We start from the raw sequence: 115,343 nt of genomic DNA, 5'->3' as shown, positions 1-115,343 counted from the left end.
GAGTAATATGGGCGTTTTCTAAGCCTTTCATACTATGAATAAAGTCTAACTGCACATCAAATGGCAAACTGGTTGAGATACCATTTGGATACAACTCATGTGTGGTCAGACCTTCTGGCTCGATGAAAATCTGATGGCTGTCTTTATCCGCAAAGCGATGAATCTTGTCTTCGATAGATGGACAATAACGCGGGCCTACGCCTTCAATTTTCCCAGAGAACATTGGCGAACGGTCAAGGTTTTCACGAATGATGTCATGAGTACGCGCATTAGTATGCGTGATATAGCAATTGACCTGCTCAGGGTGCATAGAGACATCACCCATATAGCTCATCACTGGCAACGGCGTATCACCCGGCTGTACAGTCATTACACTGAAATCAACACTACGCGCATCAATACGAGCTGGAGTACCTGTCTTTAGACGACCAACTGGCAGCTTAAGTTCACGTAAACGATCTGCCAACTTGATAGAAGGCTGATCCCCTGCACGGCCACCATTTGAGTTCTCCATACCAATATGGATAACGCCGCCCAAGAAAGTTCCTGAGGTCAGTACCACTGTTTCGGTCTTAAAGATAATACCTGTAGAAGTCACGACTGCCGTCGCACGACCGTTTTCAACCAAGATATCATCAGCGGCTTGCTGGAATATATCTAGATTTGGCTGGTTTTCTAGCGTATGACGGATAGCCGCTTTATATAAGATACGATCTGCTTGCGCACGCGTGGCACGAACGGCAGCCCCTTTACGACTGTTTAGTACGCGAAACTGAATACCTGCTTTATCCGTTGCCAGCGCCATTGCACCGCCCAACGCATCAATCTCACGTACTAGATGCGATTTACCAATACCGCCAATCGCAGGGTTACAACTCATCTGCCCGAGCGTCTCAATATTATGCGTCAACAATAAGGTCTGTGCGCCCATGCGTGCAGCCGCTAAAGCAGCTTCTGTACCAGCATGACCACCGCCGATCACTATCACGTCGTAATGTTTTGGGTATTGCATGTGTGCCTCACTTGACTCATAACGCTGCTGATTGCCATATCTTATGTTCAAATAAGAAAACAGACAGCAAATAAACGTCAGTCGAATTTATAAGAAGATAACGACTCAGATAAGTCGTTCATAATTGGTTAGGGCGTGTTCTTATTTTGAAAATGGTGATAAAAATGAGGTAAATTGCAGTCAAACAAGGAAAGTAGCGCAGATAATATCAGGATATTAACCAGCTATTTGACATAGTTTGGCAATATTTAACCATTTTTAGCCCATTCAGATGCTTTTTGTTCAGATTAAGGACACGCCCTGAATAACCCACAATTATAACAATTTTTTGATACTTAAAAAACGTTAGAACAAAAACTATTAAAATTAAGCGAAAAGTTCTTCACTCTGGTGACTGTCTTGCTAGTTGTTGCCTTACTAATGACTATTTTAATCATCATTTTGATTATTATTGCCAGGGCTAAGCGGTACGATCTGATCTGATTGACCACTAGACAGCATATGATGGCTACCATACCCTTCTGGATTGATCTGTAGATAGGCGTTCATTTGACCAATCGCCTCACCATCATCACTCGCCAAAATCTGCGCTTTGATGAGCTCAACTGGCGGTAATGGTAAGTTTTTAAGCAAGGCCAAGCGTTGATGGTTATCACCTTTGTTGACTACCAACTCGATAAGCTGACGGGCATCGATTGGCAAATCTGGCGTGTTCTGTGCTAAAAGTGCCAAATGATAAGCACCTGCAGGATCTTGGTCTACAACGATGCGCTGCTCAATCGCAACATATGTCGCTTCAGTTGCACCGCCCGCCACACTCAGCTGATGAATACATTTAAGGGCTGAGTATGACTCATTGTTGGCAATCTCAATAATACGTGTCGATTCATTCTTTAAACGTTCACGGCGTTTTTCAATCGCTGCCTGCTCAGCCGCTTCTCTTTGCTCGTTTAACTGTTCGCTGGTTTGGTTATTCATAAAGCTCTCTTACTCATCTGATAATTATTATTTATATCGCTGGTATCTTGGACACTATATGGGGGTAAATCCCATAAAAACAACGAGGCCTAATGACATAGGCGCGTGGAAATACTAATGGGGACAAGAATAGATACGCTACTAACGACAATAATAGCGACAATAAAAAACCCAAATAGCCATCAAATGACTATCTGGGTTTGCTGTGCTTGTGTCTTGCAAAGGCTAATTCGACATCAAAGACATCCAATTCACACTTTCAAGTATTAAGCAGCAGGGCTGTTTGCTTCAACCAATGGCTTTAGCTCGCCAGATTGATACATTTGCAAGATGATGTCTGATCCACCCATTAGCTCGCCATCAATCCATAATTGCGGGAACGTTGGCCAGTTCGCAATTTTTGGCAACGTTGCACGGATTTCTGGGTTTTCTAAAATGTTTACAAACGCAAATGGACGACCAATCTGAGTCAACACTTCGATAGAGCGCGCAGAAAAACCACACTGCGGAAATTGCGGTGTGCCTTTCATGTAGATAATGACTTTATTGTCACGGATTTGATCACGGATCAATTGTTCAACGTCGTTTGCAGCAGTGTTTGGGGTTTGCTCACTCATAAAAGCTCCTATTGATAAAGCGGTTCATTAAAATGATTATTTATATAAAATAATTGTATAAAGACGTGGCTGATACATGGGGCGACTGCCGCTGTATTACAAGCACGAATTTTCGATCTATATAGGTTCGATAGCATTAGGGACTAATAATACCACGGCATTGGCCATGATGCCCTCTTGACGACCTGTAAATCCCAATTTTTCAGTCGTGGTCGCTTTCACACTGATATTGCTAATATCCGTTTGCAGGTCACTAGCGATATTAGCGCGCATGGCTGGATTATGCGGCGCCAACTTTGGACGTTCACACATTACGGTAATATCAGCATTGCCTAGGCTATAACCAGCCTTTTGCACTTTGCTATAAACATAACGCAGCAGTACTCGTGAATCCAATCCAGCATGTGCCGCATCGGTATCGGGAAAATGCTGCCCGATATCGCCAAGCGCCAATGCGCCAAGAAGCGCATCAGCCAATGCGTGCAAGACCACATCCCCATCAGAGTGTGCGAGCAAACTGTGAGTATGCTCAATAGGCACACCTGCTAGAATGACATATTGTTGCTGCTGACCATTATTATGAAAAGCATGAACATCGATACCTTGACCAATTTTTATCATTATTATTCCAAGATGAGTTAAAGGTGATTAAAATAATTCAAAACCACTATCTGAATTTTCAAAGTGGTTTTACTAGTAGCCAGACACCATCGGTCGCCACCAGTTTCAATTAACTGGTATAATATGACGTTTATTTTATCATAATACCAGATCCAAAAGATAAGCTGACGTTGTTGTGCTGAGACTACGTATTGTAGTGATGGCACAACACTTGGCGTCGGCATGTACTTTGGATAACGTATAAATAGTTGAGCCGTTTTATGTCAGCCATACAAAATACCTCAAGCACAACCGTTTCTGAGTCTTTTAATGCTCATCGCCCTTTAACACTTGCTGATGTCGAAAATCCTAGTACCAAGCATGTGATTGTCGGTATGTCAGGCGGGGTCGATTCTTCTGTATCAGCCGTATTACTTCAACAGGCAGGCTTCAAGGTCGAAGGCTTGTTTATGAAGAACTGGGAAGAAGATGACGGCACCGAATACTGTACAGCGATGGATGATCTAGCAGACGCGCAAGCCGTATGTGACAAAATCGGTATGAAGCTGCACACGGCTAACTTTGCTATGGAATATTGGGATCGCGTATTCGAGCATTTTTTGGCAGAATATAAAGCAGGACGCACCCCAAACCCTGATATTTTGTGCAATAAAGAAATCAAGTTTAAGGCGTTTTTGGACTATGCGTTGACCCTTGGTGCAGATTATATCGCGACCGGTCATTATACGCGCCGCAGTGTGAATTATACTAATGATGACGGTGATGAGGTTGCGCAGCTCTTACGCGGTCTTGATAATAATAAAGACCAAAGTTATTTCTTACATGCGGTTGGCGGTGACAAAATCGCTAAAACACTGTTCCCAGTTGGCGAGCTTGAAAAGCCAGTGGTACGTCAGATTGCTGAAAAGCATGACCTAGCGACGGCTAAAAAGAAAGACTCTACGGGTATTTGCTTTATTGGTGAGCGCCGTTTTAAAGACTTCTTACAGCAATATCTGCCTGCCCAAAAAGGCGAGATCCTTACTGATGATAATAAAGTCATCGGTACTCATGATGGCCTCATGTATTACACATTGGGTCAACGTGGCGGCATCGGTATTGGCGGTGTTAAAGACCGTCCTGAAGAACCGTGGTTTGTATTGGCAAAAGACTTAGAGAAAAACCGTTTAATCGTCGGTCAAGGGCATGAACATCCAATGCTAATGAGCAACGAGCTAAAAGCCTATAAGCTCGATTGGATTGATGGTCTACCACCTTCGGATGTGTTTAGCGACGAAGGCCTAGCCTGTATGGAAAAGTCTCGCTATCGCCAGCCAGATCAAGCGTGTCGCGTGTTTGCGACCAATGCTGATGGCAGCGAAGTGCGCGTCGTATTTGATGAGCCACAGCGCGCTGTCACCCCTGGTCAGTCAGCGGTATTTTATATCGATGAAGTATGTCTGGGCGGCGGCGTGATTGAATCTATCGATGCACCTTGCGGATTCTAATTGATTCTTAAGATCCAACTTAAAGCACAGATGTTGATGCAGTGAATAACATAATTTTAACGAGGGTCAACATCGCTTTATTTGCATAGACCGCTTTTTTAATATCATATTTCTGCTATATTACGCGCAACGATTTCGACGTCGTTTATTATATGGTAATTTTTTATCCAGACTCTTGCAGTTTTTTATTTCATAACTACTGAGGCATAACCATGACCCCACTTACCGCTCTCTCTCCAATTGATGGCCGTTACGCATCAAAGGCTGACAGCTTACGTCCTTATTTATCTGAATTTGGTCTAATCAAAGCCCGCGTTACGGTAGAGATTCGCTGGTTGCAGTCTTTAGCTGACAACAGCGCAATTGGTGAATTAGCAGCATTTGATGACCAGACCAACGCTTTTTTGAATGCAATCGTTGATGACTTTAGCGAAGCAGATGCTCAAGCTATTAAAGACATCGAAGCGACGACCAATCATGATGTAAAAGCGGTTGAGTACTTTATCAAAGACAAGTTCCGTGGTCAGGATGCCTTGATTGACTCACTTGAGTTCATTCACTTTGCTTGTACCAGTGAAGATATCAATAACCTATCGTATGCATTGATGCTTAAAGACAGCCGCGAGCTAGTCGTTGCAAAAATGCAGCAAGTGACTGACAGTATCGTTGATTTATCTATTGCTCATGCTGATCAGCCAATGCTATCACGTACCCACGGTCAGACAGCCAGTCCAACGACATTGGGTAAAGAGATGGCAAACGTGGCCTACCGCCTAGCCCGTCAAATCAAGCAAATCAATCAAGTAGAGCTTTTAGGTAAAATCAATGGCGCCGTTGGTAACTATAATGCGCATTTTTCAGCGTACCCTGATGTCGACTGGCAGAGCCATGCTGAAGCGTTCATCAATCAGCGTCTAGAGCTAACATTTAACCCTTATACGACTCAAATTGAGCCACACGACTATATCGCTGAGTTGTTTGATGCTGTTAAGCGTTTCAACACCATCTTGATCGATTTTAACCGTGATATCTGGCAATATATTAGCTTAGGCTATTTTAAACAGCGCCTAAAAGACGGTGAAGTTGGTTCTTCTACCATGCCGCATAAAGTTAATCCAATTGACTTTGAAAACTCTGAAGGTAACTTAGGCGTTGCCAATGCGATGCTGGCCCATTTGGGTGAGAAGCTACCAATTTCACGTATGCAGCGTGACCTATCTGACTCAACAGTGCTGCGTAATATCGGTGTTGGCCTAGCACAGAGCATGATTGCGTTTGATGCTTGTTTAAAAGGCGTGGGTAAACTTGAGCTAAATGCACAGCGTTTAAATGATGATTTAAATCAAGCTCAAGAAGTGTTGGCAGAGCCGATTCAAACGGTCATGCGTCGCTACCGTGTTGAAAACCCATACGAGAAACTAAAAGCTTTGACTCGTGGTAATGCCATGACTCGTGAAGCCATGCTAACGTTCGTCGAAAGCGATGAGCTATCGGCAGTTAGTGATGCGGATAAAGAACGCCTACGTGCATTGACGCCTGCTACTTATATCGGTAATGCCGCTGAGCAAGCACGCGCTATTAAAGAATGGATTGCCAAGCTTTAATAAATGATAAGAGCATACTGATGATAAGATCAGACTAAAAAGGTAGGAGCGCCTAGTATTATTTACTCGCTCCTATCTTGCTAGCACTTTTATCTTATTCAGTTGTTATCTTAATAGCTATTGTCTGAATAACTATTATCTGAATAACTAGCAACCTTACTTTGAACGCTATGATTGTTTTTGATTCGATTGCTTTTGATTCAAAACCCATAGTCGATAAGTAAGGTTTTATTTTTTATCATCATCGTCATCACTGTCACCCGGTATGATGGCTTTACCCACAGCAACGGTTCCTTTGACCACGCCTTTGGTAGTTTTATAAGCGATTTTTGCGGGTACTGTGACGATTTTATGGACACAGGCCTGTAGCAAAAACACGCTAGCGATGATGACAACAAAATGCAGCTTTTTCATAACGTTCCTACGATTGAGTGGATGCTCTGATGACAGCTATTATTTTGATAATCGTTATTGCTTACATGTACTATATAAACGTCACCAAAATAATAGACATCAAATAGATGACAATCTTAAACTATTAAAACCCTCCTATAAAGCATCCCTTATTATTAATCTTGTACACCGCCAAAATATGGATTTATCAATGACTTCTATTCCTCTTTGTTTACCCGACTCTATCACGCCTGAGCAATTCCTAACTGAATACTGGCAAAAGAAGCCACTGCTTATCAAGCAAGGGTTGCCACAGCTAGTTAATATGTTTGAGCCAGATGACATGATTGGTCTTGCGCTTGAAGAAGATGCTAGCGCAAGACTGCTGACTCAAGCAGCCAGTAAAAAAGAAGGTCAGGCACAGTGGCAACTTAAAAAAAGCCCATTGAATGAAACTGATTTTGAAAACCTACCAGAGCAATGGACCGTATTGGTGCAGAATCTTGAGCAGTGGTCACCAGAGCTTGGCCAATTGTGGCAAGCATTTGACTTTATTCCGCAATGGCAACGCGATGACATCATGGTCTCTTATGCGCCAGCAGGTGGGTCGGTTGGTAAACATTATGACGACTACGATGTGTTTTTGGCACAAGGCTATGGCTCTAGACGTTGGCAACTAGGCAAATTCTGTGATGACCAGACAGAGTTTGTTGCTGATGAGCCGCTGCGTTTATTTGACGACATGGGCGAGCTTATTTTTGATGAGATACTAGAAGCGGGTGATGTCCTTTATGTACCGCCTAAATTATCACATTTCGGTGTGGCACAAGATGACTGTCTGACTTTCTCGTTTGGTTGCCGCCGTCCAAACCTGATGCAAATCATCGATAGTGTGGCCGATATTGCGACTAATGACAGCAAGCTATTTATCCCGATGCTACTACCGCAAGCACTACAAGCGTCAGGTGAATTGCAATCAGATAGCATTGCGGCTATCAAGGCGCAATTGCTAGACATGCTACAATCTGATCGCGGTGATGACATGATTCGCCAAGCAGTCTCTGAAGTGGTTAGTAAACGCCAATATGATGCGCTGATGCCAGAAGAGACGTTAGATACTGATGAGCTTATGCAAGCGCTATCAGAAGGAGCCACATTGCAGGCAGACTATAGCAACCGCCTACTCTATAGCCAGACCGATGATGGCACTGTACTGTATGCTAATGGTCAACGTATCGATGGGCTTGATGAAGCGGCGATAGCAGTACTAGTACGCTTGGCCAATGGTGAAGCATTACAGCATAGCGACGTCACCAATGTTGATGCAGATGATTTGAGCGAATGGCTAGAGAACGGCTGGGTATGGGTGGATGTGGCTGAATAAAATCTCATAATCAAACTTCAGTTGAATAGCATAAACAAAAAAACCGCTATCTGATAATTACTCAGATAGCGGTTTTTTCTTATACATTTTTTGCAATTACTAGTTTGATAGTTAGAGCATTACCAAATACCGCCTAGCCTTTATAAAAGTTGATATAAAAGCGAAGCGGATTCGTAATTAATGCAATGTTTCTACTCTGTACCAAGCTCAAGCAAGCTCGCGTTACCACCGATTGCTGTGGTATTGATAGTCTTGACTCGCTCAGTGACAAAACGATGCAGATAATCAGGCGTTAGCATTTCTGACAAGCCTTCCATATCAGTGACACTGATAACCTGTGTCAAAATACCGTCAGTATTGGCAAGCTCTTGACTGATGGCTTGCACTTCGCTGCGACTACCAGAGACAGCCACTTGTGCTAGACGATCGATATATAAAAGCGTGACTGTTTGCGAATCGTTAGCCACACTTAATACATCTTCGCTGATACCTGTGTCGTGCAGTATCTTAGCAGCTTCATTACACATCTCATCTTGGCTTGGGCAATGCAATATAACTTCATTACCTGTCAACAATGCCGCGATAAGCTGACCTAATACTGCCATAGCTCTAGCAATTTCGCCGCCAATAACCATCGTCTTACCACGGCCAGTCACATACAAGTCATTGGACTCGCCTGTTGCCCCTGTCATACGATGCATCTCATCCAAGTTAGGCGCAGCGCTCAACAAATGGTTGAATAAGCGCTTTGCTTTATTGGCATCACCAGTGAGCAATGCCAGTTTTGGAATGGCTGCTTGTAGATACGTTGCGCGGTTGACTGCGCCGAGTAATCGCCAAGATTCACAAACCTGGGCATGATTTTTTTTGAATTCAGTCGCCATGTTGCTACTCCTTATGCGAGTTCTGTTTGAGTGGTAGTTTGGGTTTCGGTCGCGGTCATATGAGCAGCTGACTGGTCAGCGTTGACTGTTTCTGAACTAAGTTGCATCAGACGCGCGACATAGTGCGGGCCACCAGCTTTAGGGCCAGTACCAGATAGACCACAACCACCAAATGGCTGTACGTTTACGACCGCGCCGATTTGGTTACGGTTGATGTAAGTGTTACCAACAAATGCACGGCGCTCAATGTGCTCAACAGTATTTTCGATACGGCTATGGATACCTAACGTCAAACCAAAGCCTGTATTGTTGATGGCATCAATCAGCTTATTCAAATCACGCGCTTGATAACGAAGTACGTGTAGAATTGGGCCAAAGTGCTCACCACCGATCACATCGATACTTTTCACTTCGATTGCGGTTGGCAGTACAAAGGTAGACTTCTCTTGACTAACAACTGAGCTTGAGCTCATTGGCGTCTGTGCCAAGATAGTAGCAGTCGGCTCAGCACTCATACGTTCGATGTGCGCCTCTAAACCATGCTTAGCATCTGCATCAATTACTGGACCTACATCTGTCGCAGCATATAGAGGATTACCTACAGACAGCTCAGCCATATTACCTTGCAATAGCTCGATTAAATCATCCGCCATCTCTTCTTGTACACACAATATGCGACAAGCTGAACAACGCTGACCTGCTGAACCAAATGCTGATAGTACCGCATCTCTAACGACTTGCTCTGGCAGTGCTGTTGAGTCAACGATCATCGCATTTTGGCCGCCAGTCTCAGCGATAAAGACAGGCAATTCGCCACTGGTTTGTGCATGGTCGTTTAAGCTTTGGTTGATACGTTGGGCTGTTTGAGTCGAACCTGTAAATATCACACCTGCGATATTGTCAGCCGCCGTCAAAGCACCACCTACGTCGCCTGCACCAATGACTAATTGCAATGCTTCTGCAGGTATGCCCGCTTGATACATCAACTGGGCACCAAAGTGAGCTACCAAACTGGTTTGTTCAGCAGGTTTCGCTACTACGGTGTTACCTGCAGCAAGTGCAGCTACAATCTGTCCCGTATAGATAGCCAATGGGAAGTTCCATGGACTGATACAAACGAAAGTGCCACGTGCTTTATACACTTGACGAGACTGCTTACCAGCCAAGTCTGTGAACTCATGTACGACGTCATCTAGACGCTCTGCTTCGTCAGCATAGAAACGACAGAAATCAACGGCTTCTTTGATTTCATCGATGCCATCTTGCATGGTTTTACCCGCTTCAACTTGGCATAGTGCCATTAGCTCAGCGTAGTTCTCTTCGTATAGCTCAGCAATCTTGCGTAATATCTCAGCACGCTTAGCAGCTGGTACATTTTTCCATACATCTTGACCAGCAACAGCAACGTCAATCGCTTGGCGAGCCACTTCAGCGTTAGCATAAGTTACTTCACCAGCACTAACTTCGTGGTTCCAAGGCGCAAGTACAGTCTGCGTATCAAGCTGATTCGTTTGACCATCTACTTCGTAGGTATCAATAGCCTTACCATTAATGATAGAGGTTGCTGACCATGTCTTATGCAGATGGCTATCAATAGCTGATTTGAACGGCAACCATTGTGACTCTACAAAGATATTAGGGCCAAAACTTGCACGACGTTCACCGTAAATCTCTAACGGTAACGGGATGTCTGGATTGTGCAATGTTGCATTACCAAGCAGCTTGTCATATGGATGCACTGTTAGCTTTTCGATTGGGTAAGACTTGTCTAGCAACTGATGAACAAACGAGCTGTTGGCACCGTTCTCAAGCAAGCGGCGTACCAAGTACGGTAGCAAGTCTTTGTGTGCACCTACTGGCGCATAGATACGTACAGGAATCTCATAAGCTTGCAAAATATGATCATAAAGCGCATCGCCCATGCCGTGCAGACGTTGGAACTCAAAGTCTCTATGTGCACTCATGGTCATGATTGAAGACAGTGTATGCGCATTATGCGTCGCAAACTGTGGCCAGATTAGCCCGCGCAGATGGTCTGACAATAAGAAGCGCGCACAAGCAAGGTATGCAGTATCCGTACCTTCTTTACGTGTCCAAACTGGATAGCCTGATAGACCTTTTTGCTGAGCAAGTTTGATCTCAGTATCCCAGTAAGCGCCTTTTACTAGACGTACTGGAATACGATCACCGACTTCAGTAGACAGACGAGCAAGCCACGCTAATACAGTGATAGCGCGTTTAGAGTACCCTTGTACAACGATACCCAAACCATCCCAGTCCGCCGTTAAATTATCACGGTATAAAGACTCAAACAGTTTTAGAGAAATCTCAAGGCGATCTGCTTCTTCAGCATCAATACTGATATCGACATTGACTTCACGTGCCGCTTCAATCAATAGTAGGCAGCGCTGACGCAATAAGCCCATTACTTGCGCTTCTTGCGTGGCTTCATAGCGAGGATGCAGTGCTGATAATTTGATAGACACTGACGGCTTCGGCATGCCTTCTTTGACTTTTACGTTCGCCGTGGCTCTGATCGCATGTAGATAGTCGTTGAAGTATTTTTCCGCATCTTTATGCGTGATGGCCGCTTCACCTAACATATCAAATGAGTAGGTATAGCCTCTATTACGATATGGCTGGCTGTTTTTATTGGCGTCTTCGATAGTCTCGCCCAATACAAACTGATGACCCATGATACGCATGGCTTTTTGCATCGCACTACGAATGACAGGCTCGCCCATCTTTTTAGTCATGCGATCCAAGAAACCTGATGCAGTGGTGCTGCTGTCAATACTGACAACGCGACCAGTCATCATCATGCCCCAAGTAGAGGCATTGACCATAAAGCCGTTGTCATTTTTGATGTGCTTTTTCCAGTCAGCCACACTCATTTTGTCATGAATCAATGCATCAGCCGTATAGTTGTCTGGCACACGAATCAAGGCTTCTGCCAAGCTCATTAGCAAGATACCTTCTTGGGTATCAAGGCTATACTCAAGCAATAATGAGTCAACCATCTTGACGGCTTTACCATCATTACGCACGTGCTCGACCAGTTTGCGCGTTTGCTCAGCAGCAGCATCGCGTTCTTCTATACTGGGTTTAGCAAGTGGCAATAACTCAGACAACCAACGTTCTTCATCGGCGCTATATAGCGGCGAAATACGCTTATTTAGCTCTTCTGCTGACTGGGCGAGATACTCAGGCGACAGCATATCAACAGGATTAAACAAGATCGGCTCTTGCGGGGTAAACTGGTCTACTGGGTTCATAATAACTCCATAACTATCGTTTAAAAACCATAATAAATGGTGCTTTAGGAAGTCTGATCGTCCTGTATAACTGCTCATAACCGCTATCAAAAAATAGTGGTTATTGACGGATATTCACAGCAATAATCAAAAGACCAAACGGCGCCATCACAAAACTAAAAATCCAGCATAGGCTGGAGACGGTTAAGTAGGTCGTTCGACTGTTAAACGGGCTACGTTAACAATACAAAGGCAACAACGAAAAGCTAAGCGGCATTAGTGCCTTCTTCTTGTTAGTAGTGAAAGGAGTGTGATGACCAAATATCGCCTTATTGAACCGAAAAATCGCTCTAATAATCACAAATCTGTCATCTATGGTGATGCTAATTCACTGTAAGAAAAACCTCTACGGCGTTGATTGAGGTGATGCGCTTAACTCGGCTATAATATCACGAAAGTTTTTTTCAAACTAACGAAATTTATTATTTTCATAAATTAATATATATCTAAATAACAATAACTTACAAGCACTTTATTGGCCATGACGCTTTGGTTACGTTTTTTTGTTTACTATTGCCCATAGTTTGGCATCACCCTACTTAATACTGGTATCAGAAATACTAAACATTAACCTCAAAAATACTGAGCTTAAATTAAGACGATAGGCTTACAATGCTGACAAAAAAACCCTCCTTATCATCAGCTGATAAGGAGGGTTTCTTGTTTAAGACACTATCTAATGTCTTGCTACACTTTGCATTATAGGAAGATAATCTTGAACAACAATATAGCAGTCAAAATCCAGACAGCGATACTGATATCTGCAAACTTGCCTGCAATTGCTTTTACAGCTGTAAAGGTAATAAAACCAAGTGCGATACCGTCAGCGATAGAGTATGTAAGCGGTGTGAATAGCAATACCACGACCACTGGTGCTGCTTCTGTTAAGTCGCTCCAGTTGATGTCCTTTAGGGTACCCATCATGAGTACGGCTACATAAAAGATAGCGCCAGCCGTTGCATAAGCTGGAATCATACCCGCTAGTGGCGAGAAGAAAATGCTAAACAGGAATAGCACACCTACCGTAACAGCCATTAAGCCTGTACGGCCACCTGAGGCGATACCAGAGATACTCTCAATATAACTGGTCGTCGATGAAGTACCCAATAAAGAACCCGCTACTGTCGCTGTTGAATCAGCGAGTAGTGCCTTGCCCATGTTCGGGATATTGCCATCTTTGTCCGTTAGTTTTGCTTGGCTAGTGGTGGCAATCAAAGTACCAGCAGTATCAAACAAATCGACAAATAAGAAAGCAAAGATCACACTGATCATGCCCACATCAAATGCACCAGCAATGTCTAATTGCATCAGCGTCGGTGCAATAGAAGGCGGTGAAGAGATGATACCTGTGAACTGCGTATAGCCCATTAATAAGCTAATCAGTGCAACCAATAAAATACCAATGGTTACTGCACCTGGGACTCTCTTGTAAGACAGGCCAATGATAACAACAAAACCTAGTGAAGCCATGACAGGGCCAAATGATGTCATGTCGCCAAGGCCAACTAAGGTTGCATCATGATTGACGATGATGCCTGCGCTTTGCAATGCAATAAACGCCAAGAACGCACCAATACCAGCGACTACGCCATTTTTGAGGGATGTTGGAATAGCATTAATGATTGCTTCACGAATCTTAAATAGACTCAATAGTACGAAGATACAACCAGACAAGAACACCGCACCTAACGCTGTCTGCCATGCGTAGCCCATACCAAGCACCACACCATAGGTAAAGAAAGCATTAAGCCCCATACCTGGTGCGAGCGCAACTGGTAGTCGGGCGTAGATACCCATGATGAAACAACCTACTGCTGCTGCTATACAGGTCGCTACAAATACGGCCCCTTTATCCATACCCGCATCGGCTAAGACGTTAGGGTTGACAAAGATAATATAAGCCATCGTCAAGAACGTGGTTATACCAGCGATGATTTCTGTTTTGATCGTGGTATTTTCACCATTAATCCCAAAATAGCGTTCAATTGCATTCATAAGTGTCGCCCCCGACTGGCTAATAAAAAGTCATCATTACCTAAAATTGAACATGACCTCAGCGAAAAAATAACGATGCCACAATAAGAATAATGTAGTAACAAAGCGTAACATATTAGACCAGTTATCTTACAAACTCAATCGTTGATAATGTCTATCTCGTACAAAATAGGATTTTGAGAGACTTCAAGACTATTGGTCAGAAAAGCCATATGAAAAGCCACATACAGCCATGTTGCCCTACGCTATTCGAAAAACTACTTTCTATTCGTCATTAAGGTGATATTCGGTTTGAGTCATCAGTTTTAGCTAATAAGTATTTGCTCGGTCATTATTCATGTTATCCAACTAACTATTGAATGAATCAATAGCAGCTCAACTAAATAGTCGTTTAACACATTAATAATGACCTTTCTCTCATTTAGAAGTAAACTAGGGGGTTATTATACCGATACCTAAATCGCGATACTTACTGTTGCAGCATTTTTCTAAGCACAGTTACAAATTTTTAGTAAAGAAACGTGCTGCGTATTAAATAATAAAAAGTAAATAGTGTTCGTTTAGAGGTTGTCTGGTTCGGATATCACTATTCCAGCCAGCTGTTATCAATTATTCGTGAGTCCATTACATGCCTGAATCATTAAATATTGTCGATCTTATTACCCAAGCCAGTCTATTGGTGCAGATTGTGATGGCACTATTGTTATTAGCCTCTTTACTCAGCTGGGTTATTATCTTTCGCATGAGTGCGCGACTTGGTACAGCCAAAAACTTTGATCAACAATTTGAGACTTGGTTTTGGTCAGGCGAAGACTTGGCCAAGCTATACCAAGGCATTCAGGGATCTCCTGATCGTCAAGGACTTGAGCAAATTTTTTATGTAGGCTTTTCAGAATACCTAAGAATGCATAAAAAGCGTCAACCTAAAGACGATATTATCGATGGTGTTGAACGCAAGCTACGCGTCGGCCTAGGTCGTCAGCAGCAATTGCTAGAGTCAGGACTGACGACGCTAGCCAGCATTGGCTCTGTTGCTCCGTACATCGGACTGTTCGGTACCGTGTGGGGTATCATGAATGCCTTTTTGGGACTCTCTCAAACTGAGCAAGCTACCCTCGCCTCGGTAGCGCCCGGCATCGCCGAAGCACTAATTGCCACAGCCATGGGTTTGTTTGCCGCTATCCCTGCGGTATTGGCATACAACCACTTCACAGCAAAATCGAGCCGACTATATGACTCGCGCGCCTTATTTTGTGATGAGATGACGGGCATGCTACAGCGTGAGACCAGCGTACAAGCACCTATTAGCAAAGAAACCCAAGTTAATGCAGGTCAGGTGACAGGGCTATGAAACCAAACCCCTACGGCCGTGAAAAAAAAGCCCTTAATGCAGAAATGAACGTCGTACCTTATATTGACGTCATGCTGGTGCTACTGGTGATATTTATGGTGACAGCGCCAATGCTGATTACAGGTGTCGATGTTGATTTACCAAAAGAGCAAACCAATACCATGAGTCAAAGCCAGTTACCTGTGATTGTCTCGTTGACTGATAAAGGTGATATTTTTATCAGCTATGAAAGCAATGTCGACGTGCCTGTAAGTGAGCCTGAGCTGATTAATACATTATCTAACCTACAGTCTCAGAGCGATAATAGTAACACTGAGCCAGTACAGGTAATGATCAATGCCGACCAAAACAATCAGTACGGTGCCATCATGACACTTATGGCAACTTTGCAACAAGCAGGTATCGAAAAAGTTGGGTTACTGACCGGTGCACCTCTACCCACGCCTTCTTTATAGTGATAAGCGTCCTTTAGTAAATGTCTTATATCATAATAGCCAATTCTAGTAATCATTCTGAAAAGTCACGTTCATGAGTATCCTTACCATGCATAATGCTCCTGCCGTCTATGTACCTACCGAACCAGAAAGCAACGGCCTAACCCTGCCCACATTGCTAAGCTTACTGGCACATGGTCTTATCATCGGCATACTGGTTTACAACTATCAAACCACTGAAGTTAAGACTGCTGGTAGCATCGAAACGGTCATGGTATCTCCTGAGCAACTTGCTGAAATGCAAGGACAAATATTGGCCAACCGTGCAGCAGCCAGTGCAATGCAGATGGATAGTAGCACTAGCGACTCGTCCAGTAGTGCTCAGCCAGAAGTGTCTGGTGGTAGCGTCAGTGCGCAAAATCCAAGTCAGTCAAGCTCTCAGCGCGTGCCTGTATTTACACGATCTGAGGAGCCAGCTGGTCAACCCATACTTATGAGCGAAGACCATCAACAACGTTTGCTTGAGCAAAATCAAGAGTATGAGCGCAAAATGGCTGAGTGGGCAGCACAATTAGATGAATCCGCCATGGAAGAGCTTGACCAAGTCGATCAAAGTAAACGTGATCAGCTCATAGAAGAACAAAAAAGGCTGGGAGAGTTTCGTCAAAAGCAAAATAATCCACCAAAGATAAAACGTCCTACTGCTACTGATCGCAATATTGAGATTGATACTGCCAGCTCTGGCAATGCAGGGAAAACCTTTAGCCTGTCAGATGGGCAGTCTACTACGTCTGGTGATACGTCAACCTCTAGTACGTCCAAGGGCAGTAGTCGTTCTGCATCTAGTGGTAGTCGTGGTGCCAGCAACAATGAAATTATCAATTTAATTAAGCGCAACTATACGCCGCCTACCGCCGCGCGAGGCTCTACCCAACGTGCCACCCTGACCATCACTGTCAATGCAAATGGCGATGTGCTCAACGTGACCGCCTCTGGACCTGATAGCACGGTCAACGAAGCGGCCAGACAAGCGGTACTCAATACCGGCAGTCTCCCAATTGATGCTGATGATCCTAAATACCCGACTTTTACCATACAGTTTAAAGGAAGCAATTAATCAGTTGCTAGGTTCTTATAATATTGGTAACGTGACGTTAAGCGGCTTGTCTCGCATAGGTTGCTGCCTCATCTAGATGCTTGTCTCATTAAATAAAAAATGAATATCATACTAATTTTAGGAGCTCCATTTACTCATGCGTACCCAAAAAAAATTACTAGTATCGTTACTCGCCAGTACCTCAGCATTGCTGGTATCGCAAAGTGTGCTCGCTGCACCTGTTGTACTAGAATTGGACTATGAGATTCCTGTTCAGCAAAACCAAGTCGCGTTTGTGCCGTTTGCGGGTGACTCTGTCTTATCACCGATTATATTAAATGACTTGAGTAAAACCGAGCTAAAAGTAACCAATCAAGATCTGCCGCAGCAGCCGCACAGTAGCAAAGAGCTGACAGGTACATTACCCGTTTGGCAAAGCATGGGCATACCGTATCTGGTTGTCGGCAGCACGCGTACCAATCGTGGCAAAATAATCACCGATTATGAAGTCATCGATGTTAAATCTGGTCGCGTGATAGAAGGCAAGCAAAGCCTAACCGCTGACAACAATAGAGAAAGTATGCGTTATGCCGGTCATGTCATCGCAGACAAAGTATACGAGCTGATTACTGGTATTCCAGGAGACTTCTCAGGGCGCATTGCTTATATTGAAGAAACAGGAACTGGCAAGCAAAAGATCTCGCGTCTCAAAGTGATGGATGCTGATGGCGAAAATGCTAGAACCATTACTGAAGTGACAGGCTCTATCTTCTCACCAGCATGGTCACCTGATGGCAACCGTATCGCCTACTCAGTACAACGTGAAAAATCATATCCCATCATCTACGTGCAAAACGTCAGTGGCGGCGGCGCAACTGCCCTGACACCTTTTTCAGGTAGCAATCTAAGCCCTTCGTTCTCTCCTGATGGCAGCAAGATATTATTCTCTAGTAGCTTTGAGGGTAGTGCTGATATCTATGAGATGAGCGCCAGCGGTGGTACACCTAGAAGGCTCACTAATTTACCAAGTAGTGAAGTGCAGCCAAGCTATGCACCAGACGGCAAATCTTTTGTGTTTGTCAGTGATAAAACTGGCTTTAATAAGCCGCAAGTCTATCGCTACGAGTTTGCCACAGGACAAACCACTAAAGTGTCAAACGGTGGTTATGCAACCAGCCCGCAGTTTAGCAGTGACGGTATACAAATTGCCTTTTTGAGTGGACGCTCAGCGGCTATTATGAATAGCAATGGTGCTATTACTACCAATCTTGGCAATACAGGTATCGACGAAGCACCAAGCTTCTCACCAAACGGTAAACGCGTGGTCTACGCATCGACCCAAGGCGGCAAAGGCGTACTGACCATCAAATCACTCAACGGTGGCGAAGCGTTTGGTAAGTCAGGACAAGGCGTTATCCGCTCACCCGTATGGTCATCAAGCCCAAAATAACTGGTCGTCCACCAAAGTAGCAATTTTGGTTATAGTGGAATAAAGATCAACTATTAAGCAAACTTGTAAAAGCCCCAACCATAACGAATATGGTTGGGGCTTTTTTTGATTAAAAAACAGTAATAGAGCTGGCGATAGATCTTAGTACTTATTTACTCTCAATGGTCAACACCCCTCATCTTTAATCTGCTTTTCAATGTTACCTAACCCTCCCTGCTTCGTAACAAAACTGTAAACGCACTAGTACCAAAAAAAACATTGCAATGACTTGTATTTTACCTATACCCTAAATAGACCTGACTAATTGGTCAGGTTGTTCAAATATTAGCCAACATATATTAGTTATTTTCATTGTTTATCTTACAGACGGATGCGTACCCCTATTGTTTACATCGATAAAAAAACAAGTCAAAGATTGGGTTAAAACTTTGATCTCGTGATCTACCACATTGTCTGATATCTACAGTTAAGCGGGTGCTAAGCAGTTATTTTAGGAGGAAACCACCATGAGTGAAAACGTTCCAGCGAATACCGATTTACTGTATAGACTGCATGACCGTCCTACCCCCATTAAAGCATTTTTAGGTGCTATACAGCACGTACTTGCAGCGTTTGTAGGTATCATCACACCCTCTCTTATCATAGGTGGCACATTAGGTTTAGGAGAGCATATCCCCTACCTTCTCAGTATGTCATTGATAGTATCTGGCGTCGCAACCTTTATTCAGACTCGTAAAGTAGGTCCTGTTGGCTCTGGCCTCATGGCGTTACAAGGTACCAGTTTTGGATTTTTGGCAGCAGTACTGACGGCAGGATTTGTGGTAAAAAACCGCGGTGGTGGTCCAGAAGAGATACTATCCGTTATTTTTGGCGTCTCATTTCTCGGTGCATTTGTTGAGATATTTTTGAGTCAATTTATCACCAAACTCAAATCTTTTATGAGCCCTATTGTTACAGGCTGCGTGATTGTCACGATTGGTTTGTCATTAACCAAGGTAGGTCTGACTGACTTAGCGGGCGGGTTTGGTGCTGAAGATTTTGGTAGTATTCCGAACTTACTTTTGGGCGGTGGTGTGCTGGCAAGTGTCGTACTGATTAGCATCATCAACAATAAAGTCATTCGCTCAAGCGCCATCTTTATCGGTTTGATGCTCGGCCTTATCGCGGCCGTATTTATGGGACGTATCGATTTCTCACTGGTTTCTGAAGCGGCTTTTTTTACGGTGCCGATCCCTTTTAAATATGGCTTTGGTTTTGATTGGCAAGCTTTTATTCCTATTGCCTTTATGTACATCATTACCAGTATCGAGACCTCAGGCGATCTGACGGCTACCTCGATGATATCAGGTGAACCGATCAAAGGCCCTCTCTATGAGAAACGCATCAAAGGCGGTGTACTAGGAGATGGTGTTAACTCTCTGATTGCGGCGGTATTCAATACCTTCCCTGTGACGACCTTTAGCCAAAACAACGGTGTAATCCAGATGACAGGTATTGCCAGTCGCTACGTGGGTTTCTATGTGGGCGGCATTCTATGCCTGATGGGGCTATTCCCTGTCCTTGGTGCTATTTTTACGCAATTACCGAAGCCTGTCGTTGGCGGTGTCACGCTACTGATGTTTGCGACGGTGGCGACTGCTGGCATTCGCATCTTATCTACCGTGCAATTTACGCATCGTAATGTCTTAATCATTGCCACTTCACTGGGTCTGGCGACGGGTATCGCCTTTGTCCCTGACGTACTGTCACAAACGCCGCAGTTCTTTCAGAATATCTTTGGCTCAGCAGTAACGATGGCAGGTATTGTGGCAATCACCCTTGATATGATTTTACCCAAAAACTATGGCATCGAGTTTGATACCAAAGCACAGCATGCTGACGACGGTTTAGAACCAACGCAAGAAGTAGCGTAAAGGTAAGAAAAAGCTAGGGCTGAACATATCGAAGTGTTTCGCCGTAAACGAGGTGCACAGAAAAATAGAAACAATCTGTGCACTTCGCTGATTAAGCACCTGACTTATTAAATAGGCATCCTGTCAAATAGGAACCTTGTCGAATAGCTATCTTGTCATTATTCAAGGCCACAGCCCCTTAGAATAAAAGGCACCAGAAAGTCTGCCGCACGTGCTTCATCTGCTGCGTCATATGCCGTCTTATCCATTAATCCAACGATTTCAATCTCAAATTCAGCATAACGTTGGGTAGTCGCCCAAATCAAAATCAGTAGTTGTAGAGGATCAGTAATCCCAATTTTGCCTTGCTTGTGCCACTCTTTCATTACCTGTGCTTTATCGTGTACCCACTCCTTCATCGTGGTGGACATAAATTCATGCAGATGCGGTGCGCCGCCGATGACTTCAATCGCAAACAGTTTATGGCGACTTGGATTGACAAAGGCTTGATGTAGCTTGGTACGGACGAATTTTTCAATGACCGTTTTTGGGTCGCTATCTACTGTCATGGTTACCAAGCCTTCATTCCATTCTTGAATGATCGAGCGCAGCACTGCCATGTAGAGGTTTTTTTTATTTTTAAAGTAGTAGTGAACATTGGCTTTAGGTAAGCCTGCTCTATCGGCAATGCCCTGCATCGTAGCGCCGCGATAGCTTTGGAGCACAAACTCTTCTTCAGCTGCCGCTAAGATAAGCGCTTGATTCTGTGCGCGAATGGCTTGTTGGCTACGGTGCGAGGGCGTATCAGTCACTGAGGTTTCTTCCTTTTGATTGTTTTGAGTCATAGCAGTGGTATCTCACTCTAAGAGACAGGTTCGACAAAATAGTCGCTATATTTTGCTGTGTATTCTTATATAAACATATAGATTTGATCAGCATAACCTGTTAAATAAAAATATTTCGCATAAAACAGTTGACCAATTAGTCAGGTTTTAGCAAAATGGGAACTGTAAATCAATTACGCCGTCATTAATTACCTTTTGCCAGACGTTTTGGACGGTCAAAATATCAGTGTTTCCTTAGCAAATCTGTTTCATATTGTCAGTTAACTATAACTTTAAATTATGCAAATCGTATATAAGCGCCAAAGCTCTGACTACGAACACATAGATTACTGGCTTTTGATTTCAAGCCAATTAATCGCTGCTAGCTTCATCAAATCAGCCATAAAGCTGACGCAACCGCTGCTTATCAAGTTTACTGCTTATACCTATAAGTTTATGCAAATAATCATAAGGTATAAACCTCTATCAAACATTTATCGCCCGATACAGATAACGGGCTACCCTATTAGAAAAGGATGTCATCGTGAGCTTAACCTTAGCGCAATTCAACGATTTATCACAAGAAGTCGCCATCGCTCAGCTATTGACTTGCTGCACCAGTAAAAGTTGGGCCTATAAACTTGCAGACGCCCGCCCTTTTGCAGACGTTGATGCACTGCTAGAAAGTAGCGACGCTATCTGGAACAAAGTACAAAATGATGAGGCTAACTTATTAGAAGCGTTTGATGGGCATCCGCAAATCGGTAACGTGGCATCTCTAAAAGAGAAATACCGCAACACACAAAGTAGCGCTGCACACGAACAATCAGGCGCTAACGATGCAGCAGATGAAGTCCTCGAAGCACTTGCCAAAGGCAATCGAGACTATCTTGATAAATTTGGTTTTATTTTTATTGTCTTTGCGACGGGCAAAAGCGCACAGCAAATGCTGGATCTGTTATTAGCGCGTCTGCCTAATGATCGCGCTACAGAGCTTGCCAATGCAGCCGCTGAGCAAAACAAAATTACGCGTTTACGTTTAAACAAATTACTAGGTAATGCTTAGACAGGCAAATAGTAGTCGCAGAGTTAAACTAGCATTTTCACCCTATTTATATTTTTTACGAATACAAAGGAAGCATTATGTCTGCCACCCTATCATCACATATCTTAGACACTCATCTTGGCAAACCTGCGGCTGATGTCGCCGTTACCTTACACCGCGTACGAGACAATGGTGTCGCCACATTACTAGCGCATGGTACAACCAATAGTGATGGCCGTGTCATACCAGATGCTTGGCAATTTGATACAGCCATCGATAGTACTGACCGTCAGCTAGATACCGGACGCTATACCGTAACGTTCGACACTCAGTCTTATTTTGATGCTCAGCAGCTTACAGCATTTTATCCGCAAGTGGTTATCGACTTTGTAGTAAACGATGCCAGTCATTATCACGTACCGCTCCTCCTTAGTGCGCACGGTTATAGTACCTATCGCGGATCATAGTTTTGGCTTTGTTTAGGTCTCTGCCTTGTTATTAGTTTTCAAGAAATACTATCAAAAGAAATTACCAAGACATTTTATTAAGACACTGTCATATTAAAGGACATTTATTACATGGGCGCCTATCTTCTCGAATGGTTGAGTTTATTTTTTCGCTGGTTTCATGTTATCGCTGGGGTAGCATGGATTGGTGCATCGTTTTATTTTGTGTGGCTAGATCTAAGCCTACGCAAGCCGCCACAGTGGAAAACAGACAAAGGCATTTCGGGTGATCTTTGGGCCGTCCATGGCGGCGGGTTTTATGAAATTGCCAAATACAAACTCGAACCAGAGGAGATGCCAAAGACGCTACATTGGTTTAAGTGGGAAGCTTATACCACTTGGCTAACAGGTGCGGCGATGATGTCTATCGTCTATTATGCCAATGCAACTGCCTACCTAATTGACCCAAGCAAAGTGCCTTTTACCAGTATCGGTGCCATTGCCACTAGCTTGCTTTTCTTGTTTGGTAGTTACTTCATTTACGAAGTTATCGTACGCAGTCATTTGGGTAAAAACGCGTTTATCTTTAGTACGCTGATTTTTATCTTGCTGGTCATCGCGAGCTGGGGCTCTTATCAGCTCTTTAGTGATCGCGCCTCATTTATACATATCGGTGCCATCTTGGGCACGGTGATGGTAGGTAACGTATTCTTCGGTATTATGCCGGCTCAGCGCGCACTCGTTGACTGTGTGCGGCGCGGCGAAAAGCCTGGTAAAGAAGTGGCTGAATTGGCATTACAAGCCAAAAATCGCTCACTGATGAATAACTACTTTACCCTACCGCTCATCTTTACCATGATCAGCAACCATTACCCAATGATGTATGCTCATGAGAAAGGTTGGTTGGTATTGGTCTTCGTCGGTATCATTACCGCGACTGCGCGTCATTACTTTAACCAAAAGCACTTAGGTCATAAAAAACCTCGTTACTTGGTTATTCCAGCCGTATTAACCGTATTATTAATTATTTGGATGCGACCTGAACCAATTGAGCCAGCGCCTGCAATGCCTGCTACTGCCTCAGTAGCACCTACAACGACTGATGGCACGTCGCCAGCTACAAGCGCGATTACTGATACAAACACTGATACCACTAATGCCGCCATGGCTGCCGAAGCCGTACCCGTGAGCGCATCAGCAGATGACGCCATGATGGATGTTGTGCATACACGCTGTAGCACCTGTCATGCGGTGCAGCCAACACAGCAAGGCTTTGCCGCACCGCCAGCAGGAATCATTTTGCAGACACCAGAAGACTTAAAAATCCATAAAGCTAAGATTGTTACCGCAGTACAGACTGGCTATATGCCGCTTGGTAATATTACTCAGCTGACGGATGCCGAGCGCCAACAGCTCGTAGCCTATGCATCATCACTTTAATTTTTGATAAAAAATAACTGTCCTTTACGAGCAATATTTTAATAAATATTTAAGGCTCTAAGCGATATAGGAATATAGATAATGAGCAAAAAAATTACCAGTGACTTTGATCTGAGCACATATCCTCGCGACTTAAAAGGCTATGCTGGCAATCCACCAAAAGCGAACTGGCCAGGTGGCGCAAAAATCGCCGTACAGTTTGTATTAAACATCGAAGAAGGTGCAGAAAATAGCGTCATCCATGGGGATGGTCAATCAGAGCGTTTTTTGTCTGATATTTTAGGCACACCAGAATTTAACAACCGTCACCAGTCTATTGAATCTGCTTTTGAGTACGGTAGCCGTGTCGGTGTGTGGCGTGTATTAGATGTATTCAAAGAATTTGGCGTGCCAATCACCACGTTTACCTGTGCCGCCGCTGCTGAAAAGACCCCGCATATTATCGAGCGTGTATTAGAAGACGGTCATGAGATTGCCAGTCATGGTCTACGCTGGATCACTTATCAGGATATGTACCGTGAGACGGAACGTGAGCACATTCGCTGTGCCACCCAGATATTTAAACGTATGCTAGGCGGACAACCTCTCGGCTGGTATACAGGACGCGATAGTCCAAATACTCGTGAACTGGTCGCTGAACAAGGCGGCTATATCTATGACTCTGACTCGTACGGTGATGAGTTACCGTATTGGCTCAATGTAAAGGTCCAAGACGGCAATCTGATTACGCGCAAACCGCACTTGGTCATACCTTATAGCCTCGAGACCAATGACATGCGTTTTTCTTCTAGCCCAGGATTCACCCACACTGAACCATTTTATCAATATCTCAAAGACAGCTTTGACACCTTATACGAAGAAGGCGCACACACTCCTAAAATGCTAACCATTGGGCTGCATTGCCGCATTATTGGGCGTGCAGGACGCATCAAAGCGCTAAAGCAGTTTTTGCAATATATCACCAATAAGCCCGACGTATGGATATGCCGCCGTGATGATATCGCCAAGCACTGGTACGAAAACCATCCTGCTACGTCAGACAACACTGCCAACTGGATGTAAGCTTAGGCTATCGTCCTAGTACTCATTCTACTTAGCTGAGCGAATGCGAATTGTCATAGATTAATATATAAAATAAGCCATACGTTATTAATAAACACCATTATTAAAAAAGGAATCATTGTGAGTCAAAACACTTCAGAAGTTGGACAAATTATCTCCGCAAATAATCTACCTGATACCCTGCCAGCGTTTACCAAGAAATCAAACGTCGCTGACAGTCGCTTGGGGGCAAAATCACTATTCGCTACCGACGATTTCTTTGCGGATAAAAGCCGTATTCTAAATCCTGATGCACCTATATTTGTCGTGGGTAAGTTCGATGACAACGGTAAGTGGATGGACGGCTGGGAGACGCGTCGCAAGCGCCACTTGGGTTACGATTATTTAGTTATCCAGCTTGCTCGCCCAACCAAAATAGCTGGTTTAGACATTGATACCAGTCACTTTACAGGTAACTTCCCATCTTCGGCCAGTGTCGATGCCTTGTACGCGCCCGAGCTGCTGCAGCAAGATGACACTGAGCTTGCCAGTCTAAGCAAAGAAGACTGGGATGGTAAAAACTGGCAGGCGCTAGTAGGTATGACCCCGCTTCAAGGTCACAACCATGAGCTTGTCGAGATTCATCATGGGCAAACCGTGACCCATATTCGTTTGAACATTTATCCAGATGGCGGCGTTGCCCGACTACGCGTCTATGGTGATATTCAACTTGATGCGAGCCTCAACACTCAAGGCGAGATGCTTGACTTGGCAGGCGCGTTAAATGGTGGTCGTGCCATTGCCAGTAACGATGCGCACTTTGGTGCGGCTAGTAACTTACTTCTACCAACTAAAGCGCCTAATATGGGTGATGGTTGGGAGACTCGTCGTCGCCGTGAGCCAGGCAATGACTGGTGCATCATCGCGCTAGGTCAAGCAGGTATCGTTGATTCCATCGAGATAGATACGGCCCACTTTAAAGGTAATTATCCTGACAAAGTCTCGATCCAAGCCGTCTACTCACCAAATACACCAGAGCAAACTTTAGTGACTCAGAGTATGTTTTGGGAGACCTTGCTTGAGCCGCAAAAAACCAATGCTGACGACGTTCATCACTTTGGTAAAGACAAGCTTCAACTTGATAAACCCATTACGCATATTCGAGTCAATATCTTTCCAGATGGTGGTATCAGCCGTGTACGCGTGTATGGCAAAATTGCTGAGGCTAATACTGACACTGGTACTGATATTGATAGTAAAGAGGCAAGATAATGAGTGTCACTCTATCGGCTAAGTCTTTGACTAAGGCAAACTTTGCCCCTTACGGCTCGGTTATCGAGCGCTATAGTAATAATGAGCAAACCGCTGACAATACTTATGAGATTAATAACGGCTATGCGGTTCGTCATCATGCACTTGCCGAAAGTAAGCTAGACGGTGGCTCAGTTGGTATAAGTATTTTTCGGGCCAAAAAACGTGAGAGCCCGATTGCACTCTCAGTCATGGAATACCATCCGCTTGGGACGCAGGCGTTTGTATCTATGGAAGGCCAAGACTATATCGTCGTGGTTGCTAAAGCTGGTGTGCCGCCGCAGTCGCCTGATGACCTAGCAGTGTTTTATGCGAAATCTCACCAAGGTGTACAGTACGATGCTAATGTCTGGCATCACCCTCTACTCGCGCTTGGACGTGACAGTGATTTCCTAGTTATTGATCGTATCAATGGCGAGGGTAATAACTGTCATGAGATTGATATCACGGATTGGCATGTGTCTATTGAGTTAAAAGGCGAATGCAGTTAACTGAATAAAAAATAGTCGCATCCAACAAGTACAAACTTAACGCCAGCTAATATCTATTAGCTGGCTTTTTTATGTTCATTGAGTTGTTAAATCATAGGCTATCAATTGATTAAATTCCGTCAGACGACCCAATTTGGGGCACATGGATATCCATTTTGGTGCTTTTATGGCGCATCTGATCCTTCGAAAAACATTGTTTGTCACATATATCTAAATGTACGGAAATTGGCTCTCTCATTTGAGAATAGTTAAGGACTATTTTGCTTATTTCTACCCTTATTAGTGGCTAATAAGACTAAAAGTTAGGCGACTCTGTAGAAGACAGCCTTCTAGGGCATTTATGGCACGGTTATTGAATGCTCTTTAGTAGTAAGCATTTAAGCGCTATCAACCAACCGTTGTCTAACGAGCATTGGATTAATAGTTTGTTTACTAGCAGATAATAACGATGTAGTTTTGGGGCAATCAATAATCAATTGTATATAAAGGGGTCATATTTTGCGTTTTGATTTATTAACGAGCTTATCCTGTCATACCAATTCATCTAGCCAAAAGCTAGCTTTACTCAAACCATTGTCGATGGCAGCTGTTGCTATCGCGGCTTTAGGTAGCATGTCGAACATCCATGCTAAGACCTTTTTTACTGATACGAGTGTCTCCGTACTTTACGGTAATGATTATGAACTCGTAGAAGATGGAGAGCTGACGACCGTTACATTAGAGCATGCTTCTGCGCATGACTGGGGCGGCGTGTTCTTCTTTGTCGATCGAAACCAAGGTGCCGATGACATTGAAAACAATAGATTTAGAGAAACTTATGGCGAGCTGTCTCCTACATTCAAAATAGCCACTTTCAACGACAGTTTTATCAAGCAGGTTAATTTAGCCGCTACGTATGAATTTGGTTCGAACAGCACTGGCTTTGACCAAGATAATTATCTGGTTGGTATTGGTGCAGATCTCAATGTGCCTATTCCAGGTACGACGTTTGCTTCCGCGACGCTATATCATGCGTTTAATGACAATACTGACGATGATCAGCAAATTACCTTAACCTATGGTTGGGAACGCAATAATTTTGTCGTGGATGGCTTTATTGATTATTCATTTAATAATGATGACATTGAAGATAATATTCATATTAATCCGCAAATTAAATACAACTTACAAGAAGTGCTCGGTATTGATAACCGATTAGAAGTCGGTATGGAATATAGTTATTGGAAGAATAAATACGGTGTTGATGGCGTGAATCAAAACTCCCCTAGTGCATTGGTAAAATTCCATTTTTAATGTCTAATAGAAACTCTCTTGGCAGTAATAAACCCTTGTTCCTACAATATAGGAACAAGGGTTTGTTGTTTATATCTGAAAGAAATCTCACTTGTTCCTGATTTAGGTACAGCGTTTATTTACACCTATAAAGTTGATTTACGATAGCGACTTACGCCGGCGATGACTGTCTGATCAATTACTCTGTCATCGCCTAGCATCATTAGTACAAACAACTGCTCTTCCAGTGTTTTGGTCTGCGCCATACGTCGCTCAAGCAATTCCGTTGCACCCATATCGATGATCACAAAATCCGCTTCTTTATTTGGCATAAAGTTACCGATTTTATCGTCCAATAATAGCGACTGGGCATTACCCAACGTAATTTGATATAGCCCTTGATGAGCGGATAGTTGATTGCTTTGTAGTTGTTGGATTTTATACGCTTCTGACAGAGTCGTCAGCATCGACAGACTTGTCCCTGCTCCAACGTCAGTGGCGATACTGACACCGGTATAACTTAACGTCTTGGGCAAATCGAATAGTCCACTTCCCAGAAACAGATTGGACGTCGGACAGTGTGATATCTGCGTACCAGTCGCACGCAGACGCTCATACTCAGATATTTCAAGGTGAATACCATGTGCCAAGGTGGTGCGTCGACCCAGTAACCCCATCGTATCATAGACATCGAGATAGCCTTTATGATTGGGATACAATTGTTTCACAAAGGCAATCTCATCATGATTTTCTGCCAAATGCGTCTGCAGATAAACACTCTCGTAACTGGCATACAGCTCACCTGCCATTTGTAGTTGCTTGGGTGTCGAAGTAATAGCAAAGCGCGGGGTAATCGCCACATGCTGACGGCCGCGCTCATGCCAGTTATCAATGATGTTTTGGGTATCTCGAATGCCCTGCTCAGCAAGCACACACAAATTATCAGGCGCATTTTGATCCATCAAGACATTACCCGTGATCATGCGGGTGTTGAGCTTGTGACTTTCCGTAAAAAATGCGTTCACTGATTCAGGGTGACTGGTAGAAAATACCATGGCACTCGTCGTACCATTGGCCAGCAGCTGATTTAAAAAGAACTGCGCTGTGTCATGTGCTACTTTTGGATCGCCAAAATTGGCCTCGGTGACGAAAGTATAATGATTAAGCCAATCAAGTAATTGCTCACCGTAAGCAGCAATCATATCTATTTGCGGATAATGCACATGGGTATCAATAAAGCCTGGCATGATAAGCTTATCACTATAGTCATGCACCTTGACTACTAACTGTCCTGCTTGCTCAGAGGTATTAGTATATTTCGCTGATATTATCTCGTTATGCCCATACTCTACAATGCACCCTGTCACATCATCTACAACAAGCGCACCATCAGCGATATATTCAGGATAAACCTGTATACCTTCAATCACTGGTAGCAACGTAATGTCTCGTTCCACAGCTAATGTCTGTGAATGATTAGAAGTTGTACGCTCAGTACGATCGCTTTCGGTCAAATAGTGCAGCAGTCGAGCTTGATAAATATGTAGGGTCATTCGTAGATCTCACAATGGCTGGGTAATGCTGAGCGTTTTGATAAATAGTACTGAGCGTTTTAATGTTTTAATGTTTTGATAAAAAGTATAAAAGTTATATGGAGTGAACCGTTCAAGAAATAGCTTGATGATACTGCTGCAGGAGCTGTGCCACGATAGAAACCGCCACCGCCATCGGCTCTTTTCCGCCAATTTGCAATCCAATTGGCATGACCAACTGATTGACCAGTTGCTCACTGTAGCCACGCTGCATCAAGCGATCTTTAAAACGCTTGGCTTTGGTTGCCGATGCAATGCAACCTATGTAAGGTGCTGAAATATCTGAGCGTTTATCATGAGGTGAGCTAGTATCAGAAATAGTATCTAATGCTGCCCGCACTAGCTCAAAGTCAACACTATGGTCATGAGTCATAACCAGAATAAAACGCTGACCACCCTGTTCGATAAATGGGCGTACAAAATCTACAGGCTCATCATCGATATGCGGACGGATATGCGCTGGTAAGTTATAAAGTGTGGATGGATTAGTAGTAGATTCATCAACTAAGTACCGCTTAAACATCTCTGGGCGACTGTCCACCCAATCTACCTGACAAGGTAGCTCAGCGAGGATGGTCATTAGCGCTGATGCTACATGTCCTGCACCAAACACTAGTACTGACATCGGTGGCGTCACGTTAAAGCATTCGAACATAACGGTGACGCTACCACCGCAACACTGTGCCAACTTTGCACCTAGCGGGTAGTGCTTGGTGTAGACAGCATCACGGCGCACCGCTTTAGAAGGTACTGATGCGCTTTCACTGTCAGTTTCAGCAACTTTTGGTTTGACTTCTTTTGATACCGTTGCCGCCATTTCACCATTCAATAGCTGCCGTGCCGTATTGACAACGTCATGCTCTAGACCTCCGCCGCCTAGCGTATCCACGATACTATCTTGCGTGACAATCATTTTTGCCTGTAGCGCTCGAGGAGCAGATCCATTCACAGCCACGACTGTCGCTAACACATGAGCGATGCCGCGCTGCTGATATCGCGCTAGACCTTCATACCAGACGACTGGCGGTGCTAGCGACTCATTCACTGTGTGCAGGACCTCTTGCCCCTGCTACATTTGGATGCTCTATCGCATTAGGCTGGTCATCAGTTTGTTTGCCTTCGACTTCTTTTGGATCAATGTCTTTGGCATGACGTACGTCTTGTGGCATTGCTTTTTCATTGTAAAGGTCACTGTTCTCTTCTGCGCCTTTTACTAAACTATCAACCGTATCTGTATCTGCTTTAGTTGTTAAATCCCACGACGTGCCTTGCATGCGCATCACTGCTTTTAAGACCGCTTCTGGCGTCGCAGGCATGGTCAGCTCTGGATTCTTTTTATAATCACTAAGGCTAGCCACTGCATTATTAAGGGCACACCAAACACTGGCTGCCAACATAAACGGCGGCTCGCCAACGGCTTTAGAGTTATAAATAGTTTGTTCTTCATTTTTGCGATCGTACAGTTTGACATTCCACTGCTTAGGCAAGTCATGCGCGGTTGGGATTTTATAATTAGCAGGACTATCAGATGCGAGCTTTCCTTTATCATTCCAGATTAGCTCTTCTGCCGTGAGCCAACCCATACCTTGCACAAAACCACCTTCAATCTGCCCAATATCAATGGCAGGGTTAATCGATTGTCCTGCATCATGCAGCACATCACAGCGCAGGACTTTGTACTCACCTGTCAACGTATCAATCTCCACCTCAGCGCAGGCAGCACCCAAGGCAAAGTAGAAGAACGGACGTCCCCATGCTTTAGAGCGATCATAAAATATCTTCGGCGTTTTGTAGTAGCCAGTAGACGATAGACTGATACGGTTCTGGTACGATAGTTGAATCATTTCAGCAAAAGTCAGTGTTTCTTTATCGCCGATATAGACATGGTTATTTTCAAAACGTATGTCTTCTTGCGCTACGTCGAAATGCTCAGCAGCAAATTCAAGTATACGCGCTTTGATATTTAAGCAAGCATTTTGTGCTGCCTTACCATTAATATCTGTACCTGATGACGCGGCAGTTGGTGAGGTATTAGGTACTTTGTCTGTACGTGTCGCTGATACTTTGACCGTGTCCAGATCAACGTCAAATTCATTGGCAACAATTTGGGCGATTTTGATATATAGCCCTTGCCCCATTTCCGTACCGCCGTGATTGAGGTGGATACTGCCATCAGTATAAATGTGTACCAATGCGCCTGCCTGATTAAGCGTCTGCACCGTAAATGAAATACCGAATTTTACTGGCGTTAAAGCAAGCCCTAAGCGTTTATCACTACCTTCAGCGGCAGCCTTTTGGTTTGCTTCTAGGATTTGTTGACGGCGATTGTCATAATCGCAATCGTCTGCCAACTTGGTCATGATGGTCGCTAAATCAAAATGCTCTATCGTCTGACCGTAATGGGTGCTTTGACCATCTTGATACAAGTTTGCCAAACGCACTTGCAATGGATCTTGCCCCAGCGTATAGGCAATATGATCCATCATATATTCAGCAGTCATCAGACCTTGCGGACCACCAAATCCTCGATAGGCAGTATTAGATACCGTATGTGTCTTACAGCGATGACCTGCCACATGAGCAGCTGGATAATAGTAGGCATTATCACAATGGAACATCGCTCTATCGACAATAGCATCAGACAAATCTGGCGCATAGCCACACAAGCCAGCCAGTTGCATATCGACGCCTAATATACGGCCAGACTCGTCTAAACCAACCTCATAACGGTTGGCAAACTCATGACGCTTACCCGTCACCACCATGTCATCTTGGCGATCTAGACGCATACTGACAGGGACATTATGGCGTTTGGCGATGATACCGCATAGACACGCCCAAGCAGCGGCTTGCGTTTCTTTACCACCGAAACCGCCACCCATACGGCGTACGACTGTGTTTACCGCATGAAATGGCAAGTCCGTCACTTCGGCGACCAACTGCTGTACTTCGCTTGGATGCTGTGACGACGTATACACTTCTAGCCCGCCATCGTCACAAGGTACGACATAAGACACTTGGCCTTCGAGATAAAAGTGCTCTTGCCCGCGCATATGAATATGACCTTCAATGCGAATCGGTGCGTTCTCAAGTGCAGTCGCCGCGTCACCACGCTTCATAAAGTGACTCGGACGTACAAAGAACTCTTGCTCTAACGCTTTATCAATACTAAGTACTGCTGGCAATGGCTCATACTCCACCACTGCCTTGGTAGCCGCTTTTTTGGCAGCGCGATGACTGCTCGCTACTACTACAAATAACGTCTGACCCACATACTCTGTGATGTCATCCACCATCAGTGGCTCACCGTCGAACACCGCACCGATATCCGTCTGCGCAGGCAAATCTTTAAAACTTAAGACATCTACCACCCCATCCGCATCTCTAACAGCGCTTAAATCCATACTCAGTACACGTGCATGAGCATGGCTGCTTTTACCTACTGCCAGATGTAGCGTGCCTTGCGGTTTTGCAATATCATCCACATAAGTCGCCGTCCCCATGACATGACTAATCGCACTATCATGCTTAGCCGAGGTACCAATTTTATTTTTTGGCGGACGCACGCGGCGGATACTATAACTGTCAAATAAGGACGAATGATGGCTCATGGCGGATCTCTTCTATTAGGACGCTTTGATTAATGCTCTGTTATTCTTGGCAAATATAACGATAAGGCGGTATTAGCAAACAACAATTCTGCTAGTTAAGCAGTCTCAGTCTGTCTACCTGCTACCAACTGCTTACCGCACTTCACCAGCAGACGCTGTACCACATGTGAGCGATATTCACGGCTGGCTCTGACATCAGTCATAGGCGTAACGTCTGCAGACAAGACTTGTGCTGCTTGCTCAAAACTTGCAACTTCAGCCGCTTGCCCAATGAGCGCTTGCTGACAGGTTGTGGCTAATAACGGTATGGCAGCCATGCCACCAAGTCCAAGCTTTGCATTCTCTATCGTCATGCCATCTGCTGATACATCGATTCGCGCAGCCAATAGACACGCTGAAATATCATCCTCATAACGTTTGCTAATTTTATGAATAAATAAGTACTGATTGTCATGCATCAGAGGAATATGGATAGCGACTACGTAACTGCCTGCTTGCAGTTTGGTCTTTTTATAATCTAAGAAAAATTCTGATAAAGGTATGATCTCATCCGTATAAATAGCGTCGCTATTATCTAAACCGTTACCTGATTCTTTACGATTAGGCGCGCAATGACGCAGATGAATTGACGCATCTAACGCTAATAAAATCGGTGGTAAATCACCAATTGGAGAAGCGTTGGCTATATTGCCGCCGATGGTGCCCATATTACGGATTTGCGGAGAGGCAATGCGTTCAAATACTTGCGCAAAGCTTGGAAAATACTGCTCAAGCACAGGCAACATCTGTTGATAGCTCATGCCAGCGCCCAGTACTAATGATTGGTTAGAAGCTTGCTCGTTATCCGACTCTTCATTGCTTGAGTCAGACTTTGCGTCAAATAATGACCATGACTTTAATGCCTCAACACCTGAAAGCTGGATAATGACCTCGTGATCAACCAAATGCTGGGTTACGCTCAACCCCAAATCCGTACCGCCTGCCCAAATCGTAGCTTGTGGATTGGTAGCTAATACCTGATTAAGCTCCTCTAGTGTCTTGGGCATATATAAATGTCGCCCAGCATCATTCAGTGCAGGGGCAATACCATGTGGCTCTTGATTTTTTTGTTCGGCTGGCACGTTTTCAAGGACTACTGCTGACTCCTTTGTACTGCCCATCGCATCTGTCGCTAGACTGATAGTCAGGTCTTTCACAGCCGACTGTTCTGCTTCTCTCTGCTGACCGATATCACTCATCAGTAGGCCCGCCTCGATAATCGGTCGATAACCTGTACAGCGACATAGGTTGCCAGAGATTGAAGCAACCACTTCATCATAGCTTAGTTGCTTGGCATCGTTCTGACTTGCTGTCTCTTGACTTGTCTGCATACGATTGTTTTCGTAAACACAAGCCAGCGACATCACAAACCCAGGTGTACAAAAACCGCACTGCGATCCGTGACATTCAACCATCGCTTGCTGCGCTGGATGCAGTAGAGCACGTTCTGGATGATGCTCAGGATTATCTGCCAAATAAGAAGCCGTCATCAGATGATGACCATCCATAAGCGACACTAGCGTAATGCAAGAGTTAATCGTATAGAACGGTGGTGTAGCATTTTTTTCGTCGCCATTTTCATCATTAAGCACTTGCTGGCTAGCGTTAGGCAGGCGCTGAACCATCACAGTACAGGCACCGCAATCACCACTACCACAGCCTTCCTTCGTATCCGTTTGGCCTTCATGCAATCGTAGATACTCAAGCACCGTCGTATTAGGGTTAAGCTGGGTTAGCTCGTGGCGTTTCCCATTTAAGTAAAAACTAATCATAGCAAGACTCGGCTAAAATAAAATAATGAAGATAAGCATAAGGCTTAAGGCTTAAGGAATTTAACGGCTTAAATGCTGAACGTAAGCACTTGGTTTACATCATGCTGCAACCGTTCAAGTACGGTTATTCTGTTTTATTCGCTAATATATTCTTAAGAGATAGAAAAAATCAGCACAGCGCACTTTTCTATATTAGGTAAGCTGGTTGCAAATATCAGCATTCATCGAACAATTTTGTTAGAAAACTCGTACTGTAGGATACTTGACTATTTGGTCAGCTTTCAACATATTATCACTATTCTTATTTATAACACAACCCGTTAAAATGCCTATAGATACTATCGAATAGTTGGCAAATAATTGATGAACACCTCAAATCTAAAGGAATATCTATACGGTTTGTAGATTTTATTCGTTGCTCAGCTACTTAATACCAGACCTTATTTTTATAAATAGCTTTAATTTTATACATGACAAATCAAACGAAATGTTAGATAAGCTATACTATAAACGGCGAGATAGCATACTTAAAAACAGTACCGAATACATATATCGCCTTTAAACTGCTATGAACAGCTGATTTTTATATATAATGTCTGCAAATAAGCCTGACTCTTCACTGTTGTGACTTCTAATGATAAGTAATCGTGACATATCGTTGGGCTAAAATCGTTTTTGAGATATTACTATGAAGTCATTCGCCTTTACCTGTTTGCTAGTGGCAACGATGCTGGTAGGAGGTTGTCAGTCGTTTCAATTCGTTGACAGTCCTATCCCCGTGAAGCCCGCCCCTACTAAGCTTGTTGCTCCATAAAAAGCCTAGCGCTTAATAGCACTGATCGCTCAATAAAAATTGGCACAAAAAAAAGCAGACATCGATAATGTCTGCTTTTTTATTTTATTGCTCTGTCGGTTCTAGCTATTTTTAAGGTTTAGTATCAGCTGGTTGATGCTTAATAATCGTTTTGGCCAGATGATCACCAAACCAAATAGCAGTATCAATATCCCCTGAACCTGGTGTCTCTTCAGGTGGCCCATCAAGCGACTGGGTCATTAGTCCCAAGAAGCTAGACAGACGGTTTAAGTCATGAACCTCATGACCTGTCGGCATCAATGGCAGACCAATCCAGTTCATACCATGTTGCATGGCATATAGAGAAATCTGCTGCAATACAGCAAGTTTATCACCGCTCAGGCCGCCCGAATTGGCAAACGCTGCTGCCCATTTACCCTCCCATTTGCGATGATACCAACGCTTAGATGTCTCATCCATAAAGGTCTTAAACTCAGCCGTCACGCTACCCATATACACTGCACTACCAAAAACCAGCAAATCTGCCTGATCTAAGTAGTCCCAATCAACATCATAAACATCGACAGCTTTTGCTTGCGCTTCTGGCAGTTGCTGATGCGCACCTTGTACTATCGCCTCAGCGACACGCTTGGTATGACCATAATTACTATGGAAAATAACGGCGATTGAGACATTAGGCGCGTTATCAGTAGATGTAGAGGTGTTAGACGATTTAGCAGGTGTATTCATACGTACTCTAATAATAAATAATTGGTTGAATAATGAAGCTTATAAAATATTGGATACTTAGCCACAGTCGATAGCTAGTGGCCTTATTTTCACTGATAAGTACTTATCGATAGCTCAAACTTTCGAACTATCAGGCGATATAACAGAATCAAGCAATGCTTCTTTGAGTCAATTTAACTGGCAGAAATATCAATGGTGATGGAGCAATCGCATAGTCTTTATACGGCAGCGTATACATACCAGTATATATGCGACGACCTTCATTGAATTCAAGCCTATTGTATCAGACGTATTTTCGTTTTTAAGTTATTTATTAAAGACTGACTAATCAGATCATATATACTTTTAATATATTTTGTATAAATGGGTAAGTCGCATTGACTGATAATGTGACACAAACAACTTCCTAATAACTGATAAACCTATGATTATCAGCACTATAGGAAACTATTAATATCAAATAATATATACAGCAATTTATTTATTCCATATCCTCATATACTAATTCTATTTTTTCTAATCTCTCCGTATTTACATTAATGACAATAGGATTATGATGTAACGCTTCTTACTGCTAAACCAAATTAACAGAAATACAGTTTCCAATTCTGCAAACCTGCGTAACTATACTCATATAAATTCTTATAAAAATGATATCTGATAACATCCTCGGATAAGGAAGCTATTACCTTGACTACTCTCGTTCAACCTGTAAATGATACGAAAGATCCTATCATTAGAGATGATCTGGCCCTAAATGCACCGCAAAAACCCTTGATTATGGGTGGTGGCATCGTAGGATTGATGGTGCTTGCGTATCTATTAGCCACTCAACATATTTCTCAATCATTGCTACTTGGCATAGGTCTTTTGTTAGGCTATACCCTTTTTCATGCCCGCTTTGGCTTTACCTCTGCTTTTAGACGTATGATGGCAGTGGGCAACGGTCAGGCGATGCGCTCACACATGCTAATGTTGGCAGTTGCTGTCACGCTATTTGCGCCAATCCTTGCTTATGGCACGACGCTATTTGGCGGTCCTGTCGCAGGTTATGTCGCGCCATTAGGGGTCAGTCTAGTCGTAGGCGCATTTGTATTTGGTATCGGCATGCAGCTTGGTGGCGGCTGTGCCTCTGGTACGCTCTATGCGGTAGGCGGTGGACGCTCTGTTATGTTCATCACCTTTATTTTCTTCATAGTGGGCGCCACGATTGGTGCTTATCATTTGCCATTCTGGACAGAAGAGATGCCCGCTTATGCACCTTTCTCTTTAGCAACCTCTACAGGTCTTGGCTATACAGGGGCATGGCTGGTGTCGCTAGCCATATTCGGCATTATCGCATGGGTAACATTAGTCGTTGAGAAAAAAAGAAACGCACCGAAGATGGCGCCCGTGCCTTCTGAGTCTGGCTGGAAACGAATCTTTCGTGGTTCTTGGCCGCTATTTGCTGCTGCAATCGTCTTAGCTTTACTTAACGGTCTGACATTACTTACACGTGGTCAACCGTGGGGCATTACGTCAGCATTTACATTGTGGGGCTCTAAAATTGCAAGCGGCTTTGGCATGGATGTGGCTAGCTGGGGCTATTGGCAAGGGGCTAATGCAGCAGCGCTTGAAGCTTCTATCTTTGCTGACTCAACCACTGTATTAAATATCGGCATTATCATTGGCGCGTTTATTGCCTCTGCTGCGGGTGGTTTGTTCAAGTTTACTAAAATTACTGCAGGTAACTTTGCAGCATCGGTCATTGGCGGATTGATGATGGGGTACGGTGCACGTCTCGCGTTCGGTTGTAATATTGGCGCTTACTTTGGTGGTATCGCTTCTTTTAGCTTACATGGCTATATCTGGGGCATATTGGCAATGGCAGGTACGTTCTTGGCACTGTATTTACGTCCTCTATTTGGCTTATCAGTACCAAAATCTAGCGACTCCGTTTGTTAATACAGATTTTGTATTAATACAGACCTTATGTTAATACGAATGTAGCACTCAAATAAAAAACAGCAGAATAATCTGCTGTTTTTTTATTGTTTATCACTTCCTTGCCACTACTCATTATTATATAGTCAAAGAAATCTAAAACAGCTACAAGGCAGCCGACCGTAGATTGTACATATAGTACATCTAGGGAGGGTAACACCGTAGCGGTTTAGTAGTTCGCTGACTATAAAGCTGCTAACGACGAACGATGACCAGTGCCATCCGACCTGTGGCAGCTTGCTGCATATGAGTCTGGCGGCGATACGAGTAATAGTGAGTATCTGCGTAACTACAGTCAACAGGTAAATCATTCACAACTGTAGCACCAGCAGCTTCTAACTGCATGGCAGCAAGCTTCGGTAAATCCAACTTTATTTTGTCATTATGAGACGATATAGAAAATAGCGAAACAAAGTTATCGATATGCGTCTCTGGCAACGTCTGATTGGCTATACACCCAGCCAATAGCTTATCACGAACGTCTGTATTTACTTCATAATTTTCCTGACTGATACACACTCCTATCCAAGCTTGTATAGGGCCTGAATCGGTAAAGCGGTTGACAGTCTCTTGTATCACACCACAGGCCAATCCTTGCCAGCCTGCATGAATCGCTGCGATTTTGCCACTGGTGGGCTGATATAAGACAATCGGTACACAGTCCGCCGTCATGATTGCCAGACCGCGACCACTTTGTTGACTGACCATCGCATCAGCAGACAGTGGCGCCATATCCAACATAGTAGCATCGACATCATGAATATGTTTACCATGAACCTGACTGACCCAATGTAAGCGATTAATAGCCGCATGCTGCTCATTTTGTGCAGACTTATCTGTCAGCTGCTCATTGATAGCAGCCAATAGATTCATGCGGTTATCTAATACTTGCAGTGCATTATCATTGACATGCAGACCTAAATTCAGCTCGCCGTAATTTGACTGGCCTTCACAACCTATACGCTGGTTTTTAGCAGCAGAGTCATCAATATTATCAAATGCAAAAGCAGCCGTCTGAAAAACGGTCACATTATCAATTTGCGCAATCATTGTCATCGGTAACGTGTTCGTCATGGCTGCTCGCTCTCACCTCTCATCTAGTAAACATTAGCGTTTACTCTTCATAATAACCGTCGCTGAGTACGGCCATCAGTTTTTGCATATCTTCAGGTAGCGGCGTCGTCACCTCAATGTCCTCACCTGTCGTCGGATGCACAAACCCTAGCGTATAGGCATGCAATGCTTGGCGCGGAAAATTATTAATAGCTTGGCGCTGAGCTTCTGTCAATCCAGAACGCAACTGACGACGGCCACCATAGACACGATCACCGACTAGTGGATAAGTAATGTGACTTAGATGCACACGAATTTGATGCGTACGTCCAGTCTCAAGCCCAACATCTAGTAGACAGTAGTTTTCGTTCAATGGCGTGACATTTAGCAAATGTGTTACCGCTTCGCGACCAGCAGTCATCACCGTCATCTTAGTACGCTGGTTGCGATGTCGACCAATCGGTGCATCGATACGACGATGGCGAGATAAGCTTGCTTGGTCCCCTGCTACCACACACTTATAGTGACGATAAACAGACTTGTCTTTTAACTGCTCCATTAGTGCCATCTGAGCAGGTTTGGTTTTGCCAATCAATAGCAATCCAGAGGTGTCTTTATCAATACGGTGCACGAGACCTGCACGCGGTAAATGATGCTGCTGAGGATAATGATATAGCAATGCATTGACCAAAGTGCCGTTTTGATTACCCGCGCCTGGGTGAACCACCATACCGACAGGCTTGTTGATTACCAATACGTCATCATCTTCATAGACAACATCGATATCTATGTCTTCTGGCTGGTCTTCGCCATGCTGCTGTAACGTCGTTGATAGATGCAATACGTCATCTGCTTTGACCCGGACTTTCGGTTTTTGAACACTGCCGTTATAGAGCAGACTGCCGTCAGTAATCCAGTTCTGAAGTTGTACACGCGAAAAGTCTGAAAACGCTTGTGAGGCGACCTTGTCAATACGTAGACCAGCTTGATCTTCTGTGACCACATGCGTCATATCTACAATCACTGGTACAGCTTGACCCGCTACTGGGGCTTCATCGTCGTCACCGTCCATGTCGCTGTCATCAATATCGTTATCATCAATGTCGCTATCGTTCAGATCATTACCATCATCGATGAGCATCTCTTCATTATCAAGCGCATCATCATGCACTTGATCACTCATCATTGGTTGATTATCAGGTAGCTCATTATTGTTCAAAACATCATTTGGCATTGGTGACTCTTGTGCTGATGAATCAGTATCTAGCGATTGATTCGGTGATAAATTGGTAGTCATGGCATCATTATTCATAGCGGATTGATACATGGCAAAGTCCCTGACAGTGTTTTGTGAGGTGACTTCGAAGATAGTATTATAAATAGCAGTATAAAAAATTGTCGTTTTTTGATTATCGTGTTTCGCCTATAAATAGCAGATAACAACCTTCAAGGTACAAAAAAGCGAAGACAATACCACTCTAGTGTATCATGTCGCACGCATAAGCCCTATAGAAGCTGCATGCTATCTGTGAATTTTTGAGCATACCTTTGGGCTGTAAGATGCATCGCTTAACTCTCTAGAACATGACATTGCTGTAATTTACTGTATATTTACTCATGCTAGCGACATTCGATATCGCTCGTGACAGCCGCTCATGTTAAACTGCCTATACAATATAGATGGCGAAAAAATAGACGTAGCAAATGTTATTCTATAAAGTATAGCCATGTTTTGCTGTATGCTATGGCACTGTATGCGAATGCCGTATTTAGATACAGTATGAAAATAGCATGGGGTTTTGTTGACTGTGTTTGCCATTTAAACCGTTTGATTATGGTTAAATGCATGTGGTCTATGACTGGCTTACTATACAAGCGCTATGTATCAAACCCAATCTATCAGTACAATACGTCATAACAAAAACTGCATTCGATAAAAAATTTTTGCTGGTGGATCGCTGACTATTTAGCGTCGTTTTTTATCACTAACCTTTTATATAGCATGATAGCGCCGCTGCTATTATGCGTCCTGTGTCGGAGAAGAAGTATGCAAGCTGTTGGCAATACGTTTATCAAACTGTCCTCAATAACCCTACTGGCGCTTAGCGTCAATCTAGTGGGTTGCCAGACTTTTAAAAATCTAACTGGTGCCAAAGATGGCGAGGCAGTAGAAACAGCTGAAAAATCAGAGCAAGGGTATTATAACGAGGCCGTCAATCAGATTGACAAAGGTCACTATATCCAAGGTATCGAAGAGCTGACCAATCTGCGTACATTCTACCCAACCGGACAGTACGCTGAGCAAGCCTTGCTTGACATGATGTATGCACAATACGAAGGCGACAAGTATGAGATGGCGGCAGCAAGTGCTGAGCAGTTTATTCGTCTTTACCCGTCTAACCCCCAAGTCAGCTACGCCTACTATGTGCGCGGCGTTGCCAATATGGAAGGTTCATCTGAGAGCCTAAAGCTATTTAAGCTGAACCAAGCTGAGCGTGATACCGCGTATTTGCGTATTGCCTTTGCCAATTTCCAAGAGCTTATCAATAAATACCCAAACAGCCCGTATGCACCAGATGCCGCTCAGCGTATGACGTTCATCTATAACCAGTTTGCTGAGAGCGAAATGAGCGCAGCCAATTGGTATATCGAGCGTGAAGCTTATGTAGCAGCGGTCAACCGTGCTAAATGGGTATTCCAGTACTACCCGCTAAGTGAATCAACCCCAGATGCTCTTGCGGTATTAGCTTATAGCCATGAAAAACTTGGTCTAACCGATTTGGCAAATGAGTACAAAACGCTGTTGCAGATCAACTACCCAGAAATGCTAACCAGCAATGGTAGTGTGAAATTAAGCACCAAACGTGACCGTACTTGGCTCAACAAGATCACCTTTGGTAAGCTTGGTCGTTCGAACACAACTGACAAATCAGTCGCATCTGGCGAGTATAACGGCGCAACTAAGACACAAATGATTCGTAATGCGGCCCAGTTGAGACTAGCAGGGACTAACACGACGCCTGCTAATACTCCAGTCGCCAATAATGCTGCTGCACGTAATGGTATTAGCGTGGGCTTAGGTCTGCCTGAAGCGTCAGCTGAGCGCGTAACCAGTCAATCAAGTACTGGCTCAACTGCAAGAGAAGCCAATGTCGATCCACTAAACACCAATCCAACACGTCGCACTACGTTAAATGACGACAGTGTGAGTGATATGGATAATAATTGATTACGTTAAATCTTTTAGCCTAACTAACACAGTCTGTATTCATTGATAATAAGGCCAACATTATGTTGGCCTTATTTTTCTAGCAGTATCTTATTACCTCTGCCCCAATATAATCGACCTATGGTAAACTGTTTTTTGTATGAGCATTCCTAACCATATTCTTGAACAATTAAATAGCCAAGCTGACCTGATCAGCATCATTGGCAAACACACCACGCTTAAACGCGCTGGTAGTGAATATAAAGGCTGCTGCCCTTTTCACGGTGAAAAATCGCCTTCTTTTTATGTCAATCCACAAAAAAACATCTATCACTGCTTTGGCTGTAGCGTCGGTGGCAATGCCATCAGTTTTTTGCGTGATTATGAAAATTTGACATTTATTGAAGCTGTTAATGAACTATCAAAGCAAACAGGCATTGAAGTACCGAAAGAAGAACAGCAAAACGTTAGTTATCAACGTCGCGCACCCAAACCTATTGCACCGCCGCCTGTGCACAATGTGCCTAGCCCAACTGTAGAACATAGCAAAGCAAATCAAGACGATACAAATAAAGACAGTCATCAAAACAATGTCGCCCACAGCGACCAAAACTACGTCGACCAGCCCATTTATAATGACAATCAAGGCTACGAGAATTTTCCACCGTTAGACGCTTATGATTCAGCGCCCTATTCGATGGACTCGTATTCCTCAGAGCCATATTTACCAAGCCACGCAGATGATAGTAGCTATCCGCCAGCATGGTTGACAGATACCGATACTGGCGCTGGTATGCAGAACGCTCATGGCATTGAGCAAAGCGATGATAAAGATGGCAACCTGTATGAGCTGCTAGAGCAAATCCAGCAGTTCTATCAACACAACCTGACCACACATCCCCATGCCAAGCACTACTTTTTATCGCGCGGTATCACCGAAGACATCTTTGAGACCTTTGGTCTTGGCTATGCGCCATTTGGCTGGCAGCATCTTGAGCATCAATTTCCGCAGGATATTGAAGGACTAAAAGCCTTAGGATTGGTACGTCAGTCAGAGTCTGGCCGCGACTACGATCTATTGCGCGACCGAGTCATCTTCCCAATTCGTGATAACCAAGGCCGCACTATCGGTTTTGGTGGTCGAGCGCTCGATGACGAAGTAAAGCCTAAATATATCAACTCCTCAGACTCGCCCGTCTTTCATAAGCAGCACGTACTATATGGCTATTATGAATCGCGTCAGCAGCGCGCAGACAGTTGGCTGGTCGTCGAAGGCTATATGGATGTGATCGCCCTTTATCAAGCGGGTATCTATGGGGCAATCGCCTCGATGGGTACAGCGATTAATGAAAGCCAAATATCGCGTCTACTGACACTAAATCCAACGCTTACCTTGAGCTTTGATGGAGATAGCGCAGGACAAAAAGCCGCTTGGCGCACACTTGAAGTTGCCCTGCCTGTACTGGCCGATGACAAAGAACTGCGGTTTTTAACCCTGCCTAACAATCATGATCCTGATACTTTTATTAAGAGTCAGGGCAGCGATGCCATGCGTGAGCAAATCGCTAATGCCATGCCGCTATCACAGTATATTTTTGCGTATTTGAGTGAGCGTTATGACATGAGTCTGGCTGAAGGCAAAGCCAAGCTTATGTCTCAAGTACGCTCGCTGACGACTGCTTTACCCAAAGGCAGTAGCTTTCGCTATTTGCTCAACAATGACGTTTATCAAAAGCTTGGCGGTAAACGCAGTCAGAATGTCGAAGCCAAAGATGCGCTGGTAGACTTTGATGGTGATATGACCATCAGTCAGCAATTGCAGCTGTGCTTTTTGTTTCAGCCGCGCGCGTTAATCGACGACCCTATCGAGTCGATTTGGCAACAGTCAGGGATTAATGGCTTACACCTACCTGCCCATATCAAACAAAAAGCATCACCTGATACCCTGCGTCCTCTTGCTTGGGAAGACTTGCAAGATGCTGCCCTGCTAGACATCGTAAGCACTATCAAGCGCTGTCTTAATTACCTACCAAAAGATGTCAATGCAGCGGCGCATTTTATCTTATCGAACGTAAAGCCTGCGACCCAAGACATGCTCAGCCGTAATTGGGGCGGCTTCTATAAAGCGCTAACCGCACGCAATATTTTGGGGCTTGATGGCCTAATCGAAGAGCTAGTCAGTCAGCTGCTTGAGCGCAACATGAAGAAAAAAATACAAGAGCTGATACAGAACCCTGATCATATTAAGCTTGCGATCGTCCGTAAACAAACCCAATTATTAAATGATTGGCTACGGGCACAGCAGGCAGAGCAATCTGCCCAGATGGTCACTGTGCAGTCTTAATGTTTAATTTCAAATGTTGACCCTTTAAAAGTCTAGCAGCTGCCCCCACTACTAATGATTATGCCCAGTAGCATGAGTCGCTCCTAAATCATTTAGCTGATAGCAAATAATCGGTAAAAAATGGTCGGTAGCTATCACTAGCTCGTGCTTGACGACTGTGGTCTGTGTTAAACTGTGTCGCTGTATATTGACAGCATTGCTTGGTGAATGATTGTGAGCATGCATCGTTAAGCACAAATTTTAGGTATTATTTTTACGTATCCGCTTTTAGATACTATTTTTTAAGTACTGTATTTTTTTAAGTACCATATTGAAGTCTTTTGAGCTTTTCTAATTTTTAGCTGTTTATCAGCATTGTTATTGTAGTGTTTTGAGCCTTTATTCATATCAACTCATTTTTGATATTATTGACAACCTCTACGCCATATTTTGATCAATCGATTGATAAGATCAACGCAAAGAGCGAGCGATAGCGAGTCACAATATAAAAATGTCCGATGCAAGTAAGCGAGTATTTATGAACGATAAGTCAGTTTCTAAGTCCACATCTCAACTGGCCACCTTAATCCAAATGGGCAAAGAGCAAGGGTATCTTACCTACGCTGAGGTGAATGACCAGCTGCCCGACTCTATTACCGAAAGCGATCAGATCGAAGACATTGTGCAAATGCTGACCGATGTCGGTATCAAAATCTTTGAATCAGCTCCTGATGCCGATGACATCTTGATGAATGATGATTCAAGTGATGATGATATGGCAGCAGATGAGGCAGCGGCAGTACTCGCCTCTGTTGAAACTGAGCCTGGTCGTACCACTGACCCTGTACGTATGTATATGCGTGAAATGGGTACGGTTGACCTACTGACTCGCGAAGGCGAGATTGCCATTGCTAAGCGTATCGAAGAGGGTATTCGTGATGTGCAGCATGCCATGTCTTACTGGCCTGGTACCGTACAGTTTGTCCTTGACGAGTATCAAAAAGTACAAGACGGCGAAAAAAAGCTATCTGACGTCATCACTGGTTTCTTAGACCCTGAGACCGAAGAAGACAAAATCGCAGCTCAAGAAGCAAAAGAGGCAGCGAAAGAAGAGCGTGAACGCATCAAAGAAGAAAAAGAAAACCCACCGGTTATCAAAGCCAAGGTCAATGCGAAAGCAGCCGCGCTTGATGATGACGACGAAGACGAAGATGACGTTGAAGACGAAGCTGAAGAAGAAACCAGCGGTCTTGATCCAGAAGAAGTTCGTTTGCGTCTAGAAGAGATTGAGCATCTATTCATTAAAGCCAAGCAAGCCTTGCTTGATTATGGCCGTGGTAGCGTACAGGCTGATACCGCGTATGCCCTACTTGCTGAACGCTTTATGATGTTGAAGCTAAATAACCGCTTGTCAGATCAAGTTATGGCTATTATGCATGACGTCTATGATGACGTGCGTAAGCAAGAGCGTCAAATCATGCGTTTGGTGATTCGCCGTGGTCGTATGCCGCGTGAAGAGTTCCGTAAGACTTTCCCTAGCAATGAAACCAATGTTGATTGGTTGATTGAACGTATCAAAGGTAAGCCTGCATTTGCTGGTACGCTAGAAAAAGTTACTGATGACGTCATTTTACTACAACGTCGTATCCGTGATTATGAGCAGCAGCTCGACATGAAAATCCATGATATGAAAGATGTGGCACGTCGTATGGCTGTTGGTGAAGCAAAAGCTCGCCGCGCGAAAAAAGAGATGGTTGAAGCTAACCTACGTCTGGTTATCTCTATCGCGAAGAAATATACCAACCGTGGTCTACAGTTCTTGGATCTTATCCAAGAAGGTAACATTGGTCTGATGAAAGCCGTTGATAAGTTCGAATATCGCCGTGGTTATAAGTTCTCAACCTATGCTACTTGGTGGATTCGTCAGGCGATTACCCGCTCTATCGCTGACCAAGCGCGCACCATTCGTATCCCTGTGCATATGATTGAGACGATCAACAAAATCAACCGCGTCTCACGTCAGTTGCTACAGGAAATGGGGCGCGAGCCAACGCCTGAGGAATTAGGCGAACGCTTAGAGATGGACGAAGTTAAAGTCCGTAAAGTCCTGAAGATTGCTAAAGAACCTATCTCTATGGAAACCCCTATCGGTGATGATGAAGATTCGCACCTAGGTGATTTTATCGAAGATGGTACGATTTCAAGCCCTGTTGATGATGCGACTGCTGCTGGTCTGCAAGAAGCGACGCGTGATGTATTGGGTAACCTGACTGAACGTGAAGCGCGTGTCTTGAAAATGCGTTTCGGTATCGATATGCCAACCGATCATACTCTAGAAGAAGTCGGTAAACAGTTCGATGTAACGCGTGAGCGTATTCGTCAGATTGAGGCAAAAGCATTACGTAAATTGCGTCATCCATCACGTTCTGAGCACTTGCGCTCTTTCCTTGAAAATGACTAATTTCTCAGAGAAATACTGAGCCTAGTTAATAGGTTTTCGATGATCGCTAAAAATAAAAAAGCTGAGTATATCTCGGCTTTTTTATGCCTGTCAGATAGCTATTGATAACGCTGTAACCCTTTTATTATATAGGTTTTGTGCTACTATCTATTATCAGTGATTATCACAAATGACCACCAATTAGCGTATCAAATGGTGGGCAGATTGGTGGTCAGATTTAACGACTAAATAGGCATACCACCATGGCAACTATCACAACAGACACTCAAGTTAAAAAAGCCATCAAAAGCGCACAAGACCAAAAGCGTGTTTATCACACCATTAGCGGCTATGCTGGCTTACGTTTACGCATACGTAGTGACAGTGTTGAGTTCCAACACCGCTACACACATCCAGCAACTACTAAACGCAAGGAAATGACGCTAGGACATTATCCAGCCTTGACACTTGAACTAGCACGGCAAGCATATAACGATAATCTCAGCTTGTTAGCGCAAGGCATAGATCCAATAGCTCACCGCGATAATAAACGCATAGAACAAACCAATTCTTTAAACAATACCTTCCAAGACGTCGCTCATGACTGGCTTAACGAGTTGACTAATAACCCTGATCATCAGCCAGCACCCAAAACGCTAATTGGTATCAATAGACACATCAAACTTTTAAATAATAGTATTGGTAGATACCCTATTAGTGAAATTACTATCCAACAGGTTTTAAAGTTATGCCGCGATCTTCAAAAGACGCATGTGGACTTAGGCAATAGAGTAAAAACACTAGCTCAGCGTATTTTTGCCCATGCGGTATTACAAGGTCATATTCAATATAACCCAGTATTGCAGTTAGCAGGTGTAAAGGCATTGAAAACAATTAAGCAAACTCATCGCGCATCAATAACAGATCCTAAAGAGTATGCAATTCTACTAAATGAAATTGAAGAGTTAGACGACACACATGGCTATAACAAACCAGTAATACAACTGCTAGCTCTGACCTTTGTTCGCATTGGTGACATGTGTGCGATGAGATGGGCAGACATCGATCTAAACAGTAAGGAATGGATATTAGAACCACAGAAAGGACAAGGACGAGGTGATATGGTAGATAGTATTGTCATACCACTAGCACCCCAAGCCATAGCTATATTAGAGAAAATTCAGCCACTAACAGGCAATCATGAACACGTATTCCATAATACCAGACGCAAAAAAGCACCTTATCACCATACGCTAGCCATTAATAAGTTACTTAATGAGCCAGCTATGAACAGACAAGGTATTGGTAAAGGCTATGAGGGCAAAGGCTATAAAAGCGTTCATACACCACACGGTTTTCGAGCCAGCGCAAAAACGATGCTGATGGAGCGACTTGGCTATGATGAGCTGCTGACCGAAATACAGCTAGGTCATCAGATGCTAAATAAGTATGGCAGAGCTTATAATCGTATGCAGGCAATAGACAAAAGAAAGCAAATGATGACCGACTGGGCGAACTACTTAGACGATATAAAGGTTGGTAATTTTGGAAATTGCTAAAAAATTCAAGTAAACCGTCAAGTCATAGTCAAGACGGTTTACAGATTTCGCAAATACTCTATTCGAGAACTCTAAAAGAATTAGGTCTTTAATTAAAAAAATTCCTCTTGAATGGTTTCCAAATATATTTCAGAATTAGCTAAAGCATGATATATAGCATGGTAGAAAGAGTTTATAGGATAATCTAACATTATATCTAATAAATATTCCTTATGAACCGTCTTTAATTGATTAGGCGTGCCCAGGTACCTTCTTAATCTATTCAATTCCTTAGATAAAACTGCTGAGCCCTTAGAGATATAAGAATCTACCATTAAGTTCTTAAACTGAAACTCAATTCTATTTCTTACACTAGCTTCCAATGCAGTATCCTTAAAGTTTGTATAAAACACTACAGCTATGCCTTGAAAGTCTTTTTGGGTAAAGAAAGGCTGATCTATAGGTACTCTTGCATAAACCCACTGCTTATCAAAAATGTCATCATAGTGTTCAAAATATGGATGTATAATCAAAGGAGAATTATAGTTTGAAAGCTCATTCAATTTAAAGTTACAGTCATTACAACAAGGGACTAAGTTTGATGGAGTTATACTTAATAGCGGAAAATCACTTTTAGGTAGATAATGATCAAGACATTTGACTAGGTTTTCACTACAATACAGACAGTTCTTACTAGAGTTTCTCATTTTATTGTAATAGTCAGATGCTCCTTTGTTTTTCTTTAACTTTTCATATAAATTAACGATATCACTATGTTCTATCTCTTTATCCACTACGTGAGATTCGTAATTGACAAAAGAATGTAATGCATTGACTTGCGATAGTTCAGCGTACCGATTTGCCGAATGAACAAAGAAGCTCTTTTTATGAATAAGTGAGCTTTTCAATATTCCTGGATTCATCGAATTTACACATGCGTCAAAAATATCGCTATATTTGATATCAGGTTTATTATTTCTTTTCATGCTTCTGGATAACCGTTAAGCTTTGCTGTTTTATTATGTTGCAGTAAATATAATAAACTTACCGCCTCCGAGCCTAGCTGTTTATCAAACTCTTCTTTTATCTCTCTTACACTATTATTGTCGTCAAACTTTTTACGCAATAAGTTATAGAACCCTGTGGATTTTACTTCTAAAGAAAAGATTTCGTGTGTTAATGTACTAACATTTTCACCAAAAGTTTCGACTTCGGGCCTTTCGAACTTAATGTCATCGCCATACCTACTCATAGCATAAATGCACGATTTTGGAATTTCTTGTAATACTACAGGTGAATGTGTTGCAAAAATGCATACACCATTTTTTTTGACTAAGATATCGTTTATAGCTCTTATAAGTGCAGATAGCAACGGAGGATGTAGATGCGTCTCAGGCTCATCGAAAAGAACTAGAGTTTTTTCAACCACGTTAGCAATCAAGTTAACTATAACCAGTAACACCATCGCATGACCAGAGCTTAATGTTCTAAAATCTTCAGGAGTAAAGTTATTTTTAGCTCCTTGTAGAAGAGAACTTATAACGGAATGCTCATAACTATCAGTAAAATACATCAATATTTCTTCAAAAATTTCCGTCATAGAATTTGAAGACCTTATATCACCTAGATGTGTGAAAAATTCGTTAGATAGGTCCTTAATATTCTTTATATAATATTCATTATCTTTATTTTTTTCCTTAACTCCTATATATGAAAACCTTTGAGAATCAATTATATCAGGGAAATACTCCCCAAAAATACTATAAGTTATATATATGACTTTACTGAAATATTCTGAGTCGATTTTTTCACTCCAAGTGGCACCTCTCGTATTTAAATATTTGGTAAATATCCCGTCTTTATTCTCTTGTATAAGTTGGTTGAACATTGCGTTCAAAATGCTAGTTTTACCTACACCATTTCTTCCAATCAGAGCATGTGTATTTGTGGGAGGAGTTGATAAAGCCTCCACATTGAATTTAATATCGTTTCCGAGGTAATTAAACTCAAAATCATAATCACTAAGCTTTGCACCTCCTGAAAGGATTCTTGAGAACTGATTCTTAATCTGCCAAGTATCTACTGTTCTAAGCAAAGATGCAGTAAAAGCTGATTCATCAGAATATTTAGAGACAGCGCTTGGATTCGTAGCTAAATCGTTTATTTGCGATAAAATTTGAATAGATTCGTTACCAAATATACTAAAAAGCTTTTCGTAGAATTCAGGTGTTTGACCCAATGAATAGAAATCGTCTCCAATCTCTTCAAACACTGGAGAAATTTTGTTGTATGTTCTATCTGTATAGATTTGCGCGTAATCAGCTCTAGGCTTTTGACCTATAAAACTAATCTTGATCTCCCCAATTGGAATTCTTTCGTAATTTACATCAATGTAGTACATATGAAACATTGTTATAAAACCGAAGTCGTCCCAGTCATCTTTTGATAGAGTAAAAGAGTTTGCTGGAACTTTCCCGATAGAATTGCCGTAGTTAGTTACATAATACTTATACATTATGAACCCCTGATAAATAAAAGTTTAAGAATATTGATATTAGTTTAGATTCCATCTAATTGAACAACTTAGATATAAGGAATTAACCTTCTAGATATTCATGGTTCTACCGATTCTTATTGAAAAGATTGGGAGCTTTTTAATATGCTTTATCATTTCACAAACTCATAGATTAGGAAATTGGTTTATAGGTTTTGCTAAAGGTATTAAGTAGTTATAATCATTTATAGATTGAATGTTACATGGTAATTATGAACCTCTTAAGCTATCTATAATATGCATAATAGCATCTGAGTCAGAGACCATCTTGAATTCTGTGTAAGTGTAAGTATAACTAAACCACTCTATGCCTCTTAAAATTCTCAGCCTGATCAAATATCTCTTTATAGACCTCTTTCGAGTCCACAGGTGGATAGCCCCATTCATCGAGCAGTACCATCAGATCAAATTCTAGCTCCGCTTTGATATCGTCGCGCTTGTTCCAGTCAGTATACTTAGCTTTATCATCTACAAGGATTTTAACCTCTTTAGATAACTCAATGAGTTTGTCCTCTGGATAGCTAAAATCATATTTATGAGCCAACAGTAGCAAAATATCATAAAAAGCTTTTTCTTCGATATCTATACCCATCTCACCAAAAGCTTGCATCTCTTTCTTCACGCCATGTATTAAGTCGATAATATGGTCAGTAAAATCATTGAAGACCTTAGAGTTTAAGATATCATTCTCGTCACGGTCGTTATACTTCTCGACCAAGGCATTCATCTTCTTACTAAAATCAACGCCCTTCACTTTATTGGTTTTTTTCAACTCACCAATGGCTTTTGCGAGCAGCTGTTGCAGTAGCTCTAACTTGGTATTCGGCTGTTTAATCACTTCAAGCTTTGCCAAATAGTCTTCATCGAAGATATCGATCTCACCGTCTGTGTTATCACCTAGCTTAAAGATCTCTTCAACGCCATCACTCATCAGCGCGTCTTTTACCAGATCGCGTACCTTTTGATTCATCTGCTCAACGTCAGGTGCGCCGCCAGTCGTGATTTTAAAGATGATGGTACGAATGGCTAGGTAGTAATGAATCTTGTCTTTATGCGCCTTGGTGAGCGCTTCACTACCCACGCAAATATCATAGGCAGACTTCAAACGCTTAGCCAAATCCATAAAACGCTTTTCTAGCTTTTTAGATCGCAGTGCAAAGTCAGCCGCCGCATTCAAACAGTTGAGCTGCTCTAGTGGTGTACCGTTGAAGTACAGGGTGGAGTCGAAGTTATAGTAGACAGTATCTAGTAGATTTAAGTGGTCTTTCACCACCACGACTGACTTTTGGATATCGTCTAGGTTTTGAACCTGACCACTGGTGTAATGCGAGAGCGCCAGATTCATCTGCTTTTTGATGCCGATGTAATCCACGACTAAGCCGCTTTCTTTGCCTTCAAACTTACGATTGACCCGTGAGATGGTCTGAATCAAGCTATGCTTTTGTAGGGGTTTATCAATGTAGATGGTATCAAGAAAGGGTACATCAAAGCCTGTAAGCCACATATCAACGACGATGGCGATCTTAAAGTTAGATTTGCCGTTTTTAAACTGACGGTCGAGCTCTTTACGATAGTCTTTATTACCGAGATTGTCCCACATGCCTTTTGCGTCGTCTTTGTTACGAGTCATGATCATTTTGACTCGCTCCATAGGCATGACATTTTTCTTGTCGCTCTCTGACAAGGTTGAGCCTTCCTCGCATGCTCTTACTTCATTCCATTCAGGACGCAGCGCTATGATGTCTTTATATAACTGATAGGCAGCTTCACGGCTGCTACAGACAAACATCGCCTTGCCTTTTTGCGTCGTACCTTCCTCTACTCGCGCTTCATAATGTGTCACAAAGTCTTCAGCAATGGCTCTGATGCGGTCAGGGTCACCAAGAATGGTGGACATACTCGCCATGGCTTTTTTGCTTTTCTCTATTTGGTACTCATTAGTGCCAGCGTCTGCACTTTCTTTATAGTATTTTTCTACTTCATCCAGCTGCTTGCTATCGAGTAATACTTTGGCAGCGCGACCTTCATAGACAATACGTACCGTGATTTCATCGAATACCGACTCAACCATGGTATAGCTATCAATGACTGGGCCGAAGACATCTAAGGTGGCATCAATTGGTGTACCTGTGAAGCCAACGTATGTGGCATTGGGTAATGAATCATGTAGGTACTTAGCGAAGCCGTAAGTCTTTTTCACGCCATCTTCAGTGACGGTAATCTTTTGCTGGAGGTTAATTTGGCTACGATGCGCTTCGTCTGAGATACAGATGACGTTGGTACGCTCTGTCAGTAGGGCTAAGTCTTCAGTGAACTTATGAATGGTGGTTAGGAACACACCGCCACTTCTGCGACCTTTTAACTGTTCGCGTAGATGCGCTCGACTTTCGACACTGATGATATTGTCATCGCCGATATAGGTCTTAGCATTGGTAAAGGTTTCAGACAACTGACCGTCTAAATCGGTGCGATCGGTGATTAATATAATGGTTGGGCTACCAAGCTCAACGTCGCGCATCAGCAGACGTGCGAGAAATAGCATTGTAAAACTCTTACCACAGCCAGTGGCACCAAAGTACGTACCACCTTTACCGTCTCGTAAGCCATTATCATTTGTTAAGTTGCCATGATTATCGAGCAATTTCATGTGCTGCTTAATATTGTCAAACAGCTTAGTAGCAGCATAATACTGCGGGTAACGACAGACGATTTTCTCTTCCCTACTTGATTTGTCAGGCACATAGATGAAGTTGCGGATGACATCAAGCAAACGTGCTTTATCAAACAATCCGCTCATCATGGTTAGTAAGGAATGGATGCCGTCTCTCTCAAGCTTTTCATCGCCTGTCACTTTACGCCAAGAGTAGTAGAACTCATACGGGGCAAAGAACGAACCCATCTTTGAGTTGACCCCATCGCTGATGACACATAGCGCATTGTATTTAAACAGCTCTGGAATATCGCGCTTATAGCGAGTGGTCAGCTGGGTGTAGGCATCAAACATGGTGGCATCTTCACGGATGCTGCTCTTAAACTCAAACACTACCAGTGGTAAGCCGTTGATATAGAGAATGCCATCAGGAATACGCAGCTCAAAGCCTTGTATCTCCATCTGATTGACGATGCGATAGCAGTTGGTGTCTGTAGCTTGGCTGTTTTCTGAATGCCCAGCAATCACATCATAGTCGATAAGCTGGATGTATAGGTCTTTTTGGGTATAGTCCTCACGCTTCAAGAAAAACCCATCAGCGACAAACTTCATAATGGCTTTGTTGGTGTCGTAGAGGTCAGAAGCAGAAAGATATTCGAGCTTATGAATGATGGACTCAATTTCATACTCTGTGATCAAGTCATCTTTATAACGGGTTGCTAGAAACTGTCGAAGATCAGACTTAATCAGCACATCGTCAGGGTTGCGGTCAAGTGCTTCGCCAACCATGTGTGGATAGCCCTCAGCTGCTATTAGCTCGATAATGGCTTGTTCAAGTCTGTCTTCAGTAAATTTCATGTTAAGTTCTCAATTTATTTATTACTTATTAAAATCTATAAGTTCAATTTCCCTAATTTTTTTAAGGTTTGGGATAACTTCTTTTTCAGAGTCATTATTATCGTAATAAATAACATCTTTTTTGTTGATTTTAGCTTTCACTACAACTCCCATAGGTAAATCTGAATAAATAGTAGTTGCAAATTTAATTGCTTCATTCATATCTGTGGTCCAATGTTGTGTAAAGCTTTTATTATCATACTCATCTTTAGACATACCACGATAAATAGTAATTTCATCTGCAAGCATCTCTATGTCTGAGTTGTTAGGAGCGTCCTCAGGGCGCAAACTTACCCTTGGCGCACCCCATTCAGCTTGCTTACTTTTAAATAGTTCAAACACGCCACCGTGGTTATATCTGCATAAGTTATTAAACATCTCATACAAGTAATCACCCAATTCAGAGCCATTGTCGATACTATTCGCATTACAGTATTCAAAGAATAAGCTCTTATCTGTAGAAATAGCTGAATAAAACTTCGAAATCACTTCATCAAAAAACTTGATATCTGCACCAAACTTATCTGATAAGTATTGATAATATTCAATACCGTCAATACTCATTTGCTCAAGCTGACTCAATGTAGGTTTTGAAAACATAATACCTCAGTAGTATTTTTGATAAACTCATCAGTAAAAGAAGAGTTATATATTTATAATCATACCTTTTCTATTAAGTCAACAGCATCAGGAATGCGTAGCTCACCTGACATCAACTTAGGTAAAAGAGTGTCGCGGAGCTTGGCTAAGTCTGAATTTTGATACTGTATTTGCATTTGTTTAGCTCCGAAGCTTTCAACATATTTAGAAAATATCTCGGTCAATTTTAATGAGGGAGATATTACAGGCTTAATTATAAATTCCATCCAATGTCTTCGATATTCCTCAAAAGATTGCTTATCCTGTACAGCGTAATACACCCATATTGTTGGATAATCTTTACCTCTTAAAGGAATCACATTTGCTGAAATCGAAAATGACTCCAAAGATAGTTTAGTCACACAAGTATGGTCACCAAAAATAAATGCAGGATCTTCATTACTAGCTTTTATATCAGGTTCATTGTTATGAAATCCTAGCAGAATGCCAGAACCTTGTTCATACACAGGAACTTTGCCATAATCTGATACATCGTCTTTTTTGTACTTCACTTGAGTTTTCAAACGATTTAAAATTTTACCAACCTCACTAACTGCCCATCCCTTCGGAATCCATCCCATCTCTTCCGTAAACTCAAACTCGTCAGGGAATAATTCCTGAATATCTGAGTTGTCTTTTTTCTTAATCGCTTTGCGTTGCTCAGCACGCTCTAACAATTCATCAGGAATAGTATTACCGGACGCGAGCGCATTATCAATCACAGGGTCAAAATCCACGAACCAACTCTTAAACAATGCTTGCGCCATCGCTTCTAGCGTTTCATTCATTTGGCGGTTGAGTTCGATTTTGTCGTCTAAAGAACCAAGGATATGAGCAATGGCTTTTTGATTTGCAAAAATAGGAAAAGTTACAGTAAGCGTTCTAATAGAATTTATTGTCAAAGCTTTTTGTGCAGAGCCAATCATCACTGAAGCCAAACGGCTTTGACCTATATTCGATTTAAACCAATATGCTAAAAAATTAGAATCAATATCTTTAAAGTTACTTATCCAAATTATATTTCCATCTTTGAAATAGAAATCACCTTCGTCTTGCACCACATATGGTTGACCAGATCTATTACCAACAGAACTAATCAGAAGATCTCCTTTTGATGGTGAGCCATGCGACTTTTTAAGCTCCTCATATCTTTCACGTGAAATAAAAAGATCATAACCAGAAAACACACCTAGTGCTTTATCAATTACGTCTTTTGAACGGAAGAAAGGAACCCCATCCTCGACATATTCTTTTGCAAATATTCTTGAGCTAGACTTAATCAGACAGCGACTTTCTAATTCAAAAGTTTCCAATAAATCACTCACCATAACCCAACACCTCCAAGTTCTGACGAATGGTCGCATCCAGTTCTTCTGACTCTTGCATCTGCGCATAGAGCGTTTGGCTGAGTTCTAACATTTTAGTCTCAAACGGTATGCCATCATCTTCGATAGCAGCAGCACCGACATAACGCCCCGGAGTCAGTACATAATCATTGGCTTTGATATCTTCTAGGCTTGCAGATTTACAGTAGCCTGCCTCATCGCTATATGCTTCATAACCGCCTGCTTCCTTCTCACCGCGCCAAGCATGATACGTCTTGGCAATCACTTCGATATCATCAGTAGAGAACTCTTTATGGGTACGATCAATCATCGCCCCGATATTACGGGCATCGATAAATAGCGTCTCACCGCTACGATTGCGCAGTCCACGTGCTTGACTATCAGCGGACTTGGCGGCTTTGTCTTTACTGATGAACCATAAGCACACCGGAATGGTCGTGGTATAGAACAACTGTCCCGGTAGCGCAATCATACAATCGACCAGATCGTTTTGGATGATTTGCTCGCGTATCTCACCTTCACCACTGGTAATGGTAGACATCGAACCGTTTGCCAGTACGAAACCTGCTGTACCGTGCTCAGAGAGCTTAGATATCATGTGCAATATCCATGCATAGTTGGCATTGCCCGTCGGCGGTGTCGGATACCCTGCCCAGCGTGGATCATCGACCAGCTCGTCAGGCGCGCGCCAATCCTTTTGGTTAAAAGGTGGGTTTGCCATGATGAAGTCTGCTTTTAGATCTTCGTGCTGATCTTTAAAGAAGGTATCGGCTGCCACATCACCCAAGTTGCTAGAGATACCACGAATGGCAAGGTTCATCTTAGCGAGCTTGTAGGTCGTGCTGGTGTACTCTTGCCCATAGATAGACACGTCTTTGGTATTGCCGTGGTGACTCTCGATGAACTTGATGGACTGGACGAACATACCGCCTGAGCCGCAGCACGGATCATAGATTTTGCCTTGATATGGCTCAACCATTTCCGCAATGAGATTGACCACCGACTTAGGCGTATAGAACTCACCACCGCCTTTACCTTCAGTCGCGGCAAACTTACCCAAGAAATACTCATACACGCGCCCTACCGTGTCTTCTTCTGGATTACCGATAGTATCGATGTTATTGACGACATCAATCAAGGCGGCAAGCTTACTGGCCGTTAAGCCAAGACGCGAGAAGTAGTTATCAGGCAATGCACCTTTCAATGATTGGTTGGTCTTTTCAATGGTGCTGAGCGCGGTGTCGATTTTAAGGGCGATGTCTTCTTGCTTGGCATTCTGCTGAATGAAGCTCCAGCGGCTCTCCTCCGGCAAATAGAATACATTATCTTTGGTATAGGCTTGCACCATATCGATATGCTTTTCATAGCCTGTATCGATGAGCTTTTGGCGCTGCTGCTCAAAAGTATCACTGATGAATTTTAAGAAAATCAGGCTAAGGACGATGTGCTTATATTCTGATGATTCGACGCTACCCCGTAGCTTGTTAGCCGCATCCCAAAGGGCTTCTTCAAAATTACCGTTGTCTGTTTTATCTTTTTTATGCGCAGGTGTTTTAGCCATGTTTCTTTATTCTCTATGTTCTAAGGGCTAACCATGCAATGAATGCATGATTAGCCGTACAAGAAAGTGATTTGTTTTGTGGTAACAATTTTAGCTAGATTGTGCTTTTAAGCAAGCTTATCTATCAACTAATTTTTGGAAGGAACGGTTATCTCGTACTCAATATAGATCATAAACAATGGTTAATTTTTATTTTGCTGAACTCAGAATTTATATAGACCTAAGAATATTATTGTACGGACGACAACGGTGATGTTCCTGTCGAATACTGAAAGATATTTTGATAAACGTGAGTTTATTAAATTGTTTTACAAGTCAACTAATGTTAGCATTAATTTCTAAATGTTACTACTATGTAAACCTGCATAAGTACAGAAAATTGGCGAGAGTTACGTTTTTTAGCATAGCAGCTAAGCATTTCAGACTAAGCGTTAGCTATCCGTATTGCTTCATCGTCTTTTAATATTGTTAAAAACTCAGGAGAGATTTTTTGAAAAAGCTTTTACCTTGGTTGGCTGGCTTGTTGGTTATATTTGCGATTTATCTCTATGCTTCACCATATATAGCTTTGTATAACATTAAAAATGCTGCTGAACAGAAAGACGCAGATAAGCTGTCAGGGTATATTGATTTCCCTAGCGTCAAGCAAAGCATAAAGGATCAAGTCAAAGCCGCTATGGTTGAAGAGCTTGCTGCAAGTGACGAGCAAGATGGCTTTGAGGCTTTAGGAACTATGTTGGCCGCTGCAATGATAGACCCAATCGTCGATGGTGTGGTCACACCTGATGGTGTTGCATTAATGCTTCAAGGGCAAGAGTTAGACTTTGGCTTAGATGACAAGACAACTAAAGATGAACCCAAAGTCAAAGATACAGATATTGATTATAAAGCAGGCTATCTATCATTTAATCGATTCAAAGTTCAGATCATTGATGCTGATGATTCGAATGAGTCATTAGATGTGATCATGCATAGAGATGGCCTTAGCTGGAAAGTCACAAGGATTTCTTTTTCGTTAGACTCAAAAAATACAACATCTAAAAAAGCAATTGAAGAACCAGTATCACCTGACTTAGACCTATCTAATATAGAAGATGAAGTAGTTATAACTGAAGATGAGATTGACGATGTATTCCATGGTCTGGCTGACGATGGCGATGAAGTAGCTGATAATGGAAATAGCAAACCAAGCATATGGAGATATGGATTTGGAATGGGGTATTCCGAATATTCTATTCAAGATTCAGATGGAATAACACTTTGGGTAGTTTGTAACGATGGAGCTGGGGCTGAATATGATCATGGTGCTCACTTAGAGATAAATGATGAAAGCTACTCAAATACTGACTCAGAGTACCCACTAACCTTGATCGTTGATGATCGAATAGAGATAACCCCCCCTGGTTCGACAACTTGGCGCAATGGCGCTAATGCTTGGGATGAGTTTGCAGACAATATAGCGAAGGCGCGTAAAATTGAGGTTTACCTTGATAATGAGAAAATAACCACTTTTAACCCTACCACAGCAAGTATTAATGAGATTGCTAAATCCATCGCTGAGTGCCAGTCAATGTTATTCAATGATACTGAGTGGTAGCTATAAAAACTTTCAGCTATCCAGGTTTCATCAGAGAAGGCCACTAAAAAACGATATCAAAAGATATCGTTTTTTTCATAGGACTATTATATTTAATACTATGGTTGGTTTGCAGTTCAATAATTATGGCGCTATAACACTTGTTTTTTTGGTTCCAAAATTCTTTTTGGTTCCAAGCTGAACCACCCTATACGATTGCGATAGAAGCAGTTTTTTGATGTTGGAACCAGTTTTTTATAGGGGTTTTTTGGTTCCACTTTTCCACTATTTGACTGTTTTTTGGTTCCAATATTTTTGTATGAACACTATTAGAATATAAGCAATAAAACAGATATGCGTATTAACATATGCCTTTTGGAAATATAGATTGTGCAAATACTATGAACAGCTTTTGATATGGTTATATTAAGGGGTTGTATCTTCAGCACGATATACATTATTACTCATAGCTAACTCCCACTATTTCTTCTTCATCTATCATCTCAGGCTTCGGAAGCGGTATGCTGTACTGATAATTCTTATCTCTATCTTTAATCAACTGATGAGAGTCTCCATTATTTGCACGTTCTGCTATCTGTAACATTTGCATATCGACAGCCATTAACTGTAAGGATTGCTTAACTTCGATGTTACGTACAATACGCATCATATCACTTGTTGCCTGTCCTATTTTTTGGCTAAACTTTCGGTCTTTATATTCATGCTGAATAGCTGTACATAAAGTTTTAGCACTGGTTATTAAAGATTCATGATCATTAATGCATATTGATTTCATATGATTAACCATTACACCTGCAAATTCAGTAGTCATAGATTCAATCATTGATTGCGACTGATTAACAATGTGGTTCACCGTGCCAGCCAGCATATCAACCTCGGGCTCAACGGATAAACCGCATATATAATCTAATGACTGAGAGTACAAATCTTGAAATATCAGTAAATCAATTAAGCTTAAGCTTTTTTTCCCATTCTCAATTTCACTTATTCGGTTGCGGTTATTAGATACTCCCCATACTATCCTCATGACATCTGTTTGTGACATCCCAGCATTTTTACGGGCTTCTTTCAGATTCTTTCCTATTATAATATTGATATTCTTAATGTCACGTTTGGTATATCCCGATCGTTTGGTCACACACTACTCCCGAGCCCTAGGTTACTAACGCTGCATAATTTTTTGAATTAATTAATTGACAGACTGCCCTTCTCAAACCTCATAGCTACTTGCAGCGCTCATATACGAAGCTATATATATGTATAACTATAGTAGCTGGTGCTCTAGTTAAGCACAGAATATCAGATGAAAGCAGTATCAGTTGCAGTCTCACACACTAACAGACCAAACCCAATGTCTATTTTGAATAACATTGCTTATCAACCGACACCTTAAGCTTTCGTCACACTTTTATTAACCCTATCATCACTGCTCAGCTAATTGTCATTAACTGCCTCTATAGTTCGGTATTACATCCAAATTATTGGTTATAGGCTTCTCGTTCACAAAGCGACTGTACTTTCCTTCAAAAGCCAACCGAATAGTACCTGTCGGTCCGTTCCTATTCTTTATCAATATAATATCTGCCATACCATCGAGCTTGGCGCTCCCACCCTTATCTTTTTGCTCGTAGTAGTCGTTGCGATAAATCATCAGAATTATATCTGCGTCTTGTTCTAATGTTCCTGAATCCCTTAAGTCTGACATGATAGGACGCTTATTAGGACGCTTCTCAACCTCACGGCTCAACTGTGAGAGGAGAAATATAGGACAGTCAAATTCTTGCCCCAATGTCTTTAATGTGCGCGTAACCACACCGATATTATCAATTTTATACTGTCCATCAAGACCTCCCATAATTTGCAGATAATCAATACCAATAGCAGATATCTTACCGCTTGTTTCCCGCTTAATCTTATTTAATCGGGTACGTATATCGGATATAGTAAGCTCTTTTTTCTCAACGACTGTTAAACGCATATTATCCTGTTCTGAAATAAAACGCTGCAGCCTTCCCCATTCATCCGCACTTAGATCACCCTTCCTAATAGAAGTAAGGTTTATATCAGCCTCAGCACTTGCCAGCCTATCCATGACCTGAGTAGCTACCATCTCAACACTAAAAAATACTGCTTCGCCCTCTCTGTATTTCGCGATATATGAAAGCCAGTTCATAACCTTAGCAGTCTTCCCCATTGAGGGGCGAGCGGCAACAATAACTAAATTACCGGGCTCAATCATCATCAAATAATCAAGCTCAGGAAAACCTGTATGGATAAAGTTAGTTACCCCATCTTTAGCCGCTGCAATACGCTCAATCATACTACCCATCATTTCGCCAACTCTGGCTTGGTCACTCACAATATCGCTTGACTCAAGATTGCCAATAGCGCTCATAACCTCATTATTTATATCTATCGTCTGTCTGTCACCGTCTTCAAGCTTTTGGATGCCAAATCTTAACTGAGCTATAGACTGCCTACGTAATGACCGACCTTTTATTAGTTGAGCATGACTACGTAAACTACTAAACATAATGCCTGGTAACATTCCTAGTACAGCAAAGTAGGACTCTGGGCAACAGGTCTCATTCAATTGCCCACGCTCAGTAAGTAGATCAGCCACCATAACTACATCATAAGGCTTATCTGACATCGCTAAATCACTAATTGCCTGGTAAATAACCTGATGCCTCACTGCTTTAAAATCGTGAGCAATAATAACATCACTCACTATATCAAACACTGCATCACGGCCTAGCAGTTGATTCAGAACGGATTGCTCAGATTGGATGTATTTTTTCTGCTTACTTCTCATTCGGCAGCTCCCACGATTCGAATATCAGCTGTCTTAGCTCTATAACTTTCCCAGTCACACGACATGACCAACAAGTTCTGCTGTAACCTATCCCACGCTCGGTCACCTAAGTATTCACGGAGACCATTAATATCCATATTGGTTGTGATCATGGTAGGGGCTCGTTTATGTCTAAGTGTGACTATCTGAGCGATGCGCTCACGGTCTTTAATATATCCATCACCCGCACCCAAATCATCAATGATTAACAGTTTGTTAGCTACCAACTCTTTAATATAGTCATGCTCGCTCATTTGGTAATTACCCCAATGCAACTTTGCTTGTACAGCAATATCAAAAGACGTAATCATCTCACATGTATGATCATAAAAATCTTGCTGGTTATAGCTGTTGAATTCATCAGGCAAAGATTTTTCTTCTTCTAAGTAATGATTGATTGCTACAGCATTAGCCAACATAGTCTTGCCAGCGCCTGTTCGTCCGAAAATCACCAAGTTAGGAGAGCAGCTATTAACTGATTTACTATACTTCTGCAATTGAATAATCTTAGCGTGCTGCTCAGCAGCTTTAGGTTCATTGTACTGCCAAGCACTGAAACAACCCATGTTTGCGCTCACACCTTTTGATTTCATTTTATTTACCAACGCCACTCTCATTCTAGCTTTATCAGTTTCGAGCCGTCTAGTATTGGCTAACTGGCTTTTATCTTCACTACATTGGCAGCAATCGATATGACCATTAATCTCCCTATGTTTTGTCTTATGATGAATATCGCACTCAGCCATCAATTCACGAATAATCATTGTTCCCAACTCAATCCTAGATAGTTCTTCAATGACTTTCACAAATTACTCCTTGCTTGAGAAACAGTCCTTGGAGAGGATCATGGTTTGGATCGTCGTATATCGCGTTCACGTCCATCTTTCCGTATGATGTTGCCTTCTTATTAATAGATGGCGTATTATCAATGATATCGTCTAGCCAGCCTTTACCATTCAAGTAAGTATACGGATCTTTGCGAAACTTTTTAACTGGTGTTGAAGCAACATACGCTGGCAAATGCTGCATAATCTGATCACGGACTTTATTACTTAGAGAAATCCATTTAGCCTCACACTTATTTTTAGCCGCAGACTTAGAGTAAGTTTTCCAAAATATCTCAAAAGATATATTTAGCTCTTTTACGCCACCGCAGTTAGTATTAGTTAATGGTTCTTGGTTAGTTGTTAATGGTTCTTGGTTAGGGTTAATTTGGCTTGCCACTGGCTTTTCCTTCGCAACCGACTGGGTTAATTTGGGTTTGTTTTTAGGTGGCCTACCACCTTTAGCTCCATTTATGCGATTCTTTGCAGAATTTGCTTGGTATTTTTCAAGCTCCTCATCAATACGCTTATGGTAGAAACCATTATTACTCTCGTCAAAGAAATCATCTAATACGTTTTTGAGCATCTTTTCATGCTCGGCACTATGCAAACTTAGTCGACGCATAATCAACTGGGTTTTAAGTGATATTGGTTTTTCATCTAAATAGTAGCGGTCAATCAATGAACGATAAATGTAATGTTCGATAGGAGTTAAATGTTCTGTATCCTTTTTATAGTCTGCTATATTAAAGCTATAGTAGTGCATCATATCTCTCTCCTATAGTTATAGACTTATGCATCGTCTTACCCAACAGTTTACTTAGGCTTATGAGATTATTACTCTCAAGCTGTAATAGACGATTCTGAAGGATCGAAAGTTGACCCCATCCTTCTTTCTTGCGATCGGCTCGGCGTGCGAGCAACTTTGTTCGAACTGCGAGAAGATTTGTCATAATGCAATCTCTACTGTACCAAAGGCGCTATAACTTAACGTTTGGTTAAGGTCATCAAGCTGACTGCAGAGAATCTTTTTCCACGTATTTACTGAATCATGAGCCAAACGTGTCATAGCATTAGCCTGTGCAGCATTAATCTTATTTTGATAAATGAGATAGAACAAATGACCGATACTATCTAAATTAAGACAGACACCAGAAATATCACACGCAATGTCCGATAGCATAAGTGACGGTATGTAAATTACCTCGTCATCACCAGCTAGAGTTAGGTCGATAACATTACGCTGACAAGATGTTGTAGTAGACGCGCAAGGATACAACGTAGCAATCGCTTGGCGGTTAGCTAGCGTGTTGTGAAATAAGTCAGTAATAGATCTGTAGCAGCCGTCTGCCTTTCCATCATTGCCATAGTGATAAACACTATTGTCAAAGACAAACCCTAGAGATCCATTATCATGGTCATAGATTAATGTATAAGCGTCATTACCTACAGCTGGGCATAAGACTATATCGCCTTCCGTAAATATAGCTGATGTGGGCATTTTTGGGTTTAATGAGGTATTGTCATTGTCCATGATTATTTACCCTCCACTTGACGATATAGCGCGAGCAAACAGACTTTCTCTAAGTGTTCATGAATACTGTGCATTTGCTTAGTCAAATTGTGAAACTGACTAAATATTAAATCGTTATGAGCATAAAAGCTGTCATATAACTGCTTTGCCATTTGAGGTAGGAGCTCAGCCAATTCTTTAATCTCATTATCATAGCCAAGAAATTCCAAATGAGCTTGTTCGAGTTCAGCCTGCAAATTAGCGGTAAACTGTCCAACTTTACTTCGATCAAGGATATTGTCTCTAGCTGCATGTAATACCTCATCATGAATTACAGACAAGTAATACCTAGCCTTGGCTAATGACTGCATTGGCAATGATAGATTATCAAGGTTAAGTAGAGAAAAACTAATACTAATGGCTTGAGCATCATTAATGATTTGAAAGTTTAAGGCCGTACAAATTGACTTACACATGATGAATAGCTCCTAATAGGTTTTTTGGATGATTATTGATATGGTTGCTAATAATCTTCGAAAAACTTATATGACCATCGCTGCTATCATCATTTGCAAGAATAATAGGCTGCACCTGTTCGCAAGTAACCAATAAGAGTAGTAAGCCTATGATACCCACCCATAATATAAAATTAATAAAACTAAGTATTGAGTTGCGTTTGCTTGCCAGCGGCTTAATAGCTAGTTTGTGGTGAGATCTGATAGGTTTTTGAATTATAGTCATCATGGTTACGCCTCATCGCTGAAAGTATTATGAGACTTGGCAATCCACGTAAGTAGGTCAGCATTTCTAAAAAGCATAATGCCGTGGATATCGGTCGGTTTAGGGAATTTGTCAGCTTTCCACCATCTGCGTAATGTTTGATGGTGCACACCTATGATAGCGGCGGCAGCTTTAATTCGCGTTTGGCCGTTTGGATGTAATTCTTTAGAGGTTGGGTGGTTATCTAATATTTGCAGCATATTGCTAACTCCTAGGTAATGCCATTGATTGGCGTTATTAAGTGTTAGCAATGTTAGGTGTTATGAGACTGTCAAGGTTCTACTATAGAAATCAAGTTATCTACAGTAGATAATATTCTTGGTTTATAAAATGTAAAATCCGATTAATAACAGGTCAGAATAAATCCTTTTAATACAGGGTTATTAAAGCGACTGTTTCTAGAAAAATGATTATGAGTGGAGATTTGACTCAATAGTGACAATTAACTTTTGATAGTGCTTATAGGGTTGCTTAATGGACTTTGTACATCGTTAACCCTTGATAACCATTTACCAATGGCTTGATATTCAAGTGACAAGCCTTCATTCTGTAATATTGTAGCAATTTTAGAATTCAAAGATGGTTTGTTTTGACTATAAGGATTTGAGTTGTCAAATTGGGTAAGCTTAGTCATTGCATACATTACCCTGTCTATTGTTTTATACGCTTGATGCGGTACATCTCTATAGTAATCTTCTAGAGGGCTGGCTTGAGATTGGTCGATTAAATTTAACTGACTTTCAAGATCGGCTATTCTAACCTGTAAGTTATCGTAGTTAGCAGTGAGCTGTGCGTTCTGCTCTTTTAGCACCTGTACTTCTCTTTCTCGTTGCTCAATTTTGTCGTTAATGGCTGAATCATCAAGAGTTAACAAGTTAAGGTAACTCTCTTCATTATCAGAAATGAATGAACTAATATAGTCTTCCACCTGTTCAGTAGGAAACAATAAATCATTTTGACTTATTTCCACTCCACCAAGATCCCTCATCCTTTCTGCATCTTTTTCATCAGATAAGCTATACAAACGAGTGTGCCATTGTGCCTGCACATCAAAGTGAAAAGATTTGGCATTACCTATAGGTCTCAAATGATGGAATGTTGTTTTGGCTAGTGCAAATTTTTCTTTGGGCGCATTCTCTTCTTCTTGAGTTAATTCATAAATGATAGCATCGGTGAACTTTTTCTTTTTTTCTCTCTTACTAGACCAATTAAATACGTCTGATATATTCTCGTGAGTTAGATACCCCGTAATTGGGATATTTATGTACTCAGCACTCTCTCCAATACCACATATATTGGTTAAAGAATAACCGTTGTATTGAAATACAGGTGTGATTTTTTTATTCATACATGCATCGGACAGCTGAGCTACTCTCTGTGGCTGGTAAGACTGAGGTATATCTTTTAATTTTTCTAACGTTTGGAATAAATCTAGATACCGCATTTTTACACCCGAATACCCTTGGAATAAAATAGGTGCAAGGTAGTGACAGCTTAAGGGTGTGAATAGCTATCGTTCGGATAATGACTTCCTAGCCTTGCATAACTGTTAATAACATTTGAGTTCTCTCTAATAGTTCTTGATTAGATGCGGTATAAGCGAAGCGACTAGATAAAATCGATGAGCTAATAGAGGAGTCAAAGCGGTCTGGTAATAGTCAGTTCTTGTTAGTTACACAGTAACAGGTGACATGTAATTTAAGTACTAAAACCCATGGGCTTTTTTAGAAAAATAATGCAAACTATTGCGAGCGACATAAGGCATGGAGTAAGTAACTACTATTTCACGATAGTAATGACTAACAAGTACCAGTACAAATAGGCATTACTCCTACCACTCTTACCTATCGTTACATTTTTTTATAACTATCAGTCCTTCAAAAACAATATCAAATGGTGGTCAGATTGGTGGTCATTCTATAGAATGAAACCCATATACATATTAATATCAACTACTTATATAAAGAACAATCCCGAGTATATCTCAGCTTTTTTTGTGCCTGCTTTTTAATTCTAGAAATTATTAATTACTGTGTTTATTAATTACAAAGCTCCATAATTGCATAGCCTCCTAGTCATAGATCTCTTTAACCCAAGCGCTCCTTGTTCAATGTACACCCCTATTTTCTTTACCTTCTACTACCTTCTTTCATTAAAAATTATCTAATTATAGACACAGACTATTCTTCAAGAACCACTTTATAGTTGACACTATCAACCTTATTCTATATAGTTGCTTCTATCAACTATATCAAAGAGTTTTTATGTCTAACAATTCATTGAGCGAAACACTACATCAATTGATGCATACCTATACCAACTTGCTGCTAGAAGGTATTCGCCAGCAAGGTGTTGAGTTGTCAGTGACCAATATCAGAACGTTAAAAGGTGTGTGTTATAACCCAAATAGCACTGCGCTATCGATCTCTAAACACATGCAGCGAGACAAAGCGCAAATCACTCGTGCCTTAAATGACCTATTGGCGGCTGAGCTAATATTAAAGACAGACAACCCGCTTGATGGTCGTAGCCAATTACTACAGCTGACCCCTAAAGGCGAAGAAGTTATGACGAAACTTGATGCAGCAGAAGAATGGACAAGACAGCAATTAACGAAAGATTTAAGCCTCGTAGAGCTTGCGTTATTTTTCCGTGTCAGTCGCACCATGATAGACAACGTTAGCACCAGCAAGACTACCGATAAATAAGTAAGGACAGATCCGTATGAATGACACAATAAATCAAAAACCAGTACGCGAAATCATGACCGTTGCTCACAAGCAAATGATTACTCCGCACTACATCCGTATATACCTCACAGGCCAAGCAGATACTATTGCCAATATCGCGACCATGACAGTTGGCGCAAACAATAAAGTGCTTATTCCCGTCGATAAAGCCCAGCCAATTGACCTAAATGACAATACTACATTCGTTGTTCGCACTTATACTCATCGCGGCGCCGATGTAGCAAAACAACAGATCTGGATTGATTTTGTCGCTCATGGTGACGAGGCGCCCGCTTCAGGCTGGGCCAATCATGCTGAGGTTGGCGACGAGATTGGTATCTTAATGAAGCCTAAAACCAAAGCCCTTTGTCCTGATGCAGATAATTTTCTACTGATTGGCGATGCCACAGCGATACCAGTGCTCGGCTCAATATTAGAAAGCTTGCCTGCCAGTGCGACTGGTCAATGCATCATCGAAGTGCACGGTACAGAAGATGAACAAGAGTTGTCGACAGCAGCCAATATCACCATGACATGGTTACATAACCCAGATCCAACGCAAGGCAGTCAATTAATCAATACAGTAAAATCTCTTGATTTGCCAACTGCAGAGCAGAGCCGTTTTGCTTATATCGCTAGCGAATTCTCATCTGTCAAAGCCCTACGCCATTACCTAAAGGTTGAGCAACAGTGGTCTAAGGATGAGCTATATGCCTTTTCTTACTGGAAAGCAGGTGTTGCAGAAGATCAATCTGTAAGCGATCGACAAGCAGAAAAAAACACCGACTAATTAAACGCTCTTTATGATAGGAAAATAACGATGCCGGCAAATACCGAGACCTTGCTCATTGATGGCAATAAAAATAGTGGCGCTAAGAATGATGGCACTAAAAAAACACCGTTGCTCTACAAAGTGTTATTAATCCTTGTCTTAATGACTGTCATAGGTGGTCTCTTAACAGGTGTGATGACCTATATGAATGTCGGATATTCCGATACATTTTTTATAGACTGGTCTAGAGCGCTACTTGCAGCGTATGCGATCATGCCGATTGGCTTCTTACTGATGGGACTGGTCACAAAATTTGTTAATCATAAGCTACCTAATACCAAAGCGTACAAGCGAAATCTCATCACAGGTATATTGATGGCTTGTATAATGGAGTCTATGTTGGCCTTTAGTACTGCCTCAAAGACGATTGGTTTTGCCAATCAAACAGCATTTTTGAACGGTTGGTTAGAAGGGTTTCTAGTTGCATTACCAGTAGGATTGACGTTAATGGTCATTGTCTCTATGACTATCAAACCAAAAATTGAGGCATTTCTAAAAAGCTAAAATATCACGACTATGTTTATTAAGCTTCCTGGCACTCTGCCGCGATGCTAACTAAATTAATAAAAAAGCTTAATAAGATTTAAGAATATAAAGCATTAAGGGCGTGTTGAATATTCAATACGCCCTTGTCATGTCAGAAGCTTTCTAATACTATTTTACTGTTGGTTTTGCAAAGAACTAACGTGTATTTAATAAGTCAGTCGTAACAACGTTTAGTGTTAAGTTCGATTTAAAACAGTCTTTTTTTGTCCATCATATATTGTTACTATTCGACAATATTCCGATGACTAGACAGTACAACTGTCATAATTGATCTAGTTTTGGCTGTATACTCTACTGTTATAGAAACGTATAGTCAGAATATAAACGCTAGTTATAAGCTGTATCCTACTAGTAGCCGTTTATTTGTATATGGTTGGCACATTGGCGGTAAATAAACACTACTCCGCTTTAGTGTTTATACCCATAATGAGTAAACTAAAAATCTAATGTTCCACTCTGACAGTTGTTGATTATTAACTAGGTATCGATATCACACATTTTATGAATACAGAAAACATAATATCTGCACTTAACAACCCCATGCGTCGTCAAATCATAAAGTGGTTGAAGGACAGGTCGAACTTTCCAGCGTCATTACCAGAGCATGCTAATCTGGATGGTGTATGCGTCAGCTACATTCAAGAAAAAGCTGGATTGTCGCAATCAACCATTTCAAACTATATGGGTGTGTTAAAAAAAGCAGGATTGGTTACGTCCGAACGCCATGGACAATGGACGTTTTATCAGCGTCATGAAGCTAACATCGAAGCATTTCTCAATGAAGTTGAAAAAGAGCTGTTGAAGCTTTAAAAATTTCTCATAATCTTTAGAGCTATTTTTCTTTGTTACAAAACATCTAGATATTTCAATATAACGATTAACTATCTCCATACCGCATCATCCAAACCAGTTACTTCTTCCCTTCTAGCTATCCCTTCTCTTCTGCCATCCTATTAGCTTGTAAAATATTTATTCATAAAAGAATATAGTCTTCTAATCAGTTTTTAATTTTCACAAAAAAAGCCGAGATACACTCAGCTTTATAATATTTATCAATATGACACTATTAATACGTAGCTAATTTAATGCGCGCCTAAGCTTTGCTCAGCATCTGGCTTATCATGCACACCGAAATTATCTATCATCGCTTGGCTAGCCTCGTTCAAACCGATTAGCTCTACCTTAGTGCCTTCACGGCGAAATTTAATAATCACTTTATCTATGGCGGCGACTGCTGTCACGTCCCAAAAATGCGCGCGCGACACGTCAATGACCACGTTAGAGACAGACTCTTTAATATCAAAGGAATCGATCATACGTTCTGCTGATGAGAAAAATACCTGCCCATCAACTCGATAATAACGCGTTTGCGCTGCTTCATCCATGTGGCTATGCACACTCATATAGCGCTCAATTTTATTGGCAAAGAACAGTGCTGACAGCAATACACCAATCAATACGCCATAGGCCAAGTTATGCGTTGCGACCACCACAGCGACGGTCGTAATCATGACCACATTACTTTGCAGCGGCTTGGTTTTTAGCTCCTTAAACGAACCCCAGTTAAAAGTACCGATAGACACCATAATCATCACAGCGACCAATGCGGCCATTGGGATAATCTTTAGCCAATCGCTTAAGAACACTACCATCAATAATAAAAACACGCCTGCTACCAAGGTAGAAAGACGCGTATAGCCGCCTGATTTGACGTTGATGATAGACTGTCCAATCATCGCACAGCCTGCCATCCCGCCAAAAAAGCTACTAACTACATTGGCAATACCTTGGCCTTTGCACTCTTGCGTACGGTCGCCTTTGGTATCAGTCAAATCATCTACGATCGTCATGGTCATCATAGACTCAAGTAAGCCCACTATCGCCAGACTAATAGAATACGGAAAAATAATGATTAACGTATCTAAGTTCAACGGGATATCAGGTATCAAAAACACCGGCAGAGTGTCAGGCAGCTGACCCATATCATTGATGGTTCGAGCCTCTGCACCTAATAAGATGGCTATAGCCGTCACTAGTACGATACTGACCAATGGCGATGGAATCACTTTACCGATCTTTGGAATATATGGATAGCCATAGATAATAACTAGACCTAGCGCCACAAGAGCGTATACGTGTACTAGGTTTGAACCTGCCTGCGGCATCAGCTCAGGAACCTGCGACATAAAAATCAAAATAGCCAAGGCATTGATAAAGCCCAGTACCACAGATTGCGACACATATTTCATCAAATTCCCCAGCTTTAAGAAGCCAAAGATAATCTGTATAACACCTGTCAGCACACTGGCTGCCAACAAATACTGCAAGCCATAATCCTTGACCAGTGTCACCATTAGTAACGCCATCGCACCCGTCGCCGCCGAAATCATCGCTGGACGACCACCGACAAACGCAATCACTACCGCGATACAAAACGAGGCATAAAGCCCTACTTGGGGATCGACACCGGCAATGATAGAAAACGCAATCGCTTCAGGAATAAGCGCCAAAGCGACGACCATGCCAGCCAAGACATCGCCGCGCGCATTGGATAGCCAATGCTCTTTAATTGTATTTAACATATTTAACTCAGTTTTGGGGAACTGCTGTAGTCTGTCAATAAACGAGGTATCTAATCATTATTTAGAAAACATCTAATTGGAAAGCATCTAAAAAGTAGTTAAGAATCAGCTCACATGAAAAGTCTGACACATCTTTATTTAGATCCTTTGCTATATAGGCACATCTCTATCTAGGTACTTTGCCCATTGCCTATCAAATGACAAATACAAAAATGCGAACGATTATAGTCAGCGAGTTATCGTCATAACGTACTTTTAATAGAGTAATGTTTATGATCCACTAGATATATCGAATAGTGATACAAACGTTAAAGCAGTGCGTGCGCACAAGAAAAAGCGTTAGACGCTTTATGAGAGTAATTGCTATAGGAAGCAATCATTACTGAGGAGGGGTACAGCTAGGGTGGCGTATTCATCTTTGTGGTGACAGCTTTTATAGAGTTAAGAAGGAATATTTCGCGTCATTTTAACATACATAAGGTAGATTAATAAAAACATCGCCCTTTTGGCGAGGATTTAACTCCTATAGCTATCTCAATTATCAAGCTTAAGTAATCACCCTACTCTTTAGTTTGAATAAATTTATAGTCTTTTGGGCTTTACAGATCTCGATTCTATATTAGAATCACACGAGACATTGAATAGTGTCTCCATATACCCCATCGCTAGGAAACTGACATGATTGTCCGGCAAACACCCAATGCCCTTAAGATATTTTTCACCCTGCGTGGATCAATCATTCCAAAAATCTATCCGCAAATTTTGCTGATTACTATTCTTAGTACGCTTGTCACGATTATTCAGCACTGGCTTCCTGACTCGTTTCCTTATTATGGTATGGCAACGTTTACCTTGCTAGGAATTGCGTTATCGTTGTTTCTTGGATTTCGGAACAATGCCAGTTATCAACGTTGGTGGGAAGCGCGCGGACTGTGGGGTCAGCTGGTATATGACTCTCGTAGCTTAACGCGCCAAGTACTATCCTTTATAGATGATGACGATGCGACTGCCATAGAGGATGGCGAGGATAACAACGCGACTGGACGCGATACTCAGCGAACGATGGTATATCTGACTATTGCGTTTGCCCATGCGGTGCGTCATCGATTGCGTGGTACGCCACCTTGGGCGGATATCGAGCCTTTTGTCGCAGCGATACATCATGACCGTATGCGCCAAGCGAAAAACGTGCCTGATTATATAATGCGCCTGATGGGTAAGCAGCTAGGCGATATTCGGCGTCGAGGACTGGTATCGGAGCAAGTCATACAAAACATGGACGAGCGCCTGACCTCTATGACAATTGTACTGGCAGCTTGCGAGCGTATTCATAACACCCCACTGCCCTTTGCTTATATGCTACTGGTACATCGCACCACCTATTTGTATTGCATTATGTTGCCTTTTGGCTTGGTGGCCTCACTCGGTTGGGCGACCCCGTTGATCTGTGCGGTGATTGCTTATACTTTTTTTGGTTTGGATGCGCTTAGTGAAGAATTAGAAGAGCCTTTTGGCTTGGCCGCTAACCAGTTACCTCTAACTGCGTTATCACGCACTATTGAGATTAATCTACGAGAGGCATTGGGAGAGACGGATATTCCGCCTGATATCACTCCTATCAATGGCTATTTGCAGTAGTTTTTATTAATAGCTATTAACAAAAGCTAATTCACCTACTGTTTCGCGATAAACCTAACTAAATACAGACTTCACTTGAATAATCGCTCATAGACCACTATAAACAGTGCATATATTCTCTGCCTAATATAGCCATTCCACTATAGAAGTATGACAGCGTTAACCTCGCTTTAAGTATCAAATATATATCTACACTCGGTTGCCTTGTACTACTTTTAAATTGAATCGACTATAGCTTGACTGATTTAAATGCCACTAATGTCTACACTGAGCCTGTCTCAGATTTTGGCGTTATGCTTTTGGCATGATTTGAGCAGATGTCTGACTAATTGAATGTCTATAGCAGCGATTTTCGTATGACTTAATGTTACTTACTTATTTACCGCTAATGACTGATTAACTTTTTCCTATTTACCTATATAAGCGAGGCTCATATCATGAGTGATGATTCAAAAGACAACAACGACAACAGCGCAAATAACCCAACCAGCAATCAGCCATCAATTAAAGTCACTGACCTGACGCCAAATAAAGGCGCATTGGTAGGCAAAAAGACCGATATTCAAAACCCAGAGCTTTGGGAGTTCCCGATGAACTACCCACTAAGCATCATCGGTCATGAAGGCGAGCGTGAGAGCTTGCTTAATGAAGTGAAGCTAATTTTGGGTAGCCAATTCCCTGATTTTGATTTGGCGTCTATCGAAGTTAAGCCGTCTAAAACAGGTCGTTTTCACTCGGCACGGGTCAATTTGTACCTAACCGCTGCTGAGCAAGTGAATGCGCTTTATGCCTCACTTGATAATGCAAAAACGGTTCGTATTGTTTTATAAGTCGCATAGAAAACTTTAACGCCTTTTTAGTCCAAATCGTCACTCGCTAGTAATAAGTTATGGGTGGCGATTTTTTGTGGTTTGATGTACAATCTGCGCCCGCATTATTGCCGCTATGACTCCCATTATCAGTCGACAATAACCGAGAGAATGAAAAATAAAACTCACGATATTTTTACAAAAATTTTATTATTGACCGCATTTGCGTCTAACCCTTATCCCATCGTCCTTTGCCAAAATTTGGACTGCCTACAACCTTGTAGCAACATAGTTTTATTCTAAAATCAATATAGTATTTTCAAAATTTTCCCGCTATATTGTGCCTACCAATTAACAAACACGCTATATGTAGTACTCAGTGATTTTAACCGTCACTATGAGTAGTGGTAGCTTTTTGCCCAAAAAAACCAGCTAGCACAACCCCACATAATAGCGTTATAAAGAATGTCTGCCGCTGATTCAGCGCGCAACATCACAATAAGCAATCAAAATAGAGGCCAGCATGACACATATTGACAAAATCCAAGTAACCAAACGTGATGGACGTTTAGAGCCTATTGATTTAGACAAAATCCACAAGGTAATAGCGTGGGCAGCTCACGGCTTGGACAACGTGTCTGTGTCTCAAGTTGAGCTAAAGTCGCACATTCAGTTTTATGAAGGTATCAAGACTCGTGACATTCACGAAACCATCATCAAGTCTGCCGCCGACCTAATCTCTGAAACCACGCCTGACTATCAATATCTGGCTGCGCGTTTGGCTATCTTCCACCTACGTAAGATTGCTTATAACAAATTCACCCCGCCGCATCTATATGACCATGTCAAAACTTTAACTGATGCGGGAAAATACGATCAGCACATCCTAGCTGACTATAGCCGTGCTGAATTTGATGAGCTAGAAGAATATCTGGATCACTGGCGCGATATGAATCTTGCTTATGCTGCTGTTGAGCAAATGGCTGGCAAATATCTGGTACAGGATCGTGTGAGCAAAACTGTCTATGAAAGCCCGCAGTTCTTGTATATGCTTGTCGGTATGTGTCTGTTTAGCCAATACGACAAGTCAGATCGTCTTGATTTCGTCAAACGCTTCTATGATGCGACCTCAGAATTCAAAATCTCACTACCAACGCCTATCATGTCAGGTGTGCGTACGCCATCGCGTCAGTTTAGCTCGTGCGTATTGATCGAATGTGGTGATAGCCTAGACTCTATCAACGCGACCACCAGCGCCATCGTACGCTATGTGTCACAGCGTGCTGGTATCGGTATCAACGCGGGTCGTATCCGCGCCCTTGGTAGCCCTATCCGTGGCGGCGAAGCGCAGCATACTGGCTGTATCCCATTCTACAAACTGTTCCAAACGGCGGTTAAATGCTGCTCACAAGGTGGCGTACGTGGCGGTGCTGCGACTCTATTCTACCCACTATGGCATTTAGAAGTTGAGTCATTACTGGTACTAAAAAACAACCGCGGCGTCGAAGACAACCGTGTCCGTCATATGGATTACGGCGTACAGTTAAACAAGACAATGTACACGCGCCTAATCAAAGGCCAAGACATCTCGCTATTCTCACCAGGTGACACACCAGGCCTGTATGATGCATTCTTTGAAGATCAAGACAAATTCGAAGAGTTATATACTAAGTACGAAAATGATCCTAACGTGCGTAGCCGTCAGATCCCAGCTGCCGATTTGTTCAGCCTAATGATGCAAGAGCGCGCCAGTACGGGTCGTATCTATATCCAAAACGTCGATCATTGCAACACGCATAGCCCATTTGACTCGACGGTTGCGCCGATTCGCCAGTCAAACCTATGTATGGAAATCGCACTACCGACCAAGCCACTTGATAACATCAATGACGAAGAAGGCGAAATCGCCCTTTGTACGTTATCAGCAGTCAACTTGGGTAAAGTCGAAAACGTCAGCGATATCGAAGAGCCAGCTGAGCTAATCGTCCGTGCGCTTGATGCCCTGCTCGACTATCAAGACTATCCAGTCAAAGCGGCTCAAAACGGCAGCATGCGTCGCCGTACGCTAGGTGTGGGCGTAATCAACTATGCTTACTACTTAGCTAAGAATGGCGCACGCTACTCTGATGACAGCGCGCTTGGTCTGACCCATCAAACGTTTGAAGCATTGCAATTCTATCTCTTAAAAGCGTCAAACAAATTGGCAAAAGAGCAAGGCGCGTGCCCTGCGTTCAATGAGACCACGTACTCACAAGGTATCTTACCGATTGATACGTACAAAGCCGACTTGGATAAAATCTGCCAAGAACCGCTACATCTCGATTGGGAAACGCTACGTGGCGAGATCACTGAGCACGGTCTACGCAACTCTACCCTAACCGCCTTGATGCCGTCTGAGACCTCAAGTCAGATCGCTAACGCGACCAACGGTATCGAGCCACCACGTGGTCTGGTCTCTATTAAAGCCTCAAAAGATGGCATCTTAAAGCAAGTCGTACCTGAGATTGATAAGCTAAAAGATCAGTACGAGCTACTATGGCAAATGCCAAACAATGACGGTTACCTAAAGCTGGTCGCTATCATGCAGAAGTTCGTCGATCAAAGTATCTCTGCCAATACCAACTACGATCCAGTTCGTTATGCTGGTGGCCGTGTACCGATGAAGATATTGCTAAAAGACTTGCTAAACGCTTATAAAATGGGTGTGAAGACGTTGTACTACCATAACACTCGTGATGGTGCGAACGATGCCCAAGCGGATATGGAAGATGATTGTGCTGGCGGTGCTTGTAAGATCTAGGTTTGCAAGAAAAGCTCTTTAAATAGAATTTCTGATGGATGGCGGGTTTGGCTTTTAGAGCTGAGTCCGTCAGTCGCTTGTATCTTGACTGTCCACTGAAAAGGAGATCAAATGGGTGCATATAGCTTCGATATATCTCCTAAATAAGTCTTCGAATTTGAATAGTCACAACAGTAGATTAGTTCCTTTCGGGGATTGAACTATATTTTCGAAACAGTTATCGGTTAAAGCTTTTAGAATTACATATGGCATAGTCTTTATGGGTTGAAAAGAGCATGAATAATAGTGAGATTACTTCAGATATACTAGAAAAGAATCTAGAAAGAATTATTGGGTTCATTAGTAACTGTGAAAGTAAGGTTTCATATTTACTAGCTACTACTGGAATTATTGCAACTATTTTAACTACAGTAATTCCTCCGAATCTTAAATCCATAAAGCTTTTTTTACATAGCAATGAACCTAACTTTCTTATACCGATGTGCATATTCGGTATTCTCATTTCTACAGTATATTTTTTACTAGGTATACATTATTTTTCGAAGGTTTTAACTGCTGATACTAAGCGGACTTCCGAAAATACCAACTCGATGATATTTTTTGGCTCAGTAAGCTCAGAACTAAACAGCAATAGTTATATTTCAAAGTTGGAAAGTTCAAACTATAGTTACAAAGATGATTTAGCCTGTCAGATATATATAAATTCAAAAATTTGTACTCAAAAATTTGAAAATTATGGTAGAGGTTTTAAGTTGATTCGTCGTAGCTTACCAGTAATCATACTATGTTGGACTTATTTGTTCTGAATAGGAGAAAAAATGCCAAGCTACGACTATAAGCAAGGTAAAAATAGAATTGAAACCATACTCGATAACTACATGGTGATCGAAGAAAGAAATAAAGTACCTAGTGAAGGTAGTTTTACCTTTGAAAATGGCTATATATCTTGGGTTACAGCAATATTTGTTGATATAAGAAACTCAACAGAAATTTTTTCTAGTAAAAATGAAGAAATAGCCAAAATGGTTAGAGCTTTCACATCTGAAATTATAGAAATCTTAAGAAATGATGATAACTATCGTGAAATAGGTATTAGAGGGGATTGTGTATACGCTATATATACAACACCAAAGAAAACCGATATCTATGAGTGTGCTCAAAAATGTTTCTACGTTAACACATTTATAAATATGTTTAATAAGTTGCTGATAAAAAGAAATATAGAAACTATTAAGGTGGGTATAGGAATGGCTAGTGACAAAGAACTAGTAGTCAAAACCGGCAGAAAAGGAGTAAGTATTAATGAAAAAGTCTGGATCGGGCAAGCTGTCTCTGTAGCATCAAACTTATCTTCCTACGGCGACAAGAACAACTATAAACGAATTTTCTTTTCGAAATGTTCTTATAACAATATTCTCGAAATTCTTTCTGAAAATAATTCAGGTAAAAATGTAGAAAGCTGGTTTAGTTATTCTTATGACTGTGAGGCTTATAATACAGGAATTGTTAAGACAGGTTTTAACGATTGGATTAAAAATGATTTTATTGATTAACTATATATTTTAGGTACAGGTTAAGTTGGTTGTAGGGTGCGCCCAGCGCACCTTACAAATTACGTTCAAACGGAAGAAACATTAAGAAAAAAGAAAGACGCCCGAGCAAGGCTTTTTAGCCTGAGCGAGGAAATAACGAAGCACTGCTTCGTCCGAGCGCAAGAGAATTTGCATTTTCGCAAATTCTGTAGCAACTATCCTGCTGACGGCCAAGCAGATACAAGCGGTAGGCGGGATTGGCTACTGTTATAATTAAAACATATAGATAGAACTAAAACGACGGAGGTCATGTGCAATATACCGCAATCATCAAAGACGGTGGTTTGTTTATCCCAAACGTATTTTCAGACCTAAACGATGGTGGCTCGCATATCGTACAAGTCGAGGTTGATATTGCAGAGGTGCGTCAGCAGTTAGGTATGGATGAAGCACCAAAGACAACTATCGCCAAAAAAAGCGTAGCAAAAGCAGTCAAAAAGCCAGTATCGAGAGCGGCTAAAAAAGACGTAAAAACAGCAGCAGAAGAGCCTGATGTGAGCACCCTACGCAAAAGCGCACTTGATGAATTAGAAGCACTCGATGATAGTGAGCTGAGCGAGATATTCAAAGCCTATATGAACGATGGACAAGAGTCCTCACAGATATCACTAGAGAACCTCTAAGCTAAAACGCTATAATCCAAAAACGTGTCATAACATCAAATCAAAACCAGTCACACCCCTATAAATTAATAACCGTATCAATTATAAAGGCAGTCCCATGACTTACTCGATTTTTTCTCAAACGCCAAACAATGCGCTAAAAGAGCCGATGTTCTTTGGTCAGCCCGTCAACGTGGCGCGCTATGACCAACAAAAGCACCCTATCTTTGAGCAATTAATTGAAAAGCAGCTATCGTTCTTTTGGCGTCCAGAAGAAGTCGATGTATCACGCGATCGTATCGACTTTAGCAATCTATCATCGCATGAGCAGCACATATTTTTGAGCAACCTCAAGTACCAGACCCTACTCGACTCGATTCAAGGTCGTAGTCCAAACGTGGTGCTATTGCCACTGGTGTCTATCCCTGAGCTTGAGACGTGGATTGAGACATGGTCGTTCTCTGAGACCATTCACTCACGCAGCTATACGCATATCATTCGTAATATCGTCAATGACCCAAATATTATCTTTGATGATATTATGCAAAACGAGCACATCTTAGGCCGTGCCTCTGATATCGCTCAGTACTATGATGAGCTGTACCGCAACTCACAGCTATATAGCCTGTACGGGCCAGGCACGCACAACATCAATGGCGAGCAAGTGACCGTTGATTTAAGATCACTGAAAAAGCAGATGTATCTATGCATTATGGCAGTCAATGTCCTAGAAGCCATTCGTTTCTATGTATCGTTTGCTTGCTCGTTTGCCTTTGCTGAGCGTAAATTGATGGAAGGTAATGCCAAAATCATCAAGCTAATCGCTCGTGATGAAGCGCTGCATCTGACGGGTACGCAGCATATGCTGAACCTGATGCGTAACGGTCGTGACGACCCTGAGATGGTTGAGATTGCCGCAGAGTGTTATGAAGAAAGTATTGAAATCTTCCGCAAGGCTGCCGAGCAAGAAAAAGAATGGGCAGGCTATCTGTTCAAAGATGGCTCAATGATTGGTCTAAACAAAGACATCCTGTGCCAATATATCGAATACATCACTAACTTACGTATGGAAACTGTCGGCTTGCCAGCAGCGTTCCCGAACTCAAAATCAAACCCAATCCCGTGGATCAATACGTGGTTGTCGTCTGACAATGTGCAAGTAGCACCGCAAGAGACCGAGATTAGCTCGTACTTGGTTGGTCAGATTGACTCTGACTTATCAGACAGTGATTTTGATGACTTTGAATTGTAAGAGCTTTGAGCCAGAAAGACTTTGAATGATAAAGGCTTAAGCGGTAGAAATTTGAAGTTATAAAATTTCTACCACTGTAATCGTTTTATGGGTTAATAGTAGGGATAGCAATAGCACAGACATATCCCAATAGGATTAACGATGACTTGGGTAATGACCAGTAAAAAGCAGTTCTATCTACATGATGACGAGAGTCTGCTAGATGGACTGCTACGCACCGGACACGAGGTAAACTATCAATGCCGCGAAGGCTACTGTGGTAGTTGCCGAGTCAAGCGTATTGCTAGCTCGCATACGGTTGATTATCCATTTGACCCACTGGCGATGATTGAAGAAGATGAGATCCTGCCCTGCTGTTGCCGTGTGCAAGGTGTCATCTATATCAATCATGACCCGATTGAAAAGTTATAGCAGGGTTACGTATAAATGAACCTAGCCTTTACTTCGAGTTTCAAAAACACCAGCTCCAACAAAAAGCGCGCTCCTTATCTAAAGAAGCGCGCTTTTTTATGTTATCAGCTAAATGCATCTGCTAACTCATACATACATTATGAGCCAACACATAGTGGTAAGAATAGCTACAATTTACTGCGCCGCGGTATCTTGTTCAAACAGTTTCATTAGCTCTTCGCGCATACGATCACGCTCTGCCTTTGACATCATTGGCGTTTCTTCATCGCCTTGAATGTTTGGCTGCTCCATTCCGCCCATGCTCTCATTTTGTAGTACAACAGGACGCTCAAGTGGTTCTTGTGCTGGACGCTCTTCTAGCGTGATTTTCACTTGGGCGTTTTTACCTTGGCGTAGTATCTGCGCATCCAGTTCAGTATTTGGTGGCTTACGGGCAACATACTGAATCAAGGTATTAGCATCTGTCATCTCAACATCATCGATGGTTAGGACAATATCACCGACACGTAGACCACTTTTTGCCGCTGGGCTGTTATCAATGACGTTTAGTACTTCTACGCCTGTTGATGTCTCTAACTGCGTTGGATCACGTAACTGTGACTGAATCTCGATACCTAACCAACCACGACTGACACGGCCGTCTTTAATCAAGGCATTCATCACTTGCTCAACCAATGCCGTCGGAATCGCAAAGCCAATGCCCATCGAGCCACCAGAGCGCGAGAATATAACAGTATTGATACCGACTAGCTCGCCATGAGCATCGACCAGTGCGCCGCCTGAGTTACCCGGATTAATCGCCGCATCAGTCTGGATAAAGTCTTCAAATTTATTGACGCCCAGTCCAGTACGACCAGTCGCTGAGATAATCCCCTGCGTCACTGTCTGACCCACACCGAATGGATTACCGATCGCTAGTGCTAAATCACCCACACGAATCGGATCTTCGCGGAAGCCAAGTGGTGTCAGCCCTGTCATATCGACCTTGATCACGGCTAAGTCACTATCAGGATCTGTACCGATGATTCTGGCACGGCTCTTACGACCATCATTGAATGCGACTGTGATTTCATCGGCCTTTTCAATCACGTGGGCATTGGTCACGATATAGCCATCTTCTGATACGATCACACCAGAGCCTAAATTGGTATTGCCCTGCTCCTGTGATGGGCCACCATGATATTCAAAAAACCGGCGCAGTACGGGATCATCCATATAAGGATGCTCGGTCATCGTTTGCGTCGTATAGATATTGACCACAGACTGCGACGCACGCGCCACCGCATTATGATAAGAAGAAATAGGCGCTGGCGTATCCGACACTGGCTCTGCTGCTTGCTGCTCAGCAGGCGGGGTTCTCGGTGGCTCCCATGTGGCCTCCGACGTCGACTTCATACTCGTGAACAACCAGATAAACGCTGCTAACACTAGCAGCAATAAGACCCAAGGTAACCATTTTAATAAAGACGCCTTGTTATTGGTGTTCCGAGATGACGACATATAAAACCTCTATAAATTTATTGCAAACAAACGGTGAAAAACGATGTGAGATAATAGCGACCGCTTAGCTAATCTTGACCCATTCATCAGATGGTCAAATGCTATACAGCTAGGCAGACTCACGTGTATAAATTATAACCGCAATACCAGTAAATAGTAACGTATCGTGTACCATTTCAGTTATCCAGCTTGTCTGCTTGCTTACAACGGCATGTTAAAATAGCTTTTACGATGCTCAACACTTCAGCATTTCGAGAATTGAACATAAAGATAGAAGCCCAAAACCAAATATTCTCAAACATGATAGATAATACATAATTTTTGCTTAGTGAATCCATAGCACCTTACGACATACACTTTATTGATGACAGGAAAACATAATGACTGCAAATCATACGACAGCTGAATCCAATACTCAAAGCATCAGCGTTCAGGAATTGATACAGTTCTGTGACGACTATTTATCTACTAGTGCGTTTAAAGACTATGCGCCTAATGGTCTGCAGGTCGATGGTGGACGCCCGATTCAACGTATCGTTACTGGTGTCACGGCTTGTGAAGCCTTGATAGATGCTGCGATTGCTAACAATGCCGATGCGATTATGGTGCATCATGGATACTTCTGGAAAGGCGAACCTGCTACGCTTACTGGTATGAAAGGTCGACGCGTGCGCAAGCTGATGCAACACGGTATCTCTATGATTGGCTATCATCTACCGCTCGACGCACACCCAATCTCTGGCAATAACGCAAAACTTGCTGACATGCTCGGTATGACGATCAACGGTGCGCTCTATCCTACCGAGTCCCATCCTGTGGGCAATATCGCTACTTGTACACCGCAAACTGCTGACGATCTCATTGCCACCATTACTCAAGCCTTAGGTCGCGCGCCATTACATATTCCAGCTGAGTATCATACAGACTCATCTACTCAGACAAATGGTAGGCTAATCGAACGTGTGGGTATATGTACGGGCGGTGCGCAGGATATGATTGAGCAGGCTGCTACTATGGGCTGTGATGCGTTTATCTCAGGAGAGATATCTGAACGTACCACGCATAGCGCGCGTGAGCTTGGAATTGACTATTTTGCTTGTGGTCATCATGCAACGGAGCGTGGCGGTATTCAGGCGTTAGGAGAGATAGTCGCTCAAAAATTTGGTCTACCAGTTACCTTTATTGATATCGAAAATCCAGCATAAGGTAGCCACTTAAATTATCAGTTTAAATAATTGTCATTGATAGAGAAAAATTTGCAGGGAAAAGCTTATAAAGGAAATGATAGTTCAAAAGCCAAACTAGACTTGCTAATAGCTATAGTCAAAACATAAGCATAAAGTCTAGTTTGACTGCTATTTAAACTTTGTTATTCTATTTTTGATTATTATGTACCAAATATCTGGAAAATTAACCGTTTATATCTCAATTGTTAAGTTTTATCGCTTTTTTCTTAACTCCACTTGAATAATGCAATTAGTAACCGCATATTACTACCCGTAAGAAAGAACGTTTTGTCATGAAACTTCCCATTATTACAGCTTCCGGTTATGGCACCAAAATAATGCTGGTAGTTGTTTAAAACTTTATGATGCTATATCAGCGATAAGATTTTAAACCGCTACCCATTGAAATACTATGTTTGCACTATATATGTTAGCGGCATGGTATTTTTTTATTTTTGGTGTCGCGATGACGGTATGACATAGTCAGTTTGATAGACCGCTATAAACTATCAATTCTGGTTATTTTGCTTACCCTCGTTGCTGGACAAACAACTTTAGTAGCCAGCTATCCTATTGCTAGTAACTTAATATTAGTGATTCAAAATATAGCCAGCCATCAAAGTTAGCATAGTTAAAACAGATGAATGTATTTGCCTCATTGGCAAAACCTTACATCAATGTTTCAAGCTATGTCTTTGTCTCAATAACTTAATCATGACCTTACCTATGTTTGATATATAGTTGTTTGGCCACTAGCCATATTTAGTTATCGATGAAGGAATCATCTGATTTATATCCTTCGCGTTGTTGTGCGTTCAGTATTTTAAACCAGTACTTATAAATACGGTTTAGAACGTTTTTATGACATATCGATAGCTGGCTGACGACAAACTATCCCACTAACTCTTAGAGAGAGTACGCTAGTGGCGCTATAGTCAAACAAGATAGAGCGGCATTTATCCTATTAAAAATGCCACTCTATTTAAGATATGATATCGATATATGTCAATATTATGCACATATATTTATACGTGTTTTTGCGGTAAGAAGGATGGCTAAAATCAGGAGACATCCATGCAGCGTATTACTTATCGTGTAAAAGTATCTGCGCAAGGGGCCAAACGCCGTATTTCTTATTTACTGCGTCCATCTAAACGCCTACTGAACACCAAAAGTAACATCGTTTCATCCGTTACCCCTATTGCGTCTAATCGTTTTGCCAGAACCAAGAAGCTGGCACAAATCTCTAGCATCGCTCTACTCTCGTTGCCCGCTGAGAGTTTGACGACCATGAACACATCGGTACCAGCTTATGACAATGTCATGCTGGAAAACACCTTGACCATTGCTGCGGTACCAGGCGATAGCACTTACTTTGCTACCGATGGCTTCCAACATGGTTTTGGTTTTGATCTGGTGCGCACTTATGCCGACGAGCTCGGTGTCGATATCAATCTAAAAGCCTATGCCAGTGAAGAAGCGGCGCTAAAAGCACTAAGAACCGGCAACGCTGACATGGCGTTGACTACGGCTAGCACCAAGCTAAAAAGCCAGCTGAACCTATCGTCTATCAATGTCAGCTGCGGTTATGATTCTAGTCTGACTAAGAACGGTCTACATCCTAAGGTAAGTTGGACATTTAGCTCATCCAATGACCCACTATCAAGAAAGGCCAGTTACTTTTTGTGCGATAGCATCAAGCTACAAAACACACAAAAACTTGCCGCGTTCTACAATCAAAACTTGCTTAAAGATGCCTATAGTCAGGATCATTTCCAGAGAACGTTGACAGAAAAGTTACCGGACTATCAATCTTCGTTTGAAGAGCAAGCACGTAATTATAATCACGATTGGGAACTACTGGTCGCGATGGGTTATCAAGAGTCGCATCTTGATGCCAATGCTGTGTCGCCGACTGGCGTACGCGGGTTAATGATGCTGACCAACAACACTGCAAAAGCGATGGGTGTCTCAGACCGTGTTGATCCTTATCAAAGTATTGGTGGCGGTGCACGCTATCTAGAGCAAGTGAAAGCAGACTTCTCTGATGTGCCAAAAACTGACCGTATCTGGTTTGCCCTTGCAGGTTATAACATGGGTCCCAATGCGGTAAAAAGAATCCAACGTGAACTACGAGCTCAAGGTATCGATGATAAGAGCTGGGCGAACGTCTATGCTTATTTAGCAGATAATAGAGCGTCGAATAGCCGCTATGGTCAAGCGATGCATTATGTCAGTAATATCAGAAGCTATCTTGAGACTATTAAAACTCAGACGGTCTAATCTATAAATATTATTAGATTTTTGAGAATGAAGTTTCCAAATACAAAAAAGCTGCTCTTATAAAGAGCAGCTTTTTTGTGCGATACGATTCATAGTTAATATTAATGACGTCTTATGTAAAAGGCATTCATTAATATCTTATTCATTAACGATTAGGTACAGTCAGACGTTGACCACGTTGCAACATCGTATCAGCAGCGATATTGTTCATATCAGCTAGCTCTTGTGTTGAGACACCATATTTGCGTGCTAGACCAATCAAGCTATCGCCTGAGCCAACCGTGTAGCTTACTGTCGCTTTTGGTACTTTAAGCGTTTGGCCACGCTGTAGCTGAGCATTGGTCGCTAGATCGTTGGTCGCCGCCAAGTCCTCTACCGATATACCAAACTGACGTGCTAAAGCAATTAGGCCATCGCCAGATTTTACTTTATAGCTTTCAGTATTACCTAATTTCGTACCACTGCTTGCTGAACTACTACTGTTACTACTAGCAGAACTGCTGCTTTGACTGCTACTAGATGCACTTGCCACACTGCCGCTAGCAGGAATAGTGATAGTACGACCCAGTATCAGGTTCGAATTGGTATTTAAATTATTTGCTGATGCCAAATCACTTAAGCCAATATTGTAACGTTTAGCGACACCCGTTAGTGTATCACCTGATTTTACTTTGTAGCTGACCGCTTTGTCATTTAACTGACGATCAACCAGCTCTTTAGTAGCAGGAACTTTAATCGTTTGACCACGTTGCAGGCGAGCTTTCGCATCAAAATTGCTATTCACTGCAGCAAGTTCCGTTGCACTCACTCCGATGCTGTTCGCAATACCAATCAGCGTATCACCTGATTTTACTTTGTAATTGGTGGTCGCGACCGAGCTTGAGCTGTTACTAGCACTTGTCGTACTTGCAGTATCAAAATCAACACTGGCTGGCACTTTAAGCGTCTGACCAACATACAGCGAACTTGTGCTGTTGATACCATTGAGACTGGCTAAAGTATCTGTCGACACGTTGAATTGACGTGCCAATGCAATTAAGCCATCCCCTGCTTTTACTTTATAGTTTTTGGTCGCAGGGCTTGATTTACTCGGCTTGGTAGAAGGCGCTGCAGGTGTCGTCGCAGGTGCGGTCACTTTACCCGGTATGAGCCATAATTTTTGACCTCTGAGCAGATCAGCACGGCTGCTCAAGTTGTTATAGCTGGCTAGCTGAGTGACCGATAAGCCAAAACGATTGGCCGTACCGATAAGCGTATCACCACCTTGTACAACATAACTGTCAGGCTGACTAGCGGCTGCATTGTTAGCAGTACTTAATGGCTCAATAGTCTTGGCATTATATAGATATAACGTGCTGCCAGAGAGCAGATTAGCACTGGCGTCTATCTGGTTCCATTCTGCGATATCACGCCAGCTAACCCCTGCTCGACTCGCAATGTTCGAAAGCGTATCGCCACGTTTTACCGTATAAGTGGTACGTGCGCCTTGTGGTTTTGGCTTACTTACCGAGGTTTTGGCAAAGCTAAGTTTTTTCTCTGCGCCGCTCGCTTCTAAGATAGATTGCTGCGTCTGTACGGCTGATAGATTGATGTTGCCATCAGCATTGATAACATTGGTCTCAGAGGTATTTCTACGGATTTGATTGGCAATAAAATCACGCTCTTCTTTGCTAAGCGGTGGCTCTTGGACAATCGTATTGTTCTGAGTAATTTGAGCTGAGGTAGTCGGTAGACTGTTACTGCTCTTAAGCTCAGCATTGATTTTGTTGGTCTCTGCTGTGGTCAGTGGTGGCTCAGTACGAGCTGAGGAATTGCCACTGTATACCGAGCTACTAGTCGGTGTCGCAGATGGTGAGATATAGCTGGTAGTCTGCTGAGGTACACTTGCGCTAGCGGCATAATCAGCCAATGCGCTACCAGTAGATGGCAGTGATGAGGCAGTATATGGTTTATTATTATAGCTTGGCGTAGTCGCTGTCGTACTTGAGCTACCTGCGTTACTTGAGGCGAGTACATTGCCTGTACCGTTACCTCTGAGCCCACTTAGTTTGGCATCAGCATTGAGACTGACGTCGTTAGGAATGATGACACGCTGCGGACCTGAAGAATCAACGCGGCCTGATGTCAGTGCAGTGTTTAGGCGCTCTAACTCATCATAGCTAACACCAGTTAACTGCGACACTTCTGCCAAGCTCACACCATAGTTAACAGGTACACTACGGAAATGCTGACGGTTAGCGATAGCTGGTAGATACACACCATATTGCTCAGGCTTAGCGACGATTTCGGCTACAGCTAAGAAACGCGGCACATAGTTCATCGTTTCAGTCGGTAATTGAAGTGACCAGTAATCTGTTGGTAGTCCGCGCGCTGCATTGGCATCGATTGCTTTCTGTACACGGCCAGGTCCAGCGTTATAAGCAGCCAATGCTAGCTCCCAACTACCGAACTGGTTGTGCAGTGCTGTTAAGAAGTCATAGGCAGCACGTGTCGATTCGATAACATCACGGCGACCATCATAAGTGCTGCTTTGATTCAGACCATAAATACGGCCCGTACTCGGGATAAACTGCCACAAGCCCGCAGCTGCCGCACTACTCGTACCACTTGGATCGTAAGAGCTCTCGATAACCGGTAGCAAGGCAAGCTCTGTTGGGATGTTGCGACGCTCTGCCTCTCGTACCGTATGATAGATATAACGACTGGCACGTGCAGTTAGGCGATTGAGATAATCCTGTCTACTGGTAAACCAACTTTTTTGCCCTTCAATACGCTGATTATAGATTGGCTTACCACCATTCATGCGGTAGCCTGCGCGTAGACGATTCCACAAATCACCATATTGCTGAATAGCAAGCTGGTTACCTTCTACCATGGTCATGTCAGTGGCTTCTAACAAGTCAGCCAACTCATCCAAGCTCTCTGCATCTAAAAACGCAGTCGAGTAGTCTGCACTACCTGTATTAGCTCCTTGATTAGCAGGACTTTTGGTGATGACAGATGAGCTATTGGTCGCACCTTTGTTTTTTACCGCTGATGTATTGCTACACGCACTAATCAGTAAAGTGGATACCGCAAGCGTCAATGGCAACGCAATAAATGAGCGAGAGTGTGATAGCACAGTAGACATGATATTGGAGGTTTCCTAACGACAGAAATTAATAAGATAAAGTTGATGGATAGTATAGTATGCAATGTAAAGCAAAAACTAGCCTAATATAAAAGATAATAATAGACGCTTAAATAGCCTATAAAACTAAGTAATAACTGTTTAACCAACTAAAACCTCTTATAAGTTAGAATCTCAGACAATTAAACTAACTATAGCTTATATAACCCATTATATTTTTGAGTCTTACTTGGTCAATGGCGACTTAATTAATAGCCACCTGTGATACTGCGCGCAAGAGCACTGCATTACCAGTAGATAAGGTCAAGGTCACACGAGATGTGGTGACAAATGATACTTGCTGACCATTTTTTACCCAGCTCTCATTGGTCGTCACATTGGCTTTGGCTTGTGAACCAGTAATCACCACATTGTCTACCGAAATATCATAGCGATAATTAGACGTATCATTCCAGCTGTTTTGAAGCAGCTTTAAATAGGCATCTTTGTCTAAACTGGTAGATTTACCTTTTCTAGATAAAGAAATAAGCGCGTCATCTGACACAAGGCGCGATACCTGATTGATACTTTGGCTATTCGCTGATGCTTTCATTGCAGCGGCATAGTTCTGTACCAAATCTTCGGTCATAGTTGCCGCTTGTGCATTTATACTGATGGTGCTGGCTACTGCTACGATTGCAGTGATGCTGGCGCTTTTCACCAATAGAGCTAATAGCCTATTTCCCAATAATTTTTTCATGATAATCCTTAGCGATATTTTTTTCGTTAGCGTCATATAGTGACGATTAACGCTCTTTTATCATTTATTTTGGCAGTGTATCTGTATAGATATATCTATATAAGTATACTCATATCATATGCCGAGCCTATCATCGAATTCTCACAGCCATGTGACACCCTGTGTAATTATTGCGAATAAAAACACAGACTATCAAATCAAATACTCTTAAGGTTTTATGCTGTAAATCCTAGCTCAAACGGTTAGATGCTTCGTGGCTCTAGCTTGATAGTCAGCCTATAATGAGCTGACCATTGTTAAACCACAATCTTTAGAACCATCAATATTTATGGTTAAGCTATTAACATTATATTTTGGCTTCGTTAATGCATAGTCAAGGCTTCGTTAGGACTTAGGTTCGCTGTTACTATCTTCATACTGCTCATCATCGCTGAGCTTCATACCCAAACGCTCTACTCGTCTATCCATCATCTGACGAGCCAAGGCTTGCATGTCTTCGACGCGGTCTATCTCATCAACAATTTCAAGACCTAGCAATGTCTCAAATACATCTTCTAACGTGACAAGCCCTTTAACTTCACCATATTCACCGACTGTAATCGCAATATGAATACGGTTTTTTAGCATCAATTCTAACAAGTCAAACAGCTTCATTTTAGAGAAAACAAAAGTGATGTCTCGCTGAAACTGCGTCAACGGCTTGTGCATAGCATGATTAACTTTAGCCAGTAGCATGTCGGTTTTTAGGACAAAGCCTGTAATGTTATCCAAATCACCATCGTAGATTGGCAAGCGAGAAAATGTCAGTTTTGGACGATCAACCAATAGTTCAGCGACAGTTTTATTCTCTTCAAATGCAAGCATCACCGAGCGCGGTGTCATGATGTCTTCGACTTTAATAGCGCCAAATGCGAGCAAGTTACGAATGATACGCGACTCTAGTGGGTCAATTTGTCCTGACTCTTCACCGATACTAGCAAGCGCAGCAAACTCACGGCGGCTAAATGTTTGCGGTTCTTTACCACGTACCAATAGTTTCGTCAGACGTTCTGAGAACCAAATTAATGGGTATAGCAGCATGATGATGCCGCGAACGAAGTAAGCAACCAGACCACTTAGTTGACGCCAGTAAACTGTACCCAAAGTTTTTGGGATAATCTCAGACAAGAATAAGATAGCAAGCGTCATGAGGGCCGAAAACAGACCAAACCACGCACTACCAAATACGATCGTGGCTTGTGCACCCGCACCGATAGAGCCAAGTGTATGGGCAACGGTATTTAACGTTAAAATAGCGGCTAGCGACTGATCAATATTGTCGACTTTAAGACTTTTAAGCATTTCTGCTTTTTTGGGACTGGTCTCTTGCACATCTGCAATAAACGATGGCGTCATGCTTAGCAAAACAGACTCTGCTAGTGAACAGACGAATGAGACACCAATAGCGAGTAAGACAAAAAATATCAATAAAGAAACGCTAAGCGCAGTTGGCGCTGCCGCCTCGCTGGATGTTGATACAGCACCAGCTGCCCACACTGCCTGCGGTAGCATAAAAATTGCCAATGCAGATAGTGCCGAAAAAGAAGTATAACCAAATCGAGAATTATTAGTCATTCTCGGGGGAGGTTCTGCAGATGCGTCTTTACGATGAGCGCGCGGACGACATAAACGAGGTACAAACATAAAAGTGGTGAACAAGTTAGGTAACCTAAAAAGAGTAAAAGGAGAATAATGTCATGAGCAATTTATATTGATTTTCAGATTATCTTTAACAAAGTAATAAAAGACATCTGTCTATCGTATAAATAGTTACTCAAAGCTGATTTAGCTGATTTAATCGCTATTTCAAAGCCATACTATGCTTCAAATAGCCGTAATATGGTTCAATATATAGCATACTAAATACAGGTAATCATTGCCATTTGATAGTAGCATTGATGATACCATTTCACAATAAGTCACCATTTTTAAGTTTTTGTTTTTTGATGACTTTTATTACCCTACTATTAACGGTTGTATGACGACATCTTTACTAGCCAATTCATGACAGCTATTTAGCCTGAGGCTTTATATAGATTATCTGAATATAGTAAAAACATTGTTGTCCTACTCGTTGGCTGATAGTATGCCTTACGCTAAGAAAAACACGCTCAGCCTATGATTAACAGTTACCAAGTCTGGGATTTTTTGTTACTATGCGTCTAATTTTATTATTGTCTATGACTTACTGAGAGATATTATGAGCTTATTTATTCAAGCTGCCCATGCTGCACCAGAGACTGCAGGTGCTGCAGGTCTATTCGGTCAGATTTTACTGCCTGTTGCGTTTTTTGCGATTTTTTACTTCTTGGTCATTCGCCCGCAGTCTAAGCGTACCAAAGAACACCGTGCCATGGTTAACGCATTAACCGTGGGTAGTGAAATTATTTTTGCTGGTGGTTTAATGGGTCGTATCAAAGCAATCGAAGGCGACTATGCCGTTGTGAGCCTAAACAACAATACTGACGTGAAAGTACAACGTGCTTCTGTTATTTCAGTATTGCCTGCTGGCACGATCGAAAGCGTCTAATTAGAATGTTCACTAGCTTTTATTAGTGAAAATTTATTAGTGAACATTCAATAGTCGTCACATTAACGAATGTAATGACTAAAAAATGACCGTATATGATTTACGGTCATTTTTCGCTATTAACACAGTAAGGTAAAATTGCTATATAAATTAGGCTTACTGTTTAGATGTCCTATCTTTATCCAAATCAGCCATATGATTTTTGGTGACCAGATAAACAGACATCTGTATTATTTGCTTTACTGTTTTATGCGTTACTATCATCGCGGATGATCGCAATGGTGCATGATGACGGCTGCTGAACATAGCACTCGACCGTTGCTATCGCTAACTTCCCATCTGCTAACTTGTGGCCTACGTCGCCAGTCGTTTATCAACTTAAAGAAGTGATTATGCAATATCCCGCTTGGAAATACTTACTAATTGCCGTCGTGCTACTCGTTGCCGGTCTATATGCTGCCCCCAACCTTTACCCTGACGAACCTGCTGTGCAGATTACGAGTGCAGCTGCAGGAACTCAGCTATCTGAAGGCATCTTAACTGAGTCTCAAAGCTTACTCGAAGAGGCAGGTCTAGATAACCACGATGGTACGTTTGAGGGCAACAGCGCACTGGTACGCCTCAATAACCCAGTCGATCAGCTAAAAGCGCAAGAAGTGCTACGTCAAAACTTGGGCGAAGACTATGTCGTTGCCCTTAACCTAGCACAGACTACCCCGCAGTGGCTACGCGATATCGGTGCAAGACCGATGAAACTCGGTCTCGATTTGCGTGGTGGTGTACGCTTTGTACTCGAAGTCGATATGGACAAGGCGCTTGAACAGCGTTTGACCAGTGCCAGTCGTGATATGCGACGTGAGCTACGTGCTGAGCGAGTAGCAATCAAAGGTATCAAAACCGAAGATCGCGGCGTGGTATTGCATTTTGCTGATACTGACACTCGTAACCGTGCCCAAAACGTATTGCAAGGCTCGATGAGCAACACGTTTAACTTGCAGTCTTCTATTGATGATCAAGGTCCTGCATTGGTCTTATCGTATAACGATGCGACACTTGATGAAATCAATAGCTACGCGGTCAACCAGAACTTGACGACTTTACGTAACCGTATTGCTGAGCTGGGTGTGACTGAAGCTTTGGTACAGTCGCAAGGCGCTAGCCGTATCGTCGTTGAGCTACCTGGTGTACAAGATACTGCTGAAGCAAAGCGTGTACTTGGTCGTACTGCAAACCTTGAGTTCCGTATGGTGGCAGAAGACGCCGATACCTATACTGGCGGCATACCTCCAGCGGGCACAGAAGCATTCCCATTCGAAACACTCGATGGCCCGCCTGTATTGTTAGATCGTCAAGCGATCGTCACAGGGGACAAAGTAACCAACGCGCAAACTGGCTTGGATGAAAGTGGTCTACCTGAAGTAAGTATTACCTTGGACAGTGCTGGCGGCAAGCTCATGCAGAACGCCACACGTACAGCGGTTGGTCAACAGATGGCTGTATTGTTCATTGAAAACAAGCAAAGAATCACTTACGAAGAAGATCCAGCCACTGGTGAGACGACTGAAGTACGCACACCTTACGCTGAAACCAAAGTCATCAACCGCGCCAACATTCAAGCGGTACTGGGTTCATCATTCCGTATTACTGGTCTAGATAGTAGTGCTGAAGCAGCTGAGCTTGCGCTATTGCTACGCTCGGGCGCACTTGCTGCACCGATGTACTTCGTAGAAGAGCGCACTATTGGTCCATCACTCGGACAAGAAAACATTGATAAAGGGTTGTTCTCTACGCAGGTCGGCTATCTACTAGTCTTCGCGTTTATGATTATCTTCTATCGCTTGTTTGGTGTGATTGCCAACGTTGCGCTAGCCGTTAACGTTATTATCATCATTGCAATTATGTCAATTTTGGGTTCATCACTTACCCTACCTGGTATCGCAGGTATCGTTTTAACCATCGGTATGGCGGTTGATGCCAACGTACTGATCTTTGAGCGAATACGAGAAGAGATTGCCAATGGTGTCCGGCCAAAATCAGCCATCGTGGCAGGTTTCGATCGCGCATTTAGCAGTATTTTTGATGCCAACATTACAACCTTATTGGTCGCGTTTATCCTATTTGCGATTGGTACTGGTCCGATTAAAGGCTTTGCGATTACGCTAGCTATTGGTATTGTCAGCTCGCTATTCACTGCAATTTTGGTGACACGTGCACTGGTACAAATTGCTTATGGTAAGCGTAAATCCATCAAAAGTCTGAGCATCGGTTAGGAGAATATTATGGCGATCGATAATAACAACCCTTTAGAACAGCAGAATAATCCTGATCGAAATGGCTCAAACGGTGAGACGACCAATGCAAGTACGCGTCGCCGTAACAAACCGCGTCGTGATGGTAAAGGTAGCAATACTAAAACCAATAACCCTACTACCGCAAAGTCAGGCAAAAGCTCTAGTCGTCGCGGTGGTAAAGGTCAAAACGCCAAAGACAGTCAAGCACTGTCTACCGCTGTTGATTCTGACGTAATATCAGGTGACGCTGCTGATGATGCCGCAGCTGTCGCTGAAGGTGGCATCAAGGCAGTTGGTAACCAGCGTATCATTCCATTTATGAAGATAGAAAAGCCGATGGCACTACTATCTTTATTTATGGTGATCGGTAGTATCATTGCTATCGCGGTAAACGGTCTGAACTTAGGCCTCGATTTCACTGGTGGTGTTTCAGCAGACGTGCGTTATGAGCAGCCTGTTGAGCAAGTTGCCGTTGTACAAGCACTAGCAGACAATGGCTTCGATGACGCGGTTGTACAGTATCTAGGTACTCGTGAAGAGCTATTGGTACGCCTACCCCCTCAGTCTGATAACGTCGATGGGCTAAACGCAAATCTGACGCAAGCATTGGCACTACCTAGCAACACCGCTACGATTAGCAACGTAAATATCATTGGTAGCCAAGTTGGTAATGAAGTTTATCTAAACTCAGTCATGGCATTGGTATTGGCACTGGTTTGTATGCTTGGCTATGTTGCCCTACGCTTCCAGTTCAAACTGTCTTTAGGTGCCGTACTGTCACTATTTCATGATGCCGTCGTAACCATCGGTGTATTTGCACTATTCGGCTTTCCGTTTGATTTGACGGTATTGGCTGCGGTATTGGCATTGATTGGTTATTCATTGAACGATACCATCGTTGTCTATGACCGTATCCGTGAAAACTTCCGCCGTGTTCGCGGAATTACGCCAGAGCAGACGATTGATTTATCGTTGACCGAGACGCTACGTCGTACGATTATGACCATCTCAACCGTTCTATTGGTCGTACTAGCCATGCTCTTCTTGGGCGGTGATGGGTTATACTGGTTCTCAGTAGCTCTATTCATTGGTTTGCTTGCGGGTACTTACTCATCGACCTATATTGCCAGTTCGATTCCGCTGCGCATGGGTCTGTCGCGTGATGACTTTATCGTAAAAGTAAAACCAGAGTTTGAAGAAGAAATCGTTACTTTCAACGATCCAAAAATGTTTGAGCAAGACAACGTTTAGTAAGGTATATTAGATGGATTGATACGTTGAACTAGCGTGTTATCACATTCTATATAATTACTGATTATACAGCTACAACGTTTAAATAAGAGCACCTGACTCATGAATAATGAGTCTAGGTGCTTTTGTCTTTATAGCTATTTTGTCTCTTATATTAAATGTACTGCCTTACAATTTTATTCTCATTTTACGAACATACCTCTTTATCGTTCACGTATAAACGAGCTACCCATGTCAGCTAATTCAGCAACTTCTCAAGCGATGCCACCTATTGACACAAGCTATAAGCGTATTGTCGCGATTGCATTGCCTGTGCTACTCGCCAATTTGGCTATGCCATTGCAGAGCGTCATTGATACGGCCATTGTCGGCAATATGAATGACACGGCGAAACTTGCTGGTATGGGTTTGGCCATACAGCTGCTGTCGCTATTGCTTGTTAGCTTTAACTTTTTGCAGTATGCATCATCTGGGCTTGCTGCGCAGGCATTGGGACAACTGGCTAATAATAATAGCAATATATCAGCTGTATCAGCACCTACGCATTTACTGTCTATCTTACAGCGCGCGTTACTATTGGCATTTGTTATTGGAGCAATATTGCTACTCGCAAAGCCATGGCTGATTGATTTTGGCTTAAAAGCACTGTCAGCTAATCCTGAAAGTGGACGCGCAGCAAAAACCTACTTAGACGTACGCTTTTGGGGCGTGATCGCAGAACTGATGAACTTTGCATTTATTGGTTGGTTTGCAGGACAAGGTAAGACCCGTTATATGCTTTATCAGCAGGGTTTTATTGCCGTACTTAATATCGTACTGACTCTGTTTTTTGTATTTGCAATGCAGATGGGGTTAGCTGGTGTCGCACTGGGAACGACTATTGCATTTTGGTTTGGAATACTGATGGCATTATGGTTAAGTCGCCAACATTTAAAAATATCATGGACAGCATTATTTAAAGCGGATCGACAGTATTTTACGAAAGAAAAAATGCTTAGGCTATTTTCTTTAAACAAAGATATCTTTGTACGTACTCTTATTTTAACGCTAAGCTTTGCTTGGATTACTCGACTTTCTGCTCAAAGCGGTGATGTCATATTGGCTGCCAATGCTATTTTATTGCAAGTATTAAGTATATCTGCCTTCGCTCTGGACGGCGTCGCTGTCTCTGCTGAAACACTGAGTGGACAAGCCGCAGGGCGACGTGACTGGCCACGTTTTCGTATTATCATAAAACGTACAGGCGTGGTTAGTTATGGTCTTGCTATCATGTTGAGCGCCATCTGGTGGCTTGCAATGCCTACGTATTTAGGATTAATGACCAATATTAAGTCGGTGTTTGCCCTCGCCTATGACTACCATTTATATGCCGTATTATTGCCTCTTGTCGGCGTTGGTGCCTATTGGCTGGATGGGATATTTTTCGGTTTGACGGCTGGTAGCGTGATTCGTAATGCGGCGCTGATACTGGCTGCTATTTTCTTCCCTTTGAGCTGGTTGCTCTATCAGCAATGGGATATGACAGGTATTTGGCTTAGCGTGTGGTGTCTATTATTATTGAGACTAGTCATCCTAGGTGGGTTTTTGTACCGTGCTAATCAGACTGGCAGTTATGAGAAACTACAACCTGAAGCTTAGTTAATTTTATACTATGTTTGCTCTATCAATTTTCGATAGATCATTTTTATTAAGCTCGTTTTTTGCTTTTTAATTTTATAGTAATACCGTTTGAATCAATAATTTTTATATCGATAAATTTATAAAAATATCATAAGAAAAATTTAGGATGTCATGTGAATACTCATTCAAATGAATTAAGCCATCAACATGAAAGCCGCTACCACTGGGCTGAGGGCTTTAAGAAAAGCTTGCCAGTTGCTATGGGCTATTTGCCTGCCGGTATTGCCTTTGGTGTACTTGCACAGGTAGCAGGTATCCCGATATGGGCAACGATTATGCTCAGTATCGTTCTCTATGCTGGTGCAGCTCAGTACGCTTGTCTGCCAATGCTGAGCGCCGGCCTACCGATTGGTAATATCGCCACCAATATTGCCGCGATTAATCTACGCCATGTATTCTATGGCATGCCACTACTGCAGTATTTACCAAAAAATAAGCTGGCAAAGACGTATTGTTTGTTTGCTTTGACTGATGAGACTTTTTCGATCATGACAAGCTTACCAAATGAGTCACGACGAGCGCTGATACTTCCTATCAGCCTATTTAACCAAAGCTGGTGGATACTCGCGAGTACGGTTGGCGTAATGATCGGTAGTACGCTCAGTGATTTGGTGCCAAATTTAGATTTTGCGTTGGTTTGTCTGTTTGCAATTCTCGCTTATGAGCAATTTCAAAGTATCAAACGCTACTTCCCGATTTGTATTGCCGTGCTTGGCTTAATCATTGCTTCACTATTTACCAGTGACTGGTTGCTACTAGTAGCCATCACTATCTGTATGTTTATGATTTTGGTACGTGGGTTTTGGATAGAGCGTCAAAAGACGGGAGACTCTTATGACCAGTAGTTATCTTATTTTTGCTACGCTTGCCATGGCAGCAGTGACCTTTATCACTCGTGCGCTACCCGCACTGATACCTAGAAAGCTACTAGACACACCTTGGCTACATCGGTTAAATGAGAGCTTACCGTTATCGGTAATGGTATTGCTTATTTTGACCAGCCTCTCTTATCAAGACCTATCGACGACTGTTGCTTTGAGCGATACCGAATTACATCTATTAATGGCACAAGTCGGCGCACTTATTCTGGTATTATTTATCTATCATATCAGCCGTCAGCTTTTAGTCAGTATGGTTGTTGGTATCGCAGCAATCAATGGTCTGTTTTGGTTGTTTAGCAGTTTCTTAGGCTAAAAATTCCGCCCACTTATATAAACCTCAGTACCCTTAGCAGTATTTTAAACATAAAAAAGCTAGATTCATTCAGAATCTAGCTTTTTGTCATCTGAAAATAATGGCTTTAGTTTAGCTTAAAGCTCTTCTACGCCCATCATATCAACTGGGGTATCAGCCACTATTTGTACGCCTTTTTTACCAGTCTTGGCAGTATCATTACGCTGCTCTTGCAGGTGATCAAGATACGCTTCATTGATCTGACCAGTGATATAGCAGCCGTTAAATACCGCACAATCAAAACCTTCCACTCGGCTATGTTTGGTATCTTTTACTGCGTCGATTAAATCATCCAAATCTTGGAAGATCAAACGATCTGCGCCGATGATATCACGTACTTCTTCAACGCTATTGCCTGAGGCAATAAGCTCGCTACGTACGGGCATATCAATACCGTATACGTTTGGAAATTTCACTGGTGGCGCAGCACTGGCAAAAAACACCTTGTTAGCACCAGCATCTCGTGCCATTTGAATGATTTCATGACAGGTCGTACCACGAACGATAGAATCATCAACCAACAGTACATTTTTGCCTTTGAACTCTAGCGGCACAGCGCTGAGTTTCTGGCGAACTGATTTTTTGCGCTGCTGCTGACCTGGCATAATAAACGTACGACCGATGTAGCGGTTTTTCATAAACCCTTCACGGTACTTGACGTTCATTTTTAGCGCTAGCTCCATCGCTGAAGTACGCGACGTATCTGGAATTGGAATGACCACGTCGATATCGTGATCCTCACCCCATTCAGCAAGGATTTTATCTGCCAGTTTTTCACCCATGCGTAGGCGTGATTTATAAACTGAGATATTGTCCATAATCGAATCTGGACGAGCAAAGTACACATATTCAAAGATACAAGGCGTGTATTCTTTTTGCTCGAACGCACTGATGCGTATGTAGCTTATGGTTCAAATCAATGAAAATTGCTTCGCCTGGTTTTACATCACGAACGATAGTAAAGCCAGAACCTGTCAATGCAACTGATTCAGAGGCAACCATATACTCAGTGCCGCCATTCGGTGCCATACGCTTACCAAAGATAAGTGGACGGATACCATTTGGATCGCGGAATGCAAGTAAGCCATGACCAGTAATGAGCGCTACAACGCCATAAGCGCCTTCACAGCGTTTATAGACGGCTTTTACTGCTTCAAAGATATCATCAGCCGTTGGATGCGTTTTGCCTAGATTCTGCATCTCATGTGCCAGTACGTTTAACAGTACTTCAGAATCTGAGTCAGTATTAAGGTGGCGGCGATCTTCGATGTACAAAGATTTGGCCAAACTCTCAGCATTGGTCAAGTTACCATTATGCGCAAGGGTAATACCATACGGTGAGTTGACATAAAATGGCTGAGCTTCAGCGCTGCTAGAAGTACCAGCTGTCGGGTAACGAACGTGACCGATACCAAACTTACCAACCAATTTCATCATATGACGATTCATAAATACGTCACGTACCATGCCATTTTCTTTACGTAGATAGAGTCGCCCATCTTGCAAAGTGACAATACCTGCTGCATCTTGCCCGCGATGCTGTAGCATCGTCAAACCGTCATAAAGAATCTGATTGACTGGTTCGTGAGCTGCAACTCCAATGACTCCACACATAATAGCTATATCCTATTTTGACTCATACATTAGTACGACAATAACGGCAAACTTAACGACAGTATATTGCTAAAATCACTCACTGTCGCACGCCGCTAACCTGATGATATTGTAAGAACTTAACGAGATTTTTCGATAATCTGTTTTTGATTATCAGTGACACGTGCAAACATTTAGAAGTATAAAAAGAAGTAAAATAATAGACAGTTAGATAAAATAATAGGCAATTAAACAATTACGACTGATTGACCTGATCCCAAGCCATGCCTAATACGTCCGATACTAGAGCCTTGCCTATCGGTGCATATGGCATTAGCTCTGGCGCTAGTACGGAGGTTTGCCACTGCGGCATCTGTACTAGCAATGGCGCACTGACGCTGAGTACAACCAAGACCATCAATACGTTTTTGGCAGCACCCAGTACGCCGCCTGCCATCTTGTCCAAGACGCCCAAACGTAAGGTTTTGAGCACGCCTGAGAATACGAAAGCCATCAGATGCATGACTGCTAATATGGCAATCACTACCAATAAAAAAGCCATAGCCATCTGTAACACAGGGTTTTGTACGATACCCGTCAATTGGGGCGACACCACTCCTGCTAGCCTAGTAGCAGCGATAAGGGCGATAAACCAACCTACCAAGCCTATTGCTGTTTTAATCAGTCCTACTTGAAAGCCGCGCCATAAGCCAATCAAGACAACAATAGCAATCACAATATCTAAACCACTCATGCTTTACGCCTTACTACCTTATTTATTGGATTAACTTTCCATGGCATCGTAATAGCCACCGATTGCCTGAATGCAAGACTGCACCAGCCCAGGACCACGATAAATAAGCCCCGTATAGAGCTGTACCATGTCTGCGCCTGCTTCGATTTTTTTGACGGCTTTGGCACCACTGTCGATACCGCCTACGCCTATCAAAGCGACTTTACCATCTAACTGATCAGAGAATTGTTGCAAAATCTGAGTACTAATATGACTCACAGGACGACCAGATAAGCCGCCCATTTGGTCGCCATCACGCAAGTCTTCGACACCTACGCGGCTTAGCGTTGTATTAGTCGCTATCAGACCATCAATTTCAAAGTCTATTAATTGCTGCGAGATATAATCAACTTGCAATGGTTCTAAATCTGGAGCAACCTTAAGCACTAATGGGACATAAAAACCATATTCAGTAGCTAATTGACTGTGACGGTTTTTAATCGTATCCATCAGCTGAGTCAACGCTTCACCACTTTGCAAATCACGTAAGTTTTTGGTGTTTGGTGATGAGATATTGACCGTAATGTATGAGGCATGCGGATACACACGCTCTAAGCAATACACATAATCATCAGCGGCTTGCTCTACCGGCGTAACGGCATTTTTACCAATATTGATACCGATATTGCCTTTGTATTTACAGCGTTTAACATTGTCGATTAGATAATCAACGCCTTCATTGTTAAAGCCCATACGATTGATAATCGCGTCTGCCTGCTTGATTCTAAACAGCCTTGGCTTGTCGTTGCCTACTTGCGGTCTTGGCGTGACGGTTCCTACTTCTATAAAACCAAATCCCAACTCAGCCAGCGCGTCAATATAATCGCCGTTTTTATCCATGCCTGCTGCCAGACCAACTGGGTTAGAGAATTGCAACCCCATACAGTCTGTTGGTTGCATTGACTGACCATACGCCAAGCCTAAAACATGCGCTTTATGCGCTTTATCCAATAAAGATAGCGTCATCTCATGGGCGTGTTCGGGATCCATATTAAACAAAAAAGGACGAAGTAAGGCATAAGACATAGTGATGGCAGACCCTGCTTGGAAGAAATAGTGAATAAAAAATGCGAATGAAATCGGGCGCAGCGATTATATCAGCTTAACAGAAATAAGAGCAAAGTTTCAGTCGCTAAATTTCTACATTTAAGCAGTAACCAATACTGATGAGTCTCTGCTACATAACAGTGAATTGTCGTTTTCTAAGCTAAAGACATAGCACAAAGGTACTCTTAAACATCTACGGTACTGGACGTCCATCAGTCAACGCAATCCAACCACGTATAATGCGATATAAATGCCAGATAAAGGTAAAGGTCATAATCAGCAAACCAAGCCCAGCCAATAATATTGAGCCAATAGCGATATTGCCACTATCCGCCAATACGCTAACGCCAAAGCCGCCTAATGCAAAGGTAATCAAAATAATGCCAATGACGAACCAAACAATACTGTACCAAAAGGTCTTGATTTGCCAATCGAAATGCGTGGCCAACCATGACCCATTAGCATCATGGCGCTTGGCATAGTTCATGACAATCGGCACAATCCACAACAGACCTGCAGTAAAGTAGCTGATCACATATAAGAAATAAGTGATATGGTTATAAGTAATTAAAGAACGGCGCTTATCGTTGCTCATACTGTCCCGCATTATGTGAGGTTTTCCTTACTGATAATATTTTTATGATTAACTATTTAATGGAGCCAGATAAATGGCTTTTCAATGATACCAACGATAAAGCTGTATTCTGCTGTCTAATATCGAGTGTCGAATAAAAAGCACACAGTGATATAAGTATCTAAAATTTCTATCACAGTCTGACGCGTTTTATGAAGTGACCGTTGCTTGTACCTGAATAGATTTATTGGTCAGATCTTGCTGCATAGATAACTGTGTAAATTGCCAACCTTGCTGTTCAAGCTTACCCAGTGCAGTGCTGACAACCGCTTGACTAGGATGCGTAAAGCTCAATTGCACTGCATCGCCAGTCGCAACCACCTGAGCACCTGCTATACCTGAGTTATTGAGCAGCGCATTGATACGACTAGCTGGTGGCATATCAGCCTCTCCAGTAGCGTTGTTACCAGTATTCAATGCACTACTATCAATATTACCTGCTTGAGCACGCAACCAAAAATAATCTGCCACTTGCTCCTGATAGTCGTTTTTACTATCGCTTGCTGCTTGATGAACGCTATAGCCACCATAGCCGCCAATAAACAACAGTAAAAATATAGACAATATAGCTAGCGCTAGTTGATCACGAGGAGGTAATGCTTGCCAGCGCGTCGTTAGTACATTTTGATAATTGTTCATACGCTCTGACAATACATGAGCCTTAGTACTGGTTGCAGAAACAGCTGCATTACGTTTGGTACGGCGTTGTAATCGTTTCATGTTTTGACCTTTATTACCAATACCTTGATGAGTTACGACGCTGCAGCATTGCTTGCCATGTCGCTGTTTTCTGCAATATTATTTTCTATCACATTGACAGTGACTTGACCACTAAACTGACCTTGGTCATTACTATTCACTTGCGCAAGTTTGGCATTTAAGCCTTGTGCTACCAGTGTGCTCGTAAACTTATCAAGACTACCGCGATCTGGGGCAATCAAGGTAAAGCTGAGCGCTGATGGCTGCATTACCAGTGACTGTGCATGCAATGAAGACTGCTTAATTAATGGTGATATACGTGACAGTGCGGCCATATGCGATGCAGGCGCTTGGCTATCACTACGCAGTTTTGGTTGCAGCTGTACTTGCAGTTTGGTGCGCGTACTCAGTGGCTCATTGGCGAACCAAGATTGATACTGTGCCGCAATTGCAGTCTTGGTTGCTGTGGTCGCTTCATTATACTTATACCACTGCACACCATCGGTTGCCATTTGCAGCACTAACGCTAATAGCGCAACCATCATAGCCACTCGCAAATATGGTGATAGTTGTGAGTCAGTAGATTTCATAAAGAAACTAAGCGCGTGACGTTCGGGACTGTCAATTGGCTTAGGTACTGTAGGCAGAGTCGTCAGTAGCAGCTGATGATCAGCGATCAACGCTTTAGTTTGCGCCACTAAATCCGTGGATAATGATGAACCTAGTGAGTCAAGCGATGCGTCAACAGGTGCCTCAATAGAAGGCAACACCATTACCTCACTTAAATGCGGGAAACGCTCAAACATTAGCGGTAAATAGCTAACGGCCATACCCTGACGCAATGACTGTCGCAATAGCATAGTCTGCGAATCTTGATAAAGGGTCACTTGTTGACCTGCGCCCTCTTCTGGCGGTGGCAACAATAAAAAATCTGGCAGTAACGCTACTATATTCATACCGGCTAGCTGCGCGCTTTGTTGCCATGATTCAATGTCGTTTTGTGCCAGTGCGTACAGTTGCGTCGTATCAGCATGGCTCAATTGACGGATGTTCAATTGCTCAATAGGCGTTAATGACGTTTCTTCAAATAAATATTGCTTGCCGCTATTACCAAGCTGTTTGAGCTGAGCAGCATTGAGCGCCGTGTCCACTTGCAACGCATGACTTGAGGGAAAATATAGACAAAGCGTCTTTTGGCTATTGGACTTATAGTTACCATAGATGGTTTGCAGTTGTTGCCAACCATCAACCATTTGCCATTGCTGTACATCTTCGTGCCAGACAGCTAGAGGGCTATGCTGCGCTCGTAACCAAACATGTAACACTAAACGTGTCCTCAATTATTGCTGCGGTTATCAAAATATCGTTAAGGATTGATGCGGTTTTTGAAAGCATTGGACGATTTTATATGATTAACAATTGACATGCTTCTCGCAAATACCACTTCAAATCCGTTATATTCAATCAACTATGCTCTAGCAAGTGACATATAAACAAAATATTAGAAAGCTAGTCTAATAAGGTTGGTCAGGAACAAAACGATCAACTTCCGTTGCCATGCCAGTCATCACAAATTCCATGTCAAACACTCTAGCTTCCGCTAGAGAGAACGACTCTGGATAATCGCCTGTCAGCAATCCCGCGATATAGGCGACGATAGACATATGACAAACAACGACCAAACACTCAGCTTCAATATTGGCAATATCTATTAGAGCTTGGCGAGCATCATCCGAGGGCGTGATATTGTCCTGCACAGATGAGGCGACTTGCGGCGCGCGCGACTGGAATGCAGATAAAGTCTGCTGCGCTCTCGTATAAGGGCTGACCACAAAACGATCTGGGCTATAGTGAGTGGTCACATACTCTGCCGTTTGTGCTGCCTGCTGCTGACCAAAATCCGTCAGCTGACGTGCACTATCTGGACGTGTTTCGTCTTCTGCTTGACCATGACGTACTAATATAATTTTCATAACCTTCCTTGGAGCGCTGAGTTCGACTTTCTTAATACTGATTTTTAATGGTGTGTCTTACTTATCAGCATCGCTGTCTTTGCTTTTGGTATTGCTACTAGAGGTTTTCATATGAGCGGTAAGTGCTGCATTGCTATGATCATGCGCCATGACAAACTCAACATCGCTACGGAATCCTGCTTCCATTAAATGTAGCGCAACGCCTAGAGCGGCCTTGTCTTCATAAATGACTGCATAGAGCGCATGAGTAATTGGCATATAAATACCCGCTTTGGTCGCCTTTTCATGTACTTGCTGAATGGTATTTACCCCTTCAGCAGTTTGGCCAAGCTTTTTGACAGCGGCATCAATACTCATACCGCGACCGAGCATATTACCGATACGATAGTTACGACTTAGCTCTGAGCTACAAGTAGCATATAAATCGCCTACGCCAGATAAGCCCAAGAAAGTGAGCGGATTGGCGCCTTCTTCAACGCCAAAACGACTCATTTCTGCCAAAGCACGAGTAAGAATCATCGCTTTAGTATTCTCACCTACTTCATAAGCGGCTGCCATACCCATGGCAATTGCGTAGATGTTTTTTAGCGCGCCGCCAAGCTCGACGCCGCGTATATCATCACTAGCAAATACTCTAAAGAAGGCACTATGTAATGCTGCTTGTACGGCATGACGTAATGGTTCCGACTCACTTGCGATAACCGTAGCAGACGGCATATTTTTCATGATTTCGATAGCGAGGTTCGGCCCTGACATGACGCCAAAGTTCACTTCTGGCAACACTTCTTTAATGATATCACTCATCATGGCAAAGGTGTCTTTTTCCATACCTTTGGTCAACGATACAATAGACTGACCACTGATAAAAGGCGCGATGTTTTTTAGCGTTTCACGAAAGGCTAAACCTGGCACAGCGATAAAAATAATATCTTTATCTTTGACGCTTGCCGCCAAATCATGGCTGTATTTCAGTCGATCGTCAAGCTTATAGCCTGGTAAATACTTTTTATTGGTCTGTGTTTTCGCCATCGCTTTTACCGTACGCTTATTACGTACCCACAGCGTGGTATCACAGCCATTACGTGCGGCTAAATTTGCCATTGCCGTACCAAAGCTACCACCACCTAAAAACGCCAAACGCAGCTTGGTTGGATTGCTATGAATGTCGGCCATATCCTTTGCCACAGCGGATTCAACAGGACTAGGATTTGACTTTTTACGGCCGAGACCTGACTTGGTTGCTCGCTCAAAAATACCTGCAAGCATACCATTCTGCTTTTCAGACGACTCTTTGTCCGTCTCATTATTAGCATTAGTGTTGTTTTTATTACTATTGTTAGGGCTTGTCATGTTCTTTTATCCGTGTTGACTGACGTATTATCAATAGAATCTATCGTGCTCAGCTACTGGCCTTATTATCTTTGAATTACAACTTTGTGCAATTATAATCTTATAAATAGACAGTACTAAGCTACATTACGACTCGAAGCGAACTAGCGGTTCGATATCAATAGGTTTGCGTTTGGACTCATCCTTGGGACTTGTGCCAGTATAAACAAAAGCGGTCACATAATCATCTGGGCCTACACCAAAATATGCTTTTACTGCAGGCTCATTGCATAGCAGCCCAGTGCGCCAAACGGTACTAAATCCTTGGGCCTTTAATGCCAAGATTAGATTTTGTACAGCAGCACCTGCACTGAGCATCTGCTCAAAAGGTGGCACTTTTTTGTGTTCTTGCATTTGAGTCACAGCCGTTATGATTAGCGGCGCTCGCAGCGGCATATTTTTAGTTTTAGTGATGGTTTTTTCAGACAATTCTTCGCCATCTTGTAGCGCTTTTGCTTGGGCAGCTTCGAGCAAGGCACGGCCTAACTCGTGGCGCGCCTCACCCTGCGTCACGATGAAGCGCCACGGACGCAATTTTTTATGATCTGGCGCAGTCGCCGCACATTCGATGGCAGATTCAATCTGCGCACGCGTCGGTGCTGGCTCATCTAGATTGCCCATACTGCGTCTTGAATTGATCCAACCTATCAGCTCATCACTGGTAGATGAGATATCATTCACCGCTACGTTCTTCACAGACAGTTTTTTGTGTTCTATTTCTTGGCTTTCATTATCAGCATTGTCAGTTGTAGTCATTGTTTTATCCTTAATTTATTATTATCTATCACTACTTATTATTTATAATATCATTTTCTTATTTTTTAACAGCTATAGAGCAGTTGAGAGCTACACATAGTCAGTCTCAACTCAGCAATAAACTACGCAACATCTTCGACTCGGTGGTCCATGCGTAGGTAGTCTTCTGACTGCATCTCAAGCAGACGTGAGCGAGTACGCTCAATCTCAAACGCCAACTTCTCTCCTTGGTACAAGTCTAGAATCGGCTGCTCTGCCCGTACCAATAGTTTTACACGGCGATCATAAAATTCATCGACGAGGTAAATGAAACGTCGCGTTGGATCACGCAAGTCGTCATCTAGTGCTGGTACAGAGTCAACTAAAACAGTGCTAAATCGTTTGGCAAGCTCAATAAAATCAGCGGCTGATCGCGGTGCCATACAGAGATGACGGAAGTCACAGAATAAGATATCTTCGGTACAAGCGTTGATTTTTACTTCTCGTCCATTGATAGTAATGGGCTCTTTACTGATTTTCTGATTATTTGACAAGCTCGCAAAACGGTTGGCTAACCAATGGTAGTTCGCCTTAGTAAGCGGCGCTTCGTATAATTCAGCTTGCTGCAATACGCGCAGACGATAATCAATTCCCGAGTCAATATTCATGACCGTCGTATGACGCTCAACTTCCGCAATGGCAGGCATAAAACGGTCACGATGTAAGCCATCTTTATACAATCCAGCTGGCTCAATGTTTGAAGTAGCAACCAAAGTAATACCGCGATTGAACAGCATCGTGAACAGATCGCCTAATATCATGGCATCAGAGACGTTAGAAACAAAAAACTCATCAAAACAGATGATAACCGCTTCTTTATAAATAATATCAGCGACTTTTTCGAGTGGATCGCTCTCACCTTGTAGTTTGTTAAGCTCTCTATGGACACGCTGCATAAAATGATGGAAATGCAGACGCATCTTGCGCTCGATGGTCAACGAGTCATAAAACATGTCCATCATCCACGTTTTACCGCGGCCGACACCGCCCCACATATAAAGACCCGTTGGCGCGACTGGCTTAGATTTTAAAAAGCCAAAAAAACCTTTCTTTTGCGGTGCACTATTGATGAGCTGATGGTATATCTCATCAAGATAGCTCATGGCCTGAAATTGCTGCTCATCCCGAGTAAACTCATCTGTACTGACGGCTTTCTCGTAACGTTGCAATGGAGATAAACTCATAATACGACTCATCGTTGGATTAAATAAATATCAAAATAGTAGGATAATTTAGCATAACGCTGGTGCTGCCAAGCAAACCATGCTAAACCATATCAAAGCAGAAGCTATCAAGCTGAGCTAGGTAGCAAATAAATTAGCTATTCTACCCAAAGCTATGCTTGTCTAATAAACCCTTGAGCTCTGATAAGCGACCATGGAAGAAATGACCCGCGCCATCGACCACGCTGACTTCAATGCCTAATCGGTCTGCAAATGCCTGCATACTATCAGGTTCAATCACTTCATCGGCATTACCATAAATCTCAAAAGTTCTATCCGCAGGCAAACTAATATCAGTACTGTCATTTTTTTCGACTGATGGTGCAATCAGGGCAATTTTCGTTACTTCAAAGTCACCCAACCCCCATATATGTGAGGCCTCAAGCACTTGCTCAGCCACGCGTGCCGTGACATAGCCACCAAAAGAAAAACCACCCAGCCATAGCTTTCGAGCATTGGTTTGTTCGGCAATCCATTGTAGCACGGTCATTGCATCGACCACTTCACCTTCCGCATAATCATGCTCGCCTGTCGATTGACCAACGCCGCGAAAGTTAAAGCGCACCACATGCATACCGTTGTCACGGGCAAAGCGATACATAGTGGTGACCACTTTGTTATTCATCGTACCATCAAACAACGGATTGGGATGGCACAGCAGCGCCACCGTGTCTGTATTTGGATCATTAGGATTGTCATTTTGCCACAGTGCGTCAACCTCGAGCACGCCAGCAGGAGCAGGAATTAATTGCATAGTATTACTTATTAATAAAAAATGAATGGCTCAATTATCCTAGATACAATTTATATTTCAAGTGATTTGCTGTGTACGGATGCGACTTGTTTTATTTTTGGTCAATAACGGTTGTCTGTAGTTTTGCAATATTGCTGTTCTTGAGGTTGCAAATTGATTTATATTCAATGCAAGGTTCATCGGCAATATACCCGTAATACAGCACACAATAACTGTCTAGACAGGTAATATCTAGATAAGCTACATTCGTAAAGCTTTGCCTATAGCTAAGACGTTCTGCTTATATAAATCAGGAATTATTTATGAATACTTTTAATAAAACTGCCAGTTTCACTGCAACGTTAGCGGCTGTACTTGCTTTGAGCGCCTGTCAAAGTACGCCTTCTTCACCCGTGATTCAGCGTGCCAACTCTATCTATGAGACAACCGGTATCGCTGATACCAAGGTCAAAGCACAACAAAATGCGATCGATAGTGCGCAAAAAACTTGTCGAAGCAAGCAAGTGATTATCGTTGATGACAACGTAAAATATAATGGTATTTTGAACGAACGTACTGGCCGTATGGTTGGCCAAGTAGGAGCTGTCGTTGGCTCGATATTTGGCACGGGCACACCAGATTTGTCACGTAGCGATGATTACGAATATACCATTAACTTTCGCTGCCAATAAATATCGTTAATACCATATAAATCGGATACAGTGTCAGGCTCACTTAGTCTACTATTTGTAGCACTTTCGCTTGCCTTCCTCGTATCTAAATTATCTTGAACCGACTATATCTAGCTAAAAACATCCATCTACTTTTCTCTACATGACAACCTCTTTTAGACAGAAACAGGCTTATGATCTAATCGCTAACATTAAGTGACATACAATTCTTCTCTGATTAAACAGCCAACAAACTGCGATATAGATAATATATCAATCAAAGCTTGTTGGCTTCGCTTTTTGTGCTCTCCTTTTTAAGTTAAACTATCCGCTATCGTATTCAGCACATCCTCGTCAGTCTTTATATTTTCATTACCTTTGGTCTAATATTATGCGCAAACTCAATCTTTCAAATATTAAACAAGCCAAAGTATTAGCACCTGCCAAAGATTTGGCCACTCTAGAGGCAGAACTTGCTGAGCAGGAAGACCATCTAGAGGATACCGTCCTACGCCTAAGTGATTATTTATCAGCGGTTGAAATGGTCATCAAACAGACCTTTGACCACCGTGTCTGGGTAAAAGCTGAAATTCGTAATCTGTCGAGTAAAGGTGGTCATTACTACTTTGAACTGGCAGAAAAAGATGACGATGGCAAAGTGGTCGCCAGTTGCCGTGGCAATCTCTGGCGCTTTAAAGCTGCTCGTGTATTAGCTAAGTTTGAACGTGCGACTGGTATGCCACTTGAGCGTGATTTGACCGTACTCCTTAAAGTATCGGCAGGGTTTCATGCCCAGTACGGCTTTTCAATCACCATTGAAGATATCGATCCCAGCTATACGTTAGGCGACTTGGCACGGCAATATGCAGAAATGGTTGACCGCCTAACAGGTGAAGGGCTATTACATCTCAATCAGCAGTTACCTGCCCCTTTTGATATCGAGCATGTGCTAGTCGTCGCTCCTGAAAAGGCAGCAGGATTGGGTGATTTTCAAGCAGATGCTGATCGCTTAGCCAGTACAGGTGCGTGTCAATTCCACTATCATAATGCGACCTTTCAGGGCAATCATGCGCCCGCTGAAATCCGCCAAGCCATCGTTAGCGCCCAGCAGCAGTTTTACGATACTTATCAGCGTCTACCAGACTTGTTGGTCATTATTCGCGGCGGCGGTGCAGTTGGCGATTTGGCTTATCTCAATGATTATGAGCTTGCAGCTTTGGTTGCTGAGCAGCCTATCCCTGTCTGGGTGGGTATCGGTCATGAACGTGACAGAGTCATCTTAGATGAAGTGGCGCATACTAGCTTTGACACACCCTCAAAGGTGATTACTGCTATCCATAGCCATTTAGCCCAGCTCGTCACTCAGACGCTACAATATCAAGCGCAAATCAAGCAAGCGGCTCAGCGTCAACTGAATACTGCTGAGCAACAAACTGCGCGCCAGTTAAGCCAAATACAGTCGCAAACGATTGGGCAACTCACCGCTCTACGAAAAGACAGTGACTATGCATGGCGCAGTATTCAACAAAGTGCCCAGCGCCAAGTAAAGCAAGCAGTCAGACTGACGGCTGAGCGATACACACAAACGCAAACCTTGGCGCGTCAACAGCTCACAAAAGCCGCGACTAATAGCAAAAGTTATCAAGAGTCAATCATGCAAAACGCACAGCAGCAAATTGTGCAAGCACAGCGCGATAGCGAACATCTACGTGATATTGTGCTATTACATCGACCGTCTCGCGTGCTCAAGCAGGGCTATACCATGCTCACGGATGCTCAAAACAAGCAGACTCTCACTAGTAGTACCCAACTGTATCCTGAACAAACCGTTAATATCATTTTAAAAGATGGCAACGCAAAAGCGCAGATTCTCGATATCACTATGGATAAAGAAGCGATAGAAACTTCAGGTACTCCAACTTAATCACATAATAATATCTACAGATTACTCATCTACTTACCTTTAAAAACTAGGAAATTTTATGACTACCCCTACTCGCCGACGCAAAAAAGCCGCCCCAAAAACCTTTAAGGCGGCTTACGATATCTTAAAAACCAATGCAGCTGAACTACAGCAACAGGATGAGCCTGATATTGATAATCTAATGACAACGGTCGAAGAATCTATTGCCGCTTATCGCGTTTGCGAGACTCGTATCAATGCTGTAAAGCAAGCACTAGATGCGGCCTTTGCCGAAGAAAAATCTACCAGCAGTGTTGATAGTTAAACGAAAAACAGCCACTAGATAACAGCTGTTTGGTCAAACCAAGCGCATCAATCTCATTTGGCACATTTGGCAACGCAACAGTTTGATACTTGGTTTACTCTGGTTCGTCAACCTCAAAGACTTGGCGCAGATAGGCAAGATACGTGTCATTATTGATCATGGTCTTGCCTGGGCTATCAGACAGCTTGGCAACTGGCTGACCGTTACACTCTACCAACTTGAGTACGATATTAATCGGCGTAATGCCCATATCATTGGTCAAATTGGTGCCAATACCAAAGCTAGTTCTAATGCGACCTTTAAAGTATTGATGCAGCTCCCACGCCTTCTCTAAATCCAACCCATCGCTAAAAGTTAGAATTTTAGTTTTTGGGTCTATCTTTAGCTTCTCATAATGGGCAATCGCCTTATCGCCCCAAATATAAGGGTCGCCGCTATCATGACGCAGACCGTCGAATAGCTTAGCAAAATACAAGTCGAAATCACGTAAGAACGCATCCATGCCGACCACATCTGTCAATGCAATACCCAAGTCGCCACGATACTCATGCACCCACGCTTCAAGCGCAGCCTTTTGTGAGTCACGCAGACGCACATCTAATGCCTGAAATGCTTGCATAAACTCGTGCGCCATCGTGCCTATTGGCGTCATTCCTAACTGCTTGGCCAAATACACGTTAGATGTACCACCGACTATCTTTGGCTCAGCTTTATGTATTGTCTCTACAACATGTGCTTGCCAGCGTCGACTAAAACGTCTACGCGTGCCAAAATCAGCGACTATAAATGGCGGCGTATCCTGACCGTACTGGGTTTGCTTTTCGGCATACTGATGTAATAGCGCTACTTTTGCATCGAGGCGACGTTGCCCTTCTTCTATCACGCTGTCATTAGATAGCGCATTAAAATACAGCTCATTGACAATAGCCAGTACAAATACTTCAAAGAACATCGCTTGAATCATTGGCCCTTCGATATCGATAAACAGGCGACCTTTATCGTCTGTACTTACCGTAATAAAGCGGCGTTTTAGCTTGAATAATTCTAGATAATCAACGAAATCTGAGCGAATAAAGCGTAAGCTACGCAAGTACTCGAGCTCATCTGGCAAAAAGCGCAATTCACATAAGCTGTCTAGTTGCTGCTCTAGATCTTTTTGGATATCAGCCAA

The 115,343-nt window shown here is 42.6% G+C and carries 90 protein-coding genes and 1 pseudogene (2 of these 91 cut by a window edge); 43 read left to right on the top strand and 48 right to left on the bottom strand.

The window, feature by feature from the left end; all coding sequences use genetic code 11:
- The 4 genes from mnmG to ispF form a co-directional block, all read right to left on the bottom strand.
- A protein-coding gene (gene mnmG, locus SJY28_RS08945) for a tRNA uridine-5-carboxymethylaminomethyl(34) synthesis enzyme MnmG (protein WP_379544171.1) crosses the window boundary here: on the bottom strand, window positions 1–1,012 show its 5' portion. The gene continues 884 nt to the left of window position 1, outside the view; 1,012 of the gene's 1,896 nt are visible here — the first part of the coding sequence; the start codon lies at window positions 1,010–1,012; its stop codon lies beyond the left edge, outside the window.
- Between the two features lie 429 nt (window positions 1,013–1,441).
- Complete coding sequence (locus tag SJY28_RS08940; protein WP_379544170.1) at window positions 1,442–1,990, bottom strand: hypothetical protein; 549 nt, start codon at window positions 1,988–1,990, stop codon at window positions 1,442–1,444.
- Window positions 1,991–2,256: 266 nt separating this feature from the next.
- Complete coding sequence (gene grxD / locus SJY28_RS08935) at window positions 2,257–2,607, bottom strand: Grx4 family monothiol glutaredoxin (RefSeq protein WP_057759647.1); 351 nt, start codon at window positions 2,605–2,607, stop codon at window positions 2,257–2,259.
- 117 nt (window positions 2,608–2,724) lie between these two features.
- Complete coding sequence (gene ispF / locus SJY28_RS08930) at window positions 2,725–3,228, bottom strand: 2-C-methyl-D-erythritol 2,4-cyclodiphosphate synthase (protein ID WP_379544169.1); 504 nt, start codon at window positions 3,226–3,228, stop codon at window positions 2,725–2,727.
- Window positions 3,229–3,488: 260 nt separating this feature from the next.
- On the opposite strand from ispF, the gene mnmA reads away from it, so the two are divergent.
- Window positions 3,489–4,715: a tRNA 2-thiouridine(34) synthase MnmA gene (mnmA, locus tag SJY28_RS08925; RefSeq protein ID WP_379544168.1), complete on the top strand. Its 1,227-nt coding sequence runs from the start codon at window positions 3,489–3,491 to the stop codon at window positions 4,713–4,715.
- Window positions 4,716–4,927: 212 nt separating this feature from the next.
- A complete protein-coding gene (gene purB, locus SJY28_RS08920; protein WP_057759636.1) occupies window positions 4,928–6,319 on the top strand; it encodes an adenylosuccinate lyase in 1,392 nt (463 codons plus the stop codon).
- 228 nt (window positions 6,320–6,547) lie between these two features.
- On the opposite strand, the gene SJY28_RS08915 is transcribed toward purB, so the two are convergent.
- On the bottom strand, window positions 6,548–6,733 hold the full coding sequence (locus tag SJY28_RS08915; RefSeq protein ID WP_057759633.1) for an NF038104 family lipoprotein: 186 nt from the start codon (window positions 6,731–6,733) through the stop codon (window positions 6,548–6,550).
- A gap of 190 nt (window positions 6,734–6,923) precedes the next feature.
- On the opposite strand from SJY28_RS08915, the gene SJY28_RS08910 reads away from it, so the two are divergent.
- On the top strand, window positions 6,924–8,096 hold the full coding sequence (locus SJY28_RS08910; RefSeq protein WP_379544167.1) for a JmjC domain-containing protein: 1,173 nt from the start codon (window positions 6,924–6,926) through the stop codon (window positions 8,094–8,096).
- A 191-nt stretch (window positions 8,097–8,287) separates the two neighbouring features.
- Here SJY28_RS08910 and SJY28_RS08905 read toward each other — a convergent pair whose 3' ends face one another.
- The 3 genes from SJY28_RS08905 to SJY28_RS08895 form a co-directional block, all read right to left on the bottom strand.
- Complete coding sequence (locus SJY28_RS08905; RefSeq protein ID WP_379544166.1) at window positions 8,288–8,980, bottom strand: 1-pyrroline-5-carboxylate dehydrogenase; 693 nt, start codon at window positions 8,978–8,980, stop codon at window positions 8,288–8,290.
- Window positions 8,981–8,991: 11 nt separating this feature from the next.
- Window positions 8,992–12,255 (bottom strand): bifunctional proline dehydrogenase/L-glutamate gamma-semialdehyde dehydrogenase PutA, encoded by a 3,264-nt coding sequence (putA, locus tag SJY28_RS08900; RefSeq protein ID WP_379544165.1) that lies wholly within the window; start codon window positions 12,253–12,255, stop codon window positions 8,992–8,994.
- A 738-nt stretch (window positions 12,256–12,993) separates the two neighbouring features.
- The gene (locus tag SJY28_RS08895) at window positions 12,994–14,289 is read right to left on the bottom strand and encodes an NCS2 family permease (RefSeq protein WP_101204806.1); all 1,296 of its coding nucleotides are present in this window, start codon (window positions 14,287–14,289) and stop codon (window positions 12,994–12,996) included.
- A 628-nt stretch (window positions 14,290–14,917) separates the two neighbouring features.
- Between SJY28_RS08895 and tolQ the strand changes: the two genes are divergently transcribed.
- The 5 genes from tolQ to SJY28_RS08870 all read left to right on the top strand — a co-directional run bounded on the left by tolQ (window position 14,918) and on the right by SJY28_RS08870 (window position 20,533).
- Window positions 14,918–15,640, top strand: coding sequence for a protein TolQ (gene tolQ / locus SJY28_RS08890; RefSeq protein ID WP_057759620.1), 723 nt, complete (start codon window positions 14,918–14,920; stop codon window positions 15,638–15,640).
- Complete coding sequence (tolR, locus tag SJY28_RS08885) at window positions 15,637–16,095, top strand: protein TolR (RefSeq protein WP_191115155.1); 459 nt, start codon at window positions 15,637–15,639, stop codon at window positions 16,093–16,095. The genes tolQ and tolR overlap by 4 nt, the downstream gene beginning before the upstream one ends.
- Window positions 16,096–16,168: 73 nt before the next feature.
- The gene (locus SJY28_RS08880) at window positions 16,169–17,191 is read left to right on the top strand and encodes a cell envelope integrity protein TolA (protein ID WP_379544164.1); all 1,023 of its coding nucleotides are present in this window, start codon (window positions 16,169–16,171) and stop codon (window positions 17,189–17,191) included.
- 136 nt (window positions 17,192–17,327) lie between these two features.
- Window positions 17,328–18,620 (top strand): translocation protein TolB, encoded by a 1,293-nt coding sequence (locus tag SJY28_RS08875; RefSeq protein WP_379544163.1) that lies wholly within the window; start codon window positions 17,328–17,330, stop codon window positions 18,618–18,620.
- Between the two features lie 506 nt (window positions 18,621–19,126).
- Window positions 19,127–20,533 carry a nucleobase:cation symporter-2 family protein gene (locus SJY28_RS08870; RefSeq protein ID WP_114701027.1) on the top strand — a complete coding sequence of 469 codons (1,407 nt, stop codon included), beginning with the start codon at window positions 19,127–19,129 and terminating at the stop codon, window positions 20,531–20,533.
- A 158-nt stretch (window positions 20,534–20,691) separates the two neighbouring features.
- On the opposite strand, the gene SJY28_RS08865 is transcribed toward SJY28_RS08870, so the two are convergent.
- Entirely contained in the window at window positions 20,692–21,357 is a 666-nt protein-coding gene (locus tag SJY28_RS08865; protein WP_298807721.1) for a TetR family transcriptional regulator C-terminal domain-containing protein, read from the bottom strand.
- Window positions 21,358–21,880: 523 nt separating this feature from the next.
- On the opposite strand from SJY28_RS08865, the gene uraD reads away from it, so the two are divergent.
- From uraD to SJY28_RS08830, 7 genes are all read left to right on the top strand, one after another.
- Entirely contained in the window at window positions 21,881–22,402 is a 522-nt protein-coding gene (gene uraD, locus SJY28_RS08860) for a 2-oxo-4-hydroxy-4-carboxy-5-ureidoimidazoline decarboxylase (protein WP_379544162.1), read from the top strand.
- A gap of 77 nt (window positions 22,403–22,479) precedes the next feature.
- Window positions 22,480–22,848 carry a hydroxyisourate hydrolase gene (uraH, locus tag SJY28_RS08855; RefSeq protein WP_379544161.1) on the top strand — a complete coding sequence of 123 codons (369 nt, stop codon included), beginning with the start codon at window positions 22,480–22,482 and terminating at the stop codon, window positions 22,846–22,848.
- A 111-nt stretch (window positions 22,849–22,959) separates the two neighbouring features.
- Window positions 22,960–24,267 (top strand): urate hydroxylase PuuD, encoded by a 1,308-nt coding sequence (locus tag SJY28_RS08850; RefSeq protein ID WP_379544160.1) that lies wholly within the window; start codon window positions 22,960–22,962, stop codon window positions 24,265–24,267.
- An 81-nt stretch (window positions 24,268–24,348) separates the two neighbouring features.
- Window positions 24,349–25,329: an allantoinase PuuE gene (puuE, locus tag SJY28_RS08845; protein ID WP_379544159.1), complete on the top strand. Its 981-nt coding sequence runs from the start codon at window positions 24,349–24,351 to the stop codon at window positions 25,327–25,329.
- A gap of 120 nt (window positions 25,330–25,449) precedes the next feature.
- A complete protein-coding gene (gene alc, locus SJY28_RS08840) occupies window positions 25,450–26,580 on the top strand; it encodes an allantoicase (protein WP_379544158.1) in 1,131 nt (376 codons plus the stop codon).
- The gene (locus SJY28_RS08835; RefSeq protein ID WP_379544157.1) at window positions 26,580–27,110 is read left to right on the top strand and encodes an ureidoglycolate lyase; all 531 of its coding nucleotides are present in this window, start codon (window positions 26,580–26,582) and stop codon (window positions 27,108–27,110) included. The genes alc and SJY28_RS08835 overlap by 1 nt, the downstream gene beginning before the upstream one ends.
- A 498-nt stretch (window positions 27,111–27,608) precedes the next feature.
- A complete protein-coding gene (locus SJY28_RS08830) occupies window positions 27,609–28,403 on the top strand; it encodes a DUF5020 family protein (RefSeq protein WP_379544156.1) in 795 nt (264 codons plus the stop codon).
- Between the two features lie 125 nt (window positions 28,404–28,528).
- Here the strand turns inward: SJY28_RS08830 and guaD are convergent, their stop codons facing one another.
- The 5 genes from guaD to SJY28_RS08805 all read right to left on the bottom strand — a co-directional run bounded on the left by guaD (window position 28,529) and on the right by SJY28_RS08805 (window position 36,939).
- Entirely contained in the window at window positions 28,529–29,935 is a 1,407-nt protein-coding gene (gene guaD / locus SJY28_RS08825) for a guanine deaminase (protein WP_379544155.1), read from the bottom strand.
- A gap of 112 nt (window positions 29,936–30,047) precedes the next feature.
- Window positions 30,048–31,019, bottom strand: coding sequence for an XdhC family protein (locus tag SJY28_RS08820; RefSeq protein WP_379544154.1), 972 nt, complete (start codon window positions 31,017–31,019; stop codon window positions 30,048–30,050).
- The gene (gene xdhB, locus SJY28_RS08815; RefSeq protein ID WP_379544153.1) at window positions 31,012–33,585 is read right to left on the bottom strand and encodes a xanthine dehydrogenase molybdopterin binding subunit; all 2,574 of its coding nucleotides are present in this window, start codon (window positions 33,583–33,585) and stop codon (window positions 31,012–31,014) included. Before xdhB ends, SJY28_RS08820 begins: the two co-directional genes overlap by 8 nt.
- A 95-nt stretch (window positions 33,586–33,680) precedes the next feature.
- Complete coding sequence (locus SJY28_RS08810) at window positions 33,681–35,396, bottom strand: xanthine dehydrogenase small subunit (RefSeq protein ID WP_379544152.1); 1,716 nt, start codon at window positions 35,394–35,396, stop codon at window positions 33,681–33,683.
- 925 nt (window positions 35,397–36,321) lie between these two features.
- Window positions 36,322–36,939 (bottom strand): flavodoxin family protein, encoded by a 618-nt coding sequence (locus SJY28_RS08805; protein WP_379544151.1) that lies wholly within the window; start codon window positions 36,937–36,939, stop codon window positions 36,322–36,324.
- Window positions 36,940–37,629: 690 nt separating this feature from the next.
- Between SJY28_RS08805 and SJY28_RS08800 the strand changes: the two genes are divergently transcribed.
- Complete coding sequence (locus SJY28_RS08800) at window positions 37,630–38,883, top strand: YeeE/YedE family protein (RefSeq protein ID WP_379544150.1); 1,254 nt, start codon at window positions 37,630–37,632, stop codon at window positions 38,881–38,883.
- A 234-nt stretch (window positions 38,884–39,117) separates the two neighbouring features.
- Here SJY28_RS08800 and SJY28_RS08795 read toward each other — a convergent pair whose 3' ends face one another.
- Together SJY28_RS08795 and SJY28_RS08790 are read right to left on the bottom strand one after the other, a co-directional pair.
- Window positions 39,118–39,996 carry a polyphenol oxidase family protein gene (locus SJY28_RS08795; protein WP_379544149.1) on the bottom strand — a complete coding sequence of 293 codons (879 nt, stop codon included), beginning with the start codon at window positions 39,994–39,996 and terminating at the stop codon, window positions 39,118–39,120.
- Window positions 39,997–40,036: 40 nt separating this feature from the next.
- On the bottom strand, window positions 40,037–41,302 hold the full coding sequence (locus SJY28_RS08790) for an RluA family pseudouridine synthase (RefSeq protein ID WP_379544148.1): 1,266 nt from the start codon (window positions 41,300–41,302) through the stop codon (window positions 40,037–40,039).
- A 720-nt stretch (window positions 41,303–42,022) separates the two neighbouring features.
- Between SJY28_RS08790 and SJY28_RS08785 the strand changes: the two genes are divergently transcribed.
- The 4 genes from SJY28_RS08785 to SJY28_RS08770 all read left to right on the top strand — a co-directional run bounded on the left by SJY28_RS08785 (window position 42,023) and on the right by SJY28_RS08770 (window position 49,505).
- A complete protein-coding gene (locus tag SJY28_RS08785) occupies window positions 42,023–43,204 on the top strand; it encodes an outer membrane protein assembly factor BamD (RefSeq protein WP_057759574.1) in 1,182 nt (393 codons plus the stop codon).
- Window positions 43,205–43,343: 139 nt separating this feature from the next.
- On the top strand, window positions 43,344–45,527 hold the full coding sequence (locus SJY28_RS08780; protein WP_379544147.1) for a DNA primase: 2,184 nt from the start codon (window positions 43,344–43,346) through the stop codon (window positions 45,525–45,527).
- A 517-nt stretch (window positions 45,528–46,044) separates the two neighbouring features.
- The gene (gene rpoD, locus SJY28_RS08775; RefSeq protein WP_191115137.1) at window positions 46,045–47,967 is read left to right on the top strand and encodes an RNA polymerase sigma factor RpoD; all 1,923 of its coding nucleotides are present in this window, start codon (window positions 46,045–46,047) and stop codon (window positions 47,965–47,967) included.
- A 242-nt stretch (window positions 47,968–48,209) separates the two neighbouring features.
- Complete coding sequence (locus SJY28_RS08770) at window positions 48,210–49,505, top strand: tyrosine-type recombinase/integrase (protein ID WP_379544146.1); 1,296 nt, start codon at window positions 48,210–48,212, stop codon at window positions 49,503–49,505.
- Window positions 49,506–49,597: 92 nt separating this feature from the next.
- On the opposite strand, the gene SJY28_RS08765 is transcribed toward SJY28_RS08770, so the two are convergent.
- The 6 genes from SJY28_RS08765 to SJY28_RS08740 all read right to left on the bottom strand — a co-directional run bounded on the left by SJY28_RS08765 (window position 49,598) and on the right by SJY28_RS08740 (window position 59,131).
- Window positions 49,598–50,470: an HNH endonuclease gene (locus SJY28_RS08765; RefSeq protein ID WP_379544145.1), complete on the bottom strand. Its 873-nt coding sequence runs from the start codon at window positions 50,468–50,470 to the stop codon at window positions 49,598–49,600.
- A complete protein-coding gene (locus SJY28_RS08760; RefSeq protein WP_379544144.1) occupies window positions 50,467–51,999 on the bottom strand; it encodes an AAA family ATPase in 1,533 nt (510 codons plus the stop codon). The genes SJY28_RS08765 and SJY28_RS08760 overlap by 4 nt, the downstream gene beginning before the upstream one ends.
- 334 nt (window positions 52,000–52,333) lie before the next feature.
- Window positions 52,334–55,546: a type I restriction endonuclease subunit R gene (locus SJY28_RS08755; protein ID WP_379544143.1), complete on the bottom strand. Its 3,213-nt coding sequence runs from the start codon at window positions 55,544–55,546 to the stop codon at window positions 52,334–52,336.
- A 21-nt stretch (window positions 55,547–55,567) separates the two neighbouring features.
- Window positions 55,568–56,185 carry a hypothetical protein gene (locus tag SJY28_RS08750; protein WP_379544142.1) on the bottom strand — a complete coding sequence of 206 codons (618 nt, stop codon included), beginning with the start codon at window positions 56,183–56,185 and terminating at the stop codon, window positions 55,568–55,570.
- Between the two features lie 59 nt (window positions 56,186–56,244).
- The gene (locus tag SJY28_RS08745) at window positions 56,245–57,552 is read right to left on the bottom strand and encodes a restriction endonuclease subunit S (RefSeq protein ID WP_379544141.1); all 1,308 of its coding nucleotides are present in this window, start codon (window positions 57,550–57,552) and stop codon (window positions 56,245–56,247) included.
- A complete protein-coding gene (locus SJY28_RS08740; protein WP_379544140.1) occupies window positions 57,542–59,131 on the bottom strand; it encodes a type I restriction-modification system subunit M in 1,590 nt (529 codons plus the stop codon). Before SJY28_RS08740 ends, SJY28_RS08745 begins: the two co-directional genes overlap by 11 nt.
- Window positions 59,132–59,621: 490 nt before the next feature.
- Between SJY28_RS08740 and SJY28_RS08735 the strand changes: the two genes are divergently transcribed.
- A complete protein-coding gene (locus SJY28_RS08735) occupies window positions 59,622–60,728 on the top strand; it encodes a DUF2939 domain-containing protein (protein WP_379544139.1) in 1,107 nt (368 codons plus the stop codon).
- 439 nt (window positions 60,729–61,167) lie between these two features.
- On the opposite strand, the gene SJY28_RS08730 is transcribed toward SJY28_RS08735, so the two are convergent.
- From SJY28_RS08730 to SJY28_RS08690, 9 genes are all read right to left on the bottom strand, one after another.
- Window positions 61,168–61,866 (bottom strand): helix-turn-helix transcriptional regulator, encoded by a 699-nt coding sequence (locus tag SJY28_RS08730; protein ID WP_379544138.1) that lies wholly within the window; start codon window positions 61,864–61,866, stop codon window positions 61,168–61,170.
- 306 nt (window positions 61,867–62,172) lie between these two features.
- Window positions 62,173–63,543 carry a replicative DNA helicase gene (locus SJY28_RS08725; RefSeq protein WP_379544137.1) on the bottom strand — a complete coding sequence of 457 codons (1,371 nt, stop codon included), beginning with the start codon at window positions 63,541–63,543 and terminating at the stop codon, window positions 62,173–62,175.
- Window positions 63,540–64,388, bottom strand: a complete 849-nt coding sequence (locus SJY28_RS08720; protein WP_379544136.1) for an ATP-binding protein — start codon at window positions 64,386–64,388, stop codon at window positions 63,540–63,542. Before SJY28_RS08720 ends, SJY28_RS08725 begins: the two co-directional genes overlap by 4 nt.
- Window positions 64,375–65,175 carry a YdaU family protein gene (locus tag SJY28_RS08715; RefSeq protein WP_379544135.1) on the bottom strand — a complete coding sequence of 267 codons (801 nt, stop codon included), beginning with the start codon at window positions 65,173–65,175 and terminating at the stop codon, window positions 64,375–64,377. Before SJY28_RS08715 ends, SJY28_RS08720 begins: the two co-directional genes overlap by 14 nt.
- 180 nt (window positions 65,176–65,355) lie before the next feature.
- The gene (locus SJY28_RS08710; RefSeq protein WP_379544134.1) at window positions 65,356–65,940 is read right to left on the bottom strand and encodes a hypothetical protein; all 585 of its coding nucleotides are present in this window, start codon (window positions 65,938–65,940) and stop codon (window positions 65,356–65,358) included.
- A 2-nt stretch (window positions 65,941–65,942) separates the two neighbouring features.
- The gene (locus SJY28_RS08705) at window positions 65,943–66,395 is read right to left on the bottom strand and encodes a hypothetical protein (protein ID WP_379544133.1); all 453 of its coding nucleotides are present in this window, start codon (window positions 66,393–66,395) and stop codon (window positions 65,943–65,945) included.
- The gene (locus SJY28_RS08700) at window positions 66,388–66,663 is read right to left on the bottom strand and encodes a hypothetical protein (RefSeq protein WP_379544132.1); all 276 of its coding nucleotides are present in this window, start codon (window positions 66,661–66,663) and stop codon (window positions 66,388–66,390) included. Before SJY28_RS08700 ends, SJY28_RS08705 begins: the two co-directional genes overlap by 8 nt.
- A 2-nt stretch (window positions 66,664–66,665) precedes the next feature.
- Window positions 66,666–66,899 (bottom strand): helix-turn-helix transcriptional regulator, encoded by a 234-nt coding sequence (locus SJY28_RS08695; RefSeq protein WP_379544131.1) that lies wholly within the window; start codon window positions 66,897–66,899, stop codon window positions 66,666–66,668.
- Window positions 66,900–67,141: 242 nt separating this feature from the next.
- A complete protein-coding gene (locus SJY28_RS08690) occupies window positions 67,142–68,047 on the bottom strand; it encodes a hypothetical protein (RefSeq protein WP_379544130.1) in 906 nt (301 codons plus the stop codon).
- Between the two features lie 916 nt (window positions 68,048–68,963).
- Between SJY28_RS08690 and SJY28_RS08685 the strand changes: the two genes are divergently transcribed.
- From SJY28_RS08685 to SJY28_RS08670, 4 genes are all read left to right on the top strand, one after another.
- Window positions 68,964–69,407: a MarR family winged helix-turn-helix transcriptional regulator gene (locus tag SJY28_RS08685; RefSeq protein ID WP_379544129.1), complete on the top strand. Its 444-nt coding sequence runs from the start codon at window positions 68,964–68,966 to the stop codon at window positions 69,405–69,407.
- Between the two features lie 16 nt (window positions 69,408–69,423).
- Window positions 69,424–70,218: a siderophore-interacting protein gene (locus tag SJY28_RS08680; RefSeq protein WP_379544128.1), complete on the top strand. Its 795-nt coding sequence runs from the start codon at window positions 69,424–69,426 to the stop codon at window positions 70,216–70,218.
- Between the two features lie 30 nt (window positions 70,219–70,248).
- Window positions 70,249–70,764: a DUF2798 domain-containing protein gene (locus SJY28_RS08675; RefSeq protein WP_379544127.1), complete on the top strand. Its 516-nt coding sequence runs from the start codon at window positions 70,249–70,251 to the stop codon at window positions 70,762–70,764.
- 543 nt (window positions 70,765–71,307) lie between these two features.
- Window positions 71,308–71,616, top strand: a complete 309-nt coding sequence (locus tag SJY28_RS08670; protein WP_101204781.1) for a helix-turn-helix transcriptional regulator — start codon at window positions 71,308–71,310, stop codon at window positions 71,614–71,616.
- Between the two features lie 272 nt (window positions 71,617–71,888).
- Here the strand turns inward: SJY28_RS08670 and SJY28_RS08665 are convergent, their stop codons facing one another.
- The gene (locus SJY28_RS08665) at window positions 71,889–73,388 is read right to left on the bottom strand and encodes a SulP family inorganic anion transporter (RefSeq protein WP_379544126.1); all 1,500 of its coding nucleotides are present in this window, start codon (window positions 73,386–73,388) and stop codon (window positions 71,889–71,891) included.
- 678 nt (window positions 73,389–74,066) lie between these two features.
- Between SJY28_RS08665 and SJY28_RS08660 the strand changes: the two genes are divergently transcribed.
- From SJY28_RS08660 to yfaE, 7 genes are all read left to right on the top strand, one after another.
- Window positions 74,067–75,026, top strand: coding sequence for a bestrophin family protein (locus tag SJY28_RS08660; RefSeq protein ID WP_379544125.1), 960 nt, complete (start codon window positions 74,067–74,069; stop codon window positions 75,024–75,026).
- 503 nt (window positions 75,027–75,529) lie between these two features.
- On the top strand, window positions 75,530–75,856 hold the full coding sequence (locus tag SJY28_RS08655; RefSeq protein WP_320158009.1) for a DUF493 domain-containing protein: 327 nt from the start codon (window positions 75,530–75,532) through the stop codon (window positions 75,854–75,856).
- A 502-nt stretch (window positions 75,857–76,358) separates the two neighbouring features.
- Window positions 76,359–78,635, top strand: coding sequence for a class 1a ribonucleoside-diphosphate reductase subunit alpha (gene nrdA, locus SJY28_RS08650; RefSeq protein ID WP_379544124.1), 2,277 nt, complete (start codon window positions 76,359–76,361; stop codon window positions 78,633–78,635).
- Window positions 78,636–79,453: 818 nt separating this feature from the next.
- Window positions 79,454–80,188: an adenylate/guanylate cyclase domain-containing protein gene (locus tag SJY28_RS08645; protein ID WP_379544123.1), complete on the top strand. Its 735-nt coding sequence runs from the start codon at window positions 79,454–79,456 to the stop codon at window positions 80,186–80,188.
- A gap of 290 nt (window positions 80,189–80,478) precedes the next feature.
- A complete protein-coding gene (locus SJY28_RS08640; protein ID WP_379544122.1) occupies window positions 80,479–80,850 on the top strand; it encodes a hypothetical protein in 372 nt (123 codons plus the stop codon).
- A 97-nt stretch (window positions 80,851–80,947) separates the two neighbouring features.
- Window positions 80,948–82,081 (top strand): class Ia ribonucleoside-diphosphate reductase subunit beta, encoded by a 1,134-nt coding sequence (nrdB, locus tag SJY28_RS08635; protein ID WP_057759544.1) that lies wholly within the window; start codon window positions 80,948–80,950, stop codon window positions 82,079–82,081.
- A gap of 141 nt (window positions 82,082–82,222) precedes the next feature.
- Window positions 82,223–82,492: a class I ribonucleotide reductase maintenance protein YfaE gene (yfaE, locus tag SJY28_RS08630; RefSeq protein ID WP_101205363.1), complete on the top strand. Its 270-nt coding sequence runs from the start codon at window positions 82,223–82,225 to the stop codon at window positions 82,490–82,492.
- Between the two features lie 174 nt (window positions 82,493–82,666).
- Here yfaE and SJY28_RS08625 read toward each other — a convergent pair whose 3' ends face one another.
- Window positions 82,667–83,992 (bottom strand): S1C family serine protease, encoded by a 1,326-nt coding sequence (locus SJY28_RS08625; protein ID WP_379544121.1) that lies wholly within the window; start codon window positions 83,990–83,992, stop codon window positions 82,667–82,669.
- A 380-nt stretch (window positions 83,993–84,372) separates the two neighbouring features.
- Between SJY28_RS08625 and SJY28_RS08620 the strand changes: the two genes are divergently transcribed.
- Together SJY28_RS08620 and SJY28_RS08615 are read left to right on the top strand one after the other, a co-directional pair.
- Complete coding sequence (locus SJY28_RS08620; RefSeq protein ID WP_341609038.1) at window positions 84,373–85,197, top strand: Nif3-like dinuclear metal center hexameric protein; 825 nt, start codon at window positions 84,373–84,375, stop codon at window positions 85,195–85,197.
- Window positions 85,198–86,292: 1,095 nt separating this feature from the next.
- A complete protein-coding gene (locus tag SJY28_RS08615; RefSeq protein WP_102077942.1) occupies window positions 86,293–87,501 on the top strand; it encodes a transglycosylase SLT domain-containing protein in 1,209 nt (402 codons plus the stop codon).
- Window positions 87,502–87,646: 145 nt separating this feature from the next.
- Here the strand turns inward: SJY28_RS08615 and SJY28_RS08610 are convergent, their stop codons facing one another.
- From SJY28_RS08610 to SJY28_RS08600, 3 genes are all read right to left on the bottom strand, one after another.
- The gene (locus SJY28_RS08610; RefSeq protein WP_379544120.1) at window positions 87,647–90,631 is read right to left on the bottom strand and encodes a LysM peptidoglycan-binding domain-containing protein; all 2,985 of its coding nucleotides are present in this window, start codon (window positions 90,629–90,631) and stop codon (window positions 87,647–87,649) included.
- A 244-nt stretch (window positions 90,632–90,875) separates the two neighbouring features.
- Entirely contained in the window at window positions 90,876–91,370 is a 495-nt protein-coding gene (locus tag SJY28_RS08605; protein WP_101205368.1) for a hypothetical protein, read from the bottom strand.
- A gap of 384 nt (window positions 91,371–91,754) precedes the next feature.
- Window positions 91,755–93,053, bottom strand: coding sequence for a CNNM domain-containing protein (locus tag SJY28_RS08600; protein WP_379544961.1), 1,299 nt, complete (start codon window positions 93,051–93,053; stop codon window positions 91,755–91,757).
- A 556-nt stretch (window positions 93,054–93,609) separates the two neighbouring features.
- Between SJY28_RS08600 and yajC the strand changes: the two genes are divergently transcribed.
- The 6 genes from yajC (at window position 93,610) to SJY28_RS08570 (ending at window position 100,355) form a co-directional block, all read left to right on the top strand.
- Window positions 93,610–93,939 (top strand): preprotein translocase subunit YajC, encoded by a 330-nt coding sequence (gene yajC / locus SJY28_RS08595; protein WP_057759529.1) that lies wholly within the window; start codon window positions 93,610–93,612, stop codon window positions 93,937–93,939.
- Between the two features lie 392 nt (window positions 93,940–94,331).
- On the top strand, window positions 94,332–96,209 hold the full coding sequence (secD, locus tag SJY28_RS08590) for a protein translocase subunit SecD (RefSeq protein WP_101205370.1): 1,878 nt from the start codon (window positions 94,332–94,334) through the stop codon (window positions 96,207–96,209).
- Between the two features lie 9 nt (window positions 96,210–96,218).
- Window positions 96,219–97,481 (top strand): protein translocase subunit SecF, encoded by a 1,263-nt coding sequence (secF, locus tag SJY28_RS08585; protein ID WP_379544119.1) that lies wholly within the window; start codon window positions 96,219–96,221, stop codon window positions 97,479–97,481.
- Window positions 97,482–97,712: 231 nt separating this feature from the next.
- Complete coding sequence (locus SJY28_RS08580; protein WP_379544118.1) at window positions 97,713–99,119, top strand: MATE family efflux transporter; 1,407 nt, start codon at window positions 97,713–97,715, stop codon at window positions 99,117–99,119.
- 155 nt (window positions 99,120–99,274) lie between these two features.
- Entirely contained in the window at window positions 99,275–100,006 is a 732-nt protein-coding gene (locus tag SJY28_RS08575; protein ID WP_379544117.1) for an AzlC family ABC transporter permease, read from the top strand.
- Entirely contained in the window at window positions 99,996–100,355 is a 360-nt protein-coding gene (locus tag SJY28_RS08570) for an AzlD domain-containing protein (protein WP_102077946.1), read from the top strand. Before SJY28_RS08575 ends, SJY28_RS08570 begins: the two co-directional genes overlap by 11 nt.
- Before the next feature lie 116 nt (window positions 100,356–100,471).
- Here SJY28_RS08570 and purF read toward each other — a convergent pair.
- The 11 genes and pseudogenes from purF to SJY28_RS08515 form a co-directional block, all read right to left on the bottom strand.
- Window positions 100,472–102,008, bottom strand: a pseudogene (gene purF, locus SJY28_RS08565) (amidophosphoribosyltransferase).
- A 235-nt stretch (window positions 102,009–102,243) separates the two neighbouring features.
- Complete coding sequence (locus SJY28_RS08560; protein ID WP_379544116.1) at window positions 102,244–102,741, bottom strand: CvpA family protein; 498 nt, start codon at window positions 102,739–102,741, stop codon at window positions 102,244–102,246.
- A 30-nt stretch (window positions 102,742–102,771) separates the two neighbouring features.
- Window positions 102,772–103,806 carry a quinone-dependent dihydroorotate dehydrogenase gene (locus SJY28_RS08555; protein WP_379544115.1) on the bottom strand — a complete coding sequence of 345 codons (1,035 nt, stop codon included), beginning with the start codon at window positions 103,804–103,806 and terminating at the stop codon, window positions 102,772–102,774.
- 214 nt (window positions 103,807–104,020) lie between these two features.
- Window positions 104,021–104,422 (bottom strand): hypothetical protein, encoded by a 402-nt coding sequence (locus SJY28_RS08550; protein ID WP_227526596.1) that lies wholly within the window; start codon window positions 104,420–104,422, stop codon window positions 104,021–104,023.
- 189 nt (window positions 104,423–104,611) lie between these two features.
- The gene (gspM, locus tag SJY28_RS08545) at window positions 104,612–105,181 is read right to left on the bottom strand and encodes a type II secretion system protein GspM (RefSeq protein WP_379544114.1); all 570 of its coding nucleotides are present in this window, start codon (window positions 105,179–105,181) and stop codon (window positions 104,612–104,614) included.
- Between the two features lie 32 nt (window positions 105,182–105,213).
- Window positions 105,214–106,485 carry a type II secretion system protein GspL gene (gene gspL / locus SJY28_RS08540; protein ID WP_379544113.1) on the bottom strand — a complete coding sequence of 424 codons (1,272 nt, stop codon included), beginning with the start codon at window positions 106,483–106,485 and terminating at the stop codon, window positions 105,214–105,216.
- A 189-nt stretch (window positions 106,486–106,674) separates the two neighbouring features.
- On the bottom strand, window positions 106,675–107,133 hold the full coding sequence (locus tag SJY28_RS08535; protein WP_379544112.1) for a SixA phosphatase family protein: 459 nt from the start codon (window positions 107,131–107,133) through the stop codon (window positions 106,675–106,677).
- A gap of 57 nt (window positions 107,134–107,190) precedes the next feature.
- The gene (locus SJY28_RS08530; RefSeq protein WP_379544111.1) at window positions 107,191–108,483 is read right to left on the bottom strand and encodes an NAD(P)H-dependent glycerol-3-phosphate dehydrogenase; all 1,293 of its coding nucleotides are present in this window, start codon (window positions 108,481–108,483) and stop codon (window positions 107,191–107,193) included.
- A 126-nt stretch (window positions 108,484–108,609) separates the two neighbouring features.
- Window positions 108,610–109,278, bottom strand: coding sequence for a nitroreductase (locus tag SJY28_RS08525; RefSeq protein ID WP_379544110.1), 669 nt, complete (start codon window positions 109,276–109,278; stop codon window positions 108,610–108,612).
- Between the two features lie 122 nt (window positions 109,279–109,400).
- On the bottom strand, window positions 109,401–110,501 hold the full coding sequence (zapE, locus tag SJY28_RS08520) for a cell division protein ZapE (RefSeq protein ID WP_057759500.1): 1,101 nt from the start codon (window positions 110,499–110,501) through the stop codon (window positions 109,401–109,403).
- 142 nt (window positions 110,502–110,643) lie between these two features.
- Window positions 110,644–111,294: an alpha/beta hydrolase gene (locus tag SJY28_RS08515; protein WP_379544109.1), complete on the bottom strand. Its 651-nt coding sequence runs from the start codon at window positions 111,292–111,294 to the stop codon at window positions 110,644–110,646.
- Between the two features lie 302 nt (window positions 111,295–111,596).
- Here SJY28_RS08515 and SJY28_RS08510 point away from each other — a divergent pair, with 302 nt between their 5' ends.
- From SJY28_RS08510 to xseB, 3 genes are all read left to right on the top strand, one after another.
- Complete coding sequence (locus tag SJY28_RS08510) at window positions 111,597–111,965, top strand: hypothetical protein (RefSeq protein WP_379544108.1); 369 nt, start codon at window positions 111,597–111,599, stop codon at window positions 111,963–111,965.
- Window positions 111,966–112,335: 370 nt separating this feature from the next.
- Entirely contained in the window at window positions 112,336–113,868 is a 1,533-nt protein-coding gene (gene xseA / locus SJY28_RS08505) for an exodeoxyribonuclease VII large subunit (protein ID WP_379544107.1), read from the top strand.
- 58 nt (window positions 113,869–113,926) lie between these two features.
- Window positions 113,927–114,172: an exodeoxyribonuclease VII small subunit gene (gene xseB / locus SJY28_RS08500; RefSeq protein ID WP_379544106.1), complete on the top strand. Its 246-nt coding sequence runs from the start codon at window positions 113,927–113,929 to the stop codon at window positions 114,170–114,172.
- Between the two features lie 94 nt (window positions 114,173–114,266).
- Here xseB and pncB read toward each other — a convergent pair whose 3' ends face one another.
- On the bottom strand, window positions 114,267–115,343 hold the 3' portion of the coding sequence (pncB, locus tag SJY28_RS08495) for a nicotinate phosphoribosyltransferase (protein ID WP_379544105.1). 150 nt of this gene lie beyond the right edge of the window; the window shows 1,077 of its 1,227 coding nt (coding positions 151–1,227); its start codon lies beyond the right edge, outside the window; the stop codon is at window positions 114,267–114,269.

Origin of the sequence: Psychrobacter sp. R86515, from assembly GCF_042466315.1 — a bacterium.
In the GTDB taxonomy this organism is placed as follows: domain Bacteria; phylum Pseudomonadota; class Gammaproteobacteria; order Pseudomonadales; family Moraxellaceae; genus Psychrobacter.
Note: the sequence above shows the minus strand (reverse complement) of the source record. Positions and strands in the feature narration are given on the sequence as shown.

Coding starts and splice junctions, on each gene's coding strand:
- ispF (WP_379544169.1), bottom strand. CDS start 3,228: ATGATAAAAATTGGTCAAGGTATCGATGTTCATGCTTTTCATAATAAT.
- SJY28_RS08755 (WP_379544143.1), bottom strand. CDS start 55,546: ATGAAATTTACTGAAGACAGACTTGAACAAGCCATTATCGAGCTAATA.
- putA (WP_379544165.1), bottom strand. CDS start 12,255: ATGAACCCAGTAGACCAGTTTACCCCGCAAGAGCCGATCTTGTTTAAT.
- nrdA (WP_379544124.1), top strand. CDS start 76,359: ATGACACATATTGACAAAATCCAAGTAACCAAACGTGATGGACGTTTA.
- SJY28_RS08850 (WP_379544160.1), top strand. CDS start 22,960: ATGGGCGCCTATCTTCTCGAATGGTTGAGTTTATTTTTTCGCTGGTTT.
- secF (WP_379544119.1), top strand. CDS start 96,219: ATGGCGATCGATAATAACAACCCTTTAGAACAGCAGAATAATCCTGAT.
- SJY28_RS08795 (WP_379544149.1), bottom strand. CDS start 39,996: ATGACGAACACGTTACCGATGACAATGATTGCGCAAATTGATAATGTG.
- SJY28_RS08940 (WP_379544170.1), bottom strand. CDS start 1,990: ATGAATAACCAAACCAGCGAACAGTTAAACGAGCAAAGAGAAGCGGCT.
- gspM (WP_379544114.1), bottom strand. CDS start 105,181: ATGAAACGATTACAACGCCGTACCAAACGTAATGCAGCTGTTTCTGCA.
- xseB (WP_379544106.1), top strand. CDS start 113,927: ATGACTACCCCTACTCGCCGACGCAAAAAAGCCGCCCCAAAAACCTTT.
- rpoD (WP_191115137.1), top strand. CDS start 46,045: ATGAACGATAAGTCAGTTTCTAAGTCCACATCTCAACTGGCCACCTTA.
- SJY28_RS08725 (WP_379544137.1), bottom strand. CDS start 63,543: ATGAGAAGTAAGCAGAAAAAATACATCCAATCTGAGCAATCCGTTCTG.
- SJY28_RS08525 (WP_379544110.1), bottom strand. CDS start 109,278: ATGACTACAACTGACAATGCTGATAATGAAAGCCAAGAAATAGAACAC.
- SJY28_RS08880 (WP_379544164.1), top strand. CDS start 16,169: ATGAGTATCCTTACCATGCATAATGCTCCTGCCGTCTATGTACCTACC.
- SJY28_RS08550 (WP_227526596.1), bottom strand. CDS start 104,422: ATGAGCAACGATAAGCGCCGTTCTTTAATTACTTATAACCATATCACT.
- SJY28_RS08555 (WP_379544115.1), bottom strand. CDS start 103,806: ATGTCTTATGCCTTACTTCGTCCTTTTTTGTTTAATATGGATCCCGAA.
- yajC (WP_057759529.1), top strand. CDS start 93,610: ATGAGCTTATTTATTCAAGCTGCCCATGCTGCACCAGAGACTGCAGGT.
- SJY28_RS08660 (WP_379544125.1), top strand. CDS start 74,067: ATGATTGTCCGGCAAACACCCAATGCCCTTAAGATATTTTTCACCCTG.
- SJY28_RS08515 (WP_379544109.1), bottom strand. CDS start 111,294: ATGCAATTAATTCCTGCTCCTGCTGGCGTGCTCGAGGTTGACGCACTG.
- SJY28_RS08600 (WP_379544961.1), bottom strand. CDS start 93,053: ATGTTTGTACCTCGTTTATGTCGTCCGCGCGCTCATCGTAAAGACGCA.
- puuE (WP_379544159.1), top strand. CDS start 24,349: ATGAGCAAAAAAATTACCAGTGACTTTGATCTGAGCACATATCCTCGC.
- SJY28_RS08785 (WP_057759574.1), top strand. CDS start 42,023: ATGCAAGCTGTTGGCAATACGTTTATCAAACTGTCCTCAATAACCCTA.
- SJY28_RS08835 (WP_379544157.1), top strand. CDS start 26,580: ATGAGTGTCACTCTATCGGCTAAGTCTTTGACTAAGGCAAACTTTGCC.
- SJY28_RS08915 (WP_057759633.1), bottom strand. CDS start 6,733: ATGAAAAAGCTGCATTTTGTTGTCATCATCGCTAGCGTGTTTTTGCTA.
- SJY28_RS08625 (WP_379544121.1), bottom strand. CDS start 83,992: ATGTCGTCATCTCGGAACACCAATAACAAGGCGTCTTTATTAAAATGG.
- secD (WP_101205370.1), top strand. CDS start 94,332: ATGCAATATCCCGCTTGGAAATACTTACTAATTGCCGTCGTGCTACTC.
- SJY28_RS08560 (WP_379544116.1), bottom strand. CDS start 102,741: ATGAGTGGTTTAGATATTGTGATTGCTATTGTTGTCTTGATTGGCTTA.
- SJY28_RS08615 (WP_102077942.1), top strand. CDS start 86,293: ATGCAGCGTATTACTTATCGTGTAAAAGTATCTGCGCAAGGGGCCAAA.
- SJY28_RS08780 (WP_379544147.1), top strand. CDS start 43,344: ATGAGCATTCCTAACCATATTCTTGAACAATTAAATAGCCAAGCTGAC.
- SJY28_RS08680 (WP_379544128.1), top strand. CDS start 69,424: ATGAATGACACAATAAATCAAAAACCAGTACGCGAAATCATGACCGTT.
- SJY28_RS08750 (WP_379544142.1), bottom strand. CDS start 56,185: ATGTTTTCAAAACCTACATTGAGTCAGCTTGAGCAAATGAGTATTGAC.
- SJY28_RS08810 (WP_379544152.1), bottom strand. CDS start 35,396: ATGATTAGTTTTTACTTAAATGGGAAACGCCACGAGCTAACCCAGCTT.
- SJY28_RS08895 (WP_101204806.1), bottom strand. CDS start 14,289: ATGAATGCAATTGAACGCTATTTTGGGATTAATGGTGAAAATACCACG.
- nrdB (WP_057759544.1), top strand. CDS start 80,948: ATGACTTACTCGATTTTTTCTCAAACGCCAAACAATGCGCTAAAAGAG.
- tolR (WP_191115155.1), top strand. CDS start 15,637: ATGAAACCAAACCCCTACGGCCGTGAAAAAAAAGCCCTTAATGCAGAA.
- zapE (WP_057759500.1), bottom strand. CDS start 110,501: ATGAGTTTATCTCCATTGCAACGTTACGAGAAAGCCGTCAGTACAGAT.
- SJY28_RS08740 (WP_379544140.1), bottom strand. CDS start 59,131: ATGGCTAAAACACCTGCGCATAAAAAAGATAAAACAGACAACGGTAAT.
- SJY28_RS08760 (WP_379544144.1), bottom strand. CDS start 51,999: ATGTATAAGTATTATGTAACTAACTACGGCAATTCTATCGGGAAAGTT.
- SJY28_RS08690 (WP_379544130.1), bottom strand. CDS start 68,047: ATGAATAAAAAAATCACACCTGTATTTCAATACAACGGTTATTCTTTA.
- SJY28_RS08645 (WP_379544123.1), top strand. CDS start 79,454: ATGCCAAGCTACGACTATAAGCAAGGTAAAAATAGAATTGAAACCATA.
- SJY28_RS08770 (WP_379544146.1), top strand. CDS start 48,210: ATGGCAACTATCACAACAGACACTCAAGTTAAAAAAGCCATCAAAAGC.
- SJY28_RS08605 (WP_101205368.1), bottom strand. CDS start 91,370: ATGAAAAAATTATTGGGAAATAGGCTATTAGCTCTATTGGTGAAAAGC.
- SJY28_RS08905 (WP_379544166.1), bottom strand. CDS start 8,980: ATGGCGACTGAATTCAAAAAAAATCATGCCCAGGTTTGTGAATCTTGG.
- yfaE (WP_101205363.1), top strand. CDS start 82,223: ATGACTTGGGTAATGACCAGTAAAAAGCAGTTCTATCTACATGATGAC.
- tolQ (WP_057759620.1), top strand. CDS start 14,918: ATGCCTGAATCATTAAATATTGTCGATCTTATTACCCAAGCCAGTCTA.
- grxD (WP_057759647.1), bottom strand. CDS start 2,607: ATGAGTGAGCAAACCCCAAACACTGCTGCAAACGACGTTGAACAATTG.
- uraH (WP_379544161.1), top strand. CDS start 22,480: ATGTCTGCCACCCTATCATCACATATCTTAGACACTCATCTTGGCAAA.
- xseA (WP_379544107.1), top strand. CDS start 112,336: ATGCGCAAACTCAATCTTTCAAATATTAAACAAGCCAAAGTATTAGCA.
- SJY28_RS08675 (WP_379544127.1), top strand. CDS start 70,249: ATGCCGGCAAATACCGAGACCTTGCTCATTGATGGCAATAAAAATAGT.
- SJY28_RS08530 (WP_379544111.1), bottom strand. CDS start 108,483: ATGACAAGCCCTAACAATAGTAATAAAAACAACACTAATGCTAATAAT.
- SJY28_RS08805 (WP_379544151.1), bottom strand. CDS start 36,939: ATGAATACACCTGCTAAATCGTCTAACACCTCTACATCTACTGATAAC.
- purB (WP_057759636.1), top strand. CDS start 4,928: ATGACCCCACTTACCGCTCTCTCTCCAATTGATGGCCGTTACGCATCA.
- xdhB (WP_379544153.1), bottom strand. CDS start 33,585: ATGAGCCATCATTCGTCCTTATTTGACAGTTATAGTATCCGCCGCGTG.
- SJY28_RS08865 (WP_298807721.1), bottom strand. CDS start 21,357: ATGACTCAAAACAATCAAAAGGAAGAAACCTCAGTGACTGATACGCCC.
- SJY28_RS08665 (WP_379544126.1), bottom strand. CDS start 73,388: ATGTTAAATACAATTAAAGAGCATTGGCTATCCAATGCGCGCGGCGAT.
- SJY28_RS08580 (WP_379544118.1), top strand. CDS start 97,713: ATGTCAGCTAATTCAGCAACTTCTCAAGCGATGCCACCTATTGACACA.
- SJY28_RS08910 (WP_379544167.1), top strand. CDS start 6,924: ATGACTTCTATTCCTCTTTGTTTACCCGACTCTATCACGCCTGAGCAA.
- SJY28_RS08685 (WP_379544129.1), top strand. CDS start 68,964: ATGTCTAACAATTCATTGAGCGAAACACTACATCAATTGATGCATACC.
- SJY28_RS08700 (WP_379544132.1), bottom strand. CDS start 66,663: ATGATGACTATAATTCAAAAACCTATCAGATCTCACCACAAACTAGCT.
- guaD (WP_379544155.1), bottom strand. CDS start 29,935: ATGACCCTACATATTTATCAAGCTCGACTGCTGCACTATTTGACCGAA.
- SJY28_RS08670 (WP_101204781.1), top strand. CDS start 71,308: ATGAATACAGAAAACATAATATCTGCACTTAACAACCCCATGCGTCGT.
- SJY28_RS08620 (WP_341609038.1), top strand. CDS start 84,373: ATGACTGCAAATCATACGACAGCTGAATCCAATACTCAAAGCATCAGC.
- SJY28_RS08710 (WP_379544134.1), bottom strand. CDS start 65,940: ATGGACAATGACAATACCTCATTAAACCCAAAAATGCCCACATCAGCT.
- SJY28_RS08570 (WP_102077946.1), top strand. CDS start 99,996: ATGACCAGTAGTTATCTTATTTTTGCTACGCTTGCCATGGCAGCAGTG.
- SJY28_RS08875 (WP_379544163.1), top strand. CDS start 17,328: ATGCGTACCCAAAAAAAATTACTAGTATCGTTACTCGCCAGTACCTCA.
- SJY28_RS08610 (WP_379544120.1), bottom strand. CDS start 90,631: ATGTCTACTGTGCTATCACACTCTCGCTCATTTATTGCGTTGCCATTG.
- SJY28_RS08695 (WP_379544131.1), bottom strand. CDS start 66,899: ATGCTGCAAATATTAGATAACCACCCAACCTCTAAAGAATTACATCCA.
- SJY28_RS08510 (WP_379544108.1), top strand. CDS start 111,597: ATGAATACTTTTAATAAAACTGCCAGTTTCACTGCAACGTTAGCGGCT.
- SJY28_RS08790 (WP_379544148.1), bottom strand. CDS start 41,302: ATGTATCAATCCGCTATGAATAATGATGCCATGACTACCAATTTATCA.
- SJY28_RS08715 (WP_379544135.1), bottom strand. CDS start 65,175: ATGATGCACTACTATAGCTTTAATATAGCAGACTATAAAAAGGATACA.
- SJY28_RS08870 (WP_114701027.1), top strand. CDS start 19,127: ATGAGTGAAAACGTTCCAGCGAATACCGATTTACTGTATAGACTGCAT.
- SJY28_RS08745 (WP_379544141.1), bottom strand. CDS start 57,552: ATGGTGAGTGATTTATTGGAAACTTTTGAATTAGAAAGTCGCTGTCTG.
- SJY28_RS08705 (WP_379544133.1), bottom strand. CDS start 66,395: ATGTGTAAGTCAATTTGTACGGCCTTAAACTTTCAAATCATTAATGAT.
- SJY28_RS08535 (WP_379544112.1), bottom strand. CDS start 107,133: ATGAAAATTATATTAGTACGTCATGGTCAAGCAGAAGACGAAACACGT.
- SJY28_RS08765 (WP_379544145.1), bottom strand. CDS start 50,470: ATGAAAAGAAATAATAAACCTGATATCAAATATAGCGATATTTTTGAC.
- mnmA (WP_379544168.1), top strand. CDS start 3,489: ATGTCAGCCATACAAAATACCTCAAGCACAACCGTTTCTGAGTCTTTT.